Origin of the sequence: Nonomuraea sp. NPDC050786 (assembly GCF_040654115.1) — a bacterium.
Classification (GTDB): Bacteria; Actinomycetota; Actinomycetes; order Streptosporangiales; family Streptosporangiaceae; genus Nonomuraea.
The window spans coordinates 1-112,380 of sequence record NZ_JBFAHJ010000006.1; the positions used below are offsets into that span (position 1 = coordinate 1).

100 protein-coding genes (1 of these 100 only partly in view) are annotated in these 112,380 nt (G+C 72.3%); 55 read left to right on the forward strand and 45 right to left on the reverse strand.

Annotated elements, in window-relative coordinates:
- Positions 1-249: hypothetical protein (locus AB0H84_RS13935; RefSeq protein ID WP_357603072.1), on the forward strand; the 249-nt coding region annotated here is incomplete at its 5' end.
- Here the strand turns inward: AB0H84_RS13935 and AB0H84_RS13940 are convergent.
- Positions 207-473, reverse strand: a complete 267-nt coding sequence (locus AB0H84_RS13940) for a hypothetical protein (RefSeq protein ID WP_357603075.1) — start codon at positions 471-473, stop codon at positions 207-209. The two genes, AB0H84_RS13935 and AB0H84_RS13940, sit on opposite strands and share 43 nt — an antisense overlap.
- Before the next feature lie 57 nt (positions 474-530).
- Here AB0H84_RS13940 and AB0H84_RS13945 point away from each other — a divergent pair, with 57 nt between their 5' ends.
- A complete protein-coding gene (locus AB0H84_RS13945; protein ID WP_357603078.1) occupies positions 531-1,187 on the forward strand; it encodes a hypothetical protein in 657 nt (218 codons plus the stop codon).
- Between the two features lie 118 nt (positions 1,188-1,305).
- Here AB0H84_RS13945 and AB0H84_RS13950 read toward each other — a convergent pair whose 3' ends face one another.
- Positions 1,306-2,820 (reverse strand): N-acetylmuramoyl-L-alanine amidase, encoded by a 1,515-nt coding sequence (locus tag AB0H84_RS13950; RefSeq protein ID WP_357603080.1) that lies wholly within the window; start codon positions 2,818-2,820, stop codon positions 1,306-1,308.
- 173 nt (positions 2,821-2,993) lie between these two features.
- Between AB0H84_RS13950 and AB0H84_RS13955 the strand changes: the two genes are divergently transcribed.
- Together AB0H84_RS13955 and AB0H84_RS13960 are read left to right on the forward strand one after the other, a co-directional pair.
- Positions 2,994-4,946, forward strand: a complete 1,953-nt coding sequence (locus tag AB0H84_RS13955) for a family 10 glycosylhydrolase (RefSeq protein WP_357603083.1) — start codon at positions 2,994-2,996, stop codon at positions 4,944-4,946.
- A gap of 32 nt (positions 4,947-4,978) precedes the next feature.
- Entirely contained in the window at positions 4,979-6,055 is a 1,077-nt protein-coding gene (locus AB0H84_RS13960) for a histidine kinase (protein WP_357603086.1), read from the forward strand.
- Between the two features lie 38 nt (positions 6,056-6,093).
- On the opposite strand, the gene AB0H84_RS13965 is transcribed toward AB0H84_RS13960, so the two are convergent.
- On the reverse strand, positions 6,094-7,059 hold the full coding sequence (locus AB0H84_RS13965) for an ABC transporter substrate-binding protein (RefSeq protein WP_357603089.1): 966 nt from the start codon (positions 7,057-7,059) through the stop codon (positions 6,094-6,096).
- 73 nt (positions 7,060-7,132) lie between these two features.
- Between AB0H84_RS13965 and AB0H84_RS13970 the strand changes: the two genes are divergently transcribed.
- The 6 genes from AB0H84_RS13970 to AB0H84_RS13995 are packed head-to-tail and all read left to right on the forward strand — an operon-like array spanning position 7,133 to position 11,820.
- Positions 7,133-7,702 (forward strand): RNA polymerase sigma factor, encoded by a 570-nt coding sequence (locus tag AB0H84_RS13970; protein ID WP_357603092.1) that lies wholly within the window; start codon positions 7,133-7,135, stop codon positions 7,700-7,702.
- Positions 7,699-8,523 (forward strand): zf-HC2 domain-containing protein, encoded by an 825-nt coding sequence (locus AB0H84_RS13975; protein WP_357603095.1) that lies wholly within the window; start codon positions 7,699-7,701, stop codon positions 8,521-8,523. Before AB0H84_RS13970 ends, AB0H84_RS13975 begins: the two co-directional genes overlap by 4 nt.
- Positions 8,514-9,365 carry an ATP-binding cassette domain-containing protein gene (locus AB0H84_RS13980; RefSeq protein ID WP_357603098.1) on the forward strand — a complete coding sequence of 284 codons (852 nt, stop codon included), beginning with the start codon at positions 8,514-8,516 and terminating at the stop codon, positions 9,363-9,365. Before AB0H84_RS13975 ends, AB0H84_RS13980 begins: the two co-directional genes overlap by 10 nt.
- A complete protein-coding gene (locus AB0H84_RS13985; protein WP_357603101.1) occupies positions 9,362-10,762 on the forward strand; it encodes a hypothetical protein in 1,401 nt (466 codons plus the stop codon). The genes AB0H84_RS13980 and AB0H84_RS13985 overlap by 4 nt, the downstream gene beginning before the upstream one ends.
- Positions 10,753-11,355 (forward strand): hypothetical protein, encoded by a 603-nt coding sequence (locus tag AB0H84_RS13990; protein ID WP_357603104.1) that lies wholly within the window; start codon positions 10,753-10,755, stop codon positions 11,353-11,355. The genes AB0H84_RS13985 and AB0H84_RS13990 overlap by 10 nt, the downstream gene beginning before the upstream one ends.
- Positions 11,356-11,403: 48 nt before the next feature.
- Positions 11,404-11,820 (forward strand): hypothetical protein, encoded by a 417-nt coding sequence (locus tag AB0H84_RS13995; RefSeq protein ID WP_357603107.1) that lies wholly within the window; start codon positions 11,404-11,406, stop codon positions 11,818-11,820.
- A 6-nt stretch (positions 11,821-11,826) separates the two neighbouring features.
- Here the strand turns inward: AB0H84_RS13995 and AB0H84_RS14000 are convergent, their stop codons facing one another.
- Genes AB0H84_RS14000 through AB0H84_RS14035 form a run of 8 tightly spaced genes read right to left on the reverse strand, consistent with a single transcriptional unit; the run spans position 11,827 to position 20,768 of the window.
- A complete protein-coding gene (locus AB0H84_RS14000) occupies positions 11,827-13,005 on the reverse strand; it encodes an ABC transporter permease (protein ID WP_357603110.1) in 1,179 nt (392 codons plus the stop codon).
- Positions 13,005-13,679: an ABC transporter ATP-binding protein gene (locus AB0H84_RS14005; protein ID WP_357603113.1), complete on the reverse strand. Its 675-nt coding sequence runs from the start codon at positions 13,677-13,679 to the stop codon at positions 13,005-13,007. The genes AB0H84_RS14000 and AB0H84_RS14005 overlap by 1 nt, the downstream gene beginning before the upstream one ends.
- Positions 13,672-15,399: a peptidoglycan-binding protein gene (locus tag AB0H84_RS14010; RefSeq protein ID WP_357603116.1), complete on the reverse strand. Its 1,728-nt coding sequence runs from the start codon at positions 15,397-15,399 to the stop codon at positions 13,672-13,674. The genes AB0H84_RS14005 and AB0H84_RS14010 overlap by 8 nt, the downstream gene beginning before the upstream one ends.
- The gene (locus AB0H84_RS14015) at positions 15,400-16,305 is read right to left on the reverse strand and encodes a hypothetical protein (protein WP_357603119.1); all 906 of its coding nucleotides are present in this window, start codon (positions 16,303-16,305) and stop codon (positions 15,400-15,402) included.
- Between the two features lie 41 nt (positions 16,306-16,346).
- On the reverse strand, positions 16,347-17,246 hold the full coding sequence (locus tag AB0H84_RS14020; protein ID WP_357603122.1) for a hypothetical protein: 900 nt from the start codon (positions 17,244-17,246) through the stop codon (positions 16,347-16,349).
- Between the two features lie 34 nt (positions 17,247-17,280).
- Complete coding sequence (locus tag AB0H84_RS14025; protein WP_357603125.1) at positions 17,281-18,192, reverse strand: hypothetical protein; 912 nt, start codon at positions 18,190-18,192, stop codon at positions 17,281-17,283.
- The gene (locus AB0H84_RS14030; RefSeq protein ID WP_357603128.1) at positions 18,189-18,509 is read right to left on the reverse strand and encodes a PadR family transcriptional regulator; all 321 of its coding nucleotides are present in this window, start codon (positions 18,507-18,509) and stop codon (positions 18,189-18,191) included. Before AB0H84_RS14030 ends, AB0H84_RS14025 begins: the two co-directional genes overlap by 4 nt.
- A gap of 42 nt (positions 18,510-18,551) precedes the next feature.
- Complete coding sequence (locus AB0H84_RS14035; protein WP_357603131.1) at positions 18,552-20,768, reverse strand: glycoside hydrolase family 9 protein; 2,217 nt, start codon at positions 20,766-20,768, stop codon at positions 18,552-18,554.
- Positions 20,769-21,068: 300 nt separating this feature from the next.
- On the opposite strand from AB0H84_RS14035, the gene AB0H84_RS14040 reads away from it, so the two are divergent.
- The 3 genes from AB0H84_RS14040 to AB0H84_RS14050 are packed head-to-tail and all read left to right on the forward strand — an operon-like array spanning position 21,069 to position 23,795.
- Entirely contained in the window at positions 21,069-21,701 is a 633-nt protein-coding gene (locus AB0H84_RS14040) for a GPP34 family phosphoprotein (RefSeq protein WP_357603133.1), read from the forward strand.
- Between the two features lie 20 nt (positions 21,702-21,721).
- On the forward strand, positions 21,722-23,194 hold the full coding sequence (locus tag AB0H84_RS14045; RefSeq protein WP_357603136.1) for an APC family permease: 1,473 nt from the start codon (positions 21,722-21,724) through the stop codon (positions 23,192-23,194).
- Between the two features lie 22 nt (positions 23,195-23,216).
- Entirely contained in the window at positions 23,217-23,795 is a 579-nt protein-coding gene (locus AB0H84_RS14050) for a GNAT family N-acetyltransferase (RefSeq protein ID WP_357603139.1), read from the forward strand.
- 29 nt (positions 23,796-23,824) lie between these two features.
- Here AB0H84_RS14050 and AB0H84_RS14055 read toward each other — a convergent pair whose 3' ends face one another.
- Positions 23,825-24,310, reverse strand: coding sequence for a hypothetical protein (locus AB0H84_RS14055; protein WP_357603142.1), 486 nt, complete (start codon positions 24,308-24,310; stop codon positions 23,825-23,827).
- Between the two features lie 188 nt (positions 24,311-24,498).
- Here AB0H84_RS14055 and AB0H84_RS14060 point away from each other — a divergent pair, with 188 nt between their 5' ends.
- Positions 24,499-28,149, forward strand: a complete 3,651-nt coding sequence (locus tag AB0H84_RS14060) for a BTAD domain-containing putative transcriptional regulator (RefSeq protein WP_357603144.1) — start codon at positions 24,499-24,501, stop codon at positions 28,147-28,149.
- A 68-nt stretch (positions 28,150-28,217) separates the two neighbouring features.
- The gene (locus tag AB0H84_RS14065; protein ID WP_357603147.1) at positions 28,218-29,045 is read left to right on the forward strand and encodes an N-acetylmuramoyl-L-alanine amidase; all 828 of its coding nucleotides are present in this window, start codon (positions 28,218-28,220) and stop codon (positions 29,043-29,045) included.
- On the opposite strand, the gene AB0H84_RS14070 is transcribed toward AB0H84_RS14065, so the two are convergent.
- On the reverse strand, positions 29,026-29,670 hold the full coding sequence (locus AB0H84_RS14070; protein ID WP_357603150.1) for a TetR/AcrR family transcriptional regulator: 645 nt from the start codon (positions 29,668-29,670) through the stop codon (positions 29,026-29,028). The two genes, AB0H84_RS14065 and AB0H84_RS14070, sit on opposite strands and share 20 nt — an antisense overlap.
- A gap of 99 nt (positions 29,671-29,769) precedes the next feature.
- Between AB0H84_RS14070 and AB0H84_RS14075 the strand changes: the two genes are divergently transcribed.
- Positions 29,770-30,870 carry a serine hydrolase domain-containing protein gene (locus tag AB0H84_RS14075; RefSeq protein ID WP_357603153.1) on the forward strand — a complete coding sequence of 367 codons (1,101 nt, stop codon included), beginning with the start codon at positions 29,770-29,772 and terminating at the stop codon, positions 30,868-30,870.
- Positions 30,871-30,899: 29 nt separating this feature from the next.
- Here the strand turns inward: AB0H84_RS14075 and AB0H84_RS14080 are convergent, their stop codons facing one another.
- Complete coding sequence (locus tag AB0H84_RS14080) at positions 30,900-31,085, reverse strand: hypothetical protein (RefSeq protein ID WP_345000866.1); 186 nt, start codon at positions 31,083-31,085, stop codon at positions 30,900-30,902.
- Between the two features lie 117 nt (positions 31,086-31,202).
- Between AB0H84_RS14080 and AB0H84_RS14085 the strand changes: the two genes are divergently transcribed.
- Positions 31,203-32,198 carry a nitronate monooxygenase gene (locus tag AB0H84_RS14085; RefSeq protein WP_357603156.1) on the forward strand — a complete coding sequence of 332 codons (996 nt, stop codon included), beginning with the start codon at positions 31,203-31,205 and terminating at the stop codon, positions 32,196-32,198.
- 147 nt (positions 32,199-32,345) lie between these two features.
- Complete coding sequence (locus AB0H84_RS14090; protein ID WP_357603159.1) at positions 32,346-33,161, forward strand: SAM-dependent methyltransferase; 816 nt, start codon at positions 32,346-32,348, stop codon at positions 33,159-33,161.
- Here the strand turns inward: AB0H84_RS14090 and AB0H84_RS14095 are convergent.
- From AB0H84_RS14095 to AB0H84_RS14105, 3 genes are all read right to left on the reverse strand, one after another.
- A complete protein-coding gene (locus AB0H84_RS14095; RefSeq protein ID WP_357603162.1) occupies positions 33,151-33,723 on the reverse strand; it encodes a hypothetical protein in 573 nt (190 codons plus the stop codon). The two genes, AB0H84_RS14090 and AB0H84_RS14095, sit on opposite strands and share 11 nt — an antisense overlap.
- A 33-nt stretch (positions 33,724-33,756) precedes the next feature.
- The gene (locus AB0H84_RS14100) at positions 33,757-34,899 is read right to left on the reverse strand and encodes an FAD-dependent monooxygenase (protein WP_357603165.1); all 1,143 of its coding nucleotides are present in this window, start codon (positions 34,897-34,899) and stop codon (positions 33,757-33,759) included.
- A gap of 78 nt (positions 34,900-34,977) precedes the next feature.
- Entirely contained in the window at positions 34,978-38,178 is a 3,201-nt protein-coding gene (locus AB0H84_RS14105) for a BTAD domain-containing putative transcriptional regulator (RefSeq protein WP_357603168.1), read from the reverse strand.
- Positions 38,179-38,429: 251 nt separating this feature from the next.
- On the opposite strand from AB0H84_RS14105, the gene AB0H84_RS14110 reads away from it, so the two are divergent.
- On the forward strand, positions 38,430-40,979 hold the full coding sequence (locus AB0H84_RS14110; protein ID WP_357603172.1) for a M4 family metallopeptidase: 2,550 nt from the start codon (positions 38,430-38,432) through the stop codon (positions 40,977-40,979).
- Here AB0H84_RS14110 and AB0H84_RS14115 read toward each other — a convergent pair.
- Together AB0H84_RS14115 and AB0H84_RS14120 are read right to left on the reverse strand one after the other, a co-directional pair.
- Positions 40,976-43,849 (reverse strand): AAA family ATPase, encoded by a 2,874-nt coding sequence (locus tag AB0H84_RS14115; protein WP_357603175.1) that lies wholly within the window; start codon positions 43,847-43,849, stop codon positions 40,976-40,978. The genes AB0H84_RS14110 and AB0H84_RS14115 overlap by 4 nt on opposite strands.
- A gap of 214 nt (positions 43,850-44,063) precedes the next feature.
- Positions 44,064-45,626, reverse strand: a complete 1,563-nt coding sequence (locus AB0H84_RS14120) for a cellulase family glycosylhydrolase (protein WP_357603178.1) — start codon at positions 45,624-45,626, stop codon at positions 44,064-44,066.
- Between the two features lie 266 nt (positions 45,627-45,892).
- Here AB0H84_RS14120 and AB0H84_RS14125 point away from each other — a divergent pair, with 266 nt between their 5' ends.
- The gene (locus AB0H84_RS14125) at positions 45,893-46,666 is read left to right on the forward strand and encodes an AfsR/SARP family transcriptional regulator (RefSeq protein WP_357603181.1); all 774 of its coding nucleotides are present in this window, start codon (positions 45,893-45,895) and stop codon (positions 46,664-46,666) included.
- 8 nt (positions 46,667-46,674) lie between these two features.
- On the opposite strand, the gene AB0H84_RS14130 is transcribed toward AB0H84_RS14125, so the two are convergent.
- The 6 genes from AB0H84_RS14130 to AB0H84_RS14155 form a co-directional block, all read right to left on the reverse strand.
- A complete protein-coding gene (locus AB0H84_RS14130) occupies positions 46,675-48,777 on the reverse strand; it encodes an ABC transporter ATP-binding protein (RefSeq protein WP_357603183.1) in 2,103 nt (700 codons plus the stop codon).
- Between the two features lie 46 nt (positions 48,778-48,823).
- The gene (locus AB0H84_RS14135) at positions 48,824-49,360 is read right to left on the reverse strand and encodes a hypothetical protein (protein ID WP_357603186.1); all 537 of its coding nucleotides are present in this window, start codon (positions 49,358-49,360) and stop codon (positions 48,824-48,826) included.
- Positions 49,361-49,469: 109 nt separating this feature from the next.
- Positions 49,470-49,913 (reverse strand): S26 family signal peptidase, encoded by a 444-nt coding sequence (locus AB0H84_RS14140; protein ID WP_357603189.1) that lies wholly within the window; start codon positions 49,911-49,913, stop codon positions 49,470-49,472.
- An 11-nt stretch (positions 49,914-49,924) separates the two neighbouring features.
- The gene (locus AB0H84_RS14145) at positions 49,925-50,101 is read right to left on the reverse strand and encodes a hypothetical protein (protein ID WP_357603192.1); all 177 of its coding nucleotides are present in this window, start codon (positions 50,099-50,101) and stop codon (positions 49,925-49,927) included.
- A 94-nt stretch (positions 50,102-50,195) separates the two neighbouring features.
- On the reverse strand, positions 50,196-51,389 hold the full coding sequence (locus tag AB0H84_RS14150) for a tetratricopeptide repeat protein (RefSeq protein WP_357603195.1): 1,194 nt from the start codon (positions 51,387-51,389) through the stop codon (positions 50,196-50,198).
- On the reverse strand, positions 51,383-52,765 hold the full coding sequence (locus tag AB0H84_RS14155) for an AAA family ATPase (RefSeq protein ID WP_357603198.1): 1,383 nt from the start codon (positions 52,763-52,765) through the stop codon (positions 51,383-51,385). The genes AB0H84_RS14150 and AB0H84_RS14155 overlap by 7 nt, the downstream gene beginning before the upstream one ends.
- 158 nt (positions 52,766-52,923) lie before the next feature.
- Here AB0H84_RS14155 and AB0H84_RS14160 point away from each other — a divergent pair, with 158 nt between their 5' ends.
- The gene (locus tag AB0H84_RS14160; protein ID WP_357603200.1) at positions 52,924-53,625 is read left to right on the forward strand and encodes a hypothetical protein; all 702 of its coding nucleotides are present in this window, start codon (positions 52,924-52,926) and stop codon (positions 53,623-53,625) included.
- 26 nt (positions 53,626-53,651) lie between these two features.
- Here the strand turns inward: AB0H84_RS14160 and AB0H84_RS14165 are convergent, their stop codons facing one another.
- Positions 53,652-54,401: a sulfite exporter TauE/SafE family protein gene (locus AB0H84_RS14165; RefSeq protein WP_357603203.1), complete on the reverse strand. Its 750-nt coding sequence runs from the start codon at positions 54,399-54,401 to the stop codon at positions 53,652-53,654.
- A 140-nt stretch (positions 54,402-54,541) separates the two neighbouring features.
- Between AB0H84_RS14165 and AB0H84_RS14170 the strand changes: the two genes are divergently transcribed.
- Positions 54,542-56,857 carry a M28 family peptidase gene (locus AB0H84_RS14170; protein ID WP_357603206.1) on the forward strand — a complete coding sequence of 772 codons (2,316 nt, stop codon included), beginning with the start codon at positions 54,542-54,544 and terminating at the stop codon, positions 56,855-56,857.
- Here AB0H84_RS14170 and AB0H84_RS14175 read toward each other — a convergent pair.
- On the reverse strand, positions 56,847-57,800 hold the full coding sequence (locus tag AB0H84_RS14175) for an NAD(P)-dependent oxidoreductase (RefSeq protein ID WP_357603207.1): 954 nt from the start codon (positions 57,798-57,800) through the stop codon (positions 56,847-56,849). The two genes, AB0H84_RS14170 and AB0H84_RS14175, sit on opposite strands and share 11 nt — an antisense overlap.
- A 79-nt stretch (positions 57,801-57,879) precedes the next feature.
- Between AB0H84_RS14175 and AB0H84_RS14180 the strand changes: the two genes are divergently transcribed.
- The 6 genes from AB0H84_RS14180 to AB0H84_RS14205 all read left to right on the forward strand — a co-directional run bounded on the left by AB0H84_RS14180 (position 57,880) and on the right by AB0H84_RS14205 (position 66,399).
- Positions 57,880-58,803, forward strand: coding sequence for an AEC family transporter (locus AB0H84_RS14180; RefSeq protein ID WP_357603210.1), 924 nt, complete (start codon positions 57,880-57,882; stop codon positions 58,801-58,803).
- Positions 58,804-58,816: 13 nt separating this feature from the next.
- Positions 58,817-59,944: a sensor histidine kinase gene (locus AB0H84_RS14185; protein WP_357603213.1), complete on the forward strand. Its 1,128-nt coding sequence runs from the start codon at positions 58,817-58,819 to the stop codon at positions 59,942-59,944.
- On the forward strand, positions 59,941-60,606 hold the full coding sequence (locus tag AB0H84_RS14190) for a response regulator transcription factor (RefSeq protein ID WP_357603216.1): 666 nt from the start codon (positions 59,941-59,943) through the stop codon (positions 60,604-60,606). The genes AB0H84_RS14185 and AB0H84_RS14190 overlap by 4 nt, the downstream gene beginning before the upstream one ends.
- Before the next feature lie 99 nt (positions 60,607-60,705).
- A complete protein-coding gene (locus AB0H84_RS14195) occupies positions 60,706-61,686 on the forward strand; it encodes an NAD(P)-dependent alcohol dehydrogenase (protein WP_357603219.1) in 981 nt (326 codons plus the stop codon).
- Between the two features lie 132 nt (positions 61,687-61,818).
- A complete protein-coding gene (locus AB0H84_RS14200) occupies positions 61,819-63,012 on the forward strand; it encodes a cytochrome P450 (RefSeq protein WP_357603222.1) in 1,194 nt (397 codons plus the stop codon).
- Between the two features lie 45 nt (positions 63,013-63,057).
- On the forward strand, positions 63,058-66,399 hold the full coding sequence (locus AB0H84_RS14205) for an AAA family ATPase (RefSeq protein WP_357603224.1): 3,342 nt from the start codon (positions 63,058-63,060) through the stop codon (positions 66,397-66,399).
- Positions 66,400-66,404: 5 nt separating this feature from the next.
- Here AB0H84_RS14205 and AB0H84_RS14210 read toward each other — a convergent pair whose 3' ends face one another.
- The 6 genes from AB0H84_RS14210 to AB0H84_RS14235 all read right to left on the reverse strand — a co-directional run bounded on the left by AB0H84_RS14210 (position 66,405) and on the right by AB0H84_RS14235 (position 72,263).
- Complete coding sequence (locus AB0H84_RS14210; protein WP_357603227.1) at positions 66,405-67,241, reverse strand: ABC transporter permease; 837 nt, start codon at positions 67,239-67,241, stop codon at positions 66,405-66,407.
- Positions 67,238-68,206 (reverse strand): ATP-binding cassette domain-containing protein, encoded by a 969-nt coding sequence (locus AB0H84_RS14215; protein WP_357603230.1) that lies wholly within the window; start codon positions 68,204-68,206, stop codon positions 67,238-67,240. Before AB0H84_RS14215 ends, AB0H84_RS14210 begins: the two co-directional genes overlap by 4 nt.
- Before the next feature lie 10 nt (positions 68,207-68,216).
- Positions 68,217-68,783, reverse strand: a complete 567-nt coding sequence (locus AB0H84_RS14220) for an NAD(P)H-dependent oxidoreductase (RefSeq protein ID WP_357603233.1) — start codon at positions 68,781-68,783, stop codon at positions 68,217-68,219.
- A gap of 76 nt (positions 68,784-68,859) precedes the next feature.
- Positions 68,860-69,588, reverse strand: coding sequence for a response regulator transcription factor (locus tag AB0H84_RS14225; protein WP_357603236.1), 729 nt, complete (start codon positions 69,586-69,588; stop codon positions 68,860-68,862).
- A gap of 259 nt (positions 69,589-69,847) precedes the next feature.
- Positions 69,848-71,170: a hypothetical protein gene (locus AB0H84_RS14230; RefSeq protein WP_357603239.1), complete on the reverse strand. Its 1,323-nt coding sequence runs from the start codon at positions 71,168-71,170 to the stop codon at positions 69,848-69,850.
- Positions 71,171-71,288: 118 nt separating this feature from the next.
- Complete coding sequence (locus AB0H84_RS14235) at positions 71,289-72,263, reverse strand: CapA family protein (RefSeq protein ID WP_357603242.1); 975 nt, start codon at positions 72,261-72,263, stop codon at positions 71,289-71,291.
- Between the two features lie 183 nt (positions 72,264-72,446).
- Between AB0H84_RS14235 and AB0H84_RS14240 the strand changes: the two genes are divergently transcribed.
- From AB0H84_RS14240 to AB0H84_RS14265, 6 genes are all read left to right on the forward strand, one after another.
- Positions 72,447-72,905, forward strand: a complete 459-nt coding sequence (locus tag AB0H84_RS14240; RefSeq protein WP_357603244.1) for an Hsp20/alpha crystallin family protein — start codon at positions 72,447-72,449, stop codon at positions 72,903-72,905.
- A 14-nt stretch (positions 72,906-72,919) separates the two neighbouring features.
- On the forward strand, positions 72,920-73,504 hold the full coding sequence (locus AB0H84_RS14245) for a hypothetical protein (RefSeq protein WP_357603247.1): 585 nt from the start codon (positions 72,920-72,922) through the stop codon (positions 73,502-73,504).
- 6 nt (positions 73,505-73,510) lie between these two features.
- On the forward strand, positions 73,511-73,873 hold the full coding sequence (locus AB0H84_RS14250) for a hypothetical protein (RefSeq protein ID WP_357603250.1): 363 nt from the start codon (positions 73,511-73,513) through the stop codon (positions 73,871-73,873).
- 60 nt (positions 73,874-73,933) lie between these two features.
- Complete coding sequence (locus tag AB0H84_RS14255) at positions 73,934-74,182, forward strand: hypothetical protein (protein WP_357603252.1); 249 nt, start codon at positions 73,934-73,936, stop codon at positions 74,180-74,182.
- 152 nt (positions 74,183-74,334) lie between these two features.
- Positions 74,335-75,939, forward strand: coding sequence for a PQQ-binding-like beta-propeller repeat protein (locus AB0H84_RS14260; RefSeq protein WP_357603741.1), 1,605 nt, complete (start codon positions 74,335-74,337; stop codon positions 75,937-75,939).
- Positions 75,940-75,983: 44 nt separating this feature from the next.
- Positions 75,984-76,721, forward strand: coding sequence for a GNAT family N-acetyltransferase (locus AB0H84_RS14265; RefSeq protein WP_357603255.1), 738 nt, complete (start codon positions 75,984-75,986; stop codon positions 76,719-76,721).
- A gap of 65 nt (positions 76,722-76,786) precedes the next feature.
- Here the strand turns inward: AB0H84_RS14265 and AB0H84_RS14270 are convergent, their stop codons facing one another.
- Both AB0H84_RS14270 and AB0H84_RS14275 read right to left on the reverse strand, forming a co-directional pair.
- Positions 76,787-78,007 (reverse strand): trypsin-like peptidase domain-containing protein, encoded by a 1,221-nt coding sequence (locus AB0H84_RS14270; RefSeq protein WP_357603258.1) that lies wholly within the window; start codon positions 78,005-78,007, stop codon positions 76,787-76,789.
- Between the two features lie 156 nt (positions 78,008-78,163).
- Positions 78,164-79,282 (reverse strand): 5-methyltetrahydropteroyltriglutamate--homocysteine S-methyltransferase, encoded by a 1,119-nt coding sequence (locus AB0H84_RS14275; protein WP_357603261.1) that lies wholly within the window; start codon positions 79,280-79,282, stop codon positions 78,164-78,166.
- 178 nt (positions 79,283-79,460) lie between these two features.
- Here AB0H84_RS14275 and AB0H84_RS14280 point away from each other — a divergent pair, with 178 nt between their 5' ends.
- Positions 79,461-80,882 (forward strand): serine hydrolase domain-containing protein, encoded by a 1,422-nt coding sequence (locus AB0H84_RS14280; RefSeq protein WP_357603264.1) that lies wholly within the window; start codon positions 79,461-79,463, stop codon positions 80,880-80,882.
- A gap of 9 nt (positions 80,883-80,891) precedes the next feature.
- Here the strand turns inward: AB0H84_RS14280 and AB0H84_RS14285 are convergent, their stop codons facing one another.
- Complete coding sequence (locus AB0H84_RS14285) at positions 80,892-81,284, reverse strand: MarR family winged helix-turn-helix transcriptional regulator (protein ID WP_357603267.1); 393 nt, start codon at positions 81,282-81,284, stop codon at positions 80,892-80,894.
- Between the two features lie 72 nt (positions 81,285-81,356).
- Positions 81,357-82,763 carry a crosslink repair DNA glycosylase YcaQ family protein gene (locus tag AB0H84_RS14290; protein WP_357603270.1) on the reverse strand — a complete coding sequence of 469 codons (1,407 nt, stop codon included), beginning with the start codon at positions 82,761-82,763 and terminating at the stop codon, positions 81,357-81,359.
- Positions 82,764-82,850: 87 nt separating this feature from the next.
- Here AB0H84_RS14290 and AB0H84_RS14295 point away from each other — a divergent pair, with 87 nt between their 5' ends.
- Both AB0H84_RS14295 and AB0H84_RS14300 read left to right on the forward strand, forming a co-directional pair.
- Positions 82,851-83,480 (forward strand): alpha-ketoglutarate-dependent dioxygenase AlkB, encoded by a 630-nt coding sequence (locus AB0H84_RS14295; protein ID WP_357603273.1) that lies wholly within the window; start codon positions 82,851-82,853, stop codon positions 83,478-83,480.
- A 52-nt stretch (positions 83,481-83,532) separates the two neighbouring features.
- Positions 83,533-85,002, forward strand: a complete 1,470-nt coding sequence (locus AB0H84_RS14300) for an AlkA N-terminal domain-containing protein (protein WP_357603276.1) — start codon at positions 83,533-83,535, stop codon at positions 85,000-85,002.
- Positions 85,003-85,005: 3 nt separating this feature from the next.
- On the opposite strand, the gene AB0H84_RS14305 is transcribed toward AB0H84_RS14300, so the two are convergent.
- Positions 85,006-86,001 (reverse strand): helix-turn-helix transcriptional regulator, encoded by a 996-nt coding sequence (locus AB0H84_RS14305; protein WP_357603279.1) that lies wholly within the window; start codon positions 85,999-86,001, stop codon positions 85,006-85,008.
- A gap of 120 nt (positions 86,002-86,121) precedes the next feature.
- Between AB0H84_RS14305 and AB0H84_RS14310 the strand changes: the two genes are divergently transcribed.
- The 6 genes from AB0H84_RS14310 to AB0H84_RS14335 all read left to right on the forward strand — a co-directional run bounded on the left by AB0H84_RS14310 (position 86,122) and on the right by AB0H84_RS14335 (position 91,727).
- A complete protein-coding gene (locus tag AB0H84_RS14310) occupies positions 86,122-87,249 on the forward strand; it encodes a hypothetical protein (protein ID WP_357603282.1) in 1,128 nt (375 codons plus the stop codon).
- 173 nt (positions 87,250-87,422) lie between these two features.
- Positions 87,423-89,018 (forward strand): ATP-binding protein, encoded by a 1,596-nt coding sequence (locus AB0H84_RS14315; RefSeq protein WP_357603285.1) that lies wholly within the window; start codon positions 87,423-87,425, stop codon positions 89,016-89,018.
- 85 nt (positions 89,019-89,103) lie between these two features.
- A complete protein-coding gene (locus AB0H84_RS14320; RefSeq protein ID WP_357603288.1) occupies positions 89,104-89,538 on the forward strand; it encodes a roadblock/LC7 domain-containing protein in 435 nt (144 codons plus the stop codon).
- On the forward strand, positions 89,535-89,891 hold the full coding sequence (locus AB0H84_RS14325) for a DUF742 domain-containing protein (RefSeq protein ID WP_357603291.1): 357 nt from the start codon (positions 89,535-89,537) through the stop codon (positions 89,889-89,891). The genes AB0H84_RS14320 and AB0H84_RS14325 overlap by 4 nt, the downstream gene beginning before the upstream one ends.
- A complete protein-coding gene (locus AB0H84_RS14330; protein ID WP_357603294.1) occupies positions 89,872-90,465 on the forward strand; it encodes an ATP/GTP-binding protein in 594 nt (197 codons plus the stop codon). Before AB0H84_RS14325 ends, AB0H84_RS14330 begins: the two co-directional genes overlap by 20 nt.
- Positions 90,462-91,727: a cytochrome P450 gene (locus AB0H84_RS14335; protein WP_357603297.1), complete on the forward strand. Its 1,266-nt coding sequence runs from the start codon at positions 90,462-90,464 to the stop codon at positions 91,725-91,727. The genes AB0H84_RS14330 and AB0H84_RS14335 overlap by 4 nt, the downstream gene beginning before the upstream one ends.
- On the opposite strand, the gene AB0H84_RS14340 is transcribed toward AB0H84_RS14335, so the two are convergent.
- Positions 91,728-93,089, reverse strand: a complete 1,362-nt coding sequence (locus AB0H84_RS14340) for an MFS transporter (RefSeq protein ID WP_357603300.1) — start codon at positions 93,087-93,089, stop codon at positions 91,728-91,730.
- A 165-nt stretch (positions 93,090-93,254) separates the two neighbouring features.
- Here AB0H84_RS14340 and AB0H84_RS14345 point away from each other — a divergent pair, with 165 nt between their 5' ends.
- The 5 genes from AB0H84_RS14345 to AB0H84_RS14365 all read left to right on the forward strand — a co-directional run bounded on the left by AB0H84_RS14345 (position 93,255) and on the right by AB0H84_RS14365 (position 97,301).
- On the forward strand, positions 93,255-93,932 hold the full coding sequence (locus tag AB0H84_RS14345) for a GntR family transcriptional regulator (protein ID WP_357603303.1): 678 nt from the start codon (positions 93,255-93,257) through the stop codon (positions 93,930-93,932).
- A gap of 126 nt (positions 93,933-94,058) precedes the next feature.
- Positions 94,059-94,952: a dihydrodipicolinate synthase family protein gene (locus tag AB0H84_RS14350; RefSeq protein ID WP_357603305.1), complete on the forward strand. Its 894-nt coding sequence runs from the start codon at positions 94,059-94,061 to the stop codon at positions 94,950-94,952.
- A gap of 17 nt (positions 94,953-94,969) precedes the next feature.
- On the forward strand, positions 94,970-96,094 hold the full coding sequence (locus AB0H84_RS14355) for a sialidase family protein (protein WP_357603308.1): 1,125 nt from the start codon (positions 94,970-94,972) through the stop codon (positions 96,092-96,094).
- Positions 96,091-96,279 (forward strand): hypothetical protein, encoded by a 189-nt coding sequence (locus AB0H84_RS14360; RefSeq protein ID WP_357603311.1) that lies wholly within the window; start codon positions 96,091-96,093, stop codon positions 96,277-96,279. The genes AB0H84_RS14355 and AB0H84_RS14360 overlap by 4 nt, the downstream gene beginning before the upstream one ends.
- Positions 96,280-96,395: 116 nt before the next feature.
- Positions 96,396-97,301, forward strand: coding sequence for a helix-turn-helix transcriptional regulator (locus AB0H84_RS14365; protein WP_357603314.1), 906 nt, complete (start codon positions 96,396-96,398; stop codon positions 97,299-97,301).
- A gap of 3 nt (positions 97,302-97,304) precedes the next feature.
- Here the strand turns inward: AB0H84_RS14365 and AB0H84_RS14370 are convergent, their stop codons facing one another.
- A complete protein-coding gene (locus AB0H84_RS14370; RefSeq protein ID WP_357603317.1) occupies positions 97,305-98,123 on the reverse strand; it encodes an SAM-dependent methyltransferase in 819 nt (272 codons plus the stop codon).
- Between the two features lie 169 nt (positions 98,124-98,292).
- Here AB0H84_RS14370 and AB0H84_RS14375 point away from each other — a divergent pair, with 169 nt between their 5' ends.
- Positions 98,293-99,096: a lytic polysaccharide monooxygenase gene (locus tag AB0H84_RS14375; protein WP_357603320.1), complete on the forward strand. Its 804-nt coding sequence runs from the start codon at positions 98,293-98,295 to the stop codon at positions 99,094-99,096.
- Between the two features lie 7 nt (positions 99,097-99,103).
- Here AB0H84_RS14375 and AB0H84_RS14380 read toward each other — a convergent pair whose 3' ends face one another.
- Positions 99,104-99,778, reverse strand: a complete 675-nt coding sequence (locus AB0H84_RS14380; protein ID WP_357603323.1) for a TetR/AcrR family transcriptional regulator — start codon at positions 99,776-99,778, stop codon at positions 99,104-99,106.
- A gap of 60 nt (positions 99,779-99,838) precedes the next feature.
- Positions 99,839-101,062 (reverse strand): cytochrome P450, encoded by a 1,224-nt coding sequence (locus AB0H84_RS14385; RefSeq protein WP_357603325.1) that lies wholly within the window; start codon positions 101,060-101,062, stop codon positions 99,839-99,841.
- 141 nt (positions 101,063-101,203) lie between these two features.
- Here AB0H84_RS14385 and AB0H84_RS14390 point away from each other — a divergent pair, with 141 nt between their 5' ends.
- Positions 101,204-102,376: an alpha/beta hydrolase gene (locus tag AB0H84_RS14390; protein WP_357603328.1), complete on the forward strand. Its 1,173-nt coding sequence runs from the start codon at positions 101,204-101,206 to the stop codon at positions 102,374-102,376.
- On the opposite strand, the gene AB0H84_RS14395 is transcribed toward AB0H84_RS14390, so the two are convergent.
- Together AB0H84_RS14395 and AB0H84_RS14400 are read right to left on the reverse strand one after the other, a co-directional pair.
- Positions 102,373-103,458 carry a peptidase gene (locus AB0H84_RS14395; RefSeq protein ID WP_357603331.1) on the reverse strand — a complete coding sequence of 362 codons (1,086 nt, stop codon included), beginning with the start codon at positions 103,456-103,458 and terminating at the stop codon, positions 102,373-102,375. The genes AB0H84_RS14390 and AB0H84_RS14395 overlap by 4 nt on opposite strands.
- A gap of 98 nt (positions 103,459-103,556) precedes the next feature.
- Positions 103,557-104,825, reverse strand: a complete 1,269-nt coding sequence (locus AB0H84_RS14400) for an SGNH/GDSL hydrolase family protein (RefSeq protein WP_357603333.1) — start codon at positions 104,823-104,825, stop codon at positions 103,557-103,559.
- A gap of 194 nt (positions 104,826-105,019) precedes the next feature.
- On the opposite strand from AB0H84_RS14400, the gene AB0H84_RS14405 reads away from it, so the two are divergent.
- Entirely contained in the window at positions 105,020-106,009 is a 990-nt protein-coding gene (locus AB0H84_RS14405; protein WP_357603336.1) for a hypothetical protein, read from the forward strand.
- Between the two features lie 172 nt (positions 106,010-106,181).
- Entirely contained in the window at positions 106,182-108,161 is a 1,980-nt protein-coding gene (locus AB0H84_RS14410) for a histidine kinase (protein WP_357603339.1), read from the forward strand.
- Here AB0H84_RS14410 and AB0H84_RS14415 read toward each other — a convergent pair.
- Complete coding sequence (locus AB0H84_RS14415) at positions 108,158-108,766, reverse strand: response regulator transcription factor (protein ID WP_357603341.1); 609 nt, start codon at positions 108,764-108,766, stop codon at positions 108,158-108,160. The genes AB0H84_RS14410 and AB0H84_RS14415 overlap by 4 nt on opposite strands.
- 91 nt (positions 108,767-108,857) lie before the next feature.
- On the opposite strand from AB0H84_RS14415, the gene AB0H84_RS14420 reads away from it, so the two are divergent.
- The 3 genes from AB0H84_RS14420 to AB0H84_RS14430 all read left to right on the forward strand — a co-directional run.
- Positions 108,858-109,589, forward strand: a complete 732-nt coding sequence (locus tag AB0H84_RS14420) for an ABC transporter ATP-binding protein (RefSeq protein ID WP_357603344.1) — start codon at positions 108,858-108,860, stop codon at positions 109,587-109,589.
- On the forward strand, positions 109,589-111,895 hold the full coding sequence (locus AB0H84_RS14425) for an ABC transporter permease (protein WP_357603743.1): 2,307 nt from the start codon (positions 109,589-109,591) through the stop codon (positions 111,893-111,895). Before AB0H84_RS14420 ends, AB0H84_RS14425 begins: the two co-directional genes overlap by 1 nt.
- A gap of 95 nt (positions 111,896-111,990) precedes the next feature.
- A protein-coding gene (locus AB0H84_RS14430) for a DUF2207 domain-containing protein (RefSeq protein ID WP_357603347.1) crosses the window boundary here: on the forward strand, positions 111,991-112,380 show its start. It continues 756 nt past the right edge of the window; the window shows 390 of its 1,146 coding nt (coding positions 1-390); the start codon lies at positions 111,991-111,993; the stop codon falls past the right edge of the window.

Sequence of the window (112,380 nt, forward strand, 5' to 3'; positions counted from 1 at the left end):
CTGTGGCGCACCACCGCCGCACGCCGCACCCTGGCCACGGCCGCGATCGCCGCCGCCGTCGAGTTCTACCAAATAGTCGGCATGACCCCGCCGGGGATCGGCGGTGTCCTGGTCGGTGCGTTCCCCGACCCATGGGACCTGGCCGCCTATGCCATCGGTGTGGTCGTGGCCCTGGCCTGGGAACGCCGAACGGTCCGATCCGGTGATCAGACCGGCTGCCTCTCGGACATCACCCCACCGGCACGCTGACGGTACGGATGCCCCACCGCGGCGAGATCACGGCCGAACTCGGCGTAGGTATCGGGTGACAGCCGATCCTGATAAGCGGTGAGCGCCGAAAGGACATCGACCAGCTTCTGCTGATCGTTGTTCGGCTGTGCCGGGTTGTGGCGACCGGCGTACTGGCCGCAGCCGTGCTCGACGCTGACCGATTCGCCGTAAGCCCCTTGTCGCCTGCGACTTTCCTGGGTCATCTCGTGGTTCGTCGGGAACCCGCAGAAACTGTCAGTGGACTGAATTTGGATGGGGCCATGTCAGTTGATGAAGTGATCCGTCGGTTGCCAGAGATCTCGATCGTTCAGGACCGCTCCCGGGCGATGGCCATGCTGGACGCCATCATGAGCCCGGAGTGGGAGTCCCGCTTCTTCTCCTTCGATTCCCAATGGGCGCCCAAGGAAGAGATGGCCTCGATGCGCGACGGGTGCGGCAACGAGTACTCGATCGTCTTCTCTCTCGCAGGTGCGTTCGCCCGTGGCTTCGATCATGAGTGCTATCAGTGGGACCCTCCGGCTATCCGGCCCGACCTGATCCATCGGGTGCCGGAAGCATTCCGTGCGCAGTTGGAGGAACCCGCGTTCTGCGATGACGGGGCGCTGCGGGCGACAGTGTGCTTCTGGCGTGAGCATGAGGATGCCGCGTGGAGCTCTGTGGTCGTGCAGATCCTCCCGGACGGAGAGGAGTGCGCCAGTGCGGAATGGCTGTTCGAGGTTCTGCTCGACGGGAGTCCAGAGGGCTACCAGCGGTTCGCGCAGGAGTATTTCGAGGTCGAGATGGACCTCGAAGCCGTCCGTCATATCTATGCGCTGCGGCCGCTCACTCAGAGCGTCGTCTCCTCGCTGAACCCGGATGTGTCCTTGGCCAGCCTGGCGGGGGACATCGCTGAGATCGGATATCCCGTCACGGGCTGATCCACTGCGTCAGGTGCGCGGTCTGGCCGGTCGATGTGGGCGATGAACTCGGCGTGGTGGGTGAGGGTACGGCCCGCGCCCCCGCTGCGGAGAGGACGCGGGCCGTAGGAGGTGATGGTCAGACCCGGCTGATGCGGACCGCGTCGGCGATCACGAGGCCCGTGCCCGAGGTCCAGCGGCTCACGCCGACGGCGTTGTAGGTGCCGGCGTTGAGCGAGAAGGTGCCCAGGCTCTTCCAGGCGCCTCCGCCGGAGCGCTGGTCGACGTAGACGGTCTGGTTGCCGCCCGACGCCGCCACGATGTACGGCGCCGAGCTGTTGTATCCGGGGTCGTCCGGATACCAGACCTCGACCCGGTACGTGCCCGCGCTGGGGATGGTGGCCGAGTACCACGCCGGGTCGCTGGTGGCGAGGGGGTCGGCGAAGCGGTAGTCGGCGCCGTAGCGCTGGGTGGAGTAGGTGGAGGTGCCCCAGTTGGCGCTGGCGGTGAACTGGCCGGAGGTGCTGTTGTCGATGGTCGTGGACCACGACGGGGTGCTGCCACCGGTCACGTAGTTCATGTACGTGGTCCAGTTCCAGTACTGGCCAGGGTCGGTGTGGTCGGAACCGGGCACCTCGACGTGCCCGATGATGTGGGTGCGGTCCTTCGGGATGCCGTACTTGTCGCAGATGGCCCTGGTCAGGGCCGCAGAGGCCCGGTACATCGCGTCGGTGAACCACGAGGCCTGGCTGACGTAGCCCTCGTGCTCGATGCCGATGGACCTGGTGTTGTAGGTCCAGTTGCCGGCGTGCCAGGCGATGTCCTTCTCCCGCACCATCTGGGTGACGGCGCCGTCGGAGGACCTGACCACGTAGTGGGCGGAGACCTTCGCGCTGGAGTTCTGGAACCAGGAGATGGTGCCCGCGTACGAGCCCTGGGTGACGTGGATGATCACCCGGTCGATGGCGTAGCTCGACGGCCGGCTGGAGGCGGTGTAGTTGCTGGAGCTGGCGGCCACCCAGGACGCCGGCGGGTAGTCGGCGCTGGCCACTGCTGCCTGCGCGTTCAGCTGGGGGGCCTTGGCGAGGTCGCCGCGGTCGGCGGTGACCTCCTGCGGCTTGACCCGCACGCCGCGGGTGTCGATGCCGAGGCCGAGCTGCTCGTACACGGCGTCGGCGTAGAGCCGGGCGGTCTCGGGGGAGGAGGCGTTGCCGTACTTGGCCACGGCCTGGTACCAGCGGCCGACGTCCTTCCTGGCCGTCTCGTCGAGGCCCAGCGCGTCGGCCTGGGCGCGCAGCACGGCCGCGCCGCCGAGGATGTTCGCCTCGTCGTCGGCCTTCAGCTTGTCGACCGGGAGCTTGGTGAGTTCGGCGGCCTTCTCGAGCGAGTGGTTGGTCGGGTTGCTGGCCAGGTGCATGACGCCGTAGCCGTTGCTGGCACTGGGCCGGCCCTGGTGCCCGTCGAGGTGGGTCTCGGCGTAGGCGAGCGAGACGAGCAGGTCGCGGGGCACGTCCTGGGCGGCCGCCGCCTTGGCGAACGCGGCTTGGAGCGGGGTGTCCTTGGCCACCGCCAGGGCGGGCTGGCCTGCGGCGATGAGGAGGCCGGCGAGGGTCGAGGTGGCTAGTGCGGCTAATCCCGTGCGGGCGAGGGTCATGGGGGCTCCTCGTAAAGGGGGGACGGCTGCACCGTAAGACATCTCCTGACATATGTCGATAATTGACATTACTGGGGAGTTAGGTGAAACTTTTCGCCCTCGTCCGGGACGCCGGTGGATCTCGGGGGAGAAAACTATTGCGCTTTTCGTTGATCGCGCTGAAACTTCTCTTCGTGACCGCGCTTGTGCGTACCGTCCTGGCGGCCCTCACCGCCGCACTCGTCAGCATCGTCGCCCCCACCTACTCCCCGGCCGCCGCCATGGCCTGCGCCACCGATCCCGCCACCCCGAAGCGGCAGCTCAGGGCCATGTGGATCTCATCGGTCGCGAACATCGACTGGCCCAGCCGCACGGGGCTGAGCGCGTCGGCGCAGCAGGCGGAGTTCCGCGCCTGGCTGGACCTGGCCGTGCAGAAACGCATGAACGCGGTCGTGGTGCAGGTCAGGCCCACGGCCGACGCGTTCTGGCCCTCACCGTACGAGCCGTGGTCGCAGTGGCTGACCGGCACCCAGGGCGGGAACCCGGGGTACGACCCGCTGGCCTTCATGGTCAACGAGGCCCACGCCCGCAACCTGGAGTTCCACGCCTGGTTCAACCCGTACCGGATCGCCAACAACGACGACCCGAGCAAGCTCGTGTCCACGCATCCGGCCCGGCAGCACCCCGACTGGCGCTTCGCGTACGGCGGGAAGCTCTACTACAACCCCGGCATCCCCGAGGTGCGGGACTTCATCGAGGACGCGATCATGGACGCCGTCTCCAAGTACGACGTGGACGGCGTGCACCTCGACGACTACTTCTACCCCTATCCGGTGAGCGGCCAGACCATCCCCGACTCTGCCGCGTACGCCCAGTACGGCGGCTCGTTCGGCAACGTCGGCGACTGGCGGCGCAACAACGTCAACCTGCTCGTGCGCGAGCTCGACCAGCGCATCCACGCGGCCAAGCCGCACGTGTCGTTCGGCATCAGCCCGTTCGGCATCTGGCGCAACGCCGCGACGGACCCGCTCGGCTCGCGCACCTCGGGGCTGCAGTCGTACGACGCGATCTACGCCGACAGCAGGCAGTGGGTGAAGCAGGGCTGGGTGGACTACCTGTCGCCGCAGATCTACTGGAACATCGGGTACTCCGCGGCCGCGTACGAGGTGCTCACCGCCTGGTGGTCCGACGTGGTCCGGGGGACCGGCGTGCAGCTCGTGGTCGGCCAGGCCGCCTACCGCGCCGGGGCCTCCGGACAGGACGCGGCCTGGCAGGACCCGGCGGAGCTGAGCGACCACCTGACCGACAACCGGCGGCATCCCGAGGTGGTCGGTGACATCTTCTTCAGCGCCAAGGACGTCAAGGCCGACCGGATCGGGGCGATCACCAAGCTGGTGAACACCCACTACACGCGGCCCGCGCTGTTACCGGCCCGCGGTTCGTCGGCCGCGCCGTCCGCGCCCGCGCTCACCTCGGCCGTCCAGGGCTCGAACGGCGTCCAGCTCGCGTGGACGGGCTCGGGCACGTCGTACGCGGTCTACCGGGTGAGCGGCGCGCAGTCCACGGCGGACCCGTGCTTCTTCGCCGACGCCCGGAACCTGATCGCCACGACCCGGCAGACCTCCTTCACGGACACGACCGCCGCGTCCGGGTCCTACACGTACTACGTGACAGCGCTCGCCCGGACCCACCAGGAGAGCTCGCCCAGCGCCGGCAAGGCGGTGGGAGGAGGAGGCTCCGCCTTCAGCGTGGTGATCGACAACTCCGACGCGGGCTTCACCGCCAGTGCCAACTGGGGCACCTCCACCTACTCGTCGCAGCTGCACGGCACCGACTACCGCTTCGCCAATCCGGTCTCGGCCAGCGATCCCGCCTGGTACCAGGCGACCATTCCGAGCGCCGGGAGCTATCGGGTGGAGGTGTGGTATCCGGCCAACTCCGGGTACAACAGCGCGACCCCGTACATCGTCGCGGCCTCCGGCGGCAACCAGACAGTCACCGTGGACCAGCGGAGCGGCGGCGGGCAGTGGCGGGTGCTGGGGACGTACACGCTGGCGGCGGGGACGTACAACGTGGTCGGGGTGAGCCGCTGGACCTCCACGGCGGGCTACGTGATCGCCGACGCCGTACGCATCACCAAGACATAGCCGTCCGGGAACGAAGATCGTACGATGAGCCGGTGGACGGTGTCCGTCCGCGGCCCATCGACGCGGTCGCGGTCCTCGTCGCAGGAGGCTTGACGCTGGCGACCGGCTACACCGGTCCGGTCCTCGTGGTCCTGCTGGCGGCGGCGGTGCCGGTGCTGTGGACGCGCAGGGCGCCGCTCACCGTCGCCTGGATCAGTGTGGGCACGGCGATCGCCCTCCTCGTGCCGGCGGTGGTCGCGGGCGTGCTGCCGCCTGCCGGTGCGCCGATCTGGCCGCCCACGTGCGTGTTCGCCGCGTACGGCGCGATGGCGTACGCGGCGGGGCGCCGGCGCGCCGTCCAGCGGTGGCTGCCGGTGATCGTCCTGGCCCTCGCCGTCCTGGCCCTCCCCGACCGGCTCCCCCTGATCTTCCGCACCGAGACGGCGATCGCGCTGGCCGCCCTCTACGGCATGTACGTGGCCGCCAGCGAACGCCTGCGCCGCGAACTGGCCGAGCGGGCCGAGCGGGTGGAGCGAGAGCGGCTGGCGGGCGAGATGCACGACGTGGTCACCCACCGGGTCAACCGGATGGTGATGCAGGCCGGAGTCCTGGCCATGACGGCGGGCGACGAGCGTGCCAGGGCGGTCGCCGAGGAGTTACGCGCAACCGGGGGCGAGGCGCTGGAGGAGCTGCGTCACATGGTGGTGCTGCTCCGGCGCGGCACCGGGGAGGGGTTCGACCTGGGGCTGCCCCTGCCGGACCTGCGGCCGCTGGTCACGGAAGCGGCGCGGGCGGGCGTGCCGGTGGAGCTGGCGGTGGACGGGACGCCGGTGCCCGTGGCCGGCTGTGTGGGGCGTACCGCGTACCTGCTGGTCCAGGAGGCCCTGGCCAACGTCCGCAAGCACGCGCCCGGTGCGGAGGTGCGGGTGCTGGTCCGTTACCTGCCGGGATCGGTACGGATCACCGTCCGCAACACCCCCGGCCGGCCGGCCGCCTGGATCGCGGCCGGCGGCCCCGGCCTGGGGCTGCTGGACGTGCGGCAGCGGGTGGAGCTGGCCGGCGGCACCCTGGAGGCCGGCGAGGACGACGACGGCGGCTTCCGCGTCGAGGCCGTCCTGCCCACCTCCTGACTCAGACCGCGACGGGCCCGTCCTGCCCACCTCCTGACTCAGACCGCGACGGGCCCGCCGCTCTCCCACCGGATGAGCACCGTCCTGTGCCCGATCTGCGCGCCGGTGCGCGGGTCGATCGCGAAATCGCCGAACAAGGTGACCGTCCGCAGGCCCGCGGCGGCCGGCCACAGCTCCGCGCGCCGGACGCCGCCCGCCAGTTCGGCGCAGCGGGTCGCGATGATCGCAGCGGCGACCGCCTGGACGGCGGGATAGTCCGGCGGCCTCCCGGCCCTTTCCTGATACGCGTCGAGGAAGTCCCGCTCGGAGATCCCCACGACCGGCTCGCTCCCGAGACCGGGGAACCACTGCGCCACCCCGTAAACCCCCCGAGGATCGCCCACGGCCGCCCCGAACTCCCGAACCCCCGCGGCCACGGCGCAGATCACCCGCGAGCGGCCGGCCCGCTCGACGGCCGCCACGTCCTCGTCGAAGGAGCCGGCGCACAGGAGATTCCAGGAGTCCTCCACCGGGCCGCCGCGCACCACCGGGATGCCCTGCTCGTTCGCGGCCCGCGCGGCGCCGTCGGCCACCTGCCGGGCGAAGCCGCCCTTGCCGTAGACGATCCGGAGCGGACTGCGATCGCCGGTCTCCACGAGGTGGCGGATGAACGGCTCGGCGTACCGGCTCGCCGGGGTCAGCACCGAGACGACATGTCCTGGGTGCGCCGCCTGGACGTCGTCCCCGGCGCCGCCGTGGTTCCAGACCAGGTGGTCCAGCGCGGCGCCGAGGCGGGCCGCCCGCCGCATGAGCTGCGTCGAGTACGGCCCCAGCAGGAGGTCGCACTGCCTCGCCAGCCGGGGGAGCACGACGTCCAGGGTCCCGGGTTCGCTGCCGTCGTCCTCGACGACCAGCTCCACGGACGCGTCGAGCGCGCGCCAGGTCGCGAGCCCGAGCGCGACCTGCTCGCCGAAACGGGCGTGCCTGCCGGACAGCGACACGGGCGCCCCGATCCGTAGTGCCACGTCTCCCTCCTGCCCGAGACACCGAGGGCCACTCAGCTGAACCGATCCCGTCTCGCGATGCGATAGAGGGGACATGCACCTCTTCCCGGCACGGCGCCGAGAGCCGCCTCCCATCGGCCCGGACAGCGACGACGCCGAGCTGCTGGCAGGGGTGGCCGCCGGGCGCGTGGAGGCGCTGCGGCTGCTGCACCAGCGGCACGCCCCCTGGTTGCGGGCCCGGCTGGCGCGCCGCTGCGCCGACCCCGACCTGGTGGACGACGCCCTCCAGGACACGTTCGTGTCCGTCTGGCGGGACGCCCGCCGCTTCCGCGCCTCCGAGGGCGAGGCGGCCGCCTGGATCTGGACCATCGCGATCCGCCGCCTGATCTCCGCACTGCGCCGCCCGGCGGCCCCGGCCGTTCCGCAGCCCGATGCCCGTCTGATCACCGAGTCGGCCGAGGACACGGTCCTGGTCGGGGTGGAGCACGGCCGCCTGGGCGAGGCGCTGGCCAGGCTGTCGCCCGAGCTGCGCGCCGCGATCCAGGCCACCGTACTCGACGGGCTCACCACCAGAGAGGCCGCCGAGCTGCTCGGCGTGCCCGTGGGGACCGTCAAGACCCGCGTCATGCGGGCCAAGGCACAGCTCAGGGGGTTTCTCGCATGAACGGTCAATGGCACCTCCCGGCCGAGCTCATGGAGCACTACGTCACCGGCCATCTCGAACCCGCCCAGGTCATGTCCGTCGAGAGCCATCTCGCCGGATGCGCGCGCTGCCGGGCGGCGGTGCCGTACAGCGTGGAGTGGCTCGACACGAGCTGGGCCGGGATCGAGGACGTGGTCGACCGGCCGCGGCCGCGGCCGCTCGCGCGGCTGCTGCGGAGAGCCGGGGTGCCCGAGCACGTGGCGGTGTTCCTCGCGGCCACACCCGCGCTGGCCAGGGGATGGCTGGTGGCCATCGCATCGACGCTGGCGTTCGCGGTGGGCGCCGGGCAGCTGGCCGCGCGCCACCCGGGCCTGGAGCCGTACGCGATGCTGCCCTTCCTGGCGGTCGCGCCCGTGCTGCCGCTGGCCGGCGTGGCGCTGGCCTACGGGCGGCACGTCGATCCCGTCTACGAGCTGCAGGCCGCCACGCCCATGGCGGGTGTCCGGTCGCTGCTGCTGCGCGCGGTCGCGGTGCTGACCACGGCCGTCGTGCTGACGGGGCTGGCCGCGCCGCTGCTGCCGGGGCCGCCCGGGCTCGCCGCCGCGTGGCTGCTGCCCGCGCTGGCCCTGACCGTCGCCATGCTCGCGCTCTCGACGTGGGTGTCGCCGCCGATCTCCGCGTCGGTGTTCGGGGCCGGGTGGGTCTGCGCGGTGGTGGGCGGCGAGCAGCTGGCGTTCTCGCTCGAGGCCCAGATCGGGTACGCCCTCGCCGCGCTGATCCTGATTCCCCTCGTCTACCTGCGGCGCGCCCGCTTCGACCCCGGAGAACCCGTATGGAACTGATCGTTCGCGGCCTGACCAAGAGTTTCGGCCGCAGACTCGTGCTCGACTCGCTCGACCTGGACTTCGGCACAGGCGTGACAGGGCTGCTCGGCCGTAACGGCGCGGGCAAGACCACGCTGCTCCGTACGCTGGCGACCACCCTGGCGCCGGACGGCGGGCAGGTGCGCGCGCTCGGGCTGGATCCCGCCGACCGCGCGCAGCGCACGGAGCTGCGCCGCCGCCTCGGCTACCTGCCGCAGAACCCCGGCTTCTACCCGCATTTCACGGTGTTCGAGCTGGTGGAGTACGTGGCGATCCTGAAAGAGCTGACCGACAGGCGCGACCGGCACCGCGAGGTACGCAGGGTGCTGGCGGAGGTGGACCTGGCCGACCGGGCGCGGACGAAGGTACGCAAGCTGTCGGGGGGCATGCGCCAGCGGCTGGCCCTGGCGCAGTCGCTGCTCGGCGACCCTGACCTGCTCATACTCGACGAGCCGACGGTCGGCCTCGACCCGGAGCAGCGGATGCGGTTCAGGGCGCTCATCTCCAGGCTCGGCGAGAACCGTACCGTCCTGCTCTCCACCCATCAGACCGAGGACGTCGCGGCCCTGTGCGAGCGGGTCGTGGTGATGAAGGGCGGCAGGAGCGTGTTCGAGGGCACGCCGGGAGAGCTGGCCGGGGCCGCGCGCGGGCAGGTCTGGCTGTCGGACCGGGCGCCGGACGCGGCGCGGCTGTTCTGGCGGACGGCCGACGGCCGCTACCGCGCGCTCGGCGACCGGCCGCCGGGCGGCGTGCCCGCCGAGCCGGGCGTCGAGGACGGCTACCTGCTGCTGCTCGACGAGCCCGTGGAGGTGACCGCGTGACCGGCTCGCTGGTGCTCTTCGAGGCGCGGCGGCTGCTGCGCAGCCCCGTCCTGTGGGGCGCGGCGGCGCTGGCGCTGGCCATGGCGGTCGCCGGGAGCAGCGCCTGGCTGCCCGACATGACGATGGTGACGATCGGCTCCGTCACGGCCTCGACGATCGTGGGGGCCGCCGTCCTGATCTCCGCCAACCTGGCCGCCGGGCGCGACCGCCGCCACGGCCTGCCGGAGACGCTGGGCGCGCTGCCCGGGCGGGCGGTGACCCGGACGAGGGCCGTGGTGCTGGCGGCCCCCGTCGTGGGCGCGCTCATCGCGGCCGTGATGATCGCCGCGCACCTGGGGTACGTGTGGGTGACGGGTCCGGTGGCCGGGCGGATCGACGTCTACGAGGCGCTGGGCGGGGTGGCCCTGGCGGCGCTCGCCGCCGGCCTCGGCGCGGCGCTGGCCCGCTGGACGCCGTGGCTGGTGGTACCGCCGCTGCTGATCTGCTTGCTGGCCTTCGCCGTGGCCGTGAACCCGCGGGGCGAGTACGCGGGCGGGTTCCTGCCGCTGGTGCTGGAGCACAGCCTGGGGTGGGGACCCAGACCGTCCAGGGAGCACCTGGCCTATCTCGTGGCGCTCGGGGTCGTCCTGGCCGCAGGGGCGCTGCTCAGGCACGGACTGCGCCCGGTCCGGGCCGTGGTGCTGCTGACCGCACTGGCCGTGGCGGTGCCTGCGGGGATGGCGGCCACCGCCTCGGCCAGGAGCGGAACCAAGCTGCCCGCACAGGTGTGCCGCGCCTATGAGGGCGTCTCCTACTGCGTGTATCCGGAGTACGTGGCATGGATCCCGGTCTGGGGCAGGGCGCTGCACCCTGTCCTGTCCGCCGTGCCGGAACGCGCCCGCGCCCGGATCCCGGTCGTCCGCCAGCGGGTGGCCAGCCCTGGCGCCATGCTGGAAACGGATGAGCCGGTCACCTGGACCGTCTGGTCCACCGATCCCACCCTGCACCAGGCATTGCTGGTCGGTCAGGTGGCCGGCGCGGTCACGGGCCTCACCGGGTGCGGCACCGGCCGGGCCCAGGCGATGGTGGCGCTCTGGCTGGTCGGGCGGGCCGGTCCGCTGCTCGACGCCCCGCCGCCGCAGGCCTGGAGACCTCATGGTCCGGATCTCCCCGTGAGCATGAAGGAGGTGCCGATGGGGGCCGACGGCTCGCTCGTCGTGCCCGGCCAGCTCCACGGCGCACAGTACGGGGACGCCGAGGTCGGGTACGCCCGCCGCCTGCTGGAGCGACCGGACGCGGTCGAGCGCGTACGAGCCCATTGGGACACCCTCACCGCCCCCGGCACCACGATCAAGCAGGCCCTGCCGCTGCTGGGCCTGCGCGAGGAGTTCCCCGTGAAGGAGGAGCCGTGCCCGTGATCGCCCTGCTGCGCCCGCTCGCCCGCGCGATCGACTGGCTCCCCGTCGTGGTCGCCGCCGCGCTCGCCCTGCTGCTGGCCGTCGTGGTGAGCCCGGGTGCGGACCTCGAGCCCGGCCACGGGCTGCTGCTGCTCAGGATGGCCGGGGTGCTGCTCGGGGCGGCCGCCGCGTTCGCCCTGGTGGACGGGATGGAGGCGAGCACCGGGGCCGTGCCGGTGCCCCGCTGGGTCCGGCAGTGGGCCCGGACCCTCATGGCGGGCGCGGCTGTCGCCGTCGCCTGGGCGGCCACGTACACGGTCGTCGCCCTGCGGGTGCCGCCCGGCAGCCCGTCCCTGTCCGGCGCGGCGGTGGAGGCGGCGCTCTGCGTGCTCGCCGGCCTGGCCGGGGCGGCGCCCGCCGTGCGGCGGAACCACGCCAGGCCGGCCGGGCTGGCCGGAGCCGCCGTCCTGTTCGTCCTTTACGGGGCGACGCAGATGGCCGATGCCTGGCCGGTGCCCGATACAGCCGAGTGGGACGCGGTCCACGCATGGTGGCTGGCGGCGCTGCCGCTCCCGCTCCTGGTGCTCGCCGCTGCCCACCGTGATGTGCGCTGAGGAGTGTCGCGCTTGAGCCGTCCGGCCCTCTTGTACGTCAATGGAGATGTGAAGATATGGCGAATCCTGCTCCTGCCGGTGCTCCTGCTGGCGCTGACCGCGTCCATGACGCCCGCGCAGGCGGCCGCGCGGAAGAAGGTGCTGGTCGACTTCAGCAAGGAAGGGGGGTTCGCCGGGTTCCACGACCGCGTGATCGTGTACGACACCTTCTGCGTCCGGCTGAGCCGCCGTACCGGGCCGACCGTCGACAAGTGCCTCACCGGCAAGGAGAAGCGCACGCTCCAGACGTACCTGAAGAGCCTGAAGATCGGCAGCTCCGAGCCCCAGCCGCAGGGGGCGGACTTCCTCAAGTACACGCTTGGGTATAAGAAGCAGCGCGCCACCCGCTACACGCTGCCGCCCAGCTGGCAGCCGGTCGTGCGGGAGCTGGAGAAGATCATGCAGAAGTACTGGGCGCCGGACTGAGCGGCCCTACCTGAGCGCGTCCACGGGCTCCATCCGGGCCGCCCGCAGCGCCGGGTAGAGGCCGGCCAGCAGGCCGACGACGGCGCCCGCGACCGGGGCCGCGACCGCCAGTCGCAGGTCCAGGAGGGGCGTCCACTGCTTGGCGGCCGAGACCCCGACGACCGTGACGATGCCCAGGGCGGCGCCGATCACGCCGCCCGTGAGGCCGATCAGCGTCGACTCCAGCAGGAACTGCGCCGCGATGTGCCGCCGGGCGGCGCCGAGCGAGCGGCGCAGGCCGATCTCCGGGACGCGCTCCATCACCGTGACGAGCGTGACGTTCGCGATGCCGACCGCCCCGACCACGAGCGAGACCAGTCCGAGGATCAGGAAGAGCGCGTTGACGTCGTCCTGCGCCTGGTCCCGTGCCCTGGTCGGGCTGGGCGGGGCGACCACCTGCAGCATGTCGCCGTTCCCCGGGCTGAGGGCGGTCGGCGCCTGCCGGGCGATCAGCCCGGCGGCGCCCAGGCTCGTGTTGACCAGCACCCGGGTGACGTCCCGCAGCCCGAACTGCCGGCCCACGGTGGGCGGCACGAGCACGGCGGTGCTCAGGTTGCGCTCGCGGCGCAGGTCGCCCAGGATCCCGATGACCGTGTACGCGTGCTTGCCGATGAAGATCGCCGGTGCCCGGTCGAGCCGGGTGACGCCGAGCATCCTGGCCGCCTGGTCGCCGATCACCGCCACCCGGTCGCGCCGCCGGATGTGGCCGACGTCGTAGAACCTGCCCTGCACCATCCTGCCGCGCGCCGCCTCAGGAAGCCCCGTCGTCGCCGCGAGCACGCTCAACGTCTGCGTGGTGACCCGCGTCGGGTCCACGATGTCGTTGGCGCGCACGGACACGTTCTCGCCGTCCTTGGAGTCGGCCACCGCGGCGGCGGACTCGACGCCGCGCAGCCTGGTCAGCCGGTCGATCGCGTCCCACTCGACGAGCGGCGCGGCCGGCGACTCCGGCACCTCGACCGTGATGGCCGTGGCCACCAGTTCGTCGAAGCGGCCGACGATCTGGTTGCCCGCGGTGGCGGCCACGCCGAGCGTGATGACCAGCGTGGTGATGCCGAGCACGGTCCCGAGCGTGGTGAGCGCCGAGCGCACCGGCCTGGCGAGCATGCCGGCGACGGATTCGCCGATCAGGTCGCGAATGTGCATCACATCTCCACCAGCAGGCCGTCGGTGATCCGCACGCGCCGGCCGGCCCGCTCGCTGACCTCCTGCTCGTGGGTGATGACCACGATCGTCAGCCCCTGCCCCCGCAGCTCGTCGAACAGGTCCAGCACCGCCTCCGTGTTGCGGCTGTCGAGATTGCCGGTGGGCTCGTCGCAGAGCAGCAGCGACGGCTCGCCCATGAGGGCCCTGGCGATGGCCGTACGCTGGCGCTCGCCGCCGGACAGCCGGTCGGGGAGGAAGCCCGTCCGGTGGCCGAGGCCGACTCGCTCCAGCGCCGCCAGGGCCCGCTCCCGCCTGCCCCCACGCCGCTGCTTCCGGTAGATCTCGGCGAGCATGACGTTCTCCACCACGCTGCGGTGGGAGAGCAGGTGGAAGGCCTGGAAGACGAAGCCGATCCGGTCGCCGCGCAGCCGGGTCCTGGCCCCGTCGCGCAGGGTCGTGGTCTCCGTCCCGTCGAGCCGGTAGCTGCCCGAGGTGGGCCGGTCGAGCAGGCCGAGCACGTTGAGGAGGGTGGACTTGCCGGAGCCCGACGGGCCCACGATGGCCAGGTAGTCGCCCTTGTCCACCCGGAGCGTGACGCCGTCGAGCGCTCGGACCGGCGGTTGCGTGGGGAACTCCCTGCCCACGTCCACCAGCGAGATCACCGGTTCAGGCACCGCTGACCACCACCCTGTCGCCCTCCTTGAGCGCGCCGTTGACCTCGACGTTCCCGTCGGCGGTCAGGCCCGTACGCACCTCGACCTCCCTGGTCTTGTCGGTGGCGTACTCGACCTGCACCCGCGCCTTCCCGTCCGCGGCCGTGATCACGGCGGCCACGGGCACGACCAGCACCGGCCTCTCGGTCGCCCCCACGGTCACGCGCGCTGTCACCGCGGTGCCCGCCTTGAGCCCCTTCGTCGTGGTGGGCGTGAGCAGGACCGGCTGCGCCCCGTTCGCCGGCTCCTCGGCGCCGGGCACCTTGGCCTGGTCGCCGACGGCGGTGAGCGTCGCCTTGTACGTCTTGCCGCTGTCGAGCTCGATGCTCGCCTCCATGCCCGTGCGCAGCAGGTCGGCCTCCGTCGCCTCGACCGACCCGGTCACCGAGAACGTCGAGCCGGTCACCGTGGCGACCTCGTTCTGGACCTGCTGCCCCGGCTTCACGGAGACCTTCTCCACCCGTGCCGGCAGCTTCGGCAGGAACACCACCTCGCCGGGCGGGATGGAGGTCCCGTACGTACGCGCGAACTCGGCCAGCATCGACCTGGCCGCGGCCACGTCCTTCCTGGCGCCGGCCACCTTGAGCCTGGTGGGGGAGAGCTGCCTGGCCTGGCGCAGCGCCTGCTCGGCCGTGGCTTCGGCCTCCTTCGCCGTGCGCACGGCCTTGCGCAGCTCCTCGAGCCGCTTCTCCCTGGCCTGCCGCGCCTCCTCCAGGGCCCGGTCGCGCGCCTCGTGCGCCGCCGCCAGGTCAGCTCTCGCGTTCTCGACCCGCATCTCCAGCAGGCTCGTGTCAGTGGAGGCGGTGGGCTGCGGCGCGGCAGTGGCTCCGGGAGTGGCCCCCGAGGCCGGCGGGGTCGGCGGGTTCCTGGCCGCGGCGAGCTCCTGCTCCGCCTGCGCGAGCTTCTCCTCCGCCGCGCGCACGGCCGCGTCCGCCGCCGCCAGCCTGGTCTCGTCCTCGGGCGTCGTCTCCTGCGACTGCGCCTCCTTCAGCGCCCGCTCGGCCGACTTCAGGTCCACCTTGGCGTTGGTCAGCTTGATCTTGAGCGGCAGGACGTCACGTCCCTGGTCGAGGGCCTGCTGCTCGCTCGCCAGGGTCTCCTGGGCGGTCTGTACGGCCTTGCGCAACGTGTCGTACTGCTGCCGGTCGAGCAGCGTGGGCTGCTGGGCCTCGTACCCCTTCTTCGCGTACATCCGGGTGACCGCCGAGATCGTGGCCCGGTCGAACACGCCCGTGGCGGGGGCGCCGTACCCCAGCCGGCGCAGTGCCCGCTGGAGCTGCCGGACGTCGTCCCCCTTGGTGCCGGGGGCGATCGTCCGGTGCATCGGCACGGACCCGCGCAGCGCGAACACCGGGCGGCCGTTGACCTCCATCAGCACCGCGCCCTCCTTGAGCCTGCCCCGGCGCGGCGCCCGGGTGGCGCGCTGCAGCTCGGAGGTGCCGCCGACCACCCCGGCCAGGCTGATCGGCAGCGGCGAGCCGTACTCCAGCGTGCCGCTGACCACGACGGTGCTGACCAGCTTGCGGCGCTCGACGGCGGCGGTGATCAGCGACGCTCTCGGCGCGGCCCGGCGGGCCGCCTCGTCGGCGGGGGAGCGTAACCGGGTGCTGACCGCCCATCCCGCCCCGGCGACGAGCACGACACCGGCGACGACGCCGGCGAGGAGATTGCGTGGTTTCATTCACATGCCGTACTGATCGTTGACCCGCGCCCTGATCTCCGACTCCTTCGGGAGGTAGGCGGGGTAGAAGTCCTTGCCGCAGTCCACGTCGTCGAGTGCCGCCTTGATCTCTTTCGCCAGGTACGGCTTGGCGTCCTCGGGGGTGAGCGTCGGTGCGTAGATCATCGGGATCTCGTCCTCCTTCCGCGGAGGCGCGACGTCGGGCACATCCTTCATCTGCGCCCTGCCCAGCTTGTCCTCCTGGGCGCGGAACTCTGCCTCACCGCGCTCCGCCATGGCCATCGGCGTGGTGTCCGCGATCGCGTAGCCCTTGCCCTTGAGGCAGGTGGCCATGGCGGCGGCCAGCTCCACGAGCTTGGGGTCGCTGTTGACCGTGGTCCTGACGGCCCGGTTCGAGGCCACGCCCGCCTGGCGGTAGTAGTCGGTGCCCTGCTTCAGATTCAGGCCGAAGAGCTGGTTGGCCGTCGCGATCTCGCAGGCCTCCATCGCTTTCCGGTACGCCTGGTTCTGTGCCTTGGAGAGCGAGGACTGGATCTTCCAGTTGGGGTCGACTGCTTCGGGTTTGTCGGGCTTGACCTGCGGGTTGCCCAGCTCTTTGGGGTAGACGTACAGGGCGAAGACCCCGAAGCCGTATTTTTCGCGATATTTCCGCATCGCCTGGTGATCGCCCGCTGCCCGGAGGCGTCCCTCGTCGGTGCCCTTCGGCTCCGGATACACGTACGGGACGTACTTGAAGCCCTTCTGCTTCATGCAGTCGGCCTTGGCCGCCTGGAACTGGTACTTCTTGTCCTTGGCCGCCGTCGCGCTCGCCGAGGGCGAGGCGGCGCTCTCGGTGGCGCCACCGCAGCCGGAGAGCACGGCCAGAGCCAGCAGGGCGGCGGCGGTCACGGGGAATCTGGTGAGCATGGTGAAGATCGTCCTTAGTCCATAGGGGCAGGCCGGCGATGTCAGTAGGCGAACTGCGCCCGGATCTGCGCGTCGATCGCCGACTTCCGCGGGGTGTAGGCCGGGTAGAAGTCCTTGCCGCATTCCAGGTCGTCGAGCGCGGCCTTGATCTCCTTGGCGAGGTACGGCTTGGCCTGCTCAGCGGTGAGCCTCGGCATGTGGATCTCCTGGCGCTGGCCCTTCTTCCCCGGGGACGGGACGTCGGGCACGGTGTCGTCCTGCTCCCGGCCCAACTTGTCCTGCTGCTCGGAGAAAGCGGTCTCGCCGCGCTTGGCCATGGCCGTCGGTGTGGTGTCACCGACGGTGTAGCCCTTGCCCTTCAGGCAGGTGGCCATGGCGGTGGAGAGCTCCATCAGCTTGGGGTCGGTGTCGAGCGTGCTGGAGGTCGCCCGCTTCCTGGCCATCGCTATCTGGTTGTAGTAGTCGATATTCGATTTCAGGGTCACGCCGAGGACCTGCTTGCCCGCCGTGGCCATGCAGGCGTCCTTGGCTTTGTAATAGGCGCCCAGCTGAGTGTCGGAGAGCGCCTCCTGGATCTTCGCGTTCGGGTCCGCGGCGCCGCGTTCGGCCTGGGCCTGCGGGGTGTCCATCTCCTGGGGGTAGACGTACTCGGCGAAGATCCCGAAGCCGTATTTTTCGCGATATTTCCGCATGGCTTGGTAGTCGCCCGCATCCCGGAGGCGGTCCTCTTCGCCCGTCGGGATCTCCGGCTTCACCCACGCGACGTACTTGAAGCCCTTCTGCTTCATGCAGTCGGCCTTGGCGGCTTCGAGTTGGTGCTTCTTGTCCTTGGCCGCCGCCGCCGGGCTGGGAGAGGGCGGGGCGGTGGTCTCTGCGGCGCCCCCGCAGCCGCAGAGGACGGCGAGGGCGAGCAGCGCAGTAGGCAGCGTCTTTCTCGTCATGGCGGGAGACCATACTCCGTTTAACGAAGCATGGTCAATCCAGACAGTGCCGCCGCCTCCTGAAGGGCGCGGAGGCGGCCCCGAGGGTCAGGACGGCCAGCACGCCCCAGTAGGCCAGGTGCTGCCTGGTCAGCGCCTCGGCGTGCGTGGTCAGCTCGATGGACGTGACCAGCAGGTAGATGCCCGACGCGAGCGCCCAGCGGTGGTCGCGCGTCAGGTAGCAGCACGCAATGGCCAGCCCGAGCACCGCCGCCTCCACCGCCAGCCTGCTCAGGCTGAGCGGGAACGTCGTGTCCTCCTCCATCCACCGGGGACCCGCCCACGAGATGGCCACGGCGGCCGGCAGCCACCACCACGACCTGGTTCGCAGCGCCTCCCGCCGTCTCGACGCGAGCACCAGCAGCCCGATCAGCGTCACCGCGTAGGTTGCGGTGACGGCGAAGGGGCTGCTGTCCGCGAACAGACCTCGGTCGGTGAGGAAGGAGGGCTCGACCGGCACCAGCGTCAGGTCGAACGCCTGCCGTCCGGCCGCGACGGCGACCGCCTTCACGCCTGTGACGAGGGAGAGCGGGAACGCCGCCAGCACCCATCGGCGCAGGACGGCCAGCAGCGAGAGCGCCGACAGCAGCGTCCACAGGGGCATGGCGCCGGTGTAGGGGAGCAGCGCCGCGAGGTTCGCCGCCGCCACGGCCGTGACGCCCAGGTGCAGGCCGTCCACCCACGCGCTGCCGGTCGCCTGGTGGGCGACGCGGCTGCGCACGCCGCCCGTCAGCAGGCCCCACGCCTCCCTGAGCGCGGGGAGGGTCCTGCCGGAGTCGGCCGACTCCAGCAGGACGTCTAGCAGTTCGTCACCGTGCGCCGCGCGGTACTTCCGCGGATACGCGAGCAGCAGCCTGCGGTAGCGACGTTCGAGGGCGGTCGGGGGCTGGGGCGCGGTGGCGGTCATGTGATGGGGCGCAGCACGAGCTGGGCCGCCTCGTGCATGCGCCTGGCCTCGGCCTCGACCAGCGTCTGGCCCTCGTCGGTGATCCGGAAGTAGCGACGGTTGCGGCCGTTGACCGTCTCCTCTCTGTCCACGGTGATCACGCCCCGCTCGTTCAGGCGCTCCAGGATGCCGTAGAGGGTGCCGACCGAGGGCGTGACCCGGCCCCCGGACAGCTCCTTGACCGACTTGCTGATCGCATGACCGTGCAGCGGGCCCGCGCGTAGGGCGGTGAGCACGAAGTACATCGGCTCGCTGACTTCAGAGGTTCCCCTGGGCATGCGCCGACAGTATTCCGTTGAACGAAGCGTCCGCAACGCGGTTCACGAGGATCGCCCGCCCTTGCCGGCCAGGAAGGCGGAGATCCAGGCCAGCGGGGAGTTCCAGTTGATGGTCAGCTCGTTCGTCGCCCACGACTCGATGTCGTCGATGTAGCAGAACTGCGGCTTGCAGCCCTTGAGCAGCCGCTGCGCGAGCGGGTCCTGGATGCCGGAGTTGGCTCCGCCGGCCAGGGTGCCGCGCGGCGGGTTGGGCAGCGCGGGGTCGAGCTGGTGCGCGTACCAGCGGCTGTGCTGGTTGTGCGAGGCCACCTCGCCGTAGCCGGTCACGTACGACTGGTTGAGCGCGTTGCGGCCGAGGAGGTAGTCCATGCCCTCGCGTACGGCCGCCCGGTACTTCTCGTGCCCGGTCAGGTCGTAGGCCGTGGCCAGGACGACCATGTTGTTCAGCACCAGGTTGTTCGAGCCCCAGTCGAAGTCCGGCGGGTTGTACGGCAGCCCGTACGGGTGTGCCCGCTGGACCGCCAGGTACTTCTCCGCGCCCTCGACCACGGAGCGCCGCACCCGCGCCCGGTCGGGCAGGGCGTTGGGCACGGTGGCCAGATCGAGGCGGCCGAGCTGGGCGGTGTTGCCCCAGTCGAAGCCCCTGTCGCGCCAGATGTCACCGGTGTGGTGCGGGGAGGCCAGCAGGAAGTCCTTGTACTCCTTCCCGCCGGTCGTGATGTACAGCTCCGCCGCCGCCCAGTAGAACTCGTCACTCACGTCGTTGTCGTTGTAGGCGCCGCCGCCGGTGCCGTCGTTCGGGTCGGCGTACCTGGCCGGGTTGGCCCTGGCGGCCGCCCACGCCCTGCGGGCCGCCTTGAGGTTCCTGGCGGCGAACGCCGGGTCGTACCGGGCGAACAGCCTGGCCGCCTGCGCCGCCGTCGCGGCCAGGTTGAGCGTGGCGGCCGTGGAGGTGGGGTGGAGCTCGCGGAGCTGCGGGTCGAGGTGCGGCAGCAGCGGCAGCCCCGTCCAGTTCTGGTCGTGGATCTTGTGGTGCGCCATCCCCGCGTACGGCTTGCCCTCCGGCACCTGCATGCTCAGCAGGAACTCCTGCTCCCAGCGGGCCTCGTCCAGGATGTCGGGCGTGCCGTTGCCGCTCTCCGGGATGTTCAGCTGGCCGTCCTTGAAGGCGGACCTGTCCCGTTCGTACGCGGCCATGAGCTGGTAGACCGAGATGCCGCCGTTGACGACGTACTTGCCGTGGTCGCCGGCGTCGTACCAGCCGCCCTTGACGTTCAGTGAGTAGTCGCAGACGCCGGGCTGGCACGGGACGTTCACGTCACCCTGGTTCGGCGCCACGCCGACGTGCCCGGCGGGCCTGGCGTAGCCCGGCCTGAGCCGGTCGAGGATCTCGATGCCGCTGCGCTGGGTGTAGTAGAACTTCAGCGCGTCCGCGGGGAGCTGGTCGTAGATGTCGGCGGCGATGTCGAACGGCCGGCTCGTCTCGCCGTCCGCCGTGAGCGTGTAGCCCCTGCCCGGCCTGTGGTAGGAGCCGAAGTCGAGGGTGTGCACGTTCTGGCCGGAGCTGGCGTCCACGCCTCTGGGGGTGGTCCTGCCCCTGGCGACCGTCTGACCTGCGGCGTTCTTGAGCTCCCAGCCGAGTGCCGTGGTGGCGGTGGTGACCACGGTGGCCTTCTTGGGGCCCTGCGGGAGGTAGCCGACCATGTTCACGCGGACGCGCGGTCCGGTGTCCGGCTCGTACGTCTCGGGCTCCGCGCCGCCCTTGAGCGAGACGTCGTCCAGGCAGAACCGCCACGGCTCGGCGCTGCCGCCCAGCTGGAAGGCGACCTGGGCGTTGGGCAGCGACACGGGCGCGGTGAAGGTGTAGGAGTAGGCGTTGCCGGAGACGCTGAGCTCCGGATTGGCCGACAGATACTGCGTCCACGGGTCCACGGGGAGCTGGATCAGCGCCTTGCCGACCTTGGCCGGGCTCGCCGACGCGCTGAACCGGTACGCGTACGTGTCGCCCGCCACCAGCGGCACGTCGTTCTGGCCGATGATCACGTCCCAGGGGTTGGCGGTGCCGCCGGGGATGTCGGCGCAGAGGCGGCCGGCGTCGACCGCGATGGTGACGTTGCCGGTGCTCCACCAGGGGGCGGTGCCGGTGTCGAAGGTGCCGTTGACGATCTGTTCGGGTCCCTCGTCCGCCTGCGCTGCCGGGGCGGGGGACAGGGCGACCATGGTGAGGAGGGCCAGTACGGCGGCCCGGCTTCGGGTCATGGAGGTCCTTCGGAAGGGGTGGGAGCGCTCCCAAGAGGTGGAGCGATCTGATCCTCCTGTCCCGCCGCCGTCCCGTCAACGGCTCCGGTTCCATCATGGTGAAATTTCCGGCCAGCTCTCAGTTGGCACGGTGCAATGTGGATAAAAGGCTGTTTTTGCCGTAATAGCGTCATTTTCCGAACTCGTCGGAAATGGGCCTACCCGGGCGATGCCGTTCTTGGTAGAAATTGCGGCTGGTGGCCACGCCCGGGTCGCCTGACGGTTGTCCTTTAAAGGCGATAGTGAGCGGACCGATTCAAGGTGCTTGCCGATGATTTCTTTCTCGTCTCCTGGGACACGACCGGTTCGGGCAAGCCCCGCCTGCACGTCCAGGGCATCGCGCTCGGCCTGGCCGGAGCCCTGATCGGCGAGCTGGTGCTGCACCAGAGGGTCACCGTGCAGGGCACGCGGCTCGCCGTGGCCGACCCCCGGCAGATCATGGAGAACGTGGCCGACAAGGCGCTGGCCGATATCGGCAATTCGCCGCACCATACCGACGTGCGTACGTGGCTGGCGTACCTCGCGCGGCGTTCGGTGGACGACGTGAGCGGGCGGCTGGTGGCGACCGGGCTGCTGGAGCGCGAAACCCCGAAACTGCTCAAACGCAAACAATGCCGCTTTTTCTCCACCGACTTCAGCAAGGCCATGTGGCCCGCCACCCGGCTACGGCTGGCGCTGGTCCGCTGGGAGCCGCTGTCGCCGCAGGACATGGCGCTGGCCGCGCTGGTGGACGCCTGCGACATGACCGACACCGTGCTCGACGACCCCGCCGACCGGCGGCTGGCCCGCCAGTACCTCACGCGGCTGCAGGACGCGATCCCCCGGCCGCTGGGCGACCTGAGCCGCCAGGTGAGCGCCGCGGTCGGCGACGCCGTACTGACCTATCGCACCTGACCCCCTCCGGAAGGAACCCGATGCGTCTCGTGAAGACCGGGCCCGACCTGATCACCGGCGCGCTCGCCGCCGACCGGCTCGGCGCGCCCTCGGTCGTCTACTTCGTGCTCTCCGCCGCCGCACCGCTCACCGTCGTCGCCGGGGTGGTCACCACCGCGTACGCCGTCACCGGGATCACCGGGCTGCCCATCGCGTTCCTGGTGGTCGGGGTGGTGCTGGCGGTCTTCGCGGTCGGGTACGTGGCGATGGCCCGGCACATGGCCAACGCCGGCGCCTTCTACACCTACATCAGCCGCGGACTGGGCCGGCCCGCGGGCATCGCGGCCGCCTGGGTGGCGCTGATCGCGTACAACGCCCTGCAGGTCGGCCTGTACGGCGCGTTCGGGACGGCGGCCACGCCGCTGATCGAGCGGTGGCTGGGCGTCACGCCGCCCTGGTGGATCATCTCGCTGGTCGCCTGGGCCCTGGTCGCGGCCCTGGGCATGACGCGGGTGGACGTCAACGGGCGGCTCCTCGCCGTGCTGCTGACCGCCGAGGTGGCGGTCATCCTGCTGTTCGACGTCGCGGACCTGGCCCACCCGGCGGCCTCCGGGTTCTCGGCGGAGACGCTGTCGCCGAGCGCGCTGTTCGTGCCCGGCGTGGGGGCGCTGCTGGTGATCGCCACGCTGGGGTTCGTCGGGTTCGAGTCGTCCGTGGTGTTCTCGGAGGAGAGCCGGGAGCCGCGCCGTACCGTGCCGCTGGCCACGTACTCGGCGGTGGCGATCATCGCGGTCGTGTACGCGCTGTCGTCGTGGGCGATGACGGTCGCCACCGGACCCGCGGACATCGTGGCCACGGCCAGGCGGGACCAGGCCGACACCATCTTCCAGCTCGCCGGCGCGCACCTGGGCGAGACCGTGGTGGACGTCGCCAGGGTGCTCTTCGTGACCAGCCTCTTCGCGGCGATGATCTCCTTCCACAACACCACCGCCCGCTACTTCTTCGCGCTCGGGCGGGAGCGGGTGCTGCCGTCGGTCTTCGGCCGGACCAGGGCGCGCAGCGGGGCCCCCAAGGCGGGCTCGATCGCCCAGAGCGGGTTCGGGCTGGTCGTCATTCTGGCCTACGCGCTGCTGGGGCTCGATCCGCTGGTGCAGCTCTTCTTCTACGGGGGCTCGTTCGGCGGGTTCGGCGTGCTGCTGCTCGTCTTCGTGACGAGCATCGCGATCATCGTCTTCTTCGCCAGGGAGCCGAGCGGCGAGACGTTCTCGCGGCGGGTCGTCGCGCCCGTGCCCGCCGCGCTGGCGCTGGCCGTGATGGTGTGGCTGGCCGTGGAGAACTTCGGGGCGCTGCTGGGCGTGCCCGAGGGGGATCCGCTGGCGTGGATCCTGCCCACGGTGTACGGCGTGGCGGCGGTGATCGGGGTGGTGTGGGCTCTGGTACTTCGCGCCGGACAGCCCGCCGTTTACTCTCTGGTGGGAATGGGCGCCAAGGCGGCGATCCGGGATGGGGCGTGACACGATGGCAGAATCCTGGACGATGCGACCGGTCATCCGGCGGGCGACGGCCGACGACGCGGCGAAGGTGGCGGAGCTCATCGCGACCGCGTTCTCGGGGTTGAGGGTGACGCACTACCTCGTTCCCGTCCGCAGGGAACGTCACCAGGTGATGACCGCGAACTTCCGGATCCTCGTCGATCACGCCGTGGAGCACGGCGAGATCCATCTCGTCGACGACGGCTCCGCGGTCGCGGTCTGGTTCCCCCACACCGCGCCGTTGCCCGAGCCGCCCGACTACGACCGGCGGCTGGTCGAGGCCACGGGCCATTGGGCCGAGCGCTTCCGCGTGCTCGACGCGCTGTTCGCGGCGAACCATCCCGCGCAGCCGTACCACTACCTGGCCTTCCTGGCGGTGCACCCGAGCTACCAGAACCAGGGGCTCGGCTCGGCGCTGCTGCGGCACCACCACGCCCGGCTGGGCGGGGTGCCCGCGTACCTGGAGGCCAGCGACCCGCGCAACCGCGACCTGTACGCGCGCCACGGCTACCAGGCGCGGGAGCCGTTCGCGCTGCCGGACGGGACCCTGTTCTGGCCGATGTGGCGGCCCGCGGACGGGTAGCCCCGCCGCGGGCCCTTCCACGGTGGCGGTTACTCGCGGGTCTGCCGGAGCGTGACCGTGTAGGTGTACTGCGTCTCGTCAGTGCCCGAGATGATGGTCACGTCGTCGGCGTGCTGGCCGGTGGAGAGACCCTGGCAGGTGGACTCGTGCGCCGTCGCCGAGCCGAGGCTGTCGCCCTCCCCCACGATGGGCGGGGTGACCTCACGCAGGTTGAAGCTCTCGTTCCCGCTGCCCAGGACGAGGAGCGTGGTCGGGTTGCCGAAGTCGGCCCCGTCCGCCGTGTCACCGCTCTTCATGGCGTGGTACTTGTCGCCGAACTTCGGGAACAGGTTCCCGTCCACCTTGAAGCGGAGCTCGTCCTTCCCGTCCCGCTCCGCCACGTTGTTGGCCACGATCTTGTGCAGGTCCACGCGGCACGACCCGGGCGCGGCCTGCGCCGGGATCGCGGCCAGCGCCGCCGGCGCGGCGAGACCGGTGGCCAGCGCGAGCCCGGCGATCAGCTTGTGAGAGCGCATGCTGTCTTCTCCTTGATGTCTTGATGCCTCGATGGCGGTACGCCTCGCGTCCCTCGCGAAGCCCGGCATCAGGCTGCGGCGGGCATCGTGAGCGCATCGTCAAAGCCCAGGTCAGTCATGTACGGCACGCGCCATCCGCGTCTTTTTCCACAGCGTGGGGACAGGTGCGTGCCTACTCTCCTGCTTCCATGGGAGACTCGCTGACCCTGCTCCTGCTGGGCCCGCCCGACCTCGCCGTCGGAGGGGCGCCCGTGGGCATCCGTTCCGCCAAGACCCGGGCGCTGCTCTGCTACCTGGCCGCCGCGCCTGGCCCGCGTCCGCGCGCCGAGCTGGCCGCGCTGCTGTGGGGCGAGCGCCCCGACGCCAACGCGCGGGGCAGCCTGCGGCTCGCGCTGTCCGAGCTGCGTAAGGAGGTGGGCGGCTGGCTCGACATCACCCGCGAACACGTGAGCCTCCGCGCCGGCCCCGCCTGCTTCGTGGACCACCGGCGTCTCACCCAGGCGCCGACGGTGGCGGAGGCGCTGCGGCTGTGGCGCGGCGACTTCCTGGACGGCGTCTCCTTCGGCGACGCGCCGGCCTTCGCCGACTGGCTGGAGTCGGAGCGCCGACGGGTGCGGCTGCTGCTGCGCGACCTGCTCGTCCACTCGGGCACCACCTGCGCCTCCGGGTCCTCGGCCTCCGTGGCTTTCGCCTCCTCCCGGTCCTCCGCCTCTTCCGGGTCCTTGGGGTCCGGGGCCTCCGCCTCCTCCGGCTGCTCCGACGACGTGGTGCGGCTGGCGCGCATCGTGGCCGGGCTCGATCCGTACGACGAGGAGGCGCATCGGCTGCTGATGCGCGCCCTGGCCGAGGCGGGCAACCGGGCGGCGGCGCTGACCTGCTACGACGAGCTGCGCCGCCGGCTGGCGACCGAGCTGGGCGTCGAACCCGCGCCGGAGACCCTGGAGGTCAGGCGGCAGCTCCTGCCCAGGGCGCTGCCCGCCCCGCGCGTGGCGCTGCCCGTGCCCGGCACGGAGCTGATCGGCAGGGATGCCGACGTCCGGCGCCTGCGCGCGCTGCTGGCCGGGGAGCGCCTGGTCACCCTGCTGGGACCGGGCGGGATCGGCAAGACCCGCCTCGCCATCGCCGCCGCATCGAACGCCCCCGACCCACACCCGGCCGGAGACCTCGGCGTGCGGCACTCGGACCGGCCAGCCGCTCTGCGACACCTGACCCGGGGGGACGGTGGGCGGCGTCCGGATCGGGGGGACGGTGGGCGGCGTCCGGATCGGGGGGACGGTGGGCGGCGTCCGGATCGGGGGGACGGTGGGGCGCGGCCGGGGTGCGGGCGGGAGGTCGCGTTCGTGTCCTTCGCGGGTGTGCGGCCCGAGGCGGCCGTCACCACGCTGGCCCGCCGTCTCGGCGTGGACCTTTCGCCGCCGCGCCCCGCCACGGAACTCCTCCTCGCCGCACTCGCCCACCGCACGACCCTCCTCGTGCTCGACAACCTCGACCACCTCCCCGCCTTCGACCGCGTCGTCGGCGAGATCCTCCGCACGGCCCCCGAGGTGCGGGTCCTGGCGACGAGCAGGCGCCGCCTGGACCTGCCCGGCCAGGTGACCGTCCAGGTGGAGGGGCTGTCGGGGCCGGCCGCCGAGGCGCTGTTCGCCGTGCGGGCGGTCAGAGCGCAACCGTCGTTCGACGCGGACCGCGAGGCCGCCGACGTGGCCGCGATCTGCGCCGTCACCGGCGGCCTCCCGCTGGCCGTCGAGCTCGCGGCCGGCCTGCTGCGCGCCATACCGTGCGCGGAGCTGGCCAGTCGCCTGAGCGCCGACCCCGTCGCCCTGCTCTCCACCGCCGGACCCGCCGCCAGGCCACGGCACGCCGGCATGCGTACGGTGTTCGAGACCTCCTGGCGCCTGCTGGACCCGGCCTGCCGGTCGGCGCTGGCCGCGCTGTCGGTGTTCGGGGGCGGGTGCACGTTGCACTCGGCCTTGGAGGTGGCCGCGACGACCCCGCAGGTGCTGGTCCGCCTGGTCGATCAGAGCATGCTCCACCTCACCCCGTCCGGCCGGTACGCCCTCCACCCGCTCATCCAGCAGTTCGCCGCCGCGCACCTGCGCGAGGACCCTGAGGCGCACCGGTCCGTACGTGAGCGGCACGCCGCCCACTTCGCCGGGCTCCTCGACCACCACGCGCCCGCGCTCCACGACGCTTCGGACACGGAGGTGACCCGCGTGCTCGGGGCGGAGACGGACAACATCCGCCTGGCCTGGGCGGCGTCGGGGGAGCCGCGGTTCCTCGATCACTACTGGACGCTGTGCCTGAGGTTACGCCTCTATGAGGAGTCGGCGGCCATCGTCCGGCGCCACCTCGCGCGGGGGGCGCCGGCGCCGCATCTGCGTGCCCGTTGGCTGCGGATGGCGGGGGTGAGCGCGTACCAGCTGGCCAGGGTGGCGGAGGCCACACAGCTCGCCAGGGCCGCGCTCGACGCCCTGGGCGAGCCGCTCCCCGCCTCACCCACCGGCCTCGCCACCGCCACCCTGACCGCCGCCGCACAGCAGGCCGTGCACCGCGCCCTGCTCTTCGGACCCCGCGTCCCGCCCTCCGACCACCGCGTCTCGCCTTTCGGGTCCCGTGCCGTGCCCTCCGAGTGCCGCGCCGTGCCCTCCGAGTGCCGCGCCGTGCCCTCCGGGCGCCGCGCCCTGTCCTCCGGGCGCCGGGTCTTTCCCTCCATGAGCGCGGACGCGGCCGGGGCGGAGGCCGCGCAGGCGCTCGCCTTACTGGCCAGGCTCGCCTACCACGAGCAGGACCTGCCCACGATGCTGGCCGCCTCGCTCCGCCAGCTCAACGCCGCCGAACGGGCGACCGACCCGTCGCTGCGAGCCGAGGCGTATGCGAACTTCGCCGCCATCGCCCGCATAGCCGGCCGCCACCGTCTCGCGCGCCGCTACGGCACGCTCTCCGACACCGCCCTGGCCGAGATCCGGCACCCCACGGACGCCGTGAACCGCGCCAGGCTGTCCCGGGGGCTCGACCAGCTCCATTCGGGCGCGTTCGAGAGGGCCCGGCAGTCCTTCGCCGAGGGCAGGGCCAGGACCCTGGACCCGCGGATGGCGGAGAACTGCGCGGGCATGCTCGCGGAGACGGCCCTGTGGCAGGGGGACTTCGCGGCGGCGGCGGACCTGTACGCCGAGACGGAGGAGCTGGCGGTCCGCCGGGTGGGCGGGGACGACATCGGCCGCCACTGGTGCCTGACCGGCCGGGCCGAGGCGCTGCTGCGGATGGACGCGGTGCCTCCGGAACGGATCGCGGAGGTGCTGGCGGCCGCCCGCGCGTCCACGGATCGCCGCCGGACGTACGGGAAGGAGCTGGGTCTGCGGGACGGGCCGGTCACGCGGACGATCCAGGAGCTGCGCCTGATCACGGCCGCCGCACGACTGGACCTCCGCGTCCCGGATGCGAGGGGCCTCGTCCTGGCCGACACGCGCCTGGAAGTGCGCGCCGCCGACGCCGGCCAGAGTGCGGTGCGCGACGTGTTGGCGCGGGCGCTCGTACTGGCGCGCGGGCTGCCGGCGGCGCAGCCCGGGATGCTGGAGTGCTGGGCAGGGCTGGCCGAGCTGCTCTCGTCGCTCGGCCCCCGGCCAGACCGGGCGACGACGCGGCTGCTCCACGCCCACCTGCGCGCGTACCAGGCGCGGTACCCCGGCGCCGCGGCCCGCATCGGCTGGGCCCGCGCCCTCGTGCTGGCCGCGGCGGGCAAGGAGAAGGCGGCAAGGAGGGCGGCGGCGCAGGCCATGGCCGCCGCGGAACGTCTCGCCACGCCGTACGACCACCGCCGGGCAGCGCGGCTGGCCACCTAGTTCGACACGAAAGCGGCGGTCAGCCGGGGTCTTGGGATTGCCGGGCGGCACCGGGTACGGTCGGGGCCATGCACGCGTACCGGACCGGATTCGTGGCGCTCGCCACGCTGGCCGCGCTGGCCGCGTGCGGCGGTGCCGCGCCCAGCGCGCCGGAGGCGGTGCTGCCCGCATCGCCGTCCGGAAGCCCGGAGCCCGCGTCGCCGTCCGGAAGCCCGGAGCCCACGGGGCAGCCCGGGCAGGTGCTGGCAGGAAAGATCGTCGTGATCGACCCCGGCCACAACGGCGGGAACGCCGCGCACCCCAAAGAGATCAACCGCCAGGTCGACATCATCACCGGCAAGAAGGCGTGCAACACGACCGGCACCGAGACCGACGCCGGATACCCCGAGCACGCCTTCACCTGGGACGTCGCGAGGAGGCTCAAGCCGATCCTGGAGAAGATGGGCGCCAAGGTCGTGTTCACCAGGTCCGACGACAAAGGCGTCGGCCCGTGCGTCACCGAGCGGGCCGCGATCGGCAACGAGGCCAGGGCGGACGCGGTCCTGTCGATCCACGGTGACGGCGCCGCCCCGAGCGGGCACGGCTTCCATGTGATCATGCCGGGGCCGGTGGAGGGGCAGAACGACGCGATCATCAAACCGTCCCGCCGGCTCGGCGTGGCGGTCAGGAACGCCTACCACGCCGGCACAGGGCTCCCGTACGCCACCTACACCGGCACGGACGGGCTGCAGACCCGCACCGACCTGGGCGGGCTCAACCTCTCCACGCGACCTGCGGTGTTCGTCGAGTGCGGCAACATGCGCAACCGGGGGGACGCCGCCAAGATGTCCGACCCGACCTTCCGCGAGCGGATGGCCAGGGCCCTGGCCGGCGGCCTCAGGAAGTACCTGAGCTAGCGGCCCCGTACGCGCGCAGGAACGCCGCGACGGCGGCCTCGGAGAGCCGGTCCAGGTCGGCCTCCGTGTAGTGGTCGCCGCCTCCCCAGAACATGACCTTGTTCACCGGGATCCACAGCAGCAGGCCCACGAAGTGTTCGGCGGTCAGCTGGGGGTCGTCCAGGCGGAGCAGCCCGCGCTCCGCGAGGCGTTGGAAGGCGGTGGCCAGGGTCGTCAGTGAGCGCTCGAAGCCCTGCTGGTACCAGGTCCGGCCGAGATCGGGGAAGCGGTCGGCCTCGGCGATGATCAGCCGCCGCAGGCGGAGCACGTCCGGTCGCATGAGCGCGTCGAGGTACCGGCGGGCCAGCTCGTGGAGGTCCTTCTCCAGGTCATGGCTGTCGTCGAGGGTCGTCGCGATCAGCGTGGCCAGCCCGCTCACCTGGTCCGTCGTGTCGAGGATGATGCTGGTGAACAGCTGCTCCTTGTCGGTGAAGTGCTTGTAGACGGTCTGCTTCGAGACCGCCGCCAGCGCCGCCACCTCGTCCATGCTCGCGCCCACGTAGCCGTTGCGCAGGAAGACCGGCCGCGCCGCGTCCATGATCTGCCTGCGCTTGCGTGCCGTGCGGCCGTCCTCTTCCGGTGCCATGACCACCCCTTCGCGCCCTCACGGAAAAGAGTACTAGACAGTTCCGTACTCGTGTGAGTACTGTACCGTCTAGTTTCCGAGGCGGACAAGGACAAGACCATGAGTGATCTCCAGAAGCAGGTGCAGGAAGCCGCCGACAGCCTCGTCGAGTCGGGTGACGAACGCGGGCTCCAGGTGGCCGTCTATCGAGACGGCGTCCAGATCGTGGACGTGGTGGCGGGCGTGGCCGACCCCGAGACCGGGCGGTCCGTCACGTCCGACACACCCTTCTACAACTTCTCGATCGGCAAGGGCGCCACCGCCACCGTCGCCCACCTCCTGGCCGAGCGGGGGCTGTTCGGCTATGACACGCCGGTGGTGGAGCTGTGGCCGGAGTTCGGGCGGCACGGCAAGCAGGGGGTGACCGTACGGCACGTGCTGTCGCACACGGCGGGCGTGCCCGGCGTACCGCTCGACACGACGCCCGAGGACGTCTGCGACTGGGAGAAGATGGTCGCCGCGCTGGAGGACGCCGAGCTGTGGTGGGAGCCGGGCACGAAGGTGGGCTACCACGCGTACACGTTCGGGTTCCTGGTCGGCGAGATCGTCCGCCGGGTCACCGGCAAGCCCATCTCGCAGGTGCTGCTCGAGGACGTGGCGGGGCCGCTGGGCGTGGCCGACGAGCTCTACTTCGGGATGCCGGAGAAGGAGCACGCCCGGCTGGCGAAGCTGGAGGACGCGCCGGTGGACATGTCGGCGTGGGGCGAGATGCCGGCGGACCTGCCGATGTTCAAGGCGGGGCCGATGAGCCTGATGCCGACCGCCGACCTGGGCAACCGGCCCGACTACCTGTCCGCCGACATCCCCGCGGGCGGCAAGACCTCGGCCAGGGCCATCGCGCGGATGTACGCGGCGCTGCTCGGCGAGGTGGACGGGACGCGGCTGATCTCGCCAGAACGGCTGCGCGAGGTGACGGCGGTCGCCTCCAGCGGGATCGACGAGGTGTTCGGCATGCCTTCCGCCTGGGGACTCGGGTACGGCATCGGCGCCCCCGACTCGACGGCCGAGGCGACCCCGACGATCTTCGGGGTGCCGGGTGCGGGCGGCAGCGCGGCCTGGGCCGACACGGCGACCGGCACCGCGTTCGCCCTCACGAAGAACCGCCTCACCAACGACTTCGCGGCCGTCTCCCGGATCAGCGCCATCGTCAAAGGCGCCTGACGGGCTCCCACGCCCCCAGGGGTCGGGCGTCAGCCGTCGCGGCAGAGCGGTTTGCCGCCCACCACGCAGGCGATGTCGTCGAGCTGGCAGCTCAGCAGGGTGCCGTCCATGCCGAGCACGAGCACGAGATCGCGCCTGGACGGATGAGCCAGCATGACCCTGCCGACCACGCCATTATCCAAGATCACGGTCGGGCGGCCTGCCGCGTTGTCCATGCCCTCGTGACTCCTCTCAGCTGCGGAACGGAATCCGTTCCCCACCAGGATGCACAGGTGTGTGTCATGAGCGCATCGGTCATCTGGCTCAAATTCCGTCCCGGGGTAGGAATGGCCATGGAAGACTGGCTTCAGCAGGGGGTACGGGAGGTAGTGATCTTGCACACCTGGCTGACTGATCGGTTCGGCCTGAAGGTGCCGCTGGTGGGCGCGCCGATGGCGGGAGTGGGCGCGGGCCGGCTGGCCGCCGCGATCTCCGAGGCCGGGGCGCTGGGCGTGATCGGGGCCTCCGCCGCTGTCACGCCGGAGTGGATCTCGAAGGAGGCCGCCGTCGCGGGCGGCGGGCCGTACGGGATCGGGCTCATGGCCTGGGCGCTGCCCGGCAATCCGGCCCAGTTCGACGCCGTGCTCGAGCTCCGGCCCGCGCTGGTCTCCGTGAGCTTCGGGCCGTACGCGCGCTATGTCGAGGAGCTCCGGCAGGCGGGCATCACGGTGGTCACCCAGGCGGGCACCACCGACGAGGCCCGCGCCGCCGAGCAGGCCGGGGTGGACGCGGTGGTGGCGCGCGGGGCCGAGGCCGGCGGGCACGGGCGCGACGAGGTGGGCACCCTGCCGCTGCTGCAGAGCGTGCTCGACGCGGTGCGGATCCCGGTGCTCGCGGCGGGCGGCATCGCCAACGCGCGCGGGCTCGCCGCCGTGCTGGCCGCGGGCGCCGCCGGGGCGTGGGTGGGCACGGCGTTCATGGGGTGTGTGGAGACCGCGCTCTCCGCGGAGGCCGGCGACCGGTTGCTGGCCGCGGAGGAGACGGGCACCGCGTACGGCCGGGTCTTCGACATCGCCCAGCGCCTCGGATGGCCGCCGGAGTACGGCGGGCGGGCGCTGCGTAACGCGTTCTTCGACCGTTGGGAGGGCCGGGAGGACGAGCTGGCCGCGGACGACTCCGCGCGCGCCCGGCTGGAGGAGGCGCGGCGCGTGGGCGACTTCGACACCGCCTACATTTACGCGGGGCAGGGAGTGGGGCTGGTGCGCGAGCGGCGCACGGCGGCCGACGTGGTGGCCGACTTCGCCGCCGCCGAGCGGCTCCTGACCCGCTTCACGGCTCCCGGCGCCTGACCTGTCCGAGCACGCTGAACGAGAACGTGTTCTAGTCTGCGGTCCGCCTCTGCGGTTGCGGCGTTCTCCGCCCGGCTCGCGCCGCGCGCGGCTGAGCGCCGAGTAGTATGGCGTTCGAGTCGTACGCGCTGAAGGAGACGGCCCCCCGTGACCGAGCTAGAACGCGTTCCGCCTGGTGTGGACCCGACTGTTCCCAGCTCCGCCCGGGTGTACGACTACCTGCTCGGCGGCAAGGACCACGTCGCGGTCGATCGGGCCGTGGCCGAGAAACTGCTCGCGGTGGCCCCGGAATCACGCATGGTGGCCAGGGCCAACCGCAGGTTCCAGGTCGAGGCCGTCCGCCATCTGGCGGAGCAGGGCGTGCGGCAGTTCATCGACCTGGGCACCGGCATCCCGACCTCGCCCAGCATCCACGAGACCGCCCGCTCCGTGAGCTCCTCCTGCCGGGTGGTCTACGTGGACTACGACCCGGTGGTGCGCCTGCACGCCCAGGTGCTGCTGGCCGACTCGCCCGGCCTCGCCAGCATCCAGGCCGATCTGCGCCGCCCCGCCGACGTGCTGGCCGACCCTCACGTCAGCGACCTGATCGACTTCAGCCGGCCGGTGTGCGTGCTGCTGGTCGGCGTGCTGCACTACGTGATGGACGAGGAGGACCCCGAGGGCATCGTGGCCGCGTTCAGGGAGCGCATGGTGCCGGGCAGCCATCTGGTGCTCACCCACGCGATGGCCGAGAGCGACCCCGAGGCGATCGCCCAGCTCACCAAGGCGACGGTCGGCACCCCCGCGCAGGCGCGGTTCAGGACGCGGGAGGAGGTGCTGCGGCTGTTCGACGGGTTCGAGCTGATCGGGCCCGGCCTGCTGCCGGTCCAGGACTGGCACATCGGCGACGAGCCCCACATCCCCCTGCTGAGCGACAGGTCGCGGCTCCGCATCGAGGGCGGGGTCGGCCGGCTCAGAGCTTGATGCCGTTGATGATCTTCGCCAGCCCGGGCACGAGGGGCGTGCTGGCCATCACGGTGACGACGACTCCCTTGCGCTCGACCCAGCCCGCGTACCGGCCGTCGCCGAGCGCGCCGTCCCCTTCCTGGGTGAGCACCTGACGATCGCCGATCTTCACGGTCCTCGTGTCGCCGGAGAACGTCCCCATGTCGAACGGCCCGTTCTTGAGCTGCGCGAGCTCGCTCGCCTTCGGCCAGCACACCACCCTGACCCACAGCGACCGCTGCTTGGCATCCGCGTTTGGGCGGTCGTCCCCCCACTGGTAGCCGTACTCCGTGATGCCGTCGTGCTTGCTGACGAGGACTCCGCCGTACGTGAAGCCCCTCGGGATGTGGTTGACGCGGACTCCCCTGATGGCGGCGGCGCCCCTGGGCGGCTTGTCGACCTTGTCGTCGGACGACCGCTTCACCTCCGCCTTGGTCGGGGTGGGGCAGGCGGGGCGCTCCGCGGCCTGGGCCGGGAGCGCCACCAGAGCCGCGGCGACGGGGAGGGCGGACAGGGCGGCGAGTCGTTGAATCGTGTTCACGTCGAAGTTGGATGCGGCAGATGTGAGAAAGGTTCAGTAGCTCTTGAGCGTGATGTCGGTCGCGAACTTGTCGGTCAACTTCATCATCAGACCGAGCAGGAAGCTGTACTTGAACATCCAGTTCCGCATCCGGAGCCTGGCCGGGGTGCCGGGGGCGAGGAAGGGGCCGGCGTTGCCGCTGTCGGCCACCTTGGCGTACCCGCGCATCTGCGCCTCGTACTGGGCGAAGGCCACGCGGTGATCGCCGCCGGCCGAGGCCAGCTCGCCCGCGAGCACGTACGCGCCGACCATGGCCAGGCCCGTGCCGAAACCGCCCAGGGTGTTGCCGTACGCGGAGTCGCCGAGCAGCACCACGCGCCCCTGGCTGTAGCGGTCGATCGTGACCTTGCTGATGGAGTCGAGGTAGACGTCCTGGGAGCGGCGCACCTCCTCCATGACCGCCGGGACCTTCCAGCCCATGCCCGCGTAGGCGCGGGCCAGGATGTCCTTCTGCTGCCGCATGTCGTACCGGTCGTAGTCGAGGCGCTCGGAGGCGAAGACGAAGAATGCGGGCGCCTTCGGGCCGCCCACGGCGGCCATCCGGCCGGGCTCGTTGTACATCCGCGGCACCGCGCCGAAGGTCGCGGGCACGTCGACCAGGGCGTAGTAGTGGCCGAGGAACTTGACGTAGTCGGCCTCCGGGCCGAAGGCGAGGCGGCGGACGTTGGAGTGGATCCCGTCCGCCCCGACGACCAGGTCGAACGTCCGGGGGGCGGAGCGCTCGAAGGTGACGTGGACGCCGCTGGGGGTCTCGGTCAGCGAGGTGATCGAGTCGCCGAAGAGGTACTCGCAGTACGGGGCCGTCCTCTCGTACAGGAGCCGGGTGAGGTCGCCGCGCCTGATCTCGATGTCGCCACCGGTGAACGCGCCGGGGATGACCGCCAGGCTGTGGCCGTTCGCGTCGACGATCTCCTGGTCGGCGCCGCCGGTCTGGAGCGCCTTGACGTCCTCGAGGATCCCCATGCGGGTCAGGACGGTGCGGTGGGTCTCGCCCTTGAAGTCGACGGCCTGCCCGCCCAGGCGGAGGGCCGGGGCCTTCTCGACGACGGTGACGTTGAAGCCGTAGCGGGTGAGCCAGTGAGCGAGGGCGGGGCCGCCGATGCTGGCGCCGGAGACGAGGATGTTGGTGTTCTTCATGCCCCGTAGCCTCACGGGCGGCGCTGACAGCTGGGAGACCAGCGGCTGACAGCCGCGCCCGGCCCTGTCAGCGGTCCGCTACCGGCTGTCGGCGTCGGCGGTGAGGACCGCGAGCGCGTCGTCCCTGCTCATCGAGGCACCCTTGGAGAACGCCGCCGCGAACCCGTCCGGGCCGAGGACCTCCGTGGCGGCGGCGGCGATCCTGGCGACGTCCCGATCACCGGCGACGGCCATGCCCCGCAGCGCCACGCCCACGCCGAGCAGCAGCGCGGCCCGCTCCGCTGAATTCCCGCCCTGCGCCGAATTCCCGCCCTGCGCCGTACCGCCGCCCTGCGCCGTACCGCCGCCCTGCGCCGTACCGCCGCCCTGCGCCGTACCGGCGTCCTCCGCCGTGCCGCCGCCCTCCGCAGTCGCGCCGGCCGGCAGGCACTGACCTGCCAGGCCCTCGACGGCAGAGGCGAGGTCTATGGTCAGCGGCGACCGCACCGCCAGCTCCACGGCCTCCGCGTGCCTGCGCGCGGCCTCGCCCGCGTCCCCGCGCGCCTCGGCCAGGCGGCCGAGCGCCGTCAGCACGTGCGACCTGACCTCGTGCGCCCTGTACAGGTCGATTTCGGAGGCGGCGAGCGCGGCGTCCAGGTGACGGGAGGCCTCCGCCAGGTCACCCTCGTGGCGGGCGATCTCGCCCTGCCGCAGATGAACCCACGCCATCAGCTCGGGCCGTCCGAGCCGGCGCGCCAGATCCTCGGCCCGCTCGCAGTCGGCGCGAGCGGCCCGGGTGTCCCCGGCCCGCCAGTGCGCCTCGGCCCGCCGGACCAGCACGTCCGCCAGCTCCTCCAGCGCCCCGAGCTCTTCGAGCAGGCGGACCGCCTCCTGCCGCAGCCCCATGGCGCGGCCCCACTCACCGCGCCAGCTCGCGATCAACGCGAGCCAGTCGAGCCCCTGCGTCATCCCCCAGCGCTCGCCCAGGGCGCCGAACTCGGCGAGCATCGACTCCAGCTCCCGTTCCGCATCCGCGACGCCGCCGCCCAGCAGCGCCAGCAGCCCGCCGCTGAGCCGATCGAGCGCCCTGCTCCACGGATCGGACCCCATCACATGCCCGGCCACCGGCTCCCCGGGCTCGGGCGGCCCGGCCAGCATCCCCCACAGGGCCGGGCCGAACCGGCACCGCGTCGGCCCGCCGAGCGACTCGAGCACCACCCGGGCCTGCTTCCAGTGCGGCGACCCGGTGTCGGGTACGGCGTGCAGCACCACCAGCGCATAGTCCTCCGCCAGCTCGGGTCCTATCACGTCCAGGAGACGCCGGGCATGCTCGGTCGCCTGGCCCCGCCGCCCGCTCAGCCACCAGTACATGGCCAGTGCCCCCACCAGCCGCGCCGCCGTCGGCCTGTCGTGCTCCACGCTCCACCGCAGCGCCGCCTGCAGGTTGGCGTTGTCGGCCGAGAGCAGGGCCAGCCACCGGAGCTGCTCGGCGCTGTAGAGGTGGCCGTCGGCCCGGTACGCGAACTCCAGGAACCAGGCGGCGTGGGCCGCCTTCAGCCGCTCCTCCTCGCCGGACTCCGCCAGGCGCTCCGCGCAGAACAGGCGGATGGTGTCGAGCATGTGGTAGCGCTCGCCGTCGGTCTCGACCAGCGACTTGTCCACCAGGTCGGCCAGCGGCTCGGCGCTGTCCGGGCCGCAGACCCGTTCCACCGCCTCCAGGCTCGCGCCCCCGGCGAACACGGAGAACCTCCTGGCCAGCGCCTGCTCCTCGGCGTCGAGGAGGCTCCAGCTCCACTCCACGACCGCGTGCAGCGTCTGGTGGCGAGCAGGCGCGGTACGGTCGCCGCGCGAGAGGAGCCGGAACCTGTCGTGCTCGGCCAGCCGGGTGGCGATCTCCTCCACCCCGAATGTACGGGTCCGGGCCGCCGCCAGCTCGATGGCCAGGGGCACGCCGTCCAGCGCCGCGCAGATCCGGAGGACGGCGTCCAGGTTGCCAGGCCCGACCGCGAACCCCTGCCGCACGGCCGCCGCCCGTTCGGCGAACAGCTGGACGGCCGGATCGGTGGGCAGGGGCGCCAGCGGGACCAGCTGCTCGCCGGTGATGCCCAGGGGCTCCCTGCTGGTGGTCATGATCGTCAGGCCGGGAGAGGCGGCGAGGAGGCGGCGGGCCAGCGCGGCGGCCTCGGAGAGCACGTGCTCGCAGTTGTCGAGGACGAGGAGGAGATCCTGCTCGGCCAGCGCCGCCAGCAGGCGTTCCATGGGGTCGGGGAGCCCGCGCAGCGCCGGCTCGCGCAGCCCGAGCGCCGCCAGCACCGCCCCGGCCACCTGCCCGGTCCCGTCCGCCAGGGACAGGTCCACGAAGCACGCCTCCCTGGTCCCGCCCCGGCCGCCCGCAGGCGTTCCCCCGAGCAGCATGGCGGCCTCGACGGCCAGGCGGGTCTTGCCGATGCCGCCGGGGCCGACGAGCGTCACCAGGCGGGCGTCGCGCAGAGCGGCCAGCCGCGCGAGCTCCTCCTCCCGCCCGACGAGCCGGTTCAGCTGGGCCGGCGGCGCGGCCCGCCGGACCTGGCGCCGGTCGGCGCGCAGGATCGCCAGGTGCAGCTCGGCCAGCTCGGGCGAGGGGTCGGTGCCGAGCTCGTCGGCGAGCAGGCGGCGCGTCTCGTCGAAGACCGCGAGCGCCTCGGACGGCCGCCCCGCCGCCTCCAGAGCGCGCATGAGCAGCCCGCGCGGCCGTTCGCGCAGCGGGTGCGCGGCCACCAGGTCCTGGAGCGCGGCCACCGGGCTGCCCTCCGGCAGGCCGAGCTCCGCCTCCATCAGGTCCTCCAGGGCGGACAGGCGGAGCTCCTCCAGCCGGAGCGCCTGCGGCCCCGCGAACGGCGCGTCGGCCACGTCCGCGAGCGCCGGTCCCCGCCACAGCTCGAGAGCCTCCCTGAGCGAGGAGGCGGCCCCCGGGAGACGGCCGGCCGCCAGCAGCCTGCGTCCCTCGCGGGACAGCCGCTCGAACCGGTGCGCGTCCACGTCGTCCGGCGAGATCGCCAGCCGGTACCCCGTCCCGTGGAACTCGATCAGACCGGCGGGCAGGCTCCGCCTGAGCCGGGAGACCTGCGCCTGGATGGCGTTGGCGGCCTCCGCGGGCGGCCGGTCGCCGTACTGGCCGTCGATGAGCCGCTCGACGCTCACCATCCGCCCGGCGTCGATCAGGAGCAGCGCGAGCAGGGCACGCGGGCGCGGGCCGCCGATCGTCAGAGGGTCGCCGTCGGGGGAGCGCACCAGGAGCGGGCCCAGGATGCCGAACTGCACGCCCCCGATTGTCCCCCAACTGACCACTAAGAACGGAATTATCGGTATACCTACCGATGCATGTACGTATTTCCCAGTCGGGAGTGACCGTTTAGCGTCGCGGCATCAAGGCGCAACAGTACTGCTAGCTTCCCACCCCCCAATCTCCCCGCAATCCCGCCGCCAAGGCGATCCCGTGCGGCGCGCGGGCCGTCGTGCGCTCACGAAGCGTGCCGACCTTCGAGGGAGAACGTCGAAAGGAGCAGCACAGCGTGAAACGTAAAGCCTTACTCGCGGCGGTCGTCGGCGTGGCCACGGCCGCGGCACTGGCCTTACAGGCGCCACCTGCCAACGCCGCCCCTCCCGGAGCAGCCCCGCAGAAGCAGACCACGCGAGCAGGCGACCCCGCGTCGCTCGCCGCGCAGGTCGCGGACAAGGCCGTCTCCAGCCAGCTCGACGAGCTCACCAGAGGGCCGGACGAGGCCTACAGCCGCGTGGCGGTCACCCCGGGCGCGGCCGACATGTACTACGTGTCGTACGAGCGCACGTACAAGGGCCTGCCGATGGTCGGCGGCGACGCCGTCGTGGTCACCGACGCGGCGGGGAACGTCAGGGACACGGTCGCGGCGCGGGGCCCGAGCCCGAGCGACGTGCCGACCAGGGCCACGATCAGCGCCGGCCGGGCCACCGAGATCGCCAAGAGCAAGCTCTCCCGCGTGGACGACGCGGCCGCGCCCCGCCTGGTCGTGCTGGCCTGGGGCGAGAAGCCGAGGCTCACCTGGGACGCCATGGTCAGCGGCATCGCCGAGGGCAAGCCGAGCATCCAGCACGTGTTCGTGGACGCGCGCACCGGCGAGATCGCCGATTCGTACGACCTGGTACGCGAGGGCACCGGCAACGGCTACTACTACGGCCAGGTCACCATCGGGACGAGCGGCTCCGGCAGCTCGTACTCGATGACCGACACGTCCAGGCCCGGCATCCAGTGCGGCGGCCAGAACGGCAGCGCGTACACCGGCACGGACGACGCCTGGGGCAACGGCTCGGGCACCAACCTGGAGACCGCCTGCGTGGACGCGCTCTACAGCGTGCAGCGCGAGTGGGACATGCTGCGCGACTGGCTGGGCCGCAACGGCATCAACGGCAGCGGCCGCGGCTTCCCCGCCAGGGTCGGGCTCTCCGACGTGAACGCCTACTGGAACGGCAGCTACACCAACTTCGGCCACAACCAGGCCAACACCCGGCAGGCGACCCCCATCGACGTCGTGGCGCACGAGTTCGGGCACGCGATCTTCCAGACCACGCCGGGCGGCGCCGGATCGGGCAACGAGAACGGCGGCATCAACGAGGGCACCGGTGACATCTTCGGCGCGCTCACCGAGGCGTACGCCGCCAACCCGAACGACCCGGCCGACTACCTGGTCGGCGAGGAGGTCGACCTGGTCGGCGACGGGCCGATCCGCAACATGTACAACCCGAGCGCGCTCGGCGACCCGAACTGCTACTCCTCCTCGATCCCGAGCACGGAGGTGCACGCGGCGGCGGGCCCGCTGAACCACTGGTTCTACCTGCTGGCCGAGGGCAGCAACCCCGGCGGCGGCAAGCCGTCCAGCCCGATCTGCTCCGGCGGCCCCTCGTCGGTCACCGGTGTCGGCATCCAGAACGCCGGCAAGATCTACATGGGCGCGCTGGCCCGCAAGACCTCGTCCTGGCGGTACACGAACATCCGCGCCGCCTCGGTCGCGGCCGCGATCGAGCTGTTCGGGGCCAACAGCCCCCAGTGCAACACCACCAAGGCGGCGTGGAGCGCGGTCAGCGTGGCGGCGGCGTCGGGCGAGCCCGCGTGCGGCACGTCGACCAGCGACTTCTCGATCTCGCTCAGCCCGACGTCCGGCAGCGCGGCTCCCGGAGGCCAGGCGACGGTCACGGTCGGCACGCAGACCACCTCCGGCAGCGCCCAGACCGTGAGCCTGAGCGCGTCGGGGCTGCCCAGCGGCACCACGGCGAGCTTCAACCCGTCGTCGGTGACCTCGGGCAACTCCTCGACGCTGACGCTCTCGGTCGGCTCCTCGACGGCGGCGGGCACGTACAACATCACCGTCACCGGAACCGGAACCGGCTCGACCTCGCACACCGCGACGTACACGCTCACCGTCAGCTCGAACCCGCCGACGCGTGACTTCTCGATCTCGGCCAGTCCCGGGTCGGGCACCGTGCAGGCGGGCTCGGCGGCGACGACCACGATCAACACGACCACCACGGCGGGCACGGCCCAGACGGTGAACCTGTCGGCCAGCGGCCTCCCGACGGGCGCCACGGCCGCCTTCAACCCGGCCTCGGTGACCTCGGGCGCCTCGTCCACGCTGACGATCTCGACCGCGCCGACCACACCGGCCGGTAGCTACACCGTCACGGTGACCGGCACGGGCGTGACGGCGACGCACACGGCGACGTACGCGCTGACCGTCCAGGGCACCTCGGGCGGCAGGACGTTCACCAACGACACGAACTACACGATCGACGACTGGAGCACCATCCAGAGCCCGATCACCTCCACCGCGACGGGCACCGCGACCTCGCCGGTCAAACTGTCCATCACGATCAGCCACACGTGCGCGGAGGACCTCGACATCTATCTGCGCGGTCCGAACGGCACGTGGTACGCCGTCGACAGGTACGGCGGCACCACCTGCACGCAGTACGGCACCAGGACGTTCTCCGTCCCGGTGAGCCAGCAGGCGGCGGGCACCTGGATCCTCGAGATCGAGGACGTCTACCTGGGTGACACCGGCTACCTGGACACCTGGAGCATCACCGTCTAGCTCTCCACGAGCCCCGGCCGGTCGTCCGGCCGGGGCTCACGCACGTCCGCCCTCCTGCGCACGCCGAGCTTGCGCAGCACCTTGGCCACGTGCGTGTCCACCGTCCGGCGCGACAGGAAGAGCACCTCGGCGATCTCCCTGTTGGTCCGCCCGAGCGCGACCAGCCTGGCCACCTCGCTCTCCCGCGGCGAAAGCACCCCGCTCGTGCCTCTGCGGCCCTTGCGCCGCGCCGCGCTCGGGCCGATCTCGCGCAGCAGGTGGCGGCAGCGGGCCGCGTCGTGCGTGGCGCCGAGCGCCGCGTACCGCTCGGCCGCGTCGGCGACCAGGTCGGCGGCCCGTTCCCGGTCGCCGAGCACGAGCCGGGCGGCCGACTCCGACTCCGCCGCCCTGGCCGCGGCGTACGGCCGCGGCATCGCCTCATATGTGCCGCGAGCCCTGGCGAAACAGTGCGCGGCCTCGTCGGCGTCCTGCGCCAGCGCCCCTCTGGCCGCGTCGAGCCCGGCCTCCGCCGACGGCGCGTTCCTGCCCTCGATCCCGCCGGCGAACTCCGCCACCAGGCCCGCCGCCGCGTCCCGCCGCTCCGCCATGAGCAGCGCGCCCACGGCGGCGGGCACGAGCTGGTCGCCCCACACCCACACGCCCTTGCGCCGCAGCCGGTCCACCGCCAGGTCGGCCTCGTGCAGGGCGGACTCGAGCGAGCCGTGGCTCAGGTGCAGCTCGACGAGCCCGCCGGAGGCCGCCGCGGCGACGGGCAGGAAACCCGAGTCCAGCTCCCGTACGCCGGCAGCCTCCAGGTGCTCGCCCGCCTCGTCCCATTCGCCCCTGGCCAGCGCCAGCATGCCGAGTGTCAGCCGGGCGTCGACGGCCAGCAGCGGCGCTTCGAAGGTCATCTCGACGGCGGCGACGGCGCGCTCGCGCAGGCCCTTCCAGCGGCCGGTCAGCAGGTCGAGCCGGATCGACGACATCTCCACCAGGAACTCGGGATAGGGCGCGCCGGTCTCCTCCGCGATGCGCCTGCTCCGCTCCGCGAACCGCTCGGCCGCCGCGTAGTGGCCCAGCGCCACCGCGGCGTCGTACAGGTTGGAGTAGCCGCGCGCGACCTGGCGCCGCACGGCCGGTGCGGGGTCGTCGACCGGCAGCGCCGCCACCAGCTCGAACGCGTCGGGCGCGCCGACCAGCATGGCGATGCTGACCTTGTTGGCCAGCACGGCGGCGGTCAGCTCGGGGTCCTGGTCCTCCTCGAGCAGCTTCTCGGCCTCGTCCATCCACTCCTGGTGCATGGAGAGCGGCTCGCCGCCCCAGGCGGGCATCGCCAGCAGGGCGAGGCCGCGGGCGGCGAGGCTGGGGTGGTCGTGCAGGTCGGGGAGGGCGGCGAGGATCTCCTGGCGTCCCGCGGCAACCGCGCCCGCCTGGTTGGACAGGAGGATGCCCAGGTTGAGCCGGGCCTGGCCGCGTACCTGCGGGGACAGGAAGTCGTCCTTGAGCAGGTGGCGCAGGATGCGTACGACGCGCCGGTGTGACAGGCCGATGGCGGCGAGCCTGCTGAGCCTGAGCGCCAGCGGGCCGCGGGCGTCACGGGGCAGCTTGGGGTCCGCGAGCAGCCCTTCGAGCACCTCGACGGCGAGCGGGATGTCGCAGAGCGCGGCGGCCCGGTCGGCGGCGGCGCTGCCGTGGCGCTGCCAGGCCGCGAAGTCGCCGGCGCGGCGGGCATGGTGGGCGAGCTGGACGAGGGGCGGCGGGTCGAGCGTGGCCAGCGCGGCCATGGCCCGCTGGTGGATCAGCCGCCGCTCCGGGCCGGGGATCGTGTCGTAGACGGCCTGCCGGGCGAGGGTGTGGCGGAAGCCGTACTGGCCGTCGGGGTGCTCGAGCAGCACGCCCGCCTCCAGCGCCTGGCCCAGCCCGGCGTCGGATGCGGCCGGGACGGAGACGGCGGCGATCAACGGCTCGTCGGCGGGAAGTCCCAGGACGGCGGCGGCGCGCACGGTGCTCAGCGCCGCCGGCGACAGACCGGCGAGCCGCTCGGCCATCGCCTCGCGGAGCAGCAGCGGCACGGCCATCCGATCGAGCGCCTCCGGCTCGGGCAGCCGGCCCTCGTCGTCGAGCAGCGAGCGCACCACCTCCTCGATCACGAACGGCACCCCCGCCGTGCGTTCGTGCAGCTTGGCGGCGAACTCCGGGGTCGGGGCCGACCGGCCGAGCAGCGCGCCGGCCAGGCTGCGCACCCCCTCGACGTCGAGCGGCGTCAGCGAGATCACCTCGCCGCGCACCCCGGGAGCCCGCCGGTACGCGTGCCCGAACGGCAGCCCCGGCACCGGCAGCTCCTCCCTCCGGAACGTCACCACCAGCGCCAGCCCGTCCGGCGGCTGGTCGGTCAGGAAGCGCAGCAGGTCACGCGTGCCGTCGTCGGCCCAGTGCAGGTCCTCGACCACCAGCACGATGGGACCCGCGGCGGCCAGCAGCGCGTGGACCGCGCGGAACAGCCGATGCCGCTCGGCCCGCGGATCGTCGAGCGGCCCCGGCGACGGCGCGGGCGGGAGTCGGTCAGCCAGCTCGGGGAGGTAGCCGCGCAGGACCCCGGTGAGCGGGCCGAGCCGGTCCTGGGGCGGCAGCGCCGCGGCGACGTGCCGCAGCGCGTCGAACACCGGCCCGTACGGGAGCGGCTCGCGGATCTGGTGGCAGTGGCCGAGCAGCACCGTCCGCTCGCCGCCGCGTTCGCGTAGGGGGTCGATGGCCGCCCTGACCAGCCTGGTCTTGCCGATGCCCGCCTCGCCCTGCACCTGGATGACGGAGGGCGGCTCGGTGATGGCGCCGTTGAGCAGCCGCAGCTGGGCGTCGCGCCCGACCAGTGCGGGAGAAGCCGCGCTTGCCATCGGGGTCTCCGTAACAGTGCAGGTTTACTCCCTTTGTCGGAATACCGTTATCCAATACGTGTGGGCCGGGGTCAACCGTTCGTGAGGACTGAACATGAGTCGCGCACGCTCGGCCGAACACGAGCGCCCGCCCCGCGGTGCCAGGTCGGGAAGCGCGGGGCGGGCGCTCGTTCGGAGGGCCGCGGGCGGGAGCGCGTCCGCCCGCGACGCGCGGTCAGGAGCAGGCGGCGTTGGATGGCTGGCTCGCGGGGCCGTTGGCGGTGAAGCCGACGGCCACCGACGCGCCGGGCGCGAGGTTCTTGGCGTGGTCAGGGGCCTTCGCGGTCCACGTGGTGCCCGACTGGGTCACGACCGCGTTCCAGCCGTTGACCAGCGTCACCCCTGACGGGAACGTCCACGTGGCGGTCCAGTTGTTGATCGTGCTTGTCCCGGTGTTCTTCACGGTCAGCTCGCCCTGGAAGCCGCCCTGCCAGGCGTTCGTCTGCTTGTACGTCACCGCGCACTGCCCCGGCGGGTTGGGCGTGGGGGTGTCGGAGGGCTGGCCGGTGCCGCCCGTCGGCGGGATCAGGTACGGCTGGAGGATGGCCTGCTTGGCCTGGTTGACCGTGGTCCAGTCGTCGTTGAGGATGCCGCCGGTGTCACCGGAGTTCGGGTTCCACGACCAGTACGTGAACGACATCCCGTTCACCCCGGTCCCCGTGTACTTCATGAGCTCCTGCAGCCAGATCTTGTCCACGTTCGCGGTCAGCGTGGTGCCGAACTCACCGATCATGATCGGCGCGATGTTCTGCTTGTAGAGGTAGCCCCAGTACTTGTCCCAGATGGCCGGCAGGTTGGCCGGGTAGTCGGGGGCGTCGAACCAGGGCTGGTGGTAGACCGAGGTCGCGTATTCGTGGGGCGAGTAGACCAGGCGGTTGGCCACGTTGAGCCGTACCGGATACTGGCCCGCCTTCGACAGGTTGCCGCCCCACCAGCCGCAGTCCTCGTCGTTGCTGGGATCGCCGTCCCAGATGTTGGACAGGCCGCCGCTCGGGCAGCTCACGCCCTCCACGAAGATCAGCCAGTTGGGGTTGACCGACAGGACCGCGTTGCCGGCCCGCTCGGCGGCCAGCCGCCAGTCGCGCGCCTGGTCGCCGCAGCCCCAGCAGGAGCCGGTCGCGTTGGGGTTGGTGCCCTCGGCGTGCGGCTCGTTGTGCAGGTCGGCGCCGATGACGGTGGGGTTGTTCGCGTAGTGCTGGGCCAGCGCCTTCCAGTCGTTGATCCAGGTGCTCTCCGGCGTGGCGGAGACGTACCAGAGCGCGGACTGGCCCGCGGCGGTCGGGCGGTGGCGGTCGAGGATGATCCGCATGCCCTTGCCGCCCGCGTACGCGATGATCTTGTCCAGGATCTGCAGCGGCGACAGGCCGATCAGGTCGGGGTTGACGTAGTCGTTGATGCCGGTGGCCGTGGCGCCCGGCTTGAGGGCGTCGTTGGAGTACGGCACCCGGATCGTGTTGTAGCCCAGGGAGGCCATCTTGTCGATGTGGCCCTTCCAGGGGGTGCTCGACCACAGGCCGTGGAAGGTCCTGTTGTCGGTCTCCATGCCGAACCAGTTGATGCCGGTCAGGCGTACGGTCGCGCCGGTGCTGTCGACGATCTTGTTCCCGCTGGTGTGCAGGTAACCGGTGCCCGTGCCGGCGAGGGCCCCTGCGGGGGCGGCGGTGGCCACGGCGACCGCGACCGACGCCCCGGCCACCAGCGTGGCGAGAGCGGCCGTCATCGCCTTTGACAAGTGCATGGGGTGCCCTTTCGGAGAGGGAGAACGCGGCGTCATGCTCACCAGCCCGCTTCGGGCACGTCAACGTTTCGCCGGGCAATCGGCTCTGACCTGCGTGAACGCGTGAAAGTTTCACGGGAGGCCGGGCGTTCCCGCCTTCCCGGAAGAGCGGGAAGGACGCCATTGACACATGATCGTGACATACGTACCGTCTCGTGGGAGCGCTCCCAAGTACGAGCGGGAGGGAAATGATGGGTCTTCGGTTCGGCATACTCGGACCGGTACGGATGTGGCGAGACGGCGCGCCCGCGCAGCTGGGCACGACGAAACAGCGGCTCCTCCTCACTCGCCTCCTGCTGGAGCCGAACCGCGCGGTCTCCCATGACCGCCTGTTCAGCGCTCTGTGGGAGGACAACCCGCCCAAGTCGGCCCTGGCCAACGTGCGCAGCTACGCCAACCTGCTGCGCAAGGAGCTCGACGGCCGCCTCCGGGCCAACCCGCCCGGCTACCTGCTCACCGTCGAGGCCGGCGAGCTGGACGTCACCGAGTTCAACGAGCGCGTACGGCAAGGACGCGAGGCGATGGCCGGCGACCGTTACGAGGAGGCCCTGGGCCTTCTCACCGCGGCGCTCCAACTGTGGCGGGGAGCCGCCGCCGAGGACCTGCCCAGGACGGTCGGCGTGGCCGCCCAGCTCGACGCGCTGGAGGAGCAGCGCTACATGGTGATCGAGGAGTGCGCGCGGGCCCGGCTGGCGCTCGGCAGGCACAGCGAGATCATCGGCGGCCTCCGGGAGACACTGGCTCTGCGGCCCACCAGGGAGCGGCTGTGGGGCTACCTCATGGTGGCGTTGTACCGCACCGGGGACGTGGCGGGCGCCCTGCGGGTGTACGCCCAGGCCAGGCAGACGCTCGACCTGGAGCTCGGCATCGAGCCGGGGCCCGAGCTGGCCGAACTGCACCACCTCATGCTGAACCGGGATCCGCGCCTGAGCGGCCCCGCCCTGGGCTGGCACCGCCGCCGCCTCCGCTGCCACCGTCGCCCCGTCCCGGGCCGCGCTTGAGCGCGGTCTCATGGAGGGCCGTCGGAACCGGCGCCGTCGGACCGGTAGCCCTGGGCCTGCAGGGTGAAGAGCCGCCGGTAGAGCCCGTCGAGCCTCATCAGCTCCTCGTGCGAGCCCCGCTCGGCCACCTGCCCGCCGTCGAGCACCACGAGCACGTCCGCCTCCCGAACCGCCCCCAGCCGATGCGAGATCAGCAGGCTCGTACGCCCCGCCCGGTGCTCGCGCAGCCGGTTGTGGATCTCGGCCTCGGCCTCAGCGTCGAGCCCCGAGCTCGGCTCGTCCAGGATCAGCAGATCGTGCCCGTCGCCCAGCACCGCACGGGCAAGCGCGAGCCGCTGCCACTGCCCGCCCGACAGCACGACCCCAGCCTCGGGGTCCGGCCCGAAGAACATCCTGCTCAGCAGCGTGTCGTAGCCGCGCGGCAGCGCGCTGACCGCGTCGTGCACGCCGGCCTTCCTGGCCGCGGCCTCGATCCGGGCGGGGGAGGCGGTCAGCCTGTCGCGGCCCGCCACGTCGCCGATCGCGATGTTCTCGGCGGCGGTCAGGTCGTACTCCATGTAGTCCTGGAAGACCGCCCCGATCCTGGCGCGCAGCTCTCCTGGGTCGAGATCGCGCAGATCGACGCCGTCCCACAGGATCGTGCCCCGGTCCGGGTCGTAGAAGCGGCACAGCAGCTTGACGACCGTGCTCTTGCCCGCGCCGTTCCTGCCGACGAGCGCGACCGCGGAGCCGTACGGGATCGTGAAGCTGACCCCGCGCAGCGACCAGGGATGCCCGGGGGAGTAGCGGAACCACACGTCGCGGAACTCGATGCCGCGCCGCAGCGCCGGCGGCGCCACCGGCCGGGCCGGCCGGCGCAGATCGGGCTCGGCGCTCGTCACGGTCAGGTAGTGGTCGAAGTTCAGCAGTTGCTGGTGCGCCATCGTCACCTCGTTGACCAGCGCGGCGAGCGCCGACTGCACGCCCACGATGGAGGTGGCGAGCAGGGCGATGTCGCCCGCGGTGAGCCGGCCGTCCCGGGCGGCGAGCAGCGCCCAGATCAGCCCGGCCCCGGCGATCACGCCGGACAGCAGGCCGAGGCCGCCCTCGACGCCCAGCTCCCGGCGGTCGAGGTGGCGCCGTTCGGAGTCGGCCGCGGCGCGCTCGGCGTTCATCCTGAACCGGAAGTATCGGCCCGCTCCGAACAGGCGCAGCTCCTTCGCGGCGCGGACGCTGGTGAGGAGCTGCCGGTAGAACAGCTGGCGCCGTTCCATCGGGCCGATCCGCCACATCATGGACGCCCGCTGGCGCGACAGGCGCAGCTCGGCGGCGAGCGCGGGCAGGGCCGCCACCAGGACCGCGCCCGCCAGCAGCGGGTTGACGACCAGGAGCGCCCCGAGGAAGCCCAGCACCGTGACGAGCGCCCGGCAGATGGCCAGCGTCCCGGCGACCACCGCGCTCGGGGTGGCGCCGCCCGAGTTGTGGGCGAGGCTCATCCGGTCCAGGAACGCCGGGTCCTCGAACCTCGCCAGGCCGGTGAAGCGCTCGACCCCCGCGAAGAGCCGGTCCTGGGCCAGGCGGCCGGTGCGGCGCTCGAGCTCCTGGCGTACGTAGCGGGAGACGTGCGGGAGCGCGATCGCCGCCACGCCGGCCACCGCCAGCGCGCCGCCCACCGCCACCAGCGCGGACGCGCCGTTCGTCCGGTGGGCGATCACGTCGAGCGCGGACTTGGTCAGCCAGGCGGCGGTCACGGGCACGGCCGCCTCCAGCAGGGCGAGGACGGCGTACGCGACGATGTGCCACCGGCCTGCCTGCCAGGCCAGACCGAGCGCCTGCCCCAGGGCGGTCAGGCTGACTTTCATCCGCACGTCGGCCGCCCCCGCCGCCCCGGCTCCTCCGGCCGCCGCCGCGCCACCCGTGGTGGGGTTGGGTGCGGTGACGTCGGTCACCGTTGCGCCGTGCGCTGTCGCGCCGCCGGTCGTGGTGTCGCCTGTGGGACCGGCGCCAGGTGGCGTGCCGCCTCCGGGCGTGGCGGCTGCCGGGGCGGTGTCGGCCGGGCTGGTGTCCGGCGAGGGCTCGGCTGTCGGTGCGGGCTCGGCCGAGGCGGTGCCGGCCGATGGGGTGGGGTTCATCGGGGTGGTCTCCGGAGGGTTGCCGGGGAGGTGGGGGTCACGGGGGCTAGGCGCGGGCCAGGGTGACGACCTGGCCGAGCCGCAGGCCGCTGGCCAGGATCCGGCCGCCGCGGCCCACCAGCGCGAACACCGGGAACGCCTGCACCCGCAGCGCCGAGGTGATCGGTCCGTCCATGTCCTCGACCACCACCCGGGCGACCGGCTCCAGCTGCTCCCGCTGCGCTCCCGCCAGGCCGCCCTTCTGGTCGACGATCACGGCGAGCACCTGGTCGCGGGGGAAGCGCGCGGCCTGGGCGAGGAAGTCGGGCAGCGCCTCATGGCAGGCGTCGCAGCCGGGTGAGAAGAAGCCCACGAGGACCGGCTCGGTGATCAGGTCCCGGGAGACGGCGGAGCCGTCGGTGGCCACGGTGGCGTACGGCGGCGCGACCGAGCCCTCGGTGATCACGGCCTGGCGCCCGTCCGCTGATCGGGAGGCGAGAGCGTCGGAGTGCTTGCGCAGCCGCCGGATCACGCCGACGGTCAGCATCAGGTTCAGCACACACAGCACGCTCAGCAGAGTGACAAGGGTGACGAGGTAGGGCATGGCTGGCCTCCAGGTCAGAAAGGGGGGGCGGAACAGGTGGCCGTCGCCGCAGGACCGCGGGGATCAGGGCGACGGCCGCCGGCATGGCCGTGGGGTTCGACGGCCAGGCTCAGGACAGGCGGCGGAGCACCACTCCCAGCAGGGTGTCCCCGTCGATGAGACCGCACTGGCGGGAGTCGAAGCTGGCCGAGGGGTTGTCGCCCAGCACCACCAGCCGGTCCGGCGCCACCCGGCGATCCGGCACCACCGGCCGGACCGAGTCGGGGACGGGATCGCCGGGAAGCGCCACCGCTCGCTTGACCATCCAGCGCCGTTCAGGCGGCAGGGGCTCGCCGGTCTCCAGCCAGTCGGGCGTCTCGAACACGACGACGTCTCCAGCTGAGATGCCGGCCAGCCGGGCCCGCCTGACCAGGAGCCGGTCGCCCGCGTGGAAGGTCGGCTCCATGCTGAGGCCGGAGACCACGACGACGGCGAGCCGGCGTCGCAGGACCAGGAGGGCCGGCAGCAGTCCGGCGACGGCGAGGAGACCGGCCGTCCACGCGAACGTGGTCATCTATGCGGCCGTCAGCAGTTGTACTGCCAGGGACCGCACGACTCGCCGGTGCCGCAGGAGGCGCCCCAGGTGCAGCACTTGCGGATCAGGCACGTGGTGCCCTCCCACCAGCACGGGCACGCCGCCTGCGCCGAGTGCTCCGGGACGACCTTGGCCAGCAGCCAGTCGGTCAGCTTGCCGATTTTCATACGAACCGCCTCTCGTCGGGCGTTTTTGGATCACCCACGACGTTAGAAACGGCCCTGACAATTCACATACCAAGCAGGTACGTCAGAGATACATTCAGCTCGAGGAGCGGGTTCGGCTCATCCGGCGTACCCCTGCGGCCAGCCAGATCGTGCCCAGCCCGGCGTACACGGACAGCAGCGCCAGGGTCGGAGAGCCGAGGATCGCGGACGTGACGATCGCCACTCCCAGCAGGCCCGCCCAGCCGTACAGGACCCCGCGTCCCCGGGGCGAGCTCGTGTGCGTGGCCTCCTGCACCGGCGTGACCAGCGCCATGACCGCCGCCCCGGCCATGCCGAGCGCCTCCTGGCCGAGCGCGATGCCCGACGCGAGCACCGCCGCCCCGGCCACGACCAGGGCGCAGCTCGCCATGGCCGCGCGGGACTCGACGCCCTCGAAGAGCAGGCGGGTCGCCCGGGCGCGGGCCAGCCGCAGCACGGTCACCGCCTCGGCCACCCACGCCGCCCAGTGCACCACCGCGATCAGCACGAACACGGCGATGAGCGGCGGGATCAGGGGCAGCAGGAGCACCATCCGCCCGCTGCCCCTGAACCCGCGCAGCCTCGCCAGCATCCGGTAGAGGGGATTGCGCTGTTTCAGCGCCGCCACGAGGAGGTCCCTGGCGGGGTCGAAGCCGGGCTCGAGCCGGAGCACCTCGCGGAACGCCTCGGCGGCCGTCCTGGGATCGCCGGCGGCCAGCGCCGCGCGGCCGTACGCCAGGTGCGCGGTGGCGCTCTCCGGGTCCAGCTGTACGGCGTTCGCGGCGGCGGCCCTGGCCTGCTCCGTCTCCCCGAGCTCCTCGTGGGCCACCGCCAGCAGGCTCACCAGATCCGAGACCTGAGGATCGACGGCCAGCCCGCGGCGGGCCGCCTCGATCGCCTCGCGGTACTGGCCCAGCATCACGTGCGCGCGGGCCAGCAGTTCCCAGGCCGCCGCATCCTCGGGATTGTGCGCCAGTGACGTCCGCACGGCGGTGACGGTCAGGTCCGGCTGGCGGATGGCGAGGTAGACCTGCCCGGCGATGTAGTGCGGGTACGACTGGTCGGGCGCCAGCCGTACCGCCTCCTGGGCCTCCGACACCGCCTCCGCGGTCCTGTCCTGCTGGACCAGCGCCAGGCCGAGCAGCGAGTGGGCGGTGAAGTGGTCGGGCCGTTCGGCGAGCACGCCGCGCAGCTCCCGCTCCGCGTCGGCCGGGCGGCGCATCTGCAGCAGGGTGCTCGCTCGTATGATCGACTCGCGCGGGTTCACCATTTACTTCTGATCCAGGGCATCAGGTCGTCCCACGCGCCGGACTCGTTGGCGTGCAGCACGTAGTTGCGCGCGGTGGCCAGCCATTCGCGTACCGCCGTGGGCCGGGTGCCCTGGGCGGCGGCCAGCAGATCGCCGGTGGTCATCGGGATGGGGCGGCCCGCGCTGATCGACTGCTGGAGCTTGACCTCCACCGCGCGGTCCACCAAGCCCTTGAGGTCGGCGCCGACGTAGTGGTCGGTGACCCGCGCCACCGCGTCGAAGTCCATCTCGGCCAGCGGCTTGTCGCGGCAGAGGATGCGCAGGATGGCCGCGCGCGCCGAGGCGTCCGGCGGCGGCACGAACACGAGCTGGTCGAAGCGCCCCGGTCGGCGGAAGGCCACGTCGATGTACCAGGGGGCGTTCGTGGCGGCCAGCACGAGCACGCCCTCGTTGGCGCTCTGGTCCACGCCGTCGAGCTCGGCCAGGAACTGGTTGACCAGCTGCCGGGTGTGCGCCTGGCGCATGTCGGAGCGGCGCGCGGCCAGCGCGTCCACCTCGTCGAAGAAGAGCACGCACGGGCGGTTGCGGCGGGCCAGATCGAAGGTGGCGCGCAGGTTGCGCTCGCTCGAGCCGACGTACATGTCGAGGATGTCGGCCAGGCCGACGTTGACGAACGCCGCGCCGAGCTCGCCGGCCGCGGCCCTGGCCAGGTGGGTCTTGCCCGCTCCCGGCGGGCCGTACAGCAGGACGCCGCCGCCGGCGCGCTTGCCGTACGCGGCGAACAGCTCGGGCTGCTGGATCGGCAGCAGCAGCTTCACCCGCAGCGACTCCTTGACCGCCTCCATCCCGGCCACGTCGGCGAAGGTCAGCTTCGCCTTCTCCACCTCGGCCCCCGAGGGCGCGTCGGCCTGAGTGGTGTACGCCGGCGTGGGGGGAACGGGCGTCGCGTACGCGGGCGTGGGGGGAGCGGGTGGAGGTGGGTACGCGGGTGGAGGCGGGACGGTCAGGCGGGCGGCCAGCTCGGGATCGGCGGCGGACGGGTCGCGGGAGACGGCCTCGTGGTAACGCTGGGCCGCCCTGCCCGTCTCCCCCTCGCCGAGCAGCGCCCTGGCCGCGAGCACGCCCATGCGCGGCGGGTATCCGGGGGTGGCCAGGAACGGCTCAAGCGCCGACAGCGCGGCGCCGTGGGCGCTCTGCCGGACGAACGCCTCGGCCAGCCCCGCCGTGACGTCCGGATCCTTGGGCGCGAGCAGCAGCGCGGCGCGGAACTCGGCCTCGGCGTCGGCCAGATAACCCTTGCTCAGGAGCTGCTCGGCGAGATGCCGCCGGAGAGGGAGGTTGTCCGGAGACAGGCGCGCCGCCTCGCGGAGGGCCTGGAGGCCGGCATCGTCGAGCACGTGCCTGGTCCCTTCTGTCGCAGGATTCGGTCGTCCCTAAAGCTACGCAGACTATCGAGATCCGGTGCATAAGGTACGGGGAAGGTAGTGCCGGCACTACCTCCGGTGCTCGCCACAGCGCCCGTGTGCGCCCGCGCTCCCGCCGCTTGGATCGAAGCATGACGATCACACACACGCTCCCCGGGCGCTGGGTCGAGGGCACCGGGCTGGTGCTCGGCCCGGCGCTGCTCCTCGCCGGGGTGCTCATCCGGTCGGGCGAGAACGACTTCTTCCCCGACCAGCTCGCCGCCTACGCCGCCCGGCCGGACGGGATGGTCCTGTCCTACAGCCTGTTCGCGGCCGGGGTCGTGCTGCTGTGGCCCGCGGTGACCGCGCTCGCCCGCCGGATCGGCGCCGAGCACCCGGGCTGGGCGCGATGGGGCGCCACGCTGGTGATCCTCGGGCTGTTCGGGCGGGTGTTCCACGCCGGGGTGAGCCATCTGGCCTTCCACCTGGTGGACACCCTCGGACTGGAGGCGGCGCAGCATGCGGTCGAGGCCACCTACGGCGCCTTCCACGTGTTCAAGGCGGTCAACATCTGCATCATGGGCGGCTGGATCGTGCTCGCCGTCGGCGCCTACCGGGCCAGGGCACTGGGCCGGATCAGGTGCGTCTGCCTGGCCCTGGCGGCCGGGCTGCCGCTGGGCGTGCTCAAGGGCAGCAGCGATCCGATCTCGCTGGTCGCCCTGGCCGGACTGGCGGTCGCGTTCGTGCCGCTCGGCGTCGCCGTGCTGCGCGACGGGCCGGCTCCCCGCTGGTGGGCCGTCGCGCTCACCGTCGGCCTGATCCCGGCCGCGTTCTTCTTGGGCATGTCCGGCTGAGGCTCCGGCTGAGGGTCCGGCTGAGGCTAGGCGGCCAGCAGCTTGACGATCGCCACGACGCCGATGCAGACGATCACGCCGCGCAGGATCGGGGCCGGCAGCCTGCGGCCCACGCGGGCGCCGAGGAAGCCGCCGATCATGGAGCCCAGCGCCACCAGCAGCACCGCGAGCCAGTCCACGTCGGCGACCAGCGTGTACAGGATCGCGGCGGTGAAGTTCACCAGCAGGACGAGGACGTTCTTGGCCGCGTTGACCCGCTGCAGCTCCTCGTCCAGGAGGATGCCCATGATGCCGATGAGCAGGATGCCCTGGCCGGCGCCGAAGTAGCCGCCGTACGCGCCGGCCGCCAGCGCGCCGAGCCACAGCCACGGGCCGCCGTGCGCCTGCCCCGGGCGGGCGGCCAGCATGCGGCTGAGCCTGGGCTGGATCAGGACCATCACGCAGGACAGCGCGATCAGCACGCTCACGATCACGTTGAAGCTGCTCTCGGGCAGGTTGAGCAGCAGCAGGCCGCCGGCCAGCGAGCCGATGACGGAGGCGGGGGCCAGCCTGAGCAGCCGCTCGCGCTGGCCCTTCAGCTCGGGCCGGTAACCCATGGCCCCGGTGACGCCGCCCGGGACCAGGCCGATGTTGTTGGAGACGTTCGCCGTGATCGGTGGCAGGCCGACGGCCAGCAGCGTGGGGAAGGTGATCAGCGATCCGGAGCCGACGACGGTGTTGATGCCTCCGCCCGCGACGCCGGCCGCCAGCACCGCGGCCATCTCCCAAGGTGTCATGTCTTCAGACTTTAGGGCATGTCTTATTTTCTAAGACGATCGGTCCCAAACTGTGAGACCCGAGGTGTGGAAAACCGCAGGTCGATCTGGGCACGTACCCCATTCCGGCGCCCAGGCCAGCGTACCTAGCGTTCCAGGTCATGATGGCAAAGTTGTTCGACGTCCCCCGGCGGGCACTGGCGGGGGCGTGCGCCCTGGCCGTGCTCGCCGGAGCGATCATGCTGGCCGCGATGGCGAACAGCACGATGCAGCCCCTGCCCGCCTCCGCGCCGGCGGGGCAGTTCAGCGCCGAACGGGCCCTGCGCCACCTCGAGAGGTTCGCCACCGAGCCGCGCCCGATCGGCAGCCAGGCCGGCGACCGGGCCAGGGACTACCTCGCCGGGCAGCTCCGCGAAGCCGGGCTCGACGTGCGGATCCAGCGGGCGATCGGGGCGAACTCCTCGACGGGGCTGGCGTCGTTCGGACAGGTGGAGAACATCGTGGCCACGGCGAAGGGCGCCGACCCGACCGGGACAGTGGTGATCGCCGCGCATTACGACTCCGCGGCGATGGGGCCGGGCGCCTCCGACGACGCCGCCGCGGTGGCGGCGATGGTGGAGACGGTACGGGCGCTCAAGGGCGGCACGCTCCGCAACGACCTGGTGCTGCTGATGACGGACGGCGAAGAGGACGGGACGCTGGGCGCCCAGGCGTTCGTCAGGGAGGATCCGCTGGGCCGCAAGGGCGGGGTGCTGCTCAACTGGGAGGCCCGGGGCGTGAGCGGCCCGTCGCTGATGTTCGAGACGTCCAGGGGCAACGCCGGGCTGGTCGAGACGTTCGCGAGCGCGGTGCCGCACCCGCGCGGCGACTCCACGATGGTGGAGATGTACCGGCTGCTCCCCAACAACACGGACTTCACCCCGATGTCCAGGAGCGGCTTCACCGGCATGAACTTCGCCTACATCGAGGGCTCGTCGCGCTATCACACCGCCGACGACTCGCTCGCCCACCTCGACCGGGGCAGCCTGCAGCACCACGGCTCGAACATGCTGGCACTGGCCCGCGCCCTCGGGAACGCCGACCTCCAGGCGCTGGCCGCCGACCACGACGTCACCTATTTCCGCGTCTTCGGGACCATGGTCACGTACTCGAACGCGCTCGTCTGGCCGCTGGCCGGGCTCGCGGCGGCGGCGGTGGCCGGGCTGGCGCTGCTCGCGCGCCGGCGGCGGCTGATCAGCCTGCCCCGGCTCGCCGTCGGCGCGGTGTCCGGCGTCGTGCCGCCGGTCCTCGCGGCGGTCCTGGCACAGGGGCTGTGGGAGGTGCTGGTGGCCGCGCGTCCCGCGTACGACGGGATGGGCGGGCTGCTGCATCACCCGCGGACGTTCCAGGCGGCCGTCGCGGTGCTGTCCCTGCTGGCCCTGCTCTGCTGGTACCTGCCGCTGCGCCGCCGGCTCGGGGCCGCCGCACCGGCCATCGGCGCGCTGGCCTGGCCCGCCGGGCTCGGGCTGCTGTGCGCCCAGGTAGCGCCGGGCGCGTCGTTCGTGTTCGCGCTGCCCGCGCTCTTCTGCGCGCTCGGCGGTATGGCCGCGATCCTGCTGCGTGACGCGCGCCTCCGGGTGGCGGCGGCGACGCTCGGCGCGGTCATGGCGGCGACGCTGCTGCCCGGCCTGGCCGGGAACGCGTTCGACGGGATGGGCCTCGCGCTCGGCGGGGTGCCGGCGCTGGTGCTGGCGCTGTTCGGGCTGACGGTGCTGCCGATCCTGGAGCTCTGCCTGCCGGAGCGGGTGCCGGGCCTGGTCCCGCTCGCCGCCGCCGGGCTCGCCGTGGTGCTGGTCGGCGGCGGCCTGGCCACCGACGGCTTCGACGCGGACGACCCGCTGCGCACGCATCTCGCGTACGTGCTGGACGCCGACGCCAGGACCGCGAGCTGGGTCAGCGCCGATCCGGAGCCGCCCGCCTGGACCAGGACGTACGTGTCGAGCCATGACACCGCCAGGCTCCCTCCCGGCTACGCCCGCGGCACCTCGCTCTGGACGGGACCGGCGCCGGCGATCAGGGCTCCCGAACCCCGCGTCACCGTGCTGTCGCGCGACGGCGACACGGTCAGGCTCCGCGTGACCGCCGGCCGGGCCGCCCGATCGATCACGCTGCGGATCGAGCGGCCCATCACCGGCGCGACCGCCGCCGCGGCGGGCATGAGCCCCGTGAGCGTCGACGTCACCGGGACGCGGGCCAACACCTGGCCCGGCGAGATCCGCTTCCGCGGCCTGCCCGACGCCGGTGCGGAGATCACCGTGCGGGTGCCGCAGGCCGGCCGGTTCAGGGTGACGGCCATCGCCGAGACCGACGGGTTCCGGCAGGTGCCCGGGTTCGTCCCGAGGCCGGCGGGGGTGGTGGCGGCGACCCGCGAGGACGGCGATCTCGTGGCGGTCACCCGTACGTACACGATCGATCGACAGGGCCTGCTCAGGGGGTGATGGTGCCCGCCCTGACCAGCCAGTCGACCGCCTCGGAGATGGCCTCGAGCGGCGCGTAGCGAGGCCGGTGCCCCAGGAGCCGCTCGGCCTTCTCCATGCTGCAGTGGGGGCTGTAGGCGATGTGGTCGTACGTGATGTTCGCGTCCTCCTCCGAGACCGTCTCCCGCCACCGCTCGAACGGCAGGAAGGTCAGCCGCGCCTCCCTGCCGAACCAGCCCGCCACCGCCTCGGCGTACCCGCGCAGCGTCAGGGCGGTGGTGGCGACGGAGTGGAAGCTCTCGCCCACGGCGACGGACGGGTTGACCATGGCGTCCACGAACAGGCGCGCCACGTCGTCGGCGTGGACGTGCTGGACGGTCTCCATGCCGAAGTTCGGCAGCGCCAGCTCGGCGCCGTCGGCCAGCGTCTGGAAGACGGCGGGATTGACGTTGCCCGCCGGGTTGACCGGCACCCAGCCCGGTCCGGTGATGTGGCCGGGGTGGATGATCGTGGCGGGGAAGCCGTCGCGGTGCGCGCGCTCGAGGAGGTGGGCCTCGATGGCGGCCTTCTGCTTGCCGTACTCGCCGATCGGGCGCTTGGGCCGGTCCTCGGTCGTCGGCACCCGGGCGCTCGGCCCGTGCGTCCAGATCGTCCCGCAGTGCAGGAAGTGCCGGACCCGCCCGGTGAGTGCCGCCGCCAGGTCGCGGGCGCTGGTCTCCGTGAAGCAGATGAGATCGATGACGACGTCCGCGTCCAGGTCCGCGATCCGCCGCCCGAACGTCCCGTCGGCGTCCTCCGCGTCGCGGTCGGCGGTGACGTGGGTGACCTGCTGCCAGGCTCCGTGCGGGCGGTAGGGGTCCCGCTTGCCCCGGCTCACGGCGATCACGTCGTGTCCGGCGTCGACCAGCCGGGGGATGAGGTACGTGCCGATATGACCGCTGGCGCCAATCACCGCTACTCGCATGCGCCCAGCGTAAACCCACCGCTTCGCCGGTCAACCGTCCCGATACGCTGCTGAACGTCCCATTTCGGAGGTTGAGTGCGTGTCGGGGGTTGTCGCGGCGTTCGCCGCCCTGGTGTCCGTTGCCGTGATCGGCTACCTGATCGGAATGGGAGGTCTGCTGCGGGCCAGCGACGAGCTGGTGCTGTCGCGCCTGGCCTTCTTCGTGGCCACCCCGGCGCTGATGTTCGCCACCGTGTCCCGGGCGGACCTGCACATCCTCTTCTCGCCGGTGCTGCTGACCGAGGTGGTGGCGGTGGCGTGCGTCCAGCTCGTCTATGTGCTGGTGGCCCGGCTCGCCTGGCGGCGCGACCGCCGCGAGGCGACCATCGGCGCGCTGGCCTCGTCGTACGTCAACGCCGGCAACCTCGGCGTGCCCATCTCGATCTACGTGCTGGGCGACGGCGCGCTGGTCGCCCCGATCCTGCTCTTCCAGCTGCTCGTCCTCACGCCGGTCTCGTTCCTGATCCTCGACAAGGGGGCACGGTCGGCGCGGGCGGCCCTGCTCCTCCCGTTCCGCAACCCGCTCACGGTCGCCTCGCTCCTCGGGCTCGCCTTGGCGATCAGCGGGCTCGCCCTGCCCGCCCCTGTCATGCGCCCGGTCGAGCTGCTCGGCGGCGCGGCCGTGCCCGTGGCGCTGCTGGCGTACGGCCTCAGCCTGTACGGCGCCCAGCGCGCCCCCACGACCCCCGAGACGAACGGCGTCGGCAAGGACGTCTTCCTCGCGGTCGCGTTGAAGGCCCTCGTCCAGCCGGCCATCGCCTACCTGACCGCCCGCCTCGCCCTCGGCCTGGACGGCAGCGCCCTCCTGGCGGCCACCCTCTTCGCCGCCCTGCCGACGGCGCAGAACATCTACGTGTACGCGGTGAACTACGACACGGGCCGGCGCCTGGCCCGCAGCACGATCCTGCTGACCACGGGCCTGTCCATCCCGATCATGACCGCGATCGGCGCGGCGCTTGGGTGATTACCATGAGAGCGTGGTGTTTCGCTCCGTATGGAACGAGCCCCGTCCCCCCGACCCTCCGTTACGCGTCTGGCGGGACTGGGCTCTCGTAGGGGTGCTCGTCCCGCTCGCGGTGCTCGAAGGGGTCCTGCGGCCGGAGCTCCCGTGGCGGGCCGTCGCGGTGGCCGTCACGCTCGCGCTGGTGCCCACGCTGCTGTGGCGCCGCACCAGGCCGCTGCTGATGCTCGCGGTCGTCTTCGCCACCACGAACCTGGCCCCGCTGTTCACGGGCGGCGTGCGGTCGGAGACGTACACGTTGGTGTTCGTGCTGATCGTGGTGTACGCAGTGTTCCGGTGGGGTTCGGGGCGCGAGGCCGCGATCGGGCTGGCGATCATGCTGGTCTCCGTCGGCATCTCGGTGGCCTGCTACGGGCTCGTCCCCGCCGACGCGGTGGCCGCGTTCGCCGTCATGTTCTCGGCCATCGCCCTGGGCCTGGCGGTCCGGTACCGCACCGGGGCGCGGATGCGCGAGCTCGAGCAGGTCAAGCTCCTCGAACGCGAGCAGCTGGCCCGCGACCTGCACGACACCGTGGCCCACCACGTGTCGGCCATGGCGATCCGCGCGCAGGCGGGCCTGGCGACGGCGCCCTCGCGTCCGGAGGCCGCGACCGAGGCGCTCCGGGTGATCGAGGCCGAGGCGTCGCGCACCCTCGCCGAGATGCGCGCCATGGTCCGCCTCCTGCGCCGTAACGAGCCGGCGGAGCTGGCGCCCGGCCGGCAGATCGCCGATCTCGAACAGCTCGCAGGGCGCACCAGAGTCGGCCCATCCGTCGACGTGGAGATCTCCGGCGACGTCGACGGCCTGCCGCCGTCGGTCGGCTCCGCGATCTTCCGCATCGCGCAGGAGTCGGTCACCAACGCCCGGCGGCACGCCCGCCACGCCACCCGCATCGCGATCCAGGTCGCCGCCGACGACACGTCGGTACGCCTGCGCGTGAGCGACGACGGCGAGACGAGCTCCGCACACTCGATGCCCGGCTACGGGCTCATCGGCATGATCGAACGCGCCGGCCTGCTCGGCGGCACCCTCCAGGCAGGACCGAACCCCGACCGGGGCTGGACCGTGACCGCCGTGCTGCCCCGCACCGGGACGGCGACATGACCGCCGAGAGCATCCGGGTGGTCGTCGCCGACGACCAGGAGATCGCCCGCACCGGGCTGAGGATGATCCTCGACGCGCAGCCCGGCATCGAGGTCGTCGGCGAGGCCGCCGACGGGCGCCGGGCCGTCGAGCTGGCGCGGCGCCTGCGCCCCGACGTGTGCCTGTTCGACATCCGCATGCCCGGCCTCGACGGCATCGAGGCCACCCGCCGCCTCGCCGGGCCGGGCGTCGCCGAACCCCTCGCCGTCGTCGTCATCACCACCTTCGACCTCGACGAGTACGTCTACGCCGCGCTCAGGGCCGGCGCCCGCGGCTTCCTGCTCAAGGACGCCGGCCCCGACCTGCTCTCCCAGGCCGTACGCGCCGCCGCCAACGGCGAAGCCCTCATCGCGCCCAACATCACCGCGCGCCTGCTCGAGACCTTCGCCTTCGCCGGCCAGGCCACACCGCCCGCGCAACCCGTCGAAGCGCTCACCAGCCGGGAGGAGGAGATCCTCGCCACCGTGGCGCGCGGGCGGACCAACAGCGAGATCGCCGACGAGCTGCACATCTCCCTCAGCACCGTCAAGAGCCACATCGCCAGCCTCATGATGAAGCTCGGTGTCCGCAATCGCGTCGAGATCGCCATGTGGGCCTACGAGACCCGGCGCGTACGCCCCTGACCTGGCCGATCGGCCGGCGCGAAAGTCGTACTTTCGGCTGTGGAGCGTGCGCGCGGACCTGGCGACACTGGTCGCGAGTCCCCGATCAGGAGAAACGCGATGAAGGCCTTCGTCTTACGCTCGTACGGCTCGTCCCTCCAGCTGACCGACATCGACAGGCCCGTGCCCGGCGACGGCGAGGTGCTGGTCCGGGTGCGCGCCACGTCCGTCCAGCCCTACGACTGGCACTTCATGCGCGGCGAGCCGTACGTCGCGCGTCTCATGCCCGGCGGCCCCGGCCTCCGCAAGCCGCCGTTCGACATCCTGGGCGCCGACGTGGCCGGGGAGGTGGAGGAGGTCGGCAAGGGGGTGACCGAGTTCGCCCCCGGCGACGAGGTGTACGCGATGCCCAAGCAGGGCGGTTTCGCCGAGTACGTGTGCGTGCCGGAGAGCGAGCTGGCGCGCAAGCCGGCGAACCTGTCGTTCGAGGGGGCGGCGGCGGTGCCGATGGCGGCGAACACCGCCCTGATCGCCCTGCGAGACCAGGGACGCGTCCAGCCGGGGCAGCGGGTCCTGGTGAACGGGGCCTCCGGCGGCGTGGGCACGTTCGCCGTGCAGCTCGCCAAGGCGTTCGGCGCGCGGGTCACCGGCGTCTGCGGCAGGCGGAACGTGGGCATGGTCCGGTCGATCGGCGCCGACGAGGTCATCGACTACACCAAAGAGGACTTCACCCGTGCCGGGCCGCGCTACGACGTGCTGGTGGACATCGCGGGCAGCCGCCCGGCCTCGGCCTGCCGGCGGGTGATGGCCCGTAAGGGGACCCTGGTCCTCGTCGGCGGTCCGGCCGGCCGCTGGCTCCAGCCCGCGAGCCACGCGTTCGCGACGCTCGCGGTGTCGCCGTTCATGTCGCAGAGAGTCGTCCTGGCGGACGTGGTGCGCTGCTCGGAGAACAGGCGGAACCTGACGACGCTGACCGAACTCATCGAGGGCGGCGAGGTCCATCCGGTCATCGACCGGAGCTACCCGTTCGAGGAGATCCCGGCGGCCGTCGGCTACCAGGAGGCGGGCCACGCGGCGGGCAAGGTCGTGATCGCCGTCTAGCGTGCCCGGACGGAGACCTCGCGCCTGACCGCCCAGACCTGTGTGGCAAGGCGCTGGAGAGCGGCCGCCCCGATTGTTACCGTTGTCGCGTCAACGACGATCATCAAGGGCCACGATCATCAAGGGGTACGCATGACCGAGTCCTCGGCGATGCCGCCGCACATGCGGCGAGTGGGGTTCGACCCGGCACCCGAGCTGGCGGCGATGCGGGACGAGGCGGGGATCGTACGCGTCACGAGCGCGTTCGGCCTGGACGCCTGGCTCGTGACCCGGTACGCGGACGTACGCGAGGTCCTCGGCGACGCCGAGCGCTTCAAGATCGCGGAGCAGACGGTGGGGCGGCTGCCCGGAGCCCCGGAGATGACCCCGGAGCAGCTGGCCAAGGCGCAGGCGGGCAACCTGCTGGGCGCGGACCCGCCCAAGCACACGCGGCTGCGCAAGATGCTGACGCCCGAGTTCACCATCCGCAGGATGCAGCGGCTGGAGCCGCGGATCAGGCGCATCGTGGACGACCACCTGGACGCCATGGAGGCCGCCGGGGCGCCCGCCGACCTGGTGCAGTCGTTCGCGCTGCCGATCCCGTCGCTGGTCATCTGCGAGCTGCTCGGCGTCCCGTACGAGGACCGCGCCGGCTTCCAGCTCCGCACCAGCAGGATGCTGGACATGTCGGTCCCCGGCGAGGAGCGGCTGGGGCTGCAGTTCGAGGCGCGGGCGTACATGGAGGGCCTGGTCCACCGCATCCAGCAGGACCCGGGCGAGGAGCTGCTCGGCATGCTGGTACGCGAGCACGGCGACGACCTGACCACGGACGAGCTCGTCGGGATCGGCTCCCTGCTGCTGTTCGCCGGCCACGAGACCACCTCCAACATGCTCGCCCTCGGCACCCTGGCCCTCCTCCGCCACCCCGAACAGCTCGAACTCCTCAGGAAGGAGCCCGAGCGCATCGACGCCGCGGTGGAGGAGCTGCTGCGCTGGCTGAGCATCGTCAACTCCGGCACCACCAAGGGCACCACCACGGAGGTCGAGCTCGGCGGCCGTACCATCCCGCCCGGTGAGCTGATCGTCTGCGCCCTGCCCGCGGCCAACCGCGACCCCGCGCTGCTGCACGACGCGGACACGTTCGACATCTCCCGGGGCGCCCCGGGCCACGTCGCCTTCGGCCACGGCATCCACCACTGCCTGGGCGCCCCGCTGGCCCGCATGGAGCTGCGCATCGCCTTCCCCGCGCTGCTCGAGCGCTTCCCTGGGCTGCGCGAGGCCGGCGCCGCGGACTTCCGCTCCTCCCACATCGTGTACGGCCTGAGCTCCCTGGCGGTCGCCTGGTAGCCGCCGATGGGAATTGTCGGTCCTGGCGGATAGCGTGCAAGCGTCATGCCTATCGACGTCGCGGCACACGAGCTGATCGGCAGGGAGCACCCCGCCGCGCTGATGCGCGCGGAGATCGACCGGGTGGTCGGCAGCCACGGCGGCCTGGTGCTGGTCACCGGCGAGGCGGGCATCGGCAAGACGACGCTCGTCACGAGCGCGGCGGCCGAGGCCAGGCGGCAGGGCGCGCTGGTGGTCGGTGGTGCCTGCTGGGACTCGGACAGCGCCCCCGGTTTCTGGCCGTGGGTCCAGGTCCTCCGGGCCCTGCGGCGCGCGGCCGGTCCCGAGGAGTGGGCCGGGGCCGAGGAGGCGGCGGGCGGCAGCCTGGCGGCCCTGCTCGGCGAGGGCAGGAGCGGCGCAGGGACCGGCGAGGGCAGGAGCGGCGCGGCGGCCGGCGACGCCTTCCGGCTCTACGACGCGGTCACCTCAGCCCTGGTCTCGCTGTCGCAGCGGCGCCCGGTGGTGGTCGTCATCGACGACCTCCACACGTCCGACCCGGCCTCGCTCCGGCTGCTGGAGTTCGCGGCGCAGCAGACGTGGTTCGAGCGGCTGCTGCTGATCGGCACCTATCGCGACGCCGAGGTCGAGCCGGTCGACCACCCGCTGCGCGACCTGCTGTCGCCGCTCGTCGCGCGGGCCACCACCATCACGCTCACCGGGCTCGACCAGGCGGGCGTCGGCGCGCTCATGGCCCGTACGGCCGGCCACGAGCCGCCGCCCGAGCTGGTCGCGGAGGTCCATCTGCGCACGGGCGGAAACCCGTTCTTCGTCGAGCAGACCGCCAGGCTCTGGCGCAGCGGCGGTTCGGCCGACGCCGTCGCGCCCGGCGTGCGCGACGCGCTGCTGCGCCGGCTGTCCCTGCTGCCGCGCCCGGTGTCCGAGCTGCTGCCCGCCGCGGCGGTGCTCGGGCGGGAGTTCCACCGGCAGGTGCTCGCCGCGAGCGTCGCGGCGCCCGTCGCGCACGTCGACCGGCTGCTGGACGTGGCCGTGGTGGCCAAGCTTGTGGTCGCCAAGGGCGGCGGCGTGTTCGCGTTCGCCCACGACCTGGTGCGCGAGACCCTCTACGACTCGCTGGACGACCCGGCCGAGCTGCACGCCGCGATCGTCCGCGCCCTCGACCGCGCCCTCGACCGCGCGCCCGGACCGGCGGGCAAGGTGCTGCCGGGCGACCTGGCCGGGCATGCCTACCTCGCCCGCGACCGCCTGGAGCCCGATCGGGTGATCGACCTCCTGCTGGCCGCGTCCCGTGACGCGAAGGGCCGGCTGGCGGACGAGGAGCAGCTCGGCCACCTGCGCAGGGCGTACGAGCTGAGTGCCGGCGTCGACCGGCGCAGGGGCGCCGTGATCGCGCTCGACCTGGGCGGGGAGCTGCACCACCTCGGCCGGCAGGACGAGGCGAGGGAGGCGTTCGAGGCGGCCGCCGCCATCGCCGACGAGCTCGACGACCCCGAGCTGCCCGCCCGCGTCGCGCTGACGTTCCACACCTACTACGGTCTCGGCCAGGCCCTCGACCGGTTGAGGCAGGCCCACGGCAGGCTGGTCGGCGGCTCGGTGCCCGACGAGCGGCTGGCGCTCGACCTCGTCCTCCACCTCGCCAATCTGGCCAGGCGGGGCGGTGACGACGACGCGCTGGCGTTCAGCCTGGGGACGCACCACGAGATCATCTGGGGGCCCGGCACGGCGGAGGAGCGGGTGGCGCTGACCGGCGAGCTGATGGACGTGGCCAGACGCACGTCCGACTGGGAGCTCGCCCACTTCGCCGCCGCGCTGCGCTGGGTCGCCATGATCGAGCAGGGTGACGCCGGCTATCTCGACGCCTTCCACGACTACGCCGCCAGGGGCCGGCGCAGCGGCCGGCCTCATCTCGACCGGTCCACATCGGTGGACATGAGCATCATCGCCGCACTCACCGGCCGCTTCGCCGAGGCGGAGTCGGCGCTGGCGGACATCCACGTGGACGCGGCGCACGGGCATTTTCTCTTCATGATCACGCACCACCGGTGGGCGATGATGTGGCTGCAGGGCAGGACCGAGGCGTCCGGAGAGCTGCTCCGCGAGCTCAGGGACACCCCTCACCCGTGCGTGCCGGTGCTGGAGGCGCTCACCGCGCTGCAGGCCGGCGACCTCGACACCGCGCTACGCCACTTCGCCGCCGGGGAGCCGCGCGAGCGCCTGGCACAGCCGCTGTGGCTGCGGTTCCAGGCCGAGGTGGCGGCGGCCACGCAGGACCCGGAGCTGTGCGCGAGAGCCAGGGCCGCGCTCGCGCCGCATCGGGGGCGGTGGGTGGTGTCGTTCTTCGGCTGGGACGTCAGCGGGCCGTACGATCTCTGGCTCGCCCTGGTCGACGCCGCTGAGGGGCGCTGGGCGCAGGCCGTCGAGGGGTTCACGGCCGCCTGCCGCTCCGCCGACCTGATGCGGGCGCGGCCGTGGTCGGTGATCGCCCGTGCGCACCTGGCCGAGACGCTGCTCTCCCGTGGCGGGCCCGGCGACGCCGAGGCGGCGGAGGGGCTGCTCGCCGGGGTGCGGAGGGAGGCGGGGGAGCTGGGCATGAGCCACGTCCTGGACTCCGTACGTCCGGCGCGTCCCGCCCTCGTTACGTCCCGGCCCGCCCTCGTTACGTCCCGGCCCGATCTCGTTACGCCCCGGCCCGAGTCCCTCACGCCCCGGTCCGCACTGGTCGAGTTCCGGGCGGTGCCGGGCGAGCCGTGGCCGGACGGAGGCGAGGCCGGTGGTGAGGCCGGTGGTGAGGCCGGTGGTGAGGCCGGTGGTGAGGCCCGTGGTGAGGCCCGTCGTGAGGTCGGTGGTGCGGAGTTCAGGAGGGACGGGGAGGTCTGGTCGCTGGCGTTCGCGGGCCGTACCACGCACCTGCCCGACGCCAAGGGCCTGCGCGACCTGCACACGTTGCTGAGCCGTCCCGGTGACGACGTGCCGGCCGTGACCCTGCTCGCCCCCGAGGGCGGCGAGGTCGTGGTCGCGGCCCGGCGGATGGGCGGTGACGACGTGCTCGACGAGGAGGCCAAGAGCCGCTACCGGCGCCGCCTGGCCCGGCTCGACGACGAGATCGACCGGGCTGTGGAGCTGGGGGACGATCGGCGGGCGGCCGAGGCCGACCGGGAGCGGGCGGCGCTACTGGAGGAGCTGCGGGCCGCGGCGGGGCTCGGCGGGCGCACGCGCCGCTTGGGCGACGAGGCGGAGCGGGCCCGCAAGACCGTCACCGCCAGGATCCGCGACGTGCTGCGCAAGCTCGACCGGGCCCATCCCGAGCTGGCCGCCCACCTGCGCGCCGCCGTCTCGACCGGCTCCACCTGCCGCTACCGGCCGGACCGCCCCGTGACCTGGCGCCTCTGAGCCCTTTATTTCCGGTTGTACAGGCGCATGGTGAGCGTGCCGAACACGACGATGAGCGCCAGCGCCCACCCCAGCACCCACGTCAGCTCCCCGGCATCCGGCGTGCCCGCCATCAGCGACCGCACCGAAGCCACCAGATGCGTGATCGGGTTGGCGTTCACGAACACCTGCAGCCACCCCGGCATGGTCGAGGGCTCCACGTAGACGTTGCTCAGGAAGGTCAACGGGAACAGCACCAGCATGCTGACCCCCATCACGGACTTCTCGCTCCGCAGCAGCAGCCCGAACATCGTCCACACCCAGGAGAACGCGAACGAGAACGCCAGCAGTACCAGGATCCCGCCCACCACACCGGCGACCCCGCCCTGCGGCCGGAAACCCAGCACCAGACCGACCAGCAGGATGACCGTCGAGGCCAGCGTGTACCGCAGGACGTCGCCGAGCAGGTAGCCGACCATGGTCGACGGGCGCCAGATGGGCAGGGTGCGGAAGCGGTCGAAGACGCCCTTCTCGATGTCCTTGTTGACCTCCACACCGGTGTACATCGTGATCATCACGACGCTCGTGACCATGATGCCCGGCAGCAGGAACTGCAGGTACTCGGTCGGCGACCCGGCCAGCGCGCCGCCGAACAGGTACGTGAACATCAGCGTCATCATCAGCGGGAACGCCGTCACGTCGAACAGCTGCTCCGGCACGTGCTTGATCTTCAGCACGGCCCGCCAGCCGAACGTGACCGAGGCCGACCAGGCGCTGGGCCGGGGCGGCTTGGCCCCCGGGGCGAGCACCGTGCCGAGCAGCTCGGCCGCGGGCGCGTACGTGGTCTCAGTGGTGGTGCTCATGCTGCCTCCTCGGTCGCGGCGGGGCGGTCGGTCAGGGCCAGGAAGACCTCGTCCAGGCTCGGCTGGCCGAGTGAGAAGTCGTCGACGACGATGCCGGCCTCGGCCAGCCGCCCGAGGGCGCGCGCGGCCTGCGCCGCCGCCTCGCCCTCACCGGTGACGCGGGCCGTGAGCGCCACCGGATCCGCCTCCAGGTAGACGGGCGCGTCCAGCGCCTCGGCGAGCAGGCGCTCGGCTTGCTCACGAGTGCCGGGGTCGCGCAGCCGTACGTGGACCGAGCCGGACCCGACCGACGACTTCAGCTGCCCCGGAGTGCCCTCGGCGATGACCTTGCCGTGGTCGATGACCGCGATGCGGCTCGCGAGCCGGTCGGCCTCCTCCAGGTACTGGGTGGTCAGCAGCACCGTCGTGCCGTGAGCCACGACGACGCGCACGATGTCCCAGACCTGGTTGCGGCTGCGCGGGTCGAGGCCGGTCGTGGGCTCGTCGAGGAAGAGCAGGTCGGGCGTGTTGAGGATGCTGGCCGCGATGTCGATCCGCCGGCGCATCCCGCCCGAGTACGTCTTGACCTGCCGTCCCGCGGCCTCGGTCAGCCCGAACGCCTCCAGCAGCTCCGCCGCCCGCTCCTTGGCGGCCGGCTTGCGGTGGCCGAGGAGGCGGCCGAGCAGGATCAGGTTCTCGGCGCCGGTCATCTCCTCGTCCACGGAGGCGTACTGGCCGGTCAGGCTGACCCGGCTGCGTACGGCGTCCGCCTCGCGCACCACGTCGTGCCCGAACACGCTCGCCTCGCCGCCGTCGGGTCTCAGCAGCGTGGCCAGCATCCGTACGGCGGTGGTCTTGCCGGCGCCGTTGGGGCCGAGCACGCCGTACACGGCGCCGGCCGGGACGGTGAGGTCGAGGCCGTCCACGGCGCGAGTGTCGCCGAAGACCTTGACCAGGCCGGAGGTCTGTATCGCTGGATCTGGCATTGCGGTCCTTTCAGGAGGCGTACGGCTGCGCGCGCCGGGCGGCGCGCAGCGCCCGGCCCCACCAGGTGAGCTGGTCGAGCATGGCCGCGACGGCCCGCAGGCGGTCGTCGGTGTCGCGCGGACGTCCGCGCTCGTCGACGTCCTCGCCGAGCAGGTCGAGGCCCACCCAGTCGCGCATGGTCACGGAGTGCAGGGCGCAGAAGACGGTACGGAGCTGCTCGACCGCGTACATGCCGGCCGATCCCGACCCGTACGCCACGAACCCGGTGGGCTTGGCCTGCCACTCGTCGTAGGCGAAGTCGATCGCCTGCTTGAGGGAGGCGGGGAAGCTCCGGTTGTACTCGGGGGTCACGACGACGAACGCCTCCGCCCCGCCGACGGAACCGGCGAAGCTGCACATGTCCGGCGTGCTCTCCTCCGGGTAGCACCGGGGGAAGGTGTAGCCCGCCAGGTCCAGGACCTCGACCGCGAGGTCGTCGCGGCGGCCGGCCCGCTCGGCGAACCACGCGCCGACCTTGTCGCCGACGCGGCCGACCCGGGTGCTCCCGATGATCACGGCCACCCGCAACGGATCCATGGTGCGTTCCCCCTTCCGGCGCCTTCACTGGGTAGGCGCTAGAAGGCCCGCTAGATCGGATCTAGCGGCGAGGCCGTCATACGGCGGGTCTGATCGTGTAGCCGACGCCGCGCACGGTGTGGATCATCGGCTCCCGGTGCGCGTCGATCTTGCGCCGGAGGTACGAGATGTACAGCTCGACGACGTTGCCGCGACCGCCGAAGTCGTACGCCCACACCCGGTCGAGTATCCGCGCCTTGCTCAGCACCCGCCCCGGATGGTGCATGAGGAACCGGAGCAGCTCGAACTCCGTGGGCGTGAGCCGGATCTCCTTGCCGGCCCGCCGTACCTGATGGGTCTCCTGGTCGAGCGTGAGGTCCCCGACCACGAGCCCGGCGCCGGGCCGCGCCTGCGCCGCGCCCGAGCGGCGCAGCAGCCCGCGCAGCCGGATGACGACCTCCTCCAGGGTGAACGGCTTCGTGACGTAGTCGTCGGCGCCCGCCCGCAGGCCGACGAGCCGGTCCTGGAGCGAGTCCAGGGCCGTCAGGAACAGGATCGGCACACCCGGCAGCACAGCGCGCAGCCGGGGCAGGCATTGGATCCCATTCATGGCGTCGAGGACGATCGCGTCGGGACGGAGGCCGCGGGCCGCGCGGATGGCCTGCGAGCCGTTGTGCGCGCTGCGGACGTCCCAGGACTCCTGGCGCATGACCAGGGAGAGGAGCTCGGTCAGCGGGGGCTCGTCATCCACCACGAGGATGGTGACGGAGCTGCCGTCGGCTCGGCGCACGGGCTCGGACCGGGAGTTCGGGCGGGTCGTGTGCATGCTCGTGACGATGACGTGCGTTCATGAAGGTTTGCTGATTGCCGCTTGTGAATCGTCTGTGAGCTGCGGAAGGGCCCGGCGGCGTGCCGGGCCCTTCCTGTCCCTTTTGAAGCGCATCAGAGCTACGCAGAGCCGCTACCCGCTTTTCGGCCGGAAACTCCTCGTGCACCTGAAGAGAAACGGTTGCACGTCGTCGGGCTCCGCATCGGTGCGGCGATCTTCGACCGGTTCGCCGTGGCCATCGGCGGGTAGCCGCCGCTCACCAGCCGGCGAGCTGCTCCAGGAGCCAGTCGACCAGCACCTGGGACACCTCGCCGTGCGCGGAGTTGCCCGTGTCGCAGCAGAACGCGTCCAGGAACGTCTCGTCCTTCGGCAGGTCGGCGAGATCCTGGTAAAGGTCGGCCTGCCACTGCAACGGGTCCCTGGCCAGGGCGATCGCGCTGACCGTCGGGACGAAGCAGCTGCTGCGGAAGCCCTCCTGGACGGGCAGCCCGATCGCGTCGGCCACCCTGCCCCAGAAGTCCAGCCGGCCGCCCGGCGCCCCGTCGAACGCCGGCACGCCCGACGTGGCGCTCGTCCACACGGGAGCGCCGAACCTGATCGCGCCGAGGCTCTGCAGCTCGCCCCGGTCCGGCTGGATCCTGGCCGTGAGCTGCAGCGGGTCGTGGTGCAGGTCGAACACCCGCGTCCCCGGCGGCAGGTCCGGCCCCGCGCCGTCCCCGGCCCCGTTGGCCAGGCCCAGCTTGTACGGCCGCATCGGGAACCAGCCCACCCTGCGCAGGTCGTCCAGGAAGTCCGTACGCAGCCGGCTGGCGGTGGTCACCGGACCCGAGTAGTCCTCGCCCTCGACCCAGCCCCACAGGAGCTGCTGCGCGGCCGGGCTGCGGATGAGCTCGGCCTGGCCGGGAGCGCCGGACTGCGGCCGCAGCGACTCGTCGAGGTAGGCGAGCTGCTGGAGCACCAGCGGGATCCAGGCGCCGAGGTGCGGCGTGTCGTAGGAGAAGTACTTGTCGGTCTGGTGGTCGAAGCCCTCGCTCTCCAGGCGCGCGAGCGCGTACCTGGTGATCATGCCGCCCAGGCTGACGCCGCCGACGACCAGCGGGAGGTCGCCCCGCCGCTCCTGGATGGCACGCCGCACGCAGGCGGCCGCCACGGCCGCGTTGGCCTGGATGTACGTCTGCCGCTCGTCGAAGCCGAGCAGGATGACGTCGATGCCCATCGCCCTGAGCCGGTCCAGGAAGCCGGGAGCACCCGCGTTGAGTCGGCTCCACATCGCGTCGAGGTCGCTCGGCCCGTAGTCGAAGCCGTCGGCGAAGATCAGCGGCCGGGTCAGGCCGGCGTGCCCCTGCGCCAGGTGGACCGCGGCCCGGCCGGTGGCCGTGCGTCCCTGATGCGGCTGGTCGCCCACCAGGTCCCAGACCTGGGCGGGTCTCGGAGCCTTGACCGCGTCCGGCCGCGGGGCCGCGAACCAGACCCCCTGCTGCCCGAGCGCGTCCGTGATCCGCTCGGCCTGCTCCCCGGTCAGGCTGCCCCTGACCGTCCCGGCTCTGGTCTCGACGTCGATTCTCGGTGCCTGCGCCATGATCGATCCTCCCGCTGGGTGCCGAGGCCTCAACTGGGGCCACATATCTCACCCTACGATCGCTGTCAGCAATTGACCGATTACTTACGGTCGCGGCGCGCCAGCCCAAATGCGCAGGTCAAGCCGCTGATGGCCGGAGATCGACGGTGAGCGTGCCCTCCTCGGTCCGGACCTCCGTGCCCAGCCCGGCGCAGGCGGTGATGAAGCGGTGGCGGATCCAGCCGGACTCCGCCTGGTCCGCGATCCTCGTACGGCAGTAGTCGAGCGCTATGGGCACGGCGCTCAGCCGTACCGGACCGTGCTCGTCCAGGGTGACCAGGAAGATCAGCCCGAGGTCGTTGCGCAGCTCGGGATCCACGATGTAGTCGTCGATGAAGTCGCCCATGTCGTACAGGACCGGTCCGGCCACCCCGTGGAAGACGTGCGCGGAGTGCCCGGCCACCAGGGTCGCCCCCGCGCGCACCAGCGCCTTGGCCGAGCGGCGGACGTGGGTGACGGGCGCGGCGGTCATGTTCGGGCCCCAGTGGACGCAGACGATCACCGCGTCGCCGCTCATGCTCCCGATCGTGCTCATGAGCCGGTCCGGGGCCCCGGTGCCGAGGTCGGCGTACGCGACGCCGGGCCGGCGCTCGGTGGCCCCGAACTCCGAGGGGTGGTCGGTGACGCCCAGCACGGAAAGGCGCAGGCCACCGGCCTCCAGCACGGCGGGCTCCCACGCCTGGTCCAGGTCGGCGCCCGCGCCCACCGTGCGGATCCCGGCAGCCGCCAGGTGGTCGAGGGTGTCCAGGAGGGCGTCCTGGCCGTAGTCGAGCGCGTGGTTGTTGGCCAGCGTGACCGCGTGCACGCCCAGCTCCGCCAGCATCGCCGCGGCCTGCGGCGGGGCGCGGAAGTGGAACGGCTTGCGCAGCGGGTCCCACTGCCGACCGCGCGCCGAAATGCAGCATTCGAGGTTGACCAGGACGAGGTCGGCCCGGGCGAGCACCGCGCGCACACCCGTGTCGAAGAAGTGGGCCGGATCGGCGCTCAGCTCGAGCCGTTCTGCGACGCCGCGCCCGAGCATCGTGTCACCGGCCAGCGCAAGCGTGACCGTCATCGCGGGCCCCCCGATGCCGTCGCGTTCCCTCGGTCATATCCGTCCAGCTGCCCTGCCGGGTGGTTTCGACACCCCCTCTGGCCTGCGGCGGAACCGTTCAGACGAGGAGTTTGCGGGTATTGGGTGGATGAACCTGGAGGAGGGGGGCGAGGGGGCCCCTCACGCCACGGAGGTGAGAAAGCAGTGGCTTTGCCGATAAGGCGTAATCGCGGGGCGATGCAGCCGGGCGCGCCCTGGCAGCGGCGCGCATGGGATCCGTTCACGGAGTTCCAGCAGCTGTGGGATCAGATGGGGCGGCTGTTCGAGCAGGGCGCCGAGACCGACGTCGCCGCCTGGCGGCCTGCCGCGGAGACGGAGGAGACCCCGGACGCCTACGTCGTACGCGCCGAGCTGCCCGGCATGCGGCGCGAGGACATCAACGTCGAGGTCAACGACAGCGAGCTCTGCATTTCGGGGGAGATCAACGAGGAGGAGAAGGGCAACATGCTGCGGCGGCGCACCGGCCGGTTCGTCTACCGGACGATCCTGCCGAGCGACGCCGACACCGAGCAGATCGGCGGCGAGCTGGCCGACGGCATCCTGACCGTGCGCGTTCCCAAGACCGAGAAGGGCCGCGCCCGCCGCATCGAGATCAAGGGCTGACACGGGGGAGGCGCATGGCCGGCACGCAGGCCTTCTGGATCGGCGCCATGCGAGGAGACGACGCCGAGGACCAGGGCAGCGCGCAGGAGCGCTACGGCGAGGAGCTGCGCAAGTGGAGGCACGCGTTCGAGGCTGTTGACGGTGAACCGGCCGCGGGCGGCATCACGCTGGACCCGTTGCACTTCGCGCTGGGCGCGTGGGAGGTGGCCACGCGCCCGGTGGCGGAGCACCCGTACGTACGCCGCCATCCGCGGGTGCTGGACGCGACCTGCCACCGGCCCGAGGAGGCGGCCGGGCTGCTCGCCGTGGTCGAGCTCGCGGCCCCGCCCCAGGTCGGCCTGCCTGCCGGGTGGTCGAGCTGGCAGCGCCAGGAGCCGACGTACGTGCCGCCGCCGTACGAGCGGCCGACCGCGTTGAGCACTCTGGAACTCCGCGTGCCCCTGCCGGTGGGCGGCCTGCCCACCCCCACCCACGCGCGGGCCGAGGGCCTGCCGAACCTCGACGACGCCCAGGCCTCGCTCGAAGCGCTCCTGGCCGAGCTGAACGCCGTGGTCAACCCGTTCCTGCGCGAGCTGGAAGAAGCCGATCCGGCGAGGTGATCGAGGATGAAGAGGCCAGACGAGGATCCCGAGGACGAGTTCTTCGCTCCCGTGCTGCGTGAGCCGCCGCCTCCCGAGGAGGTCAGCACCTCCGGCGTGGTGAGCGACACCGGCGTGCCCGACGTGCCCGGAGGCGGCCACGGCGAGTGGCCGACGTCGCCGCCGCCCTCGACCTGGCTCGGCGTGCGCCTGCTGGCCGCCGCGCTCGCGCTGCTCGCCGGGGTGGTCCTGACCGTGCTGGCCCTGCTGGCGGCGCGGCCGCTCCTGGCCATCCCGCCCGCCGTCGTGGCGCTGGCGGCGGCCGTGTACCTCGTCGGGTTCGGCGTGCGGCGCACGCGCTCCGACGGCGGCCCGCCGACCTTCGGGTGACTGGGGCGGCTATCTGGGTAAGCGCCGTGCTGAGGCCGAGTCCGGGGCAGAGGAGCTGAGATGTCTCTCATCGATGGCGATTGCGTTCGCGAACTGCTGCAGTCGGAGCACCCCGACGCCACGCTCGTGTACGTCCGTGGCGAGTGCGTGGTCCTGCCCGCGAACGAGGTGGACGACGCGCACAAGGGGCTGGTCATCGCCAGCCGCGACGACATCGCGGCCCGGCTGCCGGAGGGCGGGCTGTCCGACCAGGCCCTGGAGGAGCTGGCGATCCGGCTGGACAACGTCGCCCGCGACCTCGGCGCCTGATCCGCGTCTCCGCCCCCTTCCATTCTCCAAGGGCACTGTGTACGCGCGCTGATGACTCGATCGTTATCTGATCGTGGAACGAGTCTGTCAGAAGGCGCGTTGCACAGATCGTGGGGAAGGGATGGTTAGGGCCGGGGGTCGCCTTGGCCGGGGTGGGCGCGGCGGGATGGGGATACTTCCTGCGGCGCCCGTTGCCTGTCGAGTTGCCGGTGCTGATCGACCTCGGGCTGCTGCTGGCGCTCGGGCTGCTGGCCTGGCTGGTGGTCGACGTGGTCCGGCTGGCACGTGTGACGGCTCGCGTGGGGGGAGACGATGCCGAGGCGCGGGTCACCGTGCGCGTGCGGGCCGTCGCGGTGGCGTTCGTCGCCGTGCCGCTGGCCGTGCACGGGGTCGTACGGGTGCGGCAGACGTTCGCCGGAGGGCTGCCCGAGCACGGCGAGATCCTCTTCGGCACGGGACTCGTGGCCGCCGCGGCCGGGTTCGTCCTCATAGCGGGGGTGGTGCCCGACTTCACCGTCAAGCCCTTCGCGGGCATGGGGGCGGGGCTGGCGGCCGTGGCGGCGGTGCTGGCCGCGGTGTCGTTCGCCGGCGCGACGCTGCCCGTCGAGGCGGTCGTCGCGGGCGGGAGCGCCCCTGCTGAGGCGGCCGTGGCGGCGTCGGTGAGCAGGCTCGCCTGGCGGTGGCGGGTCCCGGACGGCACCCCCGCCAGGCAGGTGGCGGTCGCGGGCGGCACCGCGCTGGTGCGGATCGGCGACGGCGTCGTGGCGCTGGACACCCGTACCGGCCGTGAGCGGTGGCACTACCGCAGGCCCGCGGCGCGGGCCACCGGGTTCGAGGTGGCCCCCGACGGGAGCGTCATGGTGCTCACCTTCGGCCAGGCGACGGGGGCGGAGCGGACCAGGGGACGCACGGTGGTGCTGGACGCCCGTACCGGCGAGGTACGGGCCGAGCACGCCGGGCAGCCGTTCGCGGACACCGATCCGGCCGCGCACGGCCTGGTCGGCGTCTCCCGTGACGGCACGATGATCGGAAGGGACCCGGCGGATCCCGCCAGGCACGTCTGGGAGCGTCCCGTACGTAAGGGCTGCCACGTCGACCGCCGGCTGGCGAAGCCGTACGCGGTGCTGCGCGACGTCGTCGCCGTGGTGGCCGACTGCGGCGACGAGACAGTGGTGACCGGGCTGGACCCCGCCGACGGCGCCGAGCTGTGGCGGCACGGGGGCGGGTCCGGCTCCGCGGAGATCGTCCCCTCCGCCGATCTCGGCGCCGTGCGGCTGCGGATCTCGGGCGACGCCGGCACGAAGGAGGTGCTGCTGGACCAGCGGACGGGGAAGGCGATCAACGACGTCACCGGGAGCGAGACCGCGCTCGGGTACGAGAGCGGCCGCGCGCAGGCGTACGCCGAGGGCGAGAGGGGACGCGGGCAGCCGTACGCCGAGGGCGAGAGCGGACGCGGGCAGCCGTACGCCAGGGGCGGGGCGAGGACCGCCTCGACGCCGGACCAGGGCGATCCCTCCGGCTGGAGGGCAGCGTCGCTTCCGCTGAAGGACGGCATGCTGGTGGCGGAGGTGACGGCGACCGGCACGACCTCGATGAGGGTCACGGCGCACGTCATGCCCTGGGACGCGGCGGGCGGCACGGACATCCCGTTCGACATGGACCTCGACGGGCGCGAGGGCCGGTTCACGCTGCTCCCGGCCGCGGGGGCCGTCGTGGTCGCCTTCAGCCCGAGCGCCACGATCGTCGGCCTGACCTGACGCGGGAGTAACGTGTACCTCCTCGTACGAGGAGAGGAGCGCGTTTGTTCGGGGCCGAGGTGCACGCCTATCTCAGAGCGGCGGCAGGGGACCGGGCCGTCCGGTCCGGGCCGTTCACGATCCGGTTCGACGAGCATGACGACGCGCTCTCGTTCAACTACGCCATCCCCGACGATGGTGCCGCGCCCACCGAGGACGAGGTCGCCGCGCTGATCGCGGAGTTCCGCGGGCGGGCCAGGACACCCCGGCTCGAGTACGTGCCGCAGGCGGCCCCGAAGGTGGAAGGCGCCCTGTTCGCGGCCGGGTTCACCGTGGAGGGCCGCTACCCGCTGCTGGTCTGCCCGCCGGACGAGGTGGTGGACGCTCCGGTGGACGTACGGGTCGAGCTCGTGACCGACGACGCCGCTCTCTGGCAGGCCGCGCGGGTGATGAACGAGGCGTTCGAGGCGCCCGAGGCCACCGAGCACGACGTCGCCCGGCTCCGGCGGGTCCTCGACGGCGGCGGCCTGGTCGCCCTCGCCGTGGACGGCGAGGAGGCCGTCGGCGCCGGGCAGCTCGGCCGCCCGCACCGAGGGGTCGCCGAGGTGGCGGGCATCGCGGTCCGCGCCCCGCACCGGCGGCGCGGCATCGCCGGGGCGGTCACGGCGCTCCTGACCCGCGGGGGCGCGGCGGCCGGGGTCACGACCCCGTTCCTCACACCCGCCGACGACGGCGCCGCCCGGGTCTACGCCCGCGTCGGCTACCGGAAGGTGGGCGAGGCCCTCCACATCGTCCTCAGCTGACACCACGCACAGAACGAGCGCCGGGAGCCACGGCGGCTTCCGGCGCTCGGCGTCGAGACGGCGGGTTACTTCTTCTCTTCCATGGTCACGGTGACCGTGCTCGTCTTCCCGTCCCGCTGGTAGGTGACCTCCACCTGCTGGCCCACCTTGAACCCCCGGACCTGCCCGACGACCGTGTCTCCGCCCTGGACCGGCGTGCTGCCGATCTTGGTGATCAGGTCACCCTGCTTCAGCCCGGCCTTCTCCGCCGGGCTGCCCGCGGTCACCTGGCGGACCAGCGCGCCGGGCACGTCGCCGGTGGCGTCGGTGACGCTCACCCCGAGGAACGCGTGGCTCACCTTCCCCTTGCTGATGAGCTGCTCGGAGACCTGCTTGGCGGTGTTCACCGGGATCGCGAAGCCGAGGTTGACCCCGTCGGCGGCGACCGCGCTGTTGATGCCGACCAGCTCGCCGGCGGCGTTGACCAGCGCGCCGCCCGAGTTGCCGGGGTTGATCGCCGCGTCCGTCTGGATCATGCCGCCGAGCGTGGTCGTCTCGGCCGCCTGCCCCTGCCGGCCCCAGCCCGGCGGGAGCTGCTGGTCCTGACCGCCGCTCCCGGAGGTCACCGTACGGTCGAGCGCGCTGATGATGCCCGCCGTCACCGTACCGTCCAGTCCGAGCGGGCTGCCGATGGCCAGGACGTCGTCCCCCACCTTGAGCTGGTCGCTGTCGCCCAGCGTGGCCTTGGCCAGCCCCGACACGTCCGCCGCGCGGATGACGGCGAGGTCGGTGGCCGGGTCGGTGCCGACCACCGTCGCCTTGGCCGTCTTGCCGTCACTGAACTTCACCGTCAACTGGTCGCCCTGCCCGGCCACGACGTGGTTGTTGGTCAGGATCAGCCCGTCCTCCGACAGCACCACGCCGGACCCCTCGGCGTTCCGGCCCTGGATCATCACCACCGACGGCTGCACCTTCTCCGCCACCTGCGCGACCGTGAGCTGGCCCGAGGCCGTGCGGAAGGCCGGGCTCGCCACGGTCGTCTTGGTGACGGTCGGCACCGGGCGCGCGCCCTCCGCCACGTACGCGCCGACGGCGCCGCCCCCGAGCGCCGCCGCCGTCAACGCCGTCACGGCGGCCAGCGCGAGCCCGGCGATCGCCTTGCGCGTGAGCACGAACCCCGGCCGCCTCGGCGGCGGGGGCGGCGGCAGCACCGGCCCCGGCCGGGTGAAGCCTCCGACTGTGGGCGGCCTGTCACCGAACTGACTCCAGCCGCCGGCGTTCTCCTCGCGAGGGGCGTTCGCGTCCATGTCATCTCCTAGAGTCCCGATGACACAAGAGTGACGAACGGCGAGTAAGACCTGATTAAGGGGAAGATCCCCTGGCCCGGCCCGCCCTGACACCGCCCTTATCGCCGCAGGCAGCACCGGCACGCCCCGGCCGGAAATTCTCTCTCATCGAGGGGGTCAGCCCCAGACTTTCCGCGCCGTGTCCGCGACGAGCTCCAGCTTGCGCCGCTCGTCGTCCACCGTGAGCAGGTTCCCCCTGGCGGTGGAGGCGAAGCCGCACTGCGGGCTGATCGCGAGGTTCTCGAGCGGTACGTACTTGGCGGCCTCGTCGATACGGCGGCGCAGCTCGTCCTGTGACTCCAGCGCCGGGATCTTGGACGAGACCAGTCCGAGCACGACGGTCGTGCCCTGGGGGACGAACCGCAGCGGCTCGAACCCCCCGGCCCGCTCCGTGTCGTACTCGAGCAGGAACCGGTCGACCGGCACCTCCCCGAACAGCCGCTCGGCGATCGGCTCGTAACCGCCCCTGGACATCCACGCGCTGCGGTTGTTCCCCCTGCAGATGTGCATCGCGACCGTGACCTCGGGGTTCATGGCCTTGGTCGCGCGCACCAGCTCGGCGTCCACCGAGATCGTCGAGTCGAGGATGGTCTCCGGGTCCGGCGCGTGGGAGCCGAGCATGCGCGCGCGGAACTCCGGGTCGATGACCTGGTTGTAGCCCAGGGAGTCGAGCTGGATCCAGTTCACGCCCCGGTCCAGCAGGCTCTTGATCTCGTCGATCCGCAGCGCGACGAGGTCGCGCATCATGTCGCCGGGCGTCGGGTAGACGGCGTCGCTGAGCCCGGGCCGCCACAGGAGGTTCCCCATGGACGAGCTCATCATCGTGATCTTGAACTGACCGGGCGCGTGCCGGGCGAGGAAGTCCGCCTCGACGGCGCTGAGCTGCCTCTTCTGGGTCAGCTTGCCGCTCGCGGCCACCAGCTCGAACGCGGTCTCCTCGGCCGGCACCTCCCCGCCGTCCCTGAACCAGGTGGAGTTGGGCACCGGCACGGGCTCCACCCCGCCGAGCGACTCCATCAGGCCGGCCATCCAGGTGGCCCGCCGTACCTCGCCGTCGGTGAAGACCTCGATGCCGGCCTCGCGCTGGAGGTCGAGCGCGGCCAGCGCCGCGCCGTCCTCCAGTCCCGCCAGCTCCTCGGCGCTCAGCTCGCCGCGCTCCCGGGCCCGCCTGGCCTGCAGTAACTCGGGCGGGCGCAGGAGGCTGCCGACGTGTTCGGCGTGGTGGTCGGTAGGCATGCTTCCTCCTCGGTTCAAAGGGGCGCGTGGCGCCCGGCCGTGAGGTCGATGTGCAACAGCCACTCTCCGCCGCCCAGCCGCGGCCGTCCACCCGCAGGCGGCTTGCGTACATCAAACTCTTATGCGTACAGTGTTCGCACAACGAGATCGATGTACGCGAACGTTGAGGAGATGGATCATGGAGACGAACTGGACCGCCGCCGGTGACTGGGGCGCGCTGAGCTCGACCGGGCGGAGCTTCTACCCCGAGCGCTGGCAGCACCGCTTCGACGAGCTGCGCGCCGCCTGCCACGTGCCGGGCGCGACCCTGGCCGTGCTGACCGGCGGGCAGGTCTACGAGCTGGCCAGTGGGGTGCTGCACCGGGGCACCGGCGTGGCGGTGAGCCCCGACTCGGTGTTCCTGTCCGGCTCGATCGCCAAGGTCTACACCGCGACACTGGTGATGCGGCTGGTCGGGGAGGGCAAGCTGGACCTCGACGCCCGGGTGGTGGACGTGCTGCCGGAGTTCGCCACGCCCGACGAGGCGGCGACCAAGGTGATCACCGTGCGGCAGCTGCTCAGCCACACCGGCGGGGTCACCAACGACTTCACGTACGACTCGGGCCGCGGGGACGACTGCCTGGCCAGATATGTGGAGGCCGCCCGCGAGGTGGCCCTGGACTGCCAGCCGGGCACGGCGATCTCCTACGGCGGACTCGGCTACGTCGTGCTCGGCCGCCTCGTCGAGGTGGTGACCGGCAAGACCTGGGACCAGGCACTGAAGGACCTGATCTTCACCCCGCTGGGGCTGGAGCGCTCGATGACGCTGCCGGAGGAGGCGCTCGCGTTCCAGGCGGCGATGAGCCACCTGGGCGAGCCGGGCCGGGAGCCCGACCCGGCGCCGGTCTGGGACATGATGCCGCGTTCGGCGGGCCCGTACGGCAGGATCATCACCTCCTCCGGCGACATGGTGCGCTTCGCCCGGATGCACCTGGCCGGGGGCCTGGCCCCCGACGGCACGCGCGTCGTCGACGCCGCCGCGGTCGCGGCCATGCAGCGGCGCGAGGTGGACGTGCCGGACAAGTGGACCGTCAGCGCGGACGGCTGGGGCCTGGGCTGGACCCTCTACGACTGGGACGGCGTCTTCGGCTACGGCCACGACGGCGCCGCCATCGGGCAGTACGCCTACCTGCGCGTCATCCCGGAGGCGGGCGTGGCCGTGGCGCTGATGACCAACGGGGGCGCGGCCAGGCAGCTGTATTCCGACCTGTTCCGCGAGCTGCTCGACGAGCTGGCCGGGGTGCGCATGCCGGAGCCGTTCGGCCCGCCGGCCGCGCCGCCCGCGGTGGACATGACGCCGTACGTCGGCACGTACAAGCGCGAAGGCGTCGTCATCACCATCAGCCCCGACCGGATCCGGTACGAGTTCGTCGACGGGATGAAGGACCTGTCGCCGCCGCTGGAAGGCGAGCTGATCCCGGTCTCGGAGACGGTCTTCGCCGCCACGGGCGCCGGTCCGGCGTTCAGCGAGGGCTACATGCCCGTGGTCTTCTCGACCCTGCCCGACGGGACCCCGGCGTGCTACGTCGGCATGCGCGCCACGCCGAAGGTCTCCGCCTGACGCCGGAGGTCAGTCCTCGGTGCAGCCGGTCTCCTCGACGGACGTGTTGATCCGGGACAGCAGCCGCTGCAGGGTGCTGATCTCCTCGCTGTCGAGATCGGCGAAGAGCGTGGACTCGACGGCGGCGATGGCGTCGTGGATGCCGTCGACCATGACCTTGCCGCTGGCCGAGATCTCGACAATGTGGCGGCGGCGGTCGGCCGGGTCACGGCGGCGCTCGGCCAGCCCGTTGCTCTCGAGGTCGTTGAGTACGGCGACCACCGCGCTCGGGTCGACGCCGCGGGTCTCCACGAGCGACTGCTGGCTCGTCGCGCCCTGATCGGAGAGCAGCATGAGCACATGGCCGTGGGCGGGAGAGCGCAGAGGGGCTGCCCAAGGGGACGACCATGTACTACCTCGCATGGGCACCGGAGTCCGGCTGGACCGACGACCGCCCCAGGCGGCCGGGCGACTGCCGCCGCGGGTAGCGGCGGGTCACGTTCGCAGCAGCGCCGTCGGCCCGGCGTCCGGGCCGACGGACCCGCGCCTGGCGTCCGGGCTGACGGACCCGTGCCTGGCGTCCGGGCTGACGGACCCGCGCCTGGCGTCCGGGCTGACGGACCCGTGCCTGGCGTCCGGGCCGATGGACCCATGTCCGGACCGCCATGGCGCCGAGATGGTGTCCGCGTAGGAGACCTCGCGTGCACCCGCGAACGCGGCCAGCTCGGCGACCGCCGCGCCGACGGCCCCGGCGGACGCCTCGTCGCCGGGGAAGCCCGGCTCCGGGAACACGCCCTCGATCTCCAGCACGGCCCGGCGGCGGTCCAGGCGTGGCACGAGCCGACCGACCAGGCGCTCGCCGTGCAGGACCGGCATGATGTAGTAGCCGTACCGCCGCTTGTGCTTGGGCACGTACATCTCCGTGCGGAACTCGAAGCCCCACAGCCGCTCGGTGCGGGCCCGGTCGCAGATGAGGTTGTCGAACGGCGACAGCAGCGTGGTGCGCGGCTGCCAGTCCTGCTCCAGCAGGCCCAGGGCGTCGCGGTGCACGTACCAGCGCTCCTGGCCGCCCTCGACCTCGGCGGGCAGGATCCGGCCCGAGTGCTCCAGCTCGTGCAGGACCTCCGCGAGGCCGGGATAGCGGTCGCGGACGAAGTGGCGCTCGATGTCGGCGGCGCGGGCCACGCCGAGCGCGCGCAGGGAGTGCTCGGCCGCCAGGGACACCGCCTCCCGCCGTGGCAGCGGCGTGGCGGCGGCCCACGCGGGCAGCCGGCGCTCGGCCAGGTCCCAGTGGCGCGTGCGGCCCGCCCTGCCCGCGACCATGATGTGGCCTTGGAGCCAGAGGAAGTCGAGCATGCGCTCGACACCGCGGCCGTTGGTCCACCCGGAGGACTGCCAGGCCACGCTCACGTGGCCGTCGAAGGCCCCGGGCGGCAGCGGCCCCGCCTCGCGTAACCGGTCGAGCACGTGCTGCCGCAGCTCGTCGTTGGCCGCCAGCCAGTCACGGACCCGCTGCGCGTAGGCGGACTCGCCTCGCGGGTAGCCACGCATCATGACCTGGTGGATCGGATAGTCCTCCGACAGCACGACGGACGCGGCGTGCGCCCAGTATTCGAAGAGCCACCGCTCCTCCCACAGCAACGTGTCGAGGTCGGCGGGGTCGTAGGCCCCGAGGCGGCTCCAGAGCACCAGCAGGTGGCTGCGGGCCACCACGTTGATCGGGTCGAGCTGCAGGCACCGCAACGTGCGCAGCACCTGCCGCAGCCCGTCGACGCCGCCGCCCGGCCGCGGCCCGGCCAGGTGCTGGCAGGTCACGGCCAGCCGCCGCGCGGTCTCCAGGCTGAGGGCCAGGGGGTTGGCATGGCCAGCAGTGTAATCGAAAGAGAGTTCGATGTGTTTCACGTGGGACAAGAGTTGTCCGGATCTGGCCGGACCTGTCCCAAAGTTCGCGCGCACCATTTCCCGGTACGCGACATCGGGAGGTCCCCCTTGCAACCGCCGCTCTTCCTGGAGACGGACCCGGCCGTGGAGGAGCCGCGGTTCGACCCCACGTTCGCCGCCGCGCGCCGCGTCCAGCTCGACGCCACCTCCTGGGTCGAGCACGTCCCCGGCTGGCTGCGCGGCGGCCGGCGGCTGCTCGAATCGCTGCTGGAGAAGGCCGGGTGGGAGCAGCGCGACCGGTGGATGTTCGACAAGAAGTACGCCGAGCCCCGGCTCACCGCCGAGTACACCGACCTGGCCGACGTGCCCGATCCCCTGCTCGCCGAGATCACCGCCGCGCTGTCGGAGCACTACGGGGTGCCGTACGACGGGCTCTGGATCAACCTCTACCGCGACCACCGCGACAGCACCGGCTGGCACGGCGACTGGCAGACCTGCAGGCGGGACGAGTGCGTCGTCCCGGTCCTGAGCCTCGGCGCGACCCGCCGGTTCCTGCTCAAACCCAGGACCGGAGGGCGCAGCGTCGTGCTGACGCCGTCGGCGGGGGACCTGGTGGTGATGGGCGGAAGGTGTCAGCGCGACTGGCGGCACTGCGTGCCCAAGCAGGCCGCTCCGGCGGGCGTGCGGATCAGCGTCAACTTCTCCAGCCGCTTCCAGGCCACCCGCGAGCGGTCATGAGCGTGTCCGGATCCGGCCGGTGCGCCGGCCGCGGGTGACGTACACATAGGGCATGACCACCTACTCCGCCGTCCTCACCACCGGCATCTACTGCCGGCCGGGGTGCGGTGCCAGGCCGCTGGCCCGCAACACGCGCACGTACGAGCACCCGGCCGCCGCCGAGGCCGCCGGGTTCCGCGCGTGCCTGCGGTGCCGGCCCTACCGGGTGGCCGCGCCGGTCGCGGCCGGCGCGCCCGAGCTGGTGTGCCGGGCGTGGCAGCTGATCATCGACGGCGTGCTGGACGACGGCACCGAGGCGGCGCTGGCGGCGCGGATGGGCCTGTCGCCGCGGCACCTGCGCCGGCTGTTCGTCCAGCACATGGGGGCGACCCCGGACCAGCTCGCGCGTTCGCGGCGGGCGCACTTCGCCAGGCGGCTCCTCGACGACACCGATCTGACGGTGCTGGACGTGGCCTTCGCCTCGGGGTTCGGGAGCCTGCGGCAGTTCAACAGGGCCATGCGGGAGGTGTTCCGCGCCTCGCCGACCGACCTGCGCGACCGGCGCCGCCGCGCCGACCGGTTGGTGGCCGACGGCGGGCTGGTGCTGCGGATGCCGTTCGTGCCCGGTTACGACTGGACCGCCGTGCGGGAGTTCCTCGCCGTACGCGCCGTGCCGGGGGTCGAGGAGGTGGACGGCGACACCTACCGCCGCACGATCACCGTGGAGGGCGCGCCGGGGGTGCTGGAGGTGTCGCCGGGCGGAGACGGTCACCTGCTGCTCCGTGCCCACCTGCCGTACTGGGAGGGGCTGATCCACGTGGTGGGGCAGGCGGGACGGATGCTCGGCGTGGACAGCGACCACACGGCGGGGGTGGCGGCGCTGTCGGCGGATCCGGTGCTGGGTCCGCTGGTACGGGCACGTCCCGGCCTCGCCGTGCCGGCGGCGTGGAACGCCCTGGAGGCCGGTGTCCGTGCGGTGCTCGGGCGCGGCAGGACGGCACGCGAGGCGGCGGACCGGCTGGGGGCGCTGACGCACAGGCTGGGGACGAAAGTGCCGGGGCTGCCGGGCGGCCTCACGCACACCTTTCCCGATGCCTGCGCGATCACCTGGGCCGAGATCGCGCAGGAGGAAGCCGATGCCGCGATCGCCCGGGCCGAGGTCACGCAGGAGGAAACCGATGCCGCGATCGCCCGGGCCGAGGTCACGCAGGAGGAAACCGATGCCGCGATCGCCCGGGCCGAGGTCACGCAGGAGGAGGCGGCACTGATCGAGGCGCTGGCGGCCGACGTCGTCCGCGGGCACGGGGCGCTCGACCACGGCACCGGCCCGGACGCGCCGCCCGGCCTGCCGTACGCCGATCAGGACCTCCGCCACGACCTGGCCTTCCGGCTGGGGAGCCGCGAGGCGTTCCCGCTCGGCGACGCGTCCCTCCGCGCCGCGCTGACCGGCCTCGGCCTCGACCCCGCCGCCTGCCGGGAACGGTGGCGCCCATGGCGGTCTCTGGCGGCGGTCCACCTGATGGCGCACGGCGACCGCCTGTGACCGTCAGGAATCCGCGCCCCACCACCCGCGGCGCGCGGCGAGCAGCCCGGCCTGGAACCGGGTGCGGGCGCCCAGCAGGTCCATCAGCTCGCTGACCCGCCGGTGCACCGTACGCAGGCTCACCCCGAGCTGACGCGCGACGGACTCGTCCTTGAGCCCGGCCGCCAGCAGCGTGAACAGCTCCGGATCCGGCAGTTCGGCGGGCGAGGAGACGGCCGCCGAGGGCTTGACCGGCAGCGGCAGCGCCGACCGCCACAGGACCTCGAACAGGGTGACCAGCGCGTCGAGCAGTGTCGAGGAGTGCACGATGACCGCGCTGTCGGCGTAGGCGGACGCGTCGGTGCTCAGCGGCAGGATCGCGGTCCTCCTGTCGGCGATGGCCAGCTTCATCGGCACCTCGGGGCTGACCCTGGCCTGCTCTCCCGCCGCGGCCGCCTCCTGGGCGAGGCGGAGCTTGCCGGGGATCTCCAGGGCCGAGGCGTCGTAGATGCCGCGCACCAGCAGGCCGTGCGCGAGGCGCTCCATCTCGGCGACGTTCTGCTGGGCGGGGTCCTGCGCGTACGGCGGCCGGTCCAGCACCAGCAGCTCCTCGGTCGCCGTCTGCTGCAGCTGCGTGAACCGCTGCACCACGGCCGCCTGACCCTGTACGACCTCGACCAGCTCCTCGGGGGCCTGGTTCTCCGTCCGCGGCGTCTCGGCCAGCAGCGCGAGCGCGGCCAGCCGCGCCTGGGCCAGCCCTTCCTCGCGGCGCGAGATGAGGGCGGCCACGGCGACGTCGGGCCTGGTCGGCACCCACCGGACGGGCCGGCCCGCCATGCGGCTGACCAGACCGAGCGCCTCGAGCCTGGAGCAGGCCCGGCGCAGGGCCACGGTGGTGCGGCCGGTGTGCGCGGCCAACTCGGGCAGCGTGGCACGCGGCCGCCGCAGCAGGTCCCGGTAGATCCGCTCGTCCTCGGCGTCGACCCCGACCGCCGCGAGCGCGTTGTCGTCCGCGTTCATGATCGATGAGTGTGTCAGATACCTGCCATGACACAAACCTGCCGCCGTTTGCGCTGGCCCGGGCGCTTCGCTCCCCGATAGGACGGACTCCGGTAACACCGGCACGTCGGGGAGACAGTGTTGAAGAAGGCATTCACCATCGGACTCGCGACCGCGCTGGCGGTCCTGTCGGCCGCCGCACCCGCGCTCGCGGGTGACGAGCCCACCGGCGACGGCCTCGCCGGCTTCTGGCGCCAGCCGATCTGCAGGACGGTCACCGGCGACGGGTCGGTGACGTACACGCGGAACGACGGCCGGACCATCGCGCCCACCAGCCAGGTGCTGCGCCCGGTCGTGTACACCACCGGGCTCGTCGCCCTCGACCGGCCGAACGAACTGCTCGCCATGTCCAACAACCGGCTGCTGAGCTCCAAGGACGCGGGCTGCACTTGGACGGCGGCCGGCGAGGTGAGCGGCTCGCAGGTCGAGCTGGTCCCGGCTCGGGGCGGCCGGGCCTACGCGTGGGACCGCGAGGGCAACCTCGCGCTCGCCACGCCCGAGGGCGTCACCCCGCTCACCTCACCGGCCGGCGAGCTGGCCGGGCTCGGCGCGGACCGCTTCCGCGGCGACCGCCTGCGGGTGGCCGACGGCTCCGGCAGGTTGTACGACTCGCGGGACGGCGGGCGTACGTGGCGGCCCATCGGGGTGCCCGCCTGGCCGCAGAGCGACCTGCTCATGGCCTACACGGCGGTGTTCGACCCGTACGACCTGAACCATGTGGTGCTCGGCGCGTCCAACGTCGGCGCCCGCGTCACCTTCGACGGTGGCCGCACGTGGAGTGCCTCCACCGGGCTGAGCGCGACCGGCGGCAAGGTCAACGTGTTCAGCGCCGCGATCTCCCCGGCCGCCCCGAACGTCGTCTACGCGATGGGGCTGGACATCGCGGAGTCGGAGGCGGGCGCGCCGTCCGGCGGCCGGCACATCTACCGGTCCTACGACGGAGGCCGGCGCTTCACGCGCGTCGTGGACCAGGGCGACGAGGTCACGATCCCCAACGGGCCGCTGCTCGCCCCGCACCCGACGGACCCGGGCGTCCTCTACTTCGACTTCGGCACTGGGTGGTCGAACATCGGCACGGACATCTACCGGTACGACGCCCGCCTGAACCGGGTCACCGTCAACCACAACTCCTACGACCGGATCACCTCCATCGCCTTCAACCCCGCCAACCCGGGGGTGATGTACCTCGGCGTCGCCGAGGAGGTGTGATGAATGTTCTGTTACTGGTGAAGCGACCGGTTCCAGGGTGGATGTCTGTTCTTATGGTACTCGTGGTGCTACGGTGAGTGCCGTTCCCGTTCGCGGACAGTCGTGAAACGGACACAGTAAGTCGTGGGCCTTAAGTCATGCATGCCCGCCCCCCGCCCTGAGGACCCCCGAACATGCAAGCAGACGTACCTCAACGGACGCCCGAACGGAAGCTCACCTCCAAGGAGCTGGCGGTCGTCGCCTTCGTGGGCACGATGGTGGTCACGGCTGCTGTGTGGTTGTGGGCGGTGACCGCCGCTCCTGCCGGGGCCAGGGGATTGATGGCGGCCGTGGGCGCCGGCTCGACGCTGCTGCTGGCCTGCGCCGCCGGGGCCGCCGCCTACTACGCCGCCACCGGCCGCGAGCTGCGCCGGCAGGCCAGGTGGGCCGAGGCGCGGTACCTGTGGCTGCGGCAGGAGAACATGCGGGTGGCCGAGGAGGCGCTGCCCGTGCTGGGGCGCCGGGTGCGCGAGGGCGTGCCGGTCGTGGACGCGTTCGCCCAGGTGCCGAGCTTCGGCGAGAGCTCCCTGCAGCGGGTGCTCCGAGCGGCCGGCAACGAGCTCGGGGTGCTCCAGCGCGAGCGCGACACGGCGAGGAAGGCCCGAGAGTCGGCCGAGTCCGGCGCCAGGGCGGCCCGCGAGGCGCTGGAGCAGGAGATCTCCCGGCTCTCCTCCGACACGCTGCCGGAGCTCGTACGACGGCTCCAGAGGGACCGGATGTCGGTCGGCGCCGCGCTGGCGGACGTGCCGCAGCCGGAGGGCGGCCCCCTGCGCGACCTGCTGGGCGAGACGGCGCAGCACCTCGGCGAGAGCGAGCGCAGAGGAGCCGCCGTGATGGCCGCCTGCGCCGGCGCCGCGGCCCGGGTGCAGGCCCAGGCGACCAGCCTCCTCGCGCAGCTGCGCGGCCTGGAGGAGCAGTACGGCGAGCAGGAGGACGTCCTCAGCGACCTGCTCGACCTGGACCACCGCGTCTCCCAGATGAGCCGGCTGGCCGACAACATCGCCCTGCTGAGCGGCGGGCGTTCGGGCCGGCGGTGGACGCGGCCGATCGTGATGGAGAGCATCCTACGCGGCGCCATGGGCCGCATCGGCGCCTACCGCCGCGTCCGCCTCCACTCCACCAGCGCCGCCGCCGTGGTCGGGTACGCGGCCGAGGGCGTCATGCACGCGCTGGCCGAGCTGATGGACAACGCCGCCACGTTCTCGGCGCACGGCACGGAGGTGCACGTGTACGTGGACGAGGAGGACGCCGGCATCGTGATCACGATCGACGACAGCGGTCTCGGCATGCGGCCGCGCGAGCGGCAGCACGCCGCCAAGCTCGTCTCCGAGCCGCTCGACCTGCGCACGCTCTCCGGCACCAGGCTGGGTCTCGCGGTGGTGGGCCGCCTGGTCGACAAGTACGGCCTGACCGTGAGCTTCCGCCCGTCGGCCCGCGGCGGCACCGGGGTCGTGATGCTGATCCCGCGCGTACTGATCACACAGCCCAGGAGCGCCGAGCCGCCGGCCGTGCCCGCGCAGGCGGCCCCTGCGGAGGACCCGCCGACCGGCGAGGAGCTGCTGCCCAGGCGGCGTCGCGGGCAGACGCTGGCCGAGGCGACGAGGGCGCGGCAGGCGCCGGAGGCCAGGGCGGTGGCCCGCGACGGGCGTGATTCGGCGGCGAGGTTCGCCGCGTTCCGCCAGGCGGGCGGCCGTGGGCGTACGTCTTCTCCGGCCACCGGCGACGCGTGAGCATGCGTCGCCGCCCCCCGGAACTTTCTGATCACAGTAAGGAGGCAGGGACGCCCGCGCCGCACACGCGCGTCCCGTCGTTTCGATGAGCACTATCGACGCTGCAGGCACCACCGATGGCGAGCTCGACTGGCTGCTGGAGAACCTCAGGAAGAAGACCCCGGGAGTCAGGCACGTCCTGGTCCTGACCAGGGACGGTCTCAAGATGTGCGTCACCTCGGGCCTCGATCGCGACAAGGCCGACCAGCTCGCGGCCCTGGCCGCCGGCATCCAGAGCCTGTCGCTGAGCGCCTCCGCCGAGTTCGGCGACGGCATCGGCGCGGGGCAGGCGATGGTGGAGTTCGCCGGCGGGCTGCTGCTCATCGTGCCCGCCGGCGAGGGCGCGCATCTGGCCGTGATCGCCGACGAGGACGGCGACGTGGGGCTGATCGCGCACAACATGAACGAGATGGTCGAGCAGATCGGGGTCTACCTCAGCGCGGCGCCGCGTCGAGCGGAGACCAGCGGCGAGCGCCCATGACACCGCGCCCTGTCGACCGGGAGGACCCGGACCGGCTCTACACGGTCACCGGCGGCCGCACCCGTGCCGACGAGAACGCCTTCGACTCCGTCTCCCTGATCGTCAGCGAGTGCGAGCCGGCCCCCGGCATGCAGTCGGAGCACGTCAAGATCCTCCAGCTGACCCGGGAGCCGGCGGCGGTGGTGGAGATCTCCGCCGAGCTGCGGCTGCCGGTGAGCGTGGTGAAGATCCTGCTGCGCGACCTGCTGGACACCGGCCGCATCACCGTTCGCCATCCGTCCTCCGCCCTGCAGGCCGGGCGGCCGGACCCCGAGACCCTGAGGCAGGTGCTCAGTGCCCTCCACGACCTCTGACGCCGTACGCACACCGCTGCGCGGAACCGCACTCGACGCACTGAAGATCGTGATCGTCGGCGGCTTTGGCGTGGGCAAGACGACCATGGTCGGCTCGGTCAGCGAGATCCGCCCGCTGAGCACCGAGGAGGTCATGACCCAGGCGAGCGAGGGCATCGACGACGCCAGCCGGGTGCGGGCCAAGACCACCACGACGGTCGCCTTCGACTTCGGCCGGATCACGGTGACCCCCGACAAGGTGCTGTACCTGTTCGGGGCCCCGGGTCAGCAGCGCTTCTGGTTCGTGTGGGACCAGCTCTTCGCCGGCAGCCTGGGCGCGGTCGTCCTGGTGGACACCCGCCGCCTGCAGGACTCCTGGTACTCCATCGACCGGCTGGAGCACCACAAGACGCCGTTCGTCGTGGCCGTCAACCGCTTCGCCGACGGCCCCTCGCTGGAGGCCGTGCGCGAGGCGCTCGCGCTCTCACCCGACGTCCCGCTCATCGAGTGCGACGCGCGCAAGCGCCCCTCGTCCAAGCACGTGCTCATCACGCTCGTGAAGCACATTGCCGGCACCCGGGACGGCGAGTCGTGACGAACCCGCTCATGGAGGCCTATCCCGATCACGTCGCCGCCATGCGGCTGTACGGGCCGGAGATCCACGCCGACCCGGTCGCGGTGTACGAGGAGATGCGCCGCAAACACGGGCCGATCGTGCCGGTCCTGCTCGACGACGACATCCCCGCCTGGCTCGTGGTCGGCTACCGCGAACTGCACCACGTCACCAGCCAGCCCCAGCTCTTCGGCCGCGACTCCAGGCGCTGGAACCTGTGGGACCACATCCCCGAGAACTGGCCGGTGCGCGCGTTCGTGAGCTGGCAGCCGTCCCTGGTGTTCACCGAGGGCGCCGAGCGCAAGCTCCGGGGCGGCGCGATCGGCGACGCGCTGGACACCGTCGACCGCATCGAGCTGAACATGATCTGCGAGCGGGTCGCCGACCGGCTGATCGACGAGTTCTCGGGGGACGGTCGCGCCGACCTGATCAGCCAGTACGCCCACCGGATCCCGGCCGAGGTCGTCACCCGGCTGTACGGCCTGCCGGAGTCGGAACTGCCCGAGCTGGTCAAGGACGCCTACCTGGTGACGGACGCGGGCGAGGAGTCCTTCCCCGCCGGGCTGCGGGTCATGGAGCAGGTGAACCGGCTCGTGGCCGCCAAGCGCGCCAGGCCGGGGCACGACCTCACCTCGCACCTGCTGGCGCACTCCGCGGGGCTCTCCGACGAGCAGGTCGTCCAGGATCTCATGGTGCTGATGCTGGCCTCCCACACCCCGAGCTCGAACTGGATCGGCAACACGCTGCGGCTCATGCTGGTGGACGACCACTTCTCGATGACGCTCCAGGGCGGCCGGAGCAGCGTGGGCCAGGCCCTGAACGAGGTGCTGTGGAGGGACCCGCCCACGCAGGCCATGCCGTCGCGCTGGGCCGTACGCGACTGCGACGTGGCCGGGCGGCGCGTGCGCAGGGGCGATCTTCTGGTGCTCGGCATCGCGGCGGCCAACGCCGACCCGCAGGTGCGCCCGGCCGCGCCGGTCCACTCCGGCGCGAACAGGGCGCACATGTCGTTCAGCCACGGCGAATACGGCTGTCCCTTTCCGGCGCCGGAACTCGCCGAGATCATCGCCAAGACGGCCATCGAAGTGCTTCTGGACCGGCTGCCCGACGTGCACCTCGCGGTGGAGCCGGAGCGGCTGCGCTGGCGGCCGTCCGTCTGGGTGCGCGGGCTGGAGGCGCTGCCCGTCCTGTTCAGCCCGGCCGGCCCCCTGGGTCGGAGACCGGCCGAGCACTGGGAGTCCTGATCAGCGCACGCTCTTGCCGGTGGCGCTGAGGTCGCGGCGGAAGGACTCCGGCGCCTTGTACACCGCGAACATCGTGATCAGGGCGCCGATCATGACGTACGCGGCGACCAGCGGCCAGCGGGAGCCGTCCTTGCCGGCCAGCGCCGTGGCGATGAACGGGGTCAGGCCGCCCGCGAAGATGGAGGCGATCTCGCGGCCCGCCGCGGCGCCCGTGTAGCGGCGCTCGGCGGGGAACAGCTCGGCGAAGAACGCGGGCTGGATGGCGTTGATGGCGTTGTGCCCGAAGTTGAGGATCAGCACGTACCCGAGCACGATCAGCACCATCGACCCGCTGTGCAGCATGGCGAAGAACGGGAAGGCCATGACGAACACCACGACGGCGCCGAAGAAGTAGATCGGCCGCCGCCCGACCCGGTCGGAGATCGCGGCGAACACGCCGTGGCTGACGAAGGAGAGCACGGCGGCGACGAGGATCGCGTTGTTGAGCTGGGTCTTCTCGAGGCCGAGCGCGCTGGTGCCGTAGGACAGCGCGAACACCGTGAGCAGGAAGTACGGCACCGACTCGGCGAACCGCAGGCCGATGATCAGCAGCAGGTTGCGCCAGTCGTCCACGAAGATCGTCCGGATCGGCCCGTGCTTCGGACGCTCGGGCTCCGCGGCGGCCGTCTCGCCCTCCTTGCCGCCCTCCTTCTCGCTGGCCACGGCCTCGGTGAAGACGGGCGTCTCGTGCAGGCTGCGCCGCATCCAGAACGTCACGACGAGGACCACGGCCGACAGCAGGAACGGGATCCGCCACCCCCAGCTCAGCAGCTGATCATCGGGGAGCGTGTAGACGTAGGCGAAGATCCCGGTGATGAGGATCTGCGCGGAGAAGCCGCCGGTGTTGGGCCAGGCGCTGAAGAAGCCACGGCGGTTCGGCGGAGCCGACTCCAGCACGATGATCATCGATCCGCCCCACTCGCCGCCGACCGCGAAGCCCTGCAGCAACCGCAGCGCCACCAGCAGGACGGGGGCCCAGATCCCGATGGTGCCGAACCCCGGCAGCAGCCCGATGAGGATGGTGCTGACTCCCATCACGACGAGCGTGACCATCAGGGTGGACTTGCGGCCGTGGCGGTCGCCCCGGCTCCCGAAGAACAGCCCGCCCAGCGGCCTGGCCAGGAAGCCGACGGCGAACGTGCCGAAGGCGGAGAGCGTGGCCACGAAGCCGCTCGCGTCGGGGAAGAAGACCTTGGGGAAGACGACGGCGGCGGCCGTGCCGTAGACGAGGAAGTCGTAGTACTCCAGCGTGTTGCCGAGGAAGCTGGAGGCCGTGACCTTCCAGGTGTAGCGGAGATCTGTCTTCGGAAGGGTCGCGACCATGGCGCCTCCCTTTCTGCTGGGGCTTGCACGTTTCCGCAGTGGTTCAGTTGTCGCACACTATGACTTGGAAGACGGTTAACCGTCAACGGTCATCCGTTAACGTTGACCGTATGCAGTTGTGCGGGATAGTCTCCGGGTCGGCGGAGACTCAGGAGAGGAGAGCTGGTGTCGATCACCAATCCGTTGCGCAACCCACCGCTCGGAGATCAGCTGCTCGCCCAGCTCCGCTCGCTCATCGTGCGTGGCGAGCTGAGCGTGGACACGCATCTGGTCGAGGGCCGGATCGCGGAGCGCTTCGGAGTGAGCCGCGGGCCGGTGCGCGACGCGCTCCGCCAGCTGGAGATCGAAGGGCTGGTGGAGACGCGCAAGCGGGGCGTCTTCGTCCGTGGCCTGTCCGACCAGGACCTTCGTGAACTCTACGCGCTCCGCGGCGCGCTGGAGAGCCTGGCCATCAAGGAGGCCGTCGCCCGCCTCGACGCCGCCGACTGGTCCCCGGTCGACGAGGCGGTCGAGCAGATGCGGGCCGCCGCCGCCGACTCCGACGCCGCCAAGTTCGCCGCCGCCGACCTCGACTTCCACAGCGGCTTCTACACGATCGGCGACAACCGCTGGCTGACCGCCACCTGGGCGCTGCACCGGCCGCTGTTCGCGGCGGTGCTGGAGATCACCAACACCGACCGCGACCTGGTGCCCGTCGCCCAGGACCACGCCGACCTCAGGGACATCGTCCGCTCGGGCGACGTCGACGCCGCGCTGGCCGCGCTCGCCGCGCACCTCGACGGCTCCTGCGCCCGGATCCGGGCGACGCTGATCGAGCGGGAGCGCGCCCAGCCCGCCCTCTGACCTCCCCCCGGCCTGTTCCCTCCGCTTGCCGCCCGGGGTTCCGCCCGCCTTCCATCGATCCCGCCTGCCATCAGTGACGTACCGAGGCATCGCCGTGCCTCGCCATCGACGAACCGAGGTCCCGCCATGCCGGAAAACCGAGAGAACACCCCACCCCGTGCCGAGATCCTCGCCGCCGTCCCGACCTTCTTCGACGAGGCGGGGGAGCTCGACCACGCCACCACCAAGGCGCACTTCACGGATCTCGCGCGCCGCGTCGACGGGGTCTTCGTGTGCGGCACCACCGGCGAGTTCCCCGCGCTCGACCGCGCCGAGCGCCGTGCCGTCGCCGAGCTCGCGCTGGCCGTGTTCGGTCCGGAGCGGGTCGTGGTGCACGTCGGCGCCGCGGCCACCCGGGAGGCGGTGGCGCTGGCCCGCGACGCCGTGGCGCTCGGGGCGCGCAGGCTGGCGACGCTGACCCCGTACTATCTGCCTGCCGACACCGGCGCCGTGCTCAGGCACTTCGCCGCGGTGACGGAGGCGGCGGGTCCCGCCGCCGTCTACGGCTACCTCTTCAGCGAGCGCTCCGGCGTGGTCGTCGAGCCTGCCGACTTCGCGGCGATGGCCGCGGAGACCGGGCTGGCCGGCGCCAAGCTGAGCGGCCTGGCAGCCGAGCGGTTCGCGGAGTACCGCGCGGCGCTGCCGGCCTCCGCCCGGGTGTGGTCGGGCTCGGACACCAGGCTCGCCGAGGTCGTCCGCGGCGGCGGCGCCGGAGTCGTCTCGGGGCTGTCGGCGGCGTTCCCCGAGCCGTTCGCGCTGCTCGCCGACGCCGTGGCCGCCGGGGACGCCGACGCGGAACGTTCCGCCCAGGCGCGGGTGGACGAGGTGCTGGCCACGCTGGGCGGCACCGTCGAGGGCATCAAGCTGGCGCTGAGCCACCTCGGACGCGGTACGGGCGCGCTCCGCATGCCCGCCCCCGAGATCGGCCCCGACCTGCGTCAGCGCATCGCGCGGCTGGCCGAGACGCTCCCGAGGCCCTGATGATCCGCCGGGAGTTCGTGACCATTGACGACCCCCGGTGGACGCAGTGCCACGCGTCCACCCTCGCGGTGGTGGACGGAATCCCCGTCGTCGCGTGGTTCGCCGGGACGAGGGAGGGCACGCCCGACAACCGCATCCGCGTCGCCCGGGGTGGAGAGGTGTCCACCCTGGCCACCGGCAGGGATGTCGCGCACTGGAACCCGGTGCTGGCGCCCGGCCCCGACGGCGCGCTGTGGCTGTTCTGCAAGGCGGGCGAGCGCATCTCCGAGTGGATCACGCTGGTCACCCGCTCGTACGACGCCGGCGCCACGTGGGAGCCGGTACGCGAGCTCGTACCGGGAGACCGGTCCGGCGGCCGGGGCCCGGTCAGGAACCCGCCGCTGCTCGCTCCCGGAGGGCGGCGCTGGCTGGCCCCCGGCTCGACGGAGCGGTGGGGAGAGCCGCCGCGCTGGGACCCGTTCGTGGACGTCTCCGACGACGGAGGGCTGAGCTGGACGCGCGCCCCGATCCCCGTCGACCATGACGTGCTGGCCGGGGCCGGGCACATCCAGCCCGCGCTGTGGTGGGGAGCGGACGGCCCCGTCGCGCTGATGCGCAGCACCGAGGGGCGGGCGTACCGCTCGCTCTCCCGCGACGGCGGGCGTACCTGGACGCCCGCTGAGCCCACGAGCCTGCCGAACAACAACAGCGGCCTCACGGCGGTCGCGCTGCCGTCAGGGCGGGTGGCCTGCGTGCACAATCCGAGCGCCGAGTCGTGGGGCAGCCGCTGCCCGCTCGTGGTGTCGCTGTCGGACGACGACGGGCTGACCTGGCACGCGGGCCCCACTGTGGACGACGGCGTCGTCCCCGTCGATCCGGCCGTGCCACGGCTCCTGGACGACCGCGGCACCCGAGCCGGCTTCGCGGGGATGGCCGCCGGCAGCGCCGAAGCCGGCTTCGCGCCGGGGGGCGCGGGGATGGCCGCCGGCAGCGCCGGTGCCGGCTTCGCGCCGGGCGATGCGGGTGTCGTCACCGGCGGCGTCGCCGAGTACAGCTACCCCTCCGCCGTCCTCACCCCCGACCACCTCCTCGTCACCTACACCTGGCAGCGCAGGGGGATCGTCCTCGCCCGGCTGCTCCTTGCCGATCTGGAGCCGCGATGACCAGCCCGTACCCCCATGGGATCGACCGCGACCAGTTCATGGCCCGCCACCAGGCCAACCACGTCCAGGTCGCCTACGCCCCCGACGCCGCCACGGCCGGCAGGGCGCTCGTCGCGAAGGCGGCGTACTTCCACCGCCTGGGCGTGGAGGTGCACGTGTGCGGAGACGTCGACATCCGGGCGTAGGACGTGCGCTCTGGGGCGGCGCATATCTCGCACCGGGAAATATCCGATCTGCCGCGGGCGACGTGGCAAGATTGAGCGGGCCGGACTGTGGCGAGTTTGCCGATTGAGGGGCACGGATGGCGACTGCTCACGATAAGGGTGACCTGGCCGAAACACCCGGTAGGGATGCCGTCGGGTCCGGGCCGACCGCGCTGCGCATCCTGGTCGGGGCGCAGCTGCGTCGATTCCGGGAGGCCAGCGGGATCTCGCGCGAGGACGCCGGATACGCCATCCGGGGGTCCCACTCCAAGATCAGCCGCATGGAGGGCGGGCGCACGAGCTTCAAGCCGCGCGACGTCGCCGACCTGCTCACCCTGTACGGCGTGGCCGACGAGAAAGAGCGCGAGGCCGTGCTCGCCCTGGCCAAGCAGGCCAACGAGCCCACCTGGTGGCACGACTACCGCGACGTGGTCCCCGACTGGTTCGAGGACTACCTCGGGCTCGAGCAGGACGCCGCGTTGATCCGCACGTACGAGGTGCAGTTCGTGCCCGGCCTGCTGCAGACCGAGGAGTACGCCCGCGCGGTCTTCAGCGGGGGCAACAAGGGCGACTCCGCGGAGCGGATCGAGCGCCGCGTCGAGGTGCGGATGCGCCGCCAGCGGATCCTCGCCCCGCCCCTGTCACGCAAGCTCTGGGTGGTGCTGGACGAGGCGGTGCTGCACCACCGCGTCGGCAGCCCGGAGATCATGCGGGCCCAGCTCGAGCATCTCGACCGGATGGCCGCGCAGCCCAACATCACGGTGCAGGTGGTCCCGTTCACCGAGGGCTGGGCCGTCGGCGGCGTCGGGCCCGTCACCGTCCTGCGCTTCGCCCAGGCCGGGCTGCGCGACGTGGTCTACCTCGAGCAACTGGCCGGCGCCCAGTACCTCGGCAAGGAGTCCGAGGTGCTGCCGTACCAGACGCTGATGGACGAGCTCGGCGTGCAGGCCGCGCCCGCGCCCGACACCCCGGCCATCCTGCGTAAGATCATCGACGCGCTCTGACCGTCACGGTTTGCGGCCCACGCCGCAGAACGCGTCCACCTCCGGCGGCAGCCCGAACACGTCGGACTCCAGCTGCCAGCGGGAGACCGACACGATGCCGGGATCCACGAGCTCCAGCCCGTCGAAGAAGCGGGCGATCTCCGCGGGGGTGCGCAGCCGGTACTCGTACACCTCGCCCTTGTCGATCAGCTGCTCGGCCTCCGCGGCCGCCTCTGGCTTGACGGTGTTCGTGCCGTCCTCGAACACCAGGTAGCTGCCCGAAGGCAGCGCGTCCATCAGCTGGCGCACCAGCGCGTACGCCTCGTCGTCGTCGACGATCGTGCCCATCACGCCCAGGAGCATGAGCGCGGTCGGCCGGCTGAGGTCCAGCGTCTTGGCCGCGAACTCCAAGATGGTGTCCGGCTCGCGCACGTCGGCCTCGATGTAGTCGCAGGCCCCTCGCGGGTCACTGGCGAGCAGGGCGCGCGCGTGCACCAGCACCAGCGGATCGTTGTCGACGTAGACGACCCGGCTCGTCGGGTCCACCCGCTGGGCCACCTCATGGGTGTGGTCAACGGTCGGCAGCCCCGTGCCGATGTCCAGGAACTGCCGGATGCCGGCCTTTCCGGCGAGATGCCGGACGGCTCGCCCCAGGAAGACCCGAGTATGACGGGCGATGTCTTCCATCCCCGGATAGACGTCCCGGAGTTTCTCCGCGAGCTGCCGGTCGACAGGGTAGTTGTCCTTGCCGCCCAGCCAGTAGTTCCACACCCTGGCCTGATGCGGCTTGCTGGTGTCGATCCTGGAAAGGAGCGCGGGGTCCAGGGGTGAGTCATCCGTCACGAAGAGCTTCACCTCTTATGTTGATATGTCGCATCTACGTATCTTGAGAGCTTTTGCCTTTGTATCAGGCGCGCTCGGCGGTGTCATTGGGGCTCAGTGACAAATCCGGTGAACCCGCGCGGGCGAGGGGCCGTACCTCGCTGTAGGACGAGATGGGGAGGTCGGCCACATGCGGCGCCGGATCACGATGGTGAGTGTCGGGCTGCTGTCGCTGGCGCTGGTCACCGTGCCGGTCACTGTGCTGACCACTGTGCTGACCACTGGGCCGGCGGATGCGCACGGCGCGCTGCAGAGGCCGCTCAGCCGGGCAGCGGCCTGCGGCGCCGACAGCCCGCTCAAGACGCGGCCGGCCGCCTGCCGCGCGGCCGTGGCGGCGAGCGGCAGGGCCATGCCCGCCGACTGGGACAACCTGCGGGTGGCGAACGTCGCCGGCAAGGACCGCGAGGTGATCCCGGACGGCAAGCTCTGCAGCGGGGGCCTCCCCGAGTTCAAGGGGCTCGACCTCGCCCGCGCCGACTGGCCGGCCACGACGCTGACGGCGGGAGCCAGCTTCACCTTCAGGTATCGCGGCACCATCCCGCACCGCGGGACCTTCCGGCTGTACGTCACGAAGAACGGCTACGATCCGGCCAGGCCGCTGAAGTGGTCCGACCTGGAGCGCAAGCCGTTCCTCCAGGCCACCGACCCGAAGCTGGCCGACGGCTCGTACGTCATCGAGGGCCGCCTGCCCACCGGCAGAACCGGTCGCCACCTGATCTACACGATCTGGCAGAACTCCGACACCCCGGATACCTATTACTCCTGCTCGGACGTGATCTTCCGCGCCGCGACGGCGGTCCAGGCTCAGCCCCGGCCGGTGGCCTACAGGACCGCCGGGTACACCGGCATCCCCTGGCCGGTCACCGTGGCGGTCCTGTTCGTGGCCGGAGCCGGGGTCCTGACCGTCCTCACGGTCCGGCCGCGTCGTCGTTAGCGCCACGTCATGGCTCTGGGATCTCCAGCAGGGCGGTGCTGAGCCCGCATACCGCCGTGATCAGGTGCTCGCCCAGCCGGCGCCACGACTGCTCGGCGTCGGCCGGGGCGACCAGCCCCATGGCCAGGTCGCCTTCGAGCTCGGCGCACATGTGCACGACGAGCAGGCGGATCATGGCTCGGTACTGGGCGGCCAGGTCGGGATCGCGGTCCGGCCGCGGGGGCCAGAGCTTCTCCAGGCGCTGGAACGAGGGCGTCCGCAGGCTCGCCTGGACGGCATGCTCGCGCAGGGAGGGCTCGACGACGGCCTGGGCGAGGAAGCGCCCGTACCAGGACGGCGTGCCCAGCTGGATGTGATGCTCGATGTGCGGCGTGAGGATGCAGGCGATCCACTCCCGGAGGGACACCTCGCCCGACGCCTCCAGCGCGGCCACCATCGGGATCCGGTGCTCGTCGATGGCGGCCGCGTGGCGGGCCAGGATCGCCTGGATCAGCTCATCACGGGTGCTGAAGTGGTATTGGACGGCGGACTTGTTGCGCTGGCCGGCCGCCTCGCTGATCATCCTGATGGAGACGTTCGCGAACCCGTGCTCGGCGTAGAGCTGTTCGGCGGTGTGCATCAGCTTGTCCCGGGCGCGCGTCGATCGGGGAGACGGCGTGGCGACCGCCGTACTGACTTGCATGGCTGATCCTTGATCTCGTCTTTCTGCACCGTCCCCCGACGATTATCGCCCCTTACCCGGTCACCACGTGACCCATACGTCCTGGAGCCCGCCGGTCATCCCGCCGGTACGCATCCGCAACTCCTCCGGAGCGTCCCGCAGCCGCAGGTCCGGCAGCCTGCGCGCCAGGGTGTCCAGCACGACCTGGAGCTCGACCCTGGCCAGCGGCTGCCCGAGGCAGTAGTGCGGCCCCGCGCCGAAGGTCAGGTGCTGGTTGCTGTTCGGCCGCCGCGGGTCGAACCGGTCCGGATCGGCGAACTTGCCCGGGTCGCGGTTGGCGGCGGCGATGCTGGGGATCAGCGTGGCGCCGGCGGGCACGTCGACGTCGCTGAGCGTGATCTCCTCGGTGAGGTACCTGGGCACCCCGCCGATGGCCGACAGCGTGCTGTCCAGGCGCAGCACCTCCTCGACGGTGCCCGGCACCAGGTCGGGGTCGTCGACGACGGCCTCGAAGCGCTGCCGGTCGGCGAGCAGCATCGCCATCATGATCCCGATCATGTTGGAGGTCGTCTCGTGGCCGGCCAGCAGCAGTCCCCTGACGGTGCTGATCAGCTCGGGCTTGCTGAGCCGGCCGTCCTCGGCGTCGGTGATCTGGGTCAGCTCGCTGAGCAGGTCGTCGCCGGGGTTCTCCCGGTTGCGGTCGATCAGGTCCGACACGTACGCGGAGAACTCCTGGTAGGCCTGGTCGACCTCTTCCTGGGTGTTGCGCGTGAGCGTGAGCATGGTGGTGGACCAGTGCGCGAACTTGTCCTGGTCCTCGGCCGGCGCTCCGACCAGCGCGCAGATGACCCGCACGGGAAGCGGCAGCCCCAGCGCGGTCGACAGGTTGCCGGGGGAGCCCTTGGCCACCATGGCGTCCAGCAGGTCGTCGGCCATCGCCTGGACCCTTGGCCGCCACACCTCCATCTTCCGTGCAGTGAACCAGCGGCTGAGCAGGCGACGCCACCGCATGTGGCCCTGCCCCTCGCTGATGTCCATGGTCTCGTCCCTGCGCCGGTTGAACAGGCCGCCGTCCTCGGTGGTGGCCAGCCGGGCGGCGCCCTCCCTGGCGAGGTTGCGACTGAAGCGCGGGTCGGCCAGCACGGCGCGGGCGTCGTCGTACCTCGTCACCAGGGTGGCCACATCGCCGCTCGGCAGCCGTACGTGCGCCACGGGGCATTTCTCCCGCAACTCCGCGAGCTGTGGCGGCGGCTCCAGGGCCGTGGGACGGTCGAACGGGAACTCCGGGATCGCGTCAGCAGTCATCTTCGTCCTTCAGCTCGAAAGGCCCGACGCTTCCGAATATAAGGCGACCGCCTTAATAAGACAATCGCCTCGAAAAGCCTCTCGGGTGAGTTCCGGCATCTTGTACCTCGCATGTATATACTCGGGGTATAGTCCCTCGACATGATCGCTCTCTCCAAAGCAATCCGCCCGTTCGCCGTGGGCCTGCTCGCTGTGACGGCGACCGCCGGGCTCTTCTCCGCGCCCGCGGCGGCCGCGTCAACCACGCCGTCTCTCCCGCGGCCGACCGGGACTCATCCGGTCGGCACCACCTCCCTGCATCTCACGGACACCTCTCGCCCGGACCCCTGGGTTCCGACGGCCGAGGCCAGGGAGCTGATGGTCTCCCTCTGGTACCCGGCCAAGGCGCCGGGCCGTGAGCGGGCGCCGTACATGACGGCGAAGGAGTCGGAGCTCCTCCTTGAGGACAGCGGCATCACCGGCGTGCCCGCCGACGCGCTGAGCAAGACCCGCACCAACGCCTTCACCGATGCCAAGCCGGCGGGCCGCAGGCACGGCCTGCCCCTTGTCGTGCTCTCGCCCGGCTTCGGCAAGCCCAGGAGCGAGCTCACGGGGCTGGCCGAGGAGCTGGCCAGCCGGGGATATGTGGTGGCCGGGATCGAGCACACGTACGAGAGCGTCGCCACCACCTTCCCCGACGGACGGGTCACCACGTGTGTCGTGTGCGAGATCGACAAGACCCCGACATGGTGGGAGAAGCTGGAGAAGGGGCGGGCGGCTGACGTCTCCTTCGTGCTCGACGAGCTGACCGGGTCGCACCCGAAGTGGAAGGGCGCTCGCCTGATCGACCCCTCCAGGATCGCGATGGCCGGCCAGTCGGTCGGCGGCGCGAGCACCATCACCACCATGCTCGCGGACTCCCGGGTACGCGCCGGGATCGACATGGACGGGACCACGGACATTCCGATCCCGGCCGGCGGGCTGTCACGGCCGTTCATGTTCCTGGGCAAGCCGTCCACGTACACCCCGGGAACCGGGAAGGAGGCCGCCTCGTGGGAGCGTGATTGGAAGAGCATGACCGGCTGGAAGCGCTGGCTCCTCATGACCGGTGCGGTGCACGTCTCCTTCACCGACTACGGCCTGCTGACTGATCAGCTCGGCGTCGACGATGGGGCCGGCCTGCCCGGCGCCCGATCCCTGGAGATCACCCGCCAGTACGTGCGCGCCTTCTTCGACCTGCACGTGCGCAAGCAGGCACAGCCCCTCCTGGACAAGCCGTCGGCGCGTTACCCGGAGATCAAGTTCTGTGCCCCTGAGAAGAGGACCTGCGCCTAGAGGGTGTTGGCGCGCTGTGCCGCCTGGTAGACGGCCATCGCCTCGTTGCCGAAGAACGGGCCGAACATGAAATCGGGGGCGAAGTTGTACTTGAAGCTGTTGACGGAGTTCAGCATGCCGAGCCCGGTGGACTCGTTGAAGCTCTGGAACCAGGGCCCGCCGCTCGCCCCGCCGGTCATGTTGCAGCGCAACCCCTGATCCGTGGTCATGACGGTGTCGTTGAACGTGCGCCCGCTGCAGTAGATCAACCGGGAGCCGTCGAACGGCGCCGCCGCCGGGTAGCCGAAGGAGAACATCTGCCGCCCCCTGGGCTGGTTGAACGCCACGCCCTGCCCGCCCACGACGTCGGTCAGCGTCCGCCCCTGCAGCGGCGCGACCACGGCGGCGGCGACGTCGAAGTTGATGTCCTCGCGGGCGTTCCACTGCTGGGTGGTCAGCAGCCTGGTGGCCACCCACGTGCCGAACGGGCGCCGGCCGTTGTCGAAACCGGGGACGAACACCCAGTTCCGGTGCGAGGCGCCGTCCAGCTTCACGCAGTGCCCCGCGGTCATCACGACGCTCTCGTTGGCGCTGGTCACGGCCGAGCCGGAGCAGGAGGCGTTGTTGCCGTCCGCGGTGGTGAAGAAGACGCGCCCGGTGGTGCGCACGACGGCGCCACCGTCGGTCCAGCGCAGGCCCGGGCTGTTGGGCACCGCGGCCACTTGCCGGGCGTCGACGGCCGCGGTGCCGCGGACCGACCATGGGGAGCCCTGGACGGCCGAGGAGGTCCCGCGGGTGGTCCAGGGGGTGCGCCGCGCGATGGTGTCGGAGGCGCCGTGGGTGGCCCACGGGTCGCCCTGGGTCGGCCCGCCCGAGCGGGTCCGTCGCGGCCTGGGCGTGTCCAGCGGCTGGGCCGCCAGCATGCGCTGCGGCGTCCAGTACTGCTGGACGCTCCTGGCCTCCGACCAGGAGTCCGCGGCGGACCATGCGGCCGGCCTGGGGTCGAGGCCGTTCGTGGCGCTGGCCTGCGCGGTGCTCACCGGGGCCAGGGCGCCCGCCACGGTGATCGCGACGGCGGAGAGCAGGACGACTCTGCGGTGCATTCGTACCTCCCGAAACCGGAATCTGCCGCATGGAGGTACGTACGCGGACATCCATCCGCCTCAAGGCATACGCAAATGGATATAACTCAGGCCTGTCCTTACCGGTGCAGCAGCCGGGCGGGGACCGCGTCGGCCAGCGCCTTGTAGCCGGCGGGGCTCAGGTGGAGGTGGTCGCCCACGTCGAAGGCCGCGACCAGGCGGCGCGGGTCGGCGGGGTCGCGGACGGCCCGGTCGAAGTCGATCACGGCGTCGAACCTGCCGCTGGTGCGGATCCACTCGTTGACCGCCTGCCGGGCCGCCTCGCGGTGTCCCTGGGCGTCGTCGTAGAAGCTGCCGCCGAAGGGGGTGAGCGTGGCACCGTACACGCGGATGTCCTGCGCGTGCGCGCGCACGATGATCTGGTCGTAGGCGGCGATCAGCTCGTCGGCGACCTTCTTCTGGGCGTCCTGGGTGTCCGCGGCGGTGCCGAGGTCGTTGACGCCCTCGAACACGATCAGCCAGTTGACGCCGCTCTGCGCGAGCACGTCCCGGTCGAGCCGGGCCAGGGCGTTGGGGCCGAGGCCGTCGTTCAGCACCCGGTTGCCCCCGGCCGCCTGGTTGGCGATGGCGACGCCCGCGGTGCGGCGATCGGTCCGCAGCCGGTCGAAGAGCTGGTCGGGCCAGCGGTTGTTCTGGTTGGTGGTCGAGCCCCGGCCGTCCGTCAGCGAGTCGCCGACCAGCGCGAGCGTGGCGGTGGCGGGCTTGGACCAGATTTCGATGCCGCTGAGGAAGTACCAGTGGTCGACGGGGGTGGCGCCGGTCAGGTCCGCGGCCTCGGCCTGGTTGCCCTTCGCCAGGTAGGAGGTGGTTCGGGAGCCGGGGTGCGAGGTGATGTTCGTGGATGCCTGCCCGTCGGCGAGGTACGCGGTCACGCTCAGCACGGCGCCCGCGGGCAGCGCGAGGTCGAGCGGGTCGGAGACGACCTGTGCACCGACGGACACCACCGTCGAGGGGCGCCCGTAGAAGGTCACCGGCTGGAGGGTCTGCGGCTGGATCGCGCTCACCCCGGCCTTGCCCTCGCTCGGGAGCGCCACGGTGACGCGCGTGATGGGCAGCGACGCGCCGCCGAACGCGTTGGAGAAGCGCAGCCGCATCCGCTGCCCGCCGACCGACACCCGCACGGTCTGCCGCACCGTGCTGTCGGCCAGGACCACGTTCTCCAGCGTGTACGGCGCAGGCGGCATGTTGTCGGGCTCGGCGAGCTGCGGCATCGCCGTCCACGTGGTGACCCAGTGCCCGTCGGGCTCGGAGGACCCGTCAGCCGCTCCCGCCGTCCCCATGGCGAGTCCCAGAACCGCGACGATGGCCAATTGCAGCGCCCTATCCATAGACCGGCCTCCCGAAATGTTTCGGGAGGATGTCGAATATTTCGGTAGCGAACGTATGACAGGTGGCCTCCGTGGTCAATGGTGTCCTGGGATGTCCGGTTCGTGATGAGGTCACGCCCGGCTCATGATCGCGTCTCTGGTGGGTTGATTCGCAGGCCAGCAGGGTTGTACCCAGTCGATGCGAAGGAGTCGTCATGGGTGTCCTGCTCAGGAAGTGGCACGGCCCGCTGAGCTGCTGTGCGGTGGCGATGGCGGTGCTGGCCGCCGTCAGCGTGGTGGGGCTCGTCGTGGACGAGCGAACGGTGCTCGGCCAGGGAGTGTGGCTCAAGCCGTTCAAGTTCGCGCTCTCCTTCGGCCTGTACGCCACCACGCTGGCCTGGATGATCGCGCAAGCCGGACGGTGGCGGCGGACGCTGTGGTGGCTGGGCACGGTCACGGTGGCCGGGTTCGTCGCCCCGGAGATCACCGCCATCACCTTCCAGGCGGCCCGCGGCGTCCCCAGCCACTTCAACCTCTCCACCGCGCTGGACGCGACGGTATTCATGATCATGGGTGGCGCGGCCTACCTCGGCTGGCTGCTGACCTTCGTGATGGGGATCCTCCTGATCGCGCAGCGCCGGGTGGACCGGGCGATGGCATGGGCGATCCCGCTCGGGCTGGCCGTCTCGCTCGCCGGCATGTCCATCGGCTACCTGATGACCGCCCCCACGCCCGGCCAGGCGGAGCAACTGGCCAGCGGACTGAGCCTCGCGACGGTCGGCGCGCACGGCGTCGGCGGGCCCGACGGCGGCCCCGGCATGCCGGTCACCGGCTGGGAGACCGGCTCGGGCGACCTGCGGGTGGCGCACTTCGTCGGCCTGCACGCCCTGCAGGTGCTCCCGCTGGTCGCGATCGGCCTGCGCATGCTCTCCCGCCGGTTCGCCGTCCTCGCGAGCGGCGCCACCCGCACGGGGCTGGTGATCACCGCGGCGTTCGGGTACGCGGGGCTCACCGCGCTGGTGCTGTGGCAGGCGCGGCGCGGCCAGGCCCTGGTCCACCCCGACGCGCTCACGCTGGGGGCCGCCGCGGGTCTCGTCGCGCTGGTGTCCGCCGCCGCGGTCGTGATCCTGGCCGTCTCCGCACCCCGGCGTGCCACGCTACGGGACATGCCCGCCCGCCCGGCCGCGACGCTCGCCGGACGGTGAGGCCGTGAGGCGTCCGGCCCGCCCTGCGGCGACGCTCGCCGGGCGGTGAGGCCGTGAGGCGTCCGGTCCGCCCTGCGGCGATGGTCGCCGGGCCGTGAGCCGGTCCTCGCGTCAGGGTGGTGAGCCGGTCCCCGGGGCCGGGCGGCGGCGAGAGGTCTCCTAGGCTGCACGGGTGCGCAGGCAGGCGGAGCTGATCGTGGTCGTGGCGTTCGCGGCCTTCGCGAGTATCTACGTGGTGGCGGGCTCGCCCTTGGCGCTGGCCGTGTTCGGGGTGCAGGTCGCCTTCGCCCGGCGGCGGTCGTGGTGGCTGGTCGCTCTGCAGGCCGCGCTGGCGTACGCCTCCGTGCTGCTCCACGGCTCCTCCGTCGGCATCCTCGGCTTCGTCGGCGGGTCTCTGCTGCTGACCTCGCTGTGGCCGCTCGCCCTGGCGGTGGTGGCCAGTGCCGCGTTCCTCGGCCCCGCCGACCCCGTGATCAGCATGATCCTGATCTCCCTGGTCGTCTACGGCCTGACCAGGATGATCGACCGGATCGAGGAGGTGAACGCGGCCAGGCTGTCCCTGGCCGTGGCGGCGGCGGCCGAGGAGCGGTTGCGCATCGCCGCCGAGCTGAGCACGGGCCTGGGCAGGGCGCTGTCCGCGATCGCCGCCGGAGCGCGTACGGGCCTCCCCGACGTGGAGACGGCGCGCCAGGCCCTGGCCGAGGCCAGGGCGGCGGCGGCGAGCTACCGGGCCATGTCGCTGGCCCCCGAGATGACCACCGCCAAGGCGATGCTGACCGCCGCGGGCGTCACCGTGGACGTGCGCATGGGGCACACCGAGCCGCTCGGCCCGGCGGGCGCGCTCCTGGCGGCGGTGCTCAGGGAGGCCGTGACAGAGATCGTCCGGCGGCGCACGGCCGCCACCTGCCTCATCGAGACCCTTACGGAAGGCGACACGGTACGGCTGCGCGTCACCAACGACGGCGCGCGCACGGCCGGCGACGAGAGCCTCGGCGACCTGCCGGCCCAGGTCGAGGCGGCAGGCGGCACGCTCGCCGTCGAGCTCGCCGGTGACGCCTCGATGACCGTGGAGGCCATGCTGCCCACCACGCGCCCGCCCGGCCGGCCGGCTCGCGACAGCGCCCTGTCGATGGCGCTGCTGGCGGCCGTGCTGGTGGGGTTCTCGGTCAAGGCGCTCCTGCTGGCCGGCTCGCTGTGGCCGGTGGGCCTGCTGGCCGTCATCGTCGTCATGCAGCTGCGATCGGTCGAGGGGCGGCACCCGGTGGCACTGTCGATCATGGCGGTGCTGACGTTCGCCCCGCTTCCGCTCTTCGGGCAGGCCTGGCTGGGTGTGGCGGGGTTCCTGGCGGGGCCGGTCCTGCTGGCCTTCTCATGGGCGGTGGCGCTGCCGCTGGTGGCGGCCGTCGTGGCGGCCGTCGCGACCGCCGGCGTGCTGCTGGGCCTGCCGGTCCCGCTGACCGTGAACTACGCGATCAGCACCCTGGTGACCGGCCTGGCCGTGTACGGGCTGCTCAGGCTGGCCCAGCTGGCCAGGGAACTGCGCGAGTCGAGGGACGGCCTGGCCCGCGCCGCCGTGCTCGAGGAGCGCCTGCGCGCCGCCCGCGACCTGCACGACCTGCTCGGCCACACCTTGGCGGCCATCCTGCTCAAATGCGAGCTCGCCCGCCGGCTCGACGCCGAGCGGGCCCGCAAGGAGCTCGACGACGTGCTGGCGATGACCGAGCGGGCGCGGGAGGACCTGCGGACCGTGTCGGGCGAGCACGGGGAGCTGTCGCTGACCGCGGAGGCGGAGTCGGCCCGCTCGGTGCTGGCTGCCGCGGGCATCGAGGTCCTCCTCGACCTGGGCCACGACCGGCTCGGCAGAGAAGTGGACACCACGCTCGGCATCGTGCTCAGAGAGGCCGTCACCAACGTCCTGCGGCACAGCTCGGCCGGCCGGTGCACGATCACGACGTCCGTACGGGACGGCGCCGTCCGGCTGAGCGTGCGCAACGACGGGGTGCGCTCCCCGCAGGGGCGCCGCGGCTCGGCCGGGATCGGCAACCTCACCACCCGGCTCGCGGCGCTCGACGGGCAACTGGCCGTCGGCCACGAGGACGGCTGGTTCGAGCTGGCCGCCACGGTGCCCACGCGGTCCTGGGCGCCCGTCTAGATCCAGCCGGCCTCGGTGGCGATCCGTACGGCGTCGGTGCGGTTGCGGGCGTTGAGCTTGGTGACGATCGCGGTGATGTAGTTGCGGACGGTCCCCGCGCTCAGGAAGAGCTGACCGGCGATCTCGGTGGCCTCGCCGCCCGCCGCGACCAGCCGCAGGACGTCGGCCTCGCGCGGGGTGAGCGGGTTGTCGGCCAGGTTCCAGGCGGTGATGGCGAGCGAGGGGTCGAGGACGCGTTCGCCCCCGGCCACCTTTCTGATCGCGGCGCTCAGCTCCTCCGGCGAGGCGGTCTTCAGGAGGAAGCCGTCCACCTGGGAGGCGAGCGCGCGGCGCAGGTGGCCCGGCTTCCCGTGCCCGGTGAGCATGAGCGTGCGGCACCCCGGCAGCCTGGAGCGCAGCTCGCCGGCGGCCCCGAGGCCGTCGATCTCGCCGGGCATGTCGATGTCCAGGACGGCCACGTCCGGCCGGTGGACCAGGGCGGCGGCGACCGCCGCGGCCCCGGACTCGACCGCCTCGACGACCTCGATGTCGGGTTCGAGGCCGAGCAGGGTCACGAGGGCTTCCCTGATGACGTGCTGGTCCTCGGCCAGGAGCATACGAATCACCTGACCATTATGTCCGGATCATGATGAGGTCATGGCGGGGTCGTGACCGGCTCTCTGGTGGGTGAAAGCGCAGATCAGCAGGCTTGGTCCCATGACAGAAGCAGTGCGGTTGGACGCGGTGAGCAAGGTGTACGGCAGGGGCCAGAGCGCGGTCGCGGCCCTGCGCGAGGTGTCGGTCGGCATCCCCCGGGGGACCTTCACCGCCGTCATGGGGCCCTCGGGCTCGGGCAAGAGCACGTTCCTGCATTGTGCGGCCGGTCTCGACGTCCCCAGCTCGGGCGCGGTCCGGCTGGGCGGCGCCGACCTGACCGGCATGGACGAGAACGCGCTGACCGAGCTGCGGCGGCAGCGTGTCGGCTTCGTGTTCCAGGCGTTCAACCTGGTCTCCGCGCTGACCGTGACGGAGAACATCACGCTGCCGCTCAAGCTGGCGGGCGCCCGCGTCGACGGAGCCTGGCTGGAGGAGGTCGTGCACCGGGTGGGCCTCGGCGGACGTGCCGATCACCGCCCGGCCCAGCTCTCCGGCGGCCAGCAGCAGCGGGTGGCGATCGCCAGGGCGCTGGTGACCAGGCCGGAGGTGCTGTTCGGTGACGAGCCGACCGGCGCGCTGGACACCATGACCGCCCGCGACGTGCTGACCCTGCTGCGGGAGGTGGTCTCGGCGCTCGGCCAGACCGTGGTGATGGTCACCCACGACCCGGTGGCCGCCTCCTACGCCGACACCGTGCTCTTCCTGGCCGACGGCCGGATCGTGGACGCGATGACCGCCCCGACCGCCGAGAAGGTGGCCGAGCGCATGACCCGGCTGGGGGCGTGGAAGTGATGATCTCCTTCGCGTTGCGGACGCTCAGGCACCGCAAGGCCGGCTTCGCCGGCGCGTTCGTGGCCCTGCTGTGCGCGGCCGCGCTGGTGACCGCCTGCGGGATGCTGCTGGAGACGGGCCTGCGCGGCGAGGTGGCGCCCGAGCGGTACGCCGGCGCCCCCGTGATCGTGGCGGGGGACCAGTACGTCAGACAGGTCAAGCAGAGCGGCAAGGAGAAGGCCAAGCTCCTGTCGGAGCGCAGATGGATCCCCGCCTCGCTCGCCGGGGAGATCCGGCGCGTCCCCGGCGTCACCAAGGTGGTGACCGAGGTGACCTTCCCCTACGCGGGGTTCACCGCCCACGGGTGGGAGTCCGCCGCGCTCACCCCGTTCACGCTCGCCAAGGGGCGCGCCCCCAAGGCGGCGAACGAGGTCGTCGTGGACGCCCGCCACTCCGGCCGGACGGTTCCCGGCTACCGCGTCGTGGGAGTGACCGCGCAGGCGCTGCCCGGCCAGGACACGGTCTTCTTCGCCACCGGCGAGGCCCGCCGCCTGGCGGGACGCGACGGCCTGGTCACGGCGATCGGCGTCTGGCCCGGGGTGGACGTCACTGTGGAGGGCGCGCTCGCCTACACCGGCGACGAGCGCGGCGCGGTCGAGTTCCCCGGCGCGGAGGGCGCCCGGGTGAAGCTCATCAGCCTGGGCGGCGCGCTCGGCGGCACCTCGCTGCTGGTGGCGATCCTCGTCGTGGTGGGCACGTTCGCGCTCTCCATGCAGCAGCGCCGGCGCGAGATCGCCCTGCTGCGGGCCGTCGGCGCCCTGCCACGGCAGGCCAGGAAGCTCATCGGCGGCGAGGCCCTGCTCATCAGCGTGGCCGCCGGGGTGCTCGGCTCCGGAGGAGGGATCCTGCTGGGGTTCTGGCTGCGGGACAGGTTCGTCGAACTGGGCGCGATCCCCGCGAACCTGCGGCTGGTCGTCAGCCCGTTCCCCGAGATCGTCGCGGTGCTGGCCACTCTGGCGGCCGCGTGGGTGGCGGCACGCGTCTCCGCCCGCCGTACCACCAGGATCAGGCCGGTGGAGGCGCTGGGAGAGACGGCGATGCCCGCCGACTCCCTCCCGCCGGTGCGGCTGGTCGCGGGCCTGCTCGCCCTCGCCGGTGGGGTGGCGGTGACGATCGTGCTCTCCCACCTGTCCACGGAGGCGGCCTCCACCCCGGTCACCATGCTGACCGCGCTGCTGTGGACGATCGCGGTCGCCCTGCTGGGACCGGCGATCGCGCGGGCGGCGACGGCGCTGCCGCTGCGGGCGCCCGGCGTGGCGGGCTATCTGGCGCGGAAGAGCCTGCGCGCCGGGACCGGGCGGCTGGCCTCGGTGATCACGCCGTTGACCCTGATGACGGCGATGACGTGCACGATCCTGTTCGTGCAGACCACCATGGGACACGCCGCACGGACTGAGGTGACCGCGGGCGTCAAGGCCGACCACGTGCTCGCCCCGGGCGCGTCCGTGGCCGCCGTCCGCCGTACGCCCGGCGTGCGCGCCGTGACGGAGGTGCTGCGGACGTCGGTCAGGATCGACCTCGAGAAGTACGAGGCCCAGGCCGTCACCCTCGACGGCCTGGAGCAGACCATGGACCTGGGCGTGGTGGCGGGCTCTCTCAACGGGCTGAGCGACACGTCGGCGGCGATCAGCCGCACCGCCGCCTCCCGGCTGGACGTGGGCGTGGGCGACCAGGTCCCGCTGGTGCTCGGCGACGGCACTCCTGCCGTGGTGCGGATCGCCGCGATCTACTCCCGTGGCCTGGGGTTCGGCGACCTGACCCTGTCACGCGGGCTCGTCGCGGCCCACGTGGACGACGCCCGTGGCACGCTCCTGGTGGCAGGCGGGGCGCTACCTGCGGGGACCGTGCTCGCCGAGAGCTCGGGCGGCGGGGCCGGTGCGGCGGTCGCATTCGTCGCCATGGGGCTGATCATCGCCTTCTGCGCCATCGCCGTGGTCAACACGCTGGCCATGTCCACCCTGGCCCGCTCCCGCGAGCTCGCCCTGCTGCGGATCGTGGGCACCACGCGGCGGCAGGCGGCGCGGATGCTGCGCGCGGAGACGCTGACGGCGCTGGCCGTCGCCGTGGTCGTCGGGACAGCGATCTCGCTGGTCACGCTGGCGGCCTTCAGCATGGGGATGACGGGGTCGGTGCTGCCGTACGTGCCGCCGCTCGACTATCTCGCGGTGGTCGCCGCCGTGGCGGGGCTGGCGCTGGCGGCCACGGCGATCCCGGCCCGGTTCGCACTGCGGTCCCGACCGGCTGACGCGCTCGGGGCGCGCGAGTGACAGGCGGGTCTAGAACGAATCAGGCGAATGTCCAGCGAGGTGTAAGTATCCCCGTCCAATCTGGAGGAAATACGCCTATTGCCACGGGGTTGTAGATGCGCCGAATGCTGATCGCGCTGGGCCTGGGCCTCGTCGTGCTGGCACCCGTGCCGGCCGTGGCCGCCGCGCCGTCGTACACGCTGCCCAAGACGGTCATCACCGCCACGGTGCACCGCGACGGCACGGTGAAGGTGGTCGAGGAGCACACGTTCCGGTTCTCCGCCGCCGGCCACGGTGCCTACGTGGACATCCCGCGCCTGGACGGGACCCAGGTGGAGGGCGTCACGGTCGGCGAAGGGAAGGCCGAGTACCGTGCCGAAGGGACGCCGGAGCTGAACGTGGAGCGCCCGGGGGAGACGTTCGCGGAGGGCGACTGCACGGACGGGCCGCATCGGGTGGTCTGGTACTTCTCCGCCGAGCCCGGGAGCACGCACACGTACCGGCTG

What these genes read in the sequence shown, in the direction of transcription:
- AB0H84_RS14010 (WP_357603116.1), bottom strand. Translation starts at nt 15,399, where the DNA reads ATGAAACCACGCAATCTCCTCGCCGGCGTCGTCGCCGGTGTCGTGCTC.
- AB0H84_RS14300 (WP_357603276.1), top strand. Translation starts at nt 83,533, where the DNA reads ATGACCACCTACTCCGCCGTCCTCACCACCGGCATCTACTGCCGGCCG.
- AB0H84_RS14245 (WP_357603247.1), top strand. Translation starts at nt 72,920, where the DNA reads ATGGCCGGCACGCAGGCCTTCTGGATCGGCGCCATGCGAGGAGACGAC.
- AB0H84_RS14405 (WP_357603336.1), top strand. Translation starts at nt 105,020, where the DNA reads ATGGGTGTCCTGCTCAGGAAGTGGCACGGCCCGCTGAGCTGCTGTGCG.
- AB0H84_RS14225 (WP_357603236.1), bottom strand. Translation starts at nt 69,588, where the DNA reads ATGCACACGACCCGCCCGAACTCCCGGTCCGAGCCCGTGCGCCGAGCC.
- AB0H84_RS14420 (WP_357603344.1), top strand. Translation starts at nt 108,858, where the DNA reads ATGACAGAAGCAGTGCGGTTGGACGCGGTGAGCAAGGTGTACGGCAGG.
- AB0H84_RS14385 (WP_357603325.1), bottom strand. Translation starts at nt 101,062, where the DNA reads ATGACTGCTGACGCGATCCCGGAGTTCCCGTTCGACCGTCCCACGGCC.
- AB0H84_RS14190 (WP_357603216.1), top strand. Translation starts at nt 59,941, where the DNA reads ATGACCGCCGAGAGCATCCGGGTGGTCGTCGCCGACGACCAGGAGATC.
- AB0H84_RS13940 (WP_357603075.1), bottom strand. Translation starts at nt 473, where the DNA reads ATGACCCAGGAAAGTCGCAGGCGACAAGGGGCTTACGGCGAATCGGTC.
- AB0H84_RS14085 (WP_357603156.1), top strand. Translation starts at nt 31,203, where the DNA reads ATGGAAGACTGGCTTCAGCAGGGGGTACGGGAGGTAGTGATCTTGCAC.
- AB0H84_RS14120 (WP_357603178.1), bottom strand. Translation starts at nt 45,626, where the DNA reads ATGCACTTGTCAAAGGCGATGACGGCCGCTCTCGCCACGCTGGTGGCC.
- AB0H84_RS14390 (WP_357603328.1), top strand. Translation starts at nt 101,204, where the DNA reads ATGATCGCTCTCTCCAAAGCAATCCGCCCGTTCGCCGTGGGCCTGCTC.
- AB0H84_RS14030 (WP_357603128.1), bottom strand. Translation starts at nt 18,509, where the DNA reads ATGCCCAGGGGAACCTCTGAAGTCAGCGAGCCGATGTACTTCGTGCTC.
- AB0H84_RS14175 (WP_357603207.1), bottom strand. Translation starts at nt 57,800, where the DNA reads ATGCGAGTAGCGGTGATTGGCGCCAGCGGTCATATCGGCACGTACCTC.
- AB0H84_RS14070 (WP_357603150.1), bottom strand. Translation starts at nt 29,670, where the DNA reads ATGGCACCGGAAGAGGACGGCCGCACGGCACGCAAGCGCAGGCAGATC.
- AB0H84_RS14320 (WP_357603288.1), top strand. Translation starts at nt 89,104, where the DNA reads ATGAGCACTATCGACGCTGCAGGCACCACCGATGGCGAGCTCGACTGG.
- AB0H84_RS14115 (WP_357603175.1), bottom strand. Translation starts at nt 43,849, where the DNA reads ATGGCAAGCGCGGCTTCTCCCGCACTGGTCGGGCGCGACGCCCAGCTG.
- AB0H84_RS14165 (WP_357603203.1), bottom strand. Translation starts at nt 54,401, where the DNA reads ATGACACCTTGGGAGATGGCCGCGGTGCTGGCGGCCGGCGTCGCGGGC.
- AB0H84_RS14365 (WP_357603314.1), top strand. Translation starts at nt 96,396, where the DNA reads ATGGCGACTGCTCACGATAAGGGTGACCTGGCCGAAACACCCGGTAGG.
- AB0H84_RS14340 (WP_357603300.1), bottom strand. Translation starts at nt 93,089, where the DNA reads ATGGTCGCGACCCTTCCGAAGACAGATCTCCGCTACACCTGGAAGGTC.
- AB0H84_RS14130 (WP_357603183.1), bottom strand. Translation starts at nt 48,777, where the DNA reads ATGAACCCCACCCCATCGGCCGGCACCGCCTCGGCCGAGCCCGCACCG.
- AB0H84_RS14065 (WP_357603147.1), top strand. Translation starts at nt 28,218, where the DNA reads ATGCACGCGTACCGGACCGGATTCGTGGCGCTCGCCACGCTGGCCGCG.
- AB0H84_RS14170 (WP_357603206.1), top strand. Translation starts at nt 54,542, where the DNA reads ATGATGGCAAAGTTGTTCGACGTCCCCCGGCGGGCACTGGCGGGGGCG.
- AB0H84_RS14050 (WP_357603139.1), top strand. Translation starts at nt 23,217, where the DNA reads ATGCGACCGGTCATCCGGCGGGCGACGGCCGACGACGCGGCGAAGGTG.
- AB0H84_RS14080 (WP_345000866.1), bottom strand. Translation starts at nt 31,085, where the DNA reads ATGGACAACGCGGCAGGCCGCCCGACCGTGATCTTGGATAATGGCGTG.
- AB0H84_RS13975 (WP_357603095.1), top strand. Translation starts at nt 7,699, where the DNA reads ATGAACGGTCAATGGCACCTCCCGGCCGAGCTCATGGAGCACTACGTC.
- AB0H84_RS14400 (WP_357603333.1), bottom strand. Translation starts at nt 104,825, where the DNA reads ATGGATAGGGCGCTGCAATTGGCCATCGTCGCGGTTCTGGGACTCGCC.
- AB0H84_RS14325 (WP_357603291.1), top strand. Translation starts at nt 89,535, where the DNA reads ATGACACCGCGCCCTGTCGACCGGGAGGACCCGGACCGGCTCTACACG.
- AB0H84_RS14270 (WP_357603258.1), bottom strand. Translation starts at nt 78,007, where the DNA reads ATGGACGCGAACGCCCCTCGCGAGGAGAACGCCGGCGGCTGGAGTCAG.
- AB0H84_RS14135 (WP_357603186.1), bottom strand. Translation starts at nt 49,360, where the DNA reads ATGCCCTACCTCGTCACCCTTGTCACTCTGCTGAGCGTGCTGTGTGTG.
- AB0H84_RS14375 (WP_357603320.1), top strand. Translation starts at nt 98,293, where the DNA reads ATGCGGCGCCGGATCACGATGGTGAGTGTCGGGCTGCTGTCGCTGGCG.
- AB0H84_RS13970 (WP_357603092.1), top strand. Translation starts at nt 7,133, where the DNA reads ATGCACCTCTTCCCGGCACGGCGCCGAGAGCCGCCTCCCATCGGCCCG.
- AB0H84_RS14100 (WP_357603165.1), bottom strand. Translation starts at nt 34,899, where the DNA reads ATGAAGAACACCAACATCCTCGTCTCCGGCGCCAGCATCGGCGGCCCC.
- AB0H84_RS13950 (WP_357603080.1), bottom strand. Translation starts at nt 2,820, where the DNA reads ATGACCCTCGCCCGCACGGGATTAGCCGCACTAGCCACCTCGACCCTC.
- AB0H84_RS14195 (WP_357603219.1), top strand. Translation starts at nt 60,706, where the DNA reads ATGAAGGCCTTCGTCTTACGCTCGTACGGCTCGTCCCTCCAGCTGACC.
- AB0H84_RS14025 (WP_357603125.1), bottom strand. Translation starts at nt 18,192, where the DNA reads ATGACCGCCACCGCGCCCCAGCCCCCGACCGCCCTCGAACGTCGCTAC.
- AB0H84_RS14020 (WP_357603122.1), bottom strand. Translation starts at nt 17,246, where the DNA reads ATGACGAGAAAGACGCTGCCTACTGCGCTGCTCGCCCTCGCCGTCCTC.
- AB0H84_RS14305 (WP_357603279.1), bottom strand. Translation starts at nt 86,001, where the DNA reads ATGAACGCGGACGACAACGCGCTCGCGGCGGTCGGGGTCGACGCCGAG.
- AB0H84_RS14350 (WP_357603305.1), top strand. Translation starts at nt 94,059, where the DNA reads ATGCCGGAAAACCGAGAGAACACCCCACCCCGTGCCGAGATCCTCGCC.
- AB0H84_RS14015 (WP_357603119.1), bottom strand. Translation starts at nt 16,305, where the DNA reads ATGCTCACCAGATTCCCCGTGACCGCCGCCGCCCTGCTGGCTCTGGCC.
- AB0H84_RS14000 (WP_357603110.1), bottom strand. Translation starts at nt 13,005, where the DNA reads ATGCACATTCGCGACCTGATCGGCGAATCCGTCGCCGGCATGCTCGCC.
- AB0H84_RS14230 (WP_357603239.1), bottom strand. Translation starts at nt 71,170, where the DNA reads ATGGCGCAGGCACCGAGAATCGACGTCGAGACCAGAGCCGGGACGGTC.
- AB0H84_RS13945 (WP_357603078.1), top strand. Translation starts at nt 531, where the DNA reads ATGTCAGTTGATGAAGTGATCCGTCGGTTGCCAGAGATCTCGATCGTT.
- AB0H84_RS14360 (WP_357603311.1), top strand. Translation starts at nt 96,091, where the DNA reads ATGACCAGCCCGTACCCCCATGGGATCGACCGCGACCAGTTCATGGCC.
- AB0H84_RS14215 (WP_357603230.1), bottom strand. Translation starts at nt 68,206, where the DNA reads ATGCCAGATCCAGCGATACAGACCTCCGGCCTGGTCAAGGTCTTCGGC.
- AB0H84_RS14150 (WP_357603195.1), bottom strand. Translation starts at nt 51,389, where the DNA reads ATGGTGAACCCGCGCGAGTCGATCATACGAGCGAGCACCCTGCTGCAG.
- AB0H84_RS14045 (WP_357603136.1), top strand. Translation starts at nt 21,722, where the DNA reads ATGCGTCTCGTGAAGACCGGGCCCGACCTGATCACCGGCGCGCTCGCC.
- AB0H84_RS14255 (WP_357603252.1), top strand. Translation starts at nt 73,934, where the DNA reads ATGTCTCTCATCGATGGCGATTGCGTTCGCGAACTGCTGCAGTCGGAG.
- AB0H84_RS14425 (WP_357603743.1), top strand. Translation starts at nt 109,589, where the DNA reads ATGATCTCCTTCGCGTTGCGGACGCTCAGGCACCGCAAGGCCGGCTTC.
- AB0H84_RS14250 (WP_357603250.1), top strand. Translation starts at nt 73,511, where the DNA reads ATGAAGAGGCCAGACGAGGATCCCGAGGACGAGTTCTTCGCTCCCGTG.
- AB0H84_RS13980 (WP_357603098.1), top strand. Translation starts at nt 8,514, where the DNA reads ATGGAACTGATCGTTCGCGGCCTGACCAAGAGTTTCGGCCGCAGACTC.
- AB0H84_RS14055 (WP_357603142.1), bottom strand. Translation starts at nt 24,310, where the DNA reads ATGCGCTCTCACAAGCTGATCGCCGGGCTCGCGCTGGCCACCGGTCTC.
- AB0H84_RS14205 (WP_357603224.1), top strand. Translation starts at nt 63,058, where the DNA reads ATGCCTATCGACGTCGCGGCACACGAGCTGATCGGCAGGGAGCACCCC.
- AB0H84_RS14395 (WP_357603331.1), bottom strand. Translation starts at nt 103,458, where the DNA reads ATGCACCGCAGAGTCGTCCTGCTCTCCGCCGTCGCGATCACCGTGGCG.
- AB0H84_RS14210 (WP_357603227.1), bottom strand. Translation starts at nt 67,241, where the DNA reads ATGAGCACCACCACTGAGACCACGTACGCGCCCGCGGCCGAGCTGCTC.
- AB0H84_RS14235 (WP_357603242.1), bottom strand. Translation starts at nt 72,263, where the DNA reads ATGACGGTCACGCTTGCGCTGGCCGGTGACACGATGCTCGGGCGCGGC.
- AB0H84_RS14275 (WP_357603261.1), bottom strand. Translation starts at nt 79,282, where the DNA reads ATGCCTACCGACCACCACGCCGAACACGTCGGCAGCCTCCTGCGCCCG.
- AB0H84_RS14145 (WP_357603192.1), bottom strand. Translation starts at nt 50,101, where the DNA reads ATGAAAATCGGCAAGCTGACCGACTGGCTGCTGGCCAAGGTCGTCCCG.
- AB0H84_RS14380 (WP_357603323.1), bottom strand. Translation starts at nt 99,778, where the DNA reads ATGCAAGTCAGTACGGCGGTCGCCACGCCGTCTCCCCGATCGACGCGC.
- AB0H84_RS14315 (WP_357603285.1), top strand. Translation starts at nt 87,423, where the DNA reads ATGCAAGCAGACGTACCTCAACGGACGCCCGAACGGAAGCTCACCTCC.
- AB0H84_RS14220 (WP_357603233.1), bottom strand. Translation starts at nt 68,783, where the DNA reads ATGGATCCGTTGCGGGTGGCCGTGATCATCGGGAGCACCCGGGTCGGC.
- AB0H84_RS14140 (WP_357603189.1), bottom strand. Translation starts at nt 49,913, where the DNA reads ATGACCACGTTCGCGTGGACGGCCGGTCTCCTCGCCGTCGCCGGACTG.
- AB0H84_RS14200 (WP_357603222.1), top strand. Translation starts at nt 61,819, where the DNA reads ATGACCGAGTCCTCGGCGATGCCGCCGCACATGCGGCGAGTGGGGTTC.
- AB0H84_RS14060 (WP_357603144.1), top strand. Translation starts at nt 24,499, where the DNA reads ATGGGAGACTCGCTGACCCTGCTCCTGCTGGGCCCGCCCGACCTCGCC.
- AB0H84_RS14075 (WP_357603153.1), top strand. Translation starts at nt 29,770, where the DNA reads ATGAGTGATCTCCAGAAGCAGGTGCAGGAAGCCGCCGACAGCCTCGTC.
- AB0H84_RS14160 (WP_357603200.1), top strand. Translation starts at nt 52,924, where the DNA reads ATGACGATCACACACACGCTCCCCGGGCGCTGGGTCGAGGGCACCGGG.
- AB0H84_RS14285 (WP_357603267.1), bottom strand. Translation starts at nt 81,284, where the DNA reads ATGCGAGGTAGTACATGGTCGTCCCCTTGGGCAGCCCCTCTGCGCTCT.
- AB0H84_RS14035 (WP_357603131.1), bottom strand. Translation starts at nt 20,768, where the DNA reads ATGACCCGAAGCCGGGCCGCCGTACTGGCCCTCCTCACCATGGTCGCC.
- AB0H84_RS14125 (WP_357603181.1), top strand. Translation starts at nt 45,893, where the DNA reads ATGTGGCGAGACGGCGCGCCCGCGCAGCTGGGCACGACGAAACAGCGG.
- AB0H84_RS14280 (WP_357603264.1), top strand. Translation starts at nt 79,461, where the DNA reads ATGGAGACGAACTGGACCGCCGCCGGTGACTGGGGCGCGCTGAGCTCG.